The organism is Flavobacterium sp. RSSB_23 (genome assembly GCF_051547145.1).
Classification (GTDB): domain Bacteria; phylum Bacteroidota; class Bacteroidia; order Flavobacteriales; family Flavobacteriaceae; genus Flavobacterium.
Genome location: NZ_JBPTTO010000002.1, coordinates 57672 through 173014, shown reverse-complemented (window position 1 = coordinate 173014; position 115343 = coordinate 57672). Strand labels below are relative to the sequence as shown.

106 protein-coding genes and 2 tRNA genes (2 of these 108 cut by a window edge) are annotated in these 115343 nt (G+C 35.0%); 57 read left to right on the top strand and 51 right to left on the bottom strand.

The features are described 5' to 3' along the window. The 4 genes from ACSVH9_RS04300 to dprA all read right to left on the bottom strand — a co-directional run. Window positions 1–1393, bottom strand: partial view of a M1 family metallopeptidase gene (locus tag ACSVH9_RS04300; protein WP_438062636.1) — the 5' portion only. 482 nt of this gene lie to the left of the window's left edge; 1393 of the gene's 1875 nt are visible here — the first part of the coding sequence; it begins with the start codon at window positions 1391–1393; its stop codon lies beyond the left edge, outside the window. 33 nt (window positions 1394–1426) lie between these two features. Next, on the bottom strand, window positions 1427–3025 hold the full coding sequence (locus ACSVH9_RS04295; protein ID WP_438062635.1) for a S8 family peptidase: 1599 nt from the start codon (window positions 3023–3025) through the stop codon (window positions 1427–1429). Window positions 3026–3162: 137 nt separating this feature from the next. Further along, on the bottom strand, window positions 3163–4020 hold the full coding sequence (locus ACSVH9_RS04290; RefSeq protein ID WP_438062634.1) for an MBL fold metallo-hydrolase: 858 nt from the start codon (window positions 4018–4020) through the stop codon (window positions 3163–3165). Between the two features lie 183 nt (window positions 4021–4203). Further along, a complete protein-coding gene (gene dprA / locus ACSVH9_RS04285) occupies window positions 4204–5304 on the bottom strand; it encodes a DNA-processing protein DprA (protein WP_438062633.1) in 1101 nt (366 codons plus the stop codon). Window positions 5305–5523: 219 nt separating this feature from the next. Between dprA and ACSVH9_RS04280 the strand changes: the two genes are divergently transcribed. After that, window positions 5524–6516, top strand: a complete 993-nt coding sequence (locus tag ACSVH9_RS04280) for an SPOR domain-containing protein (RefSeq protein WP_438062632.1) — start codon at window positions 5524–5526, stop codon at window positions 6514–6516. A gap of 43 nt (window positions 6517–6559) precedes the next feature. On the opposite strand, the gene ACSVH9_RS04275 is transcribed toward ACSVH9_RS04280, so the two are convergent. The 6 genes from ACSVH9_RS04275 to ACSVH9_RS04250 form a co-directional block, all read right to left on the bottom strand. Beyond that, a complete protein-coding gene (locus ACSVH9_RS04275) occupies window positions 6560–8830 on the bottom strand; it encodes a helix-turn-helix domain-containing protein (RefSeq protein WP_438062631.1) in 2271 nt (756 codons plus the stop codon). A gap of 173 nt (window positions 8831–9003) precedes the next feature. Then, a complete protein-coding gene (locus ACSVH9_RS04270; protein ID WP_438062630.1) occupies window positions 9004–9567 on the bottom strand; it encodes an OmpH family outer membrane protein in 564 nt (187 codons plus the stop codon). A gap of 243 nt (window positions 9568–9810) precedes the next feature. Next, window positions 9811–10659, bottom strand: a complete 849-nt coding sequence (locus ACSVH9_RS04265) for a class I SAM-dependent methyltransferase (protein WP_438063027.1) — start codon at window positions 10657–10659, stop codon at window positions 9811–9813. Window positions 10660–10756: 97 nt separating this feature from the next. Continuing rightward, window positions 10757–12628, bottom strand: coding sequence for a tRNA uridine-5-carboxymethylaminomethyl(34) synthesis enzyme MnmG (gene mnmG / locus ACSVH9_RS04260; protein ID WP_438062629.1), 1872 nt, complete (start codon window positions 12626–12628; stop codon window positions 10757–10759). 144 nt (window positions 12629–12772) lie between these two features. Further along, window positions 12773–13192, bottom strand: a complete 420-nt coding sequence (ybeY, locus tag ACSVH9_RS04255; protein WP_438062628.1) for an rRNA maturation RNase YbeY — start codon at window positions 13190–13192, stop codon at window positions 12773–12775. Next, complete coding sequence (locus ACSVH9_RS04250) at window positions 13185–16481, bottom strand: hypothetical protein (RefSeq protein ID WP_438062627.1); 3297 nt, start codon at window positions 16479–16481, stop codon at window positions 13185–13187. Before ACSVH9_RS04250 ends, ybeY begins: the two co-directional genes overlap by 8 nt. Before the next feature lie 146 nt (window positions 16482–16627). Between ACSVH9_RS04250 and gltX the strand changes: the two genes are divergently transcribed. Together gltX and ACSVH9_RS04240 are read left to right on the top strand one after the other, a co-directional pair. After that, window positions 16628–18142: a glutamate--tRNA ligase gene (gene gltX, locus ACSVH9_RS04245; protein ID WP_438062626.1), complete on the top strand. Its 1515-nt coding sequence runs from the start codon at window positions 16628–16630 to the stop codon at window positions 18140–18142. Window positions 18143–18232: 90 nt separating this feature from the next. Further along, window positions 18233–19213, top strand: a complete 981-nt coding sequence (locus ACSVH9_RS04240) for an SPFH domain-containing protein (protein WP_438062625.1) — start codon at window positions 18233–18235, stop codon at window positions 19211–19213. Window positions 19214–19226: 13 nt separating this feature from the next. Here ACSVH9_RS04240 and ACSVH9_RS04235 read toward each other — a convergent pair whose 3' ends face one another. From ACSVH9_RS04235 to ACSVH9_RS04220, 4 genes are all read right to left on the bottom strand, one after another. Further along, window positions 19227–19481, bottom strand: coding sequence for a DUF6327 family protein (locus tag ACSVH9_RS04235; protein ID WP_438062624.1), 255 nt, complete (start codon window positions 19479–19481; stop codon window positions 19227–19229). A 2-nt stretch (window positions 19482–19483) separates the two neighbouring features. Continuing rightward, window positions 19484–19834 (bottom strand): competence protein, encoded by a 351-nt coding sequence (locus tag ACSVH9_RS04230; protein WP_438062623.1) that lies wholly within the window; start codon window positions 19832–19834, stop codon window positions 19484–19486. Between the two features lie 11 nt (window positions 19835–19845). Continuing rightward, window positions 19846–20175, bottom strand: coding sequence for a YtxH domain-containing protein (locus tag ACSVH9_RS04225; RefSeq protein ID WP_438062622.1), 330 nt, complete (start codon window positions 20173–20175; stop codon window positions 19846–19848). 301 nt (window positions 20176–20476) lie between these two features. Further along, a complete protein-coding gene (locus tag ACSVH9_RS04220) occupies window positions 20477–22516 on the bottom strand; it encodes a glutamine--tRNA ligase/YqeY domain fusion protein (RefSeq protein WP_438062621.1) in 2040 nt (679 codons plus the stop codon). A 142-nt stretch (window positions 22517–22658) separates the two neighbouring features. Here ACSVH9_RS04220 and folB point away from each other — a divergent pair, with 142 nt between their 5' ends. Together folB and ACSVH9_RS04210 are read left to right on the top strand one after the other, a co-directional pair. After that, window positions 22659–23015 (top strand): dihydroneopterin aldolase, encoded by a 357-nt coding sequence (gene folB, locus ACSVH9_RS04215; protein WP_438062620.1) that lies wholly within the window; start codon window positions 22659–22661, stop codon window positions 23013–23015. A 109-nt stretch (window positions 23016–23124) separates the two neighbouring features. Continuing rightward, a tRNA-Cys gene (locus ACSVH9_RS04210) sits at window positions 23125–23195 on the top strand. A gap of 789 nt (window positions 23196–23984) precedes the next feature. On the opposite strand, the gene ACSVH9_RS04205 is transcribed toward ACSVH9_RS04210, so the two are convergent. From ACSVH9_RS04205 to rnr, 3 genes are all read right to left on the bottom strand, one after another. After that, the gene (locus ACSVH9_RS04205; RefSeq protein ID WP_159688790.1) at window positions 23985–24659 is read right to left on the bottom strand and encodes a LysE family translocator; all 675 of its coding nucleotides are present in this window, start codon (window positions 24657–24659) and stop codon (window positions 23985–23987) included. Between the two features lie 77 nt (window positions 24660–24736). Beyond that, window positions 24737–25402, bottom strand: coding sequence for a head GIN domain-containing protein (locus ACSVH9_RS04200; protein ID WP_438062619.1), 666 nt, complete (start codon window positions 25400–25402; stop codon window positions 24737–24739). Window positions 25403–25415: 13 nt separating this feature from the next. Next, complete coding sequence (gene rnr, locus ACSVH9_RS04195) at window positions 25416–27596, bottom strand: ribonuclease R (protein WP_438062618.1); 2181 nt, start codon at window positions 27594–27596, stop codon at window positions 25416–25418. 118 nt (window positions 27597–27714) lie between these two features. Between rnr and ACSVH9_RS04190 the strand changes: the two genes are divergently transcribed. Then, the gene (locus ACSVH9_RS04190) at window positions 27715–27948 is read left to right on the top strand and encodes a DUF2007 domain-containing protein (protein WP_159688800.1); all 234 of its coding nucleotides are present in this window, start codon (window positions 27715–27717) and stop codon (window positions 27946–27948) included. A gap of 725 nt (window positions 27949–28673) precedes the next feature. Next, complete coding sequence (rpiB, locus tag ACSVH9_RS04185; RefSeq protein ID WP_159688804.1) at window positions 28674–29105, top strand: ribose 5-phosphate isomerase B; 432 nt, start codon at window positions 28674–28676, stop codon at window positions 29103–29105. Window positions 29106–29176: 71 nt separating this feature from the next. On the opposite strand, the gene ACSVH9_RS04180 is transcribed toward rpiB, so the two are convergent. After that, window positions 29177–30286: a M48 family metallopeptidase gene (locus ACSVH9_RS04180; protein WP_438062617.1), complete on the bottom strand. Its 1110-nt coding sequence runs from the start codon at window positions 30284–30286 to the stop codon at window positions 29177–29179. Between the two features lie 3 nt (window positions 30287–30289). Continuing rightward, on the bottom strand, window positions 30290–31249 hold the full coding sequence (locus ACSVH9_RS04175; RefSeq protein WP_438062616.1) for a YjgN family protein: 960 nt from the start codon (window positions 31247–31249) through the stop codon (window positions 30290–30292). Window positions 31250–31493: 244 nt separating this feature from the next. On the opposite strand from ACSVH9_RS04175, the gene ACSVH9_RS04170 reads away from it, so the two are divergent. From ACSVH9_RS04170 to ACSVH9_RS04145, 6 genes are all read left to right on the top strand, one after another. Next, window positions 31494–31823, top strand: coding sequence for a HesB/IscA family protein (locus ACSVH9_RS04170; protein WP_159688812.1), 330 nt, complete (start codon window positions 31494–31496; stop codon window positions 31821–31823). Window positions 31824–31903: 80 nt separating this feature from the next. Continuing rightward, window positions 31904–33352: a Fe-S cluster assembly protein SufB gene (gene sufB / locus ACSVH9_RS04165; protein ID WP_300978464.1), complete on the top strand. Its 1449-nt coding sequence runs from the start codon at window positions 31904–31906 to the stop codon at window positions 33350–33352. A 33-nt stretch (window positions 33353–33385) separates the two neighbouring features. After that, entirely contained in the window at window positions 33386–34138 is a 753-nt protein-coding gene (sufC, locus tag ACSVH9_RS04160; RefSeq protein ID WP_315141340.1) for a Fe-S cluster assembly ATPase SufC, read from the top strand. 78 nt (window positions 34139–34216) lie between these two features. After that, complete coding sequence (gene sufD / locus ACSVH9_RS04155) at window positions 34217–35530, top strand: Fe-S cluster assembly protein SufD (protein ID WP_438062615.1); 1314 nt, start codon at window positions 34217–34219, stop codon at window positions 35528–35530. 170 nt (window positions 35531–35700) lie between these two features. Then, window positions 35701–36456, top strand: coding sequence for a DUF5995 family protein (locus ACSVH9_RS04150; protein WP_438062614.1), 756 nt, complete (start codon window positions 35701–35703; stop codon window positions 36454–36456). 237 nt (window positions 36457–36693) lie between these two features. Next, on the top strand, window positions 36694–37269 hold the full coding sequence (locus tag ACSVH9_RS04145) for a chalcone isomerase family protein (RefSeq protein ID WP_438062613.1): 576 nt from the start codon (window positions 36694–36696) through the stop codon (window positions 37267–37269). A 63-nt stretch (window positions 37270–37332) separates the two neighbouring features. Here the strand turns inward: ACSVH9_RS04145 and ACSVH9_RS04140 are convergent, their stop codons facing one another. Further along, the gene (locus tag ACSVH9_RS04140) at window positions 37333–38679 is read right to left on the bottom strand and encodes a serine hydrolase domain-containing protein (protein WP_438062612.1); all 1347 of its coding nucleotides are present in this window, start codon (window positions 38677–38679) and stop codon (window positions 37333–37335) included. Window positions 38680–38878: 199 nt separating this feature from the next. Between ACSVH9_RS04140 and ACSVH9_RS04135 the strand changes: the two genes are divergently transcribed. From ACSVH9_RS04135 to ACSVH9_RS04105, 7 genes are all read left to right on the top strand, one after another. Beyond that, entirely contained in the window at window positions 38879–40093 is a 1215-nt protein-coding gene (locus ACSVH9_RS04135) for an aminotransferase class V-fold PLP-dependent enzyme (protein ID WP_438062611.1), read from the top strand. 13 nt (window positions 40094–40106) lie between these two features. Continuing rightward, window positions 40107–40532 carry a hypothetical protein gene (locus tag ACSVH9_RS04130; RefSeq protein WP_438062610.1) on the top strand — a complete coding sequence of 142 codons (426 nt, stop codon included), beginning with the start codon at window positions 40107–40109 and terminating at the stop codon, window positions 40530–40532. A gap of 2 nt (window positions 40533–40534) precedes the next feature. Beyond that, on the top strand, window positions 40535–40957 hold the full coding sequence (locus ACSVH9_RS04125) for a SufE family protein (protein WP_300977687.1): 423 nt from the start codon (window positions 40535–40537) through the stop codon (window positions 40955–40957). A 152-nt stretch (window positions 40958–41109) separates the two neighbouring features. Beyond that, complete coding sequence (locus ACSVH9_RS04120; protein ID WP_159688849.1) at window positions 41110–41433, top strand: SUF system Fe-S cluster assembly protein; 324 nt, start codon at window positions 41110–41112, stop codon at window positions 41431–41433. Between the two features lie 61 nt (window positions 41434–41494). Then, window positions 41495–42004 carry a DUF2480 family protein gene (locus ACSVH9_RS04115; RefSeq protein WP_298300216.1) on the top strand — a complete coding sequence of 170 codons (510 nt, stop codon included), beginning with the start codon at window positions 41495–41497 and terminating at the stop codon, window positions 42002–42004. A 225-nt stretch (window positions 42005–42229) separates the two neighbouring features. Further along, entirely contained in the window at window positions 42230–43159 is a 930-nt protein-coding gene (locus ACSVH9_RS04110; protein WP_438062609.1) for a DUF3078 domain-containing protein, read from the top strand. A gap of 23 nt (window positions 43160–43182) precedes the next feature. Continuing rightward, the gene (locus ACSVH9_RS04105) at window positions 43183–43713 is read left to right on the top strand and encodes a dihydrofolate reductase family protein (RefSeq protein ID WP_438062608.1); all 531 of its coding nucleotides are present in this window, start codon (window positions 43183–43185) and stop codon (window positions 43711–43713) included. Window positions 43714–43804: 91 nt separating this feature from the next. Here the strand turns inward: ACSVH9_RS04105 and hflX are convergent, their stop codons facing one another. The 9 genes from hflX to ACSVH9_RS04060 all read right to left on the bottom strand — a co-directional run bounded on the left by hflX (window position 43805) and on the right by ACSVH9_RS04060 (window position 54860). Further along, window positions 43805–45037, bottom strand: coding sequence for a GTPase HflX (hflX, locus tag ACSVH9_RS04100; RefSeq protein ID WP_315141312.1), 1233 nt, complete (start codon window positions 45035–45037; stop codon window positions 43805–43807). A gap of 25 nt (window positions 45038–45062) precedes the next feature. Further along, window positions 45063–45971 (bottom strand): hypothetical protein, encoded by a 909-nt coding sequence (locus ACSVH9_RS04095; protein WP_438062607.1) that lies wholly within the window; start codon window positions 45969–45971, stop codon window positions 45063–45065. A 95-nt stretch (window positions 45972–46066) separates the two neighbouring features. Then, on the bottom strand, window positions 46067–46309 hold the full coding sequence (locus ACSVH9_RS04090; RefSeq protein ID WP_438062606.1) for a DUF5053 domain-containing protein: 243 nt from the start codon (window positions 46307–46309) through the stop codon (window positions 46067–46069). Window positions 46310–46342: 33 nt separating this feature from the next. Further along, window positions 46343–46471: a hypothetical protein gene (locus ACSVH9_RS04085; RefSeq protein ID WP_255478099.1), complete on the bottom strand. Its 129-nt coding sequence runs from the start codon at window positions 46469–46471 to the stop codon at window positions 46343–46345. A 102-nt stretch (window positions 46472–46573) separates the two neighbouring features. Further along, window positions 46574–47929 (bottom strand): DUF5689 domain-containing protein, encoded by a 1356-nt coding sequence (locus ACSVH9_RS04080; RefSeq protein ID WP_438062605.1) that lies wholly within the window; start codon window positions 47927–47929, stop codon window positions 46574–46576. Window positions 47930–47953: 24 nt separating this feature from the next. Further along, window positions 47954–50791, bottom strand: a complete 2838-nt coding sequence (locus ACSVH9_RS04075; RefSeq protein WP_438062604.1) for a TonB-dependent receptor — start codon at window positions 50789–50791, stop codon at window positions 47954–47956. 418 nt (window positions 50792–51209) lie between these two features. Then, complete coding sequence (locus ACSVH9_RS04070; protein WP_438062603.1) at window positions 51210–52421, bottom strand: MFS transporter; 1212 nt, start codon at window positions 52419–52421, stop codon at window positions 51210–51212. 292 nt (window positions 52422–52713) lie between these two features. After that, on the bottom strand, window positions 52714–53766 hold the full coding sequence (locus tag ACSVH9_RS04065; protein ID WP_438062602.1) for a Gfo/Idh/MocA family oxidoreductase: 1053 nt from the start codon (window positions 53764–53766) through the stop codon (window positions 52714–52716). Between the two features lie 23 nt (window positions 53767–53789). After that, the gene (locus ACSVH9_RS04060; RefSeq protein WP_438062601.1) at window positions 53790–54860 is read right to left on the bottom strand and encodes an NADH:flavin oxidoreductase/NADH oxidase; all 1071 of its coding nucleotides are present in this window, start codon (window positions 54858–54860) and stop codon (window positions 53790–53792) included. A 197-nt stretch (window positions 54861–55057) separates the two neighbouring features. Between ACSVH9_RS04060 and rseP the strand changes: the two genes are divergently transcribed. Next, window positions 55058–56401 (top strand): RIP metalloprotease RseP, encoded by a 1344-nt coding sequence (rseP, locus tag ACSVH9_RS04055; RefSeq protein ID WP_438062600.1) that lies wholly within the window; start codon window positions 55058–55060, stop codon window positions 56399–56401. A gap of 133 nt (window positions 56402–56534) precedes the next feature. Continuing rightward, window positions 56535–56608: transfer RNA gene (locus tag ACSVH9_RS04050), tRNA-Asn, on the top strand. A gap of 79 nt (window positions 56609–56687) precedes the next feature. Here ACSVH9_RS04050 and ACSVH9_RS04045 read toward each other — a convergent pair. Further along, window positions 56688–57668 (bottom strand): HNH endonuclease, encoded by a 981-nt coding sequence (locus ACSVH9_RS04045; protein WP_438062599.1) that lies wholly within the window; start codon window positions 57666–57668, stop codon window positions 56688–56690. A gap of 217 nt (window positions 57669–57885) precedes the next feature. Further along, the gene (locus ACSVH9_RS04040) at window positions 57886–60009 is read right to left on the bottom strand and encodes a Tex family protein (protein WP_438062598.1); all 2124 of its coding nucleotides are present in this window, start codon (window positions 60007–60009) and stop codon (window positions 57886–57888) included. A 34-nt stretch (window positions 60010–60043) separates the two neighbouring features. Here ACSVH9_RS04040 and ACSVH9_RS04035 point away from each other — a divergent pair, with 34 nt between their 5' ends. Further along, entirely contained in the window at window positions 60044–60337 is a 294-nt protein-coding gene (locus ACSVH9_RS04035; RefSeq protein ID WP_438062597.1) for a DUF1294 domain-containing protein, read from the top strand. On the opposite strand, the gene ACSVH9_RS04030 is transcribed toward ACSVH9_RS04035, so the two are convergent. Continuing rightward, window positions 60320–61459, bottom strand: a complete 1140-nt coding sequence (locus tag ACSVH9_RS04030) for an ATP-binding protein (protein ID WP_438062596.1) — start codon at window positions 61457–61459, stop codon at window positions 60320–60322. The genes ACSVH9_RS04035 and ACSVH9_RS04030 overlap by 18 nt on opposite strands. Window positions 61460–61767: 308 nt before the next feature. After that, window positions 61768–62748, bottom strand: a complete 981-nt coding sequence (trpS, locus tag ACSVH9_RS04025; protein ID WP_438062595.1) for a tryptophan--tRNA ligase — start codon at window positions 62746–62748, stop codon at window positions 61768–61770. A 273-nt stretch (window positions 62749–63021) separates the two neighbouring features. Here trpS and ACSVH9_RS04020 point away from each other — a divergent pair, with 273 nt between their 5' ends. Beyond that, complete coding sequence (locus tag ACSVH9_RS04020; RefSeq protein WP_438062594.1) at window positions 63022–65676, top strand: MGH1-like glycoside hydrolase domain-containing protein; 2655 nt, start codon at window positions 63022–63024, stop codon at window positions 65674–65676. Between the two features lie 149 nt (window positions 65677–65825). Here ACSVH9_RS04020 and ACSVH9_RS04015 read toward each other — a convergent pair whose 3' ends face one another. The 10 genes from ACSVH9_RS04015 to ACSVH9_RS03970 form a co-directional block, all read right to left on the bottom strand. Further along, on the bottom strand, window positions 65826–66668 hold the full coding sequence (locus ACSVH9_RS04015; RefSeq protein ID WP_438062593.1) for a site-2 protease family protein: 843 nt from the start codon (window positions 66666–66668) through the stop codon (window positions 65826–65828). A 96-nt stretch (window positions 66669–66764) separates the two neighbouring features. Further along, window positions 66765–67160, bottom strand: a complete 396-nt coding sequence (locus ACSVH9_RS04010) for a Dabb family protein (RefSeq protein ID WP_438062592.1) — start codon at window positions 67158–67160, stop codon at window positions 66765–66767. 74 nt (window positions 67161–67234) lie between these two features. Beyond that, window positions 67235–68257: a hypothetical protein gene (locus tag ACSVH9_RS04005; protein ID WP_438062591.1), complete on the bottom strand. Its 1023-nt coding sequence runs from the start codon at window positions 68255–68257 to the stop codon at window positions 67235–67237. Continuing rightward, a complete protein-coding gene (locus ACSVH9_RS04000; protein ID WP_438062590.1) occupies window positions 68235–69863 on the bottom strand; it encodes an NAD(P)-binding protein in 1629 nt (542 codons plus the stop codon). The genes ACSVH9_RS04005 and ACSVH9_RS04000 overlap by 23 nt, the downstream gene beginning before the upstream one ends. Beyond that, complete coding sequence (locus ACSVH9_RS03995) at window positions 69838–71358, bottom strand: polyamine aminopropyltransferase (RefSeq protein WP_438062589.1); 1521 nt, start codon at window positions 71356–71358, stop codon at window positions 69838–69840. Before ACSVH9_RS03995 ends, ACSVH9_RS04000 begins: the two co-directional genes overlap by 26 nt. After that, the gene (locus tag ACSVH9_RS03990) at window positions 71351–71566 is read right to left on the bottom strand and encodes a DUF350 domain-containing protein (RefSeq protein WP_024980515.1); all 216 of its coding nucleotides are present in this window, start codon (window positions 71564–71566) and stop codon (window positions 71351–71353) included. The genes ACSVH9_RS03995 and ACSVH9_RS03990 overlap by 8 nt, the downstream gene beginning before the upstream one ends. A 14-nt stretch (window positions 71567–71580) precedes the next feature. Beyond that, window positions 71581–71760 (bottom strand): hypothetical protein, encoded by a 180-nt coding sequence (locus ACSVH9_RS03985; protein WP_438062588.1) that lies wholly within the window; start codon window positions 71758–71760, stop codon window positions 71581–71583. Window positions 71761–71776: 16 nt separating this feature from the next. Then, window positions 71777–72973, bottom strand: coding sequence for a DUF4178 domain-containing protein (locus ACSVH9_RS03980; protein WP_438062587.1), 1197 nt, complete (start codon window positions 72971–72973; stop codon window positions 71777–71779). Window positions 72974–72976: 3 nt separating this feature from the next. Further along, window positions 72977–73339 carry an S-adenosylmethionine decarboxylase family protein gene (locus ACSVH9_RS03975; RefSeq protein WP_438062586.1) on the bottom strand — a complete coding sequence of 121 codons (363 nt, stop codon included), beginning with the start codon at window positions 73337–73339 and terminating at the stop codon, window positions 72977–72979. Window positions 73340–73498: 159 nt separating this feature from the next. Next, window positions 73499–74893, bottom strand: coding sequence for a glycosyl hydrolase family 8 (locus ACSVH9_RS03970; RefSeq protein ID WP_438062585.1), 1395 nt, complete (start codon window positions 74891–74893; stop codon window positions 73499–73501). A 320-nt stretch (window positions 74894–75213) separates the two neighbouring features. On the opposite strand from ACSVH9_RS03970, the gene ACSVH9_RS03965 reads away from it, so the two are divergent. Further along, the gene (locus ACSVH9_RS03965; protein WP_315170657.1) at window positions 75214–75627 is read left to right on the top strand and encodes a hypothetical protein; all 414 of its coding nucleotides are present in this window, start codon (window positions 75214–75216) and stop codon (window positions 75625–75627) included. A 174-nt stretch (window positions 75628–75801) separates the two neighbouring features. On the opposite strand, the gene tatA is transcribed toward ACSVH9_RS03965, so the two are convergent. Then, window positions 75802–75981, bottom strand: coding sequence for a twin-arginine translocase TatA/TatE family subunit (gene tatA, locus ACSVH9_RS03960; RefSeq protein ID WP_159688925.1), 180 nt, complete (start codon window positions 75979–75981; stop codon window positions 75802–75804). Between the two features lie 259 nt (window positions 75982–76240). Here tatA and ACSVH9_RS03955 point away from each other — a divergent pair, with 259 nt between their 5' ends. The 8 genes from ACSVH9_RS03955 to ACSVH9_RS03920 all read left to right on the top strand — a co-directional run bounded on the left by ACSVH9_RS03955 (window position 76241) and on the right by ACSVH9_RS03920 (window position 85585). Then, window positions 76241–76699, top strand: a complete 459-nt coding sequence (locus ACSVH9_RS03955; protein ID WP_438062584.1) for a peptidase — start codon at window positions 76241–76243, stop codon at window positions 76697–76699. A gap of 39 nt (window positions 76700–76738) precedes the next feature. Beyond that, complete coding sequence (locus tag ACSVH9_RS03950; protein ID WP_438062583.1) at window positions 76739–78229, top strand: GH3 auxin-responsive promoter family protein; 1491 nt, start codon at window positions 76739–76741, stop codon at window positions 78227–78229. A gap of 1 nt (window position 78230) precedes the next feature. Then, the gene (locus ACSVH9_RS03945; protein ID WP_438062582.1) at window positions 78231–79157 is read left to right on the top strand and encodes a carboxypeptidase-like regulatory domain-containing protein; all 927 of its coding nucleotides are present in this window, start codon (window positions 78231–78233) and stop codon (window positions 79155–79157) included. 45 nt (window positions 79158–79202) lie between these two features. Continuing rightward, window positions 79203–80882: a DUF6909 family protein gene (locus ACSVH9_RS03940; RefSeq protein WP_298298678.1), complete on the top strand. Its 1680-nt coding sequence runs from the start codon at window positions 79203–79205 to the stop codon at window positions 80880–80882. 6 nt (window positions 80883–80888) lie between these two features. Beyond that, window positions 80889–81872, top strand: a complete 984-nt coding sequence (locus ACSVH9_RS03935; protein WP_438062581.1) for a hypothetical protein — start codon at window positions 80889–80891, stop codon at window positions 81870–81872. Window positions 81873–81903: 31 nt separating this feature from the next. After that, window positions 81904–83214: an MATE family efflux transporter gene (locus ACSVH9_RS03930; protein ID WP_438062580.1), complete on the top strand. Its 1311-nt coding sequence runs from the start codon at window positions 81904–81906 to the stop codon at window positions 83212–83214. A gap of 30 nt (window positions 83215–83244) precedes the next feature. After that, complete coding sequence (locus ACSVH9_RS03925; protein ID WP_438062579.1) at window positions 83245–84309, top strand: hypothetical protein; 1065 nt, start codon at window positions 83245–83247, stop codon at window positions 84307–84309. 130 nt (window positions 84310–84439) lie between these two features. Then, window positions 84440–85585, top strand: a complete 1146-nt coding sequence (locus ACSVH9_RS03920) for an O-antigen ligase family protein (RefSeq protein WP_438062578.1) — start codon at window positions 84440–84442, stop codon at window positions 85583–85585. On the opposite strand, the gene ACSVH9_RS03915 is transcribed toward ACSVH9_RS03920, so the two are convergent. Further along, window positions 85521–86627, bottom strand: a complete 1107-nt coding sequence (locus ACSVH9_RS03915) for a glycosyltransferase (RefSeq protein WP_438062577.1) — start codon at window positions 86625–86627, stop codon at window positions 85521–85523. The genes ACSVH9_RS03920 and ACSVH9_RS03915 overlap by 65 nt on opposite strands. A 294-nt stretch (window positions 86628–86921) precedes the next feature. Between ACSVH9_RS03915 and ACSVH9_RS03910 the strand changes: the two genes are divergently transcribed. The 3 genes from ACSVH9_RS03910 to ACSVH9_RS03900 are packed head-to-tail and all read left to right on the top strand — an operon-like array spanning window position 86922 to window position 90058. Continuing rightward, a complete protein-coding gene (locus ACSVH9_RS03910) occupies window positions 86922–87905 on the top strand; it encodes a UDP-glucuronic acid decarboxylase family protein (protein WP_438062576.1) in 984 nt (327 codons plus the stop codon). A gap of 25 nt (window positions 87906–87930) precedes the next feature. Next, a complete protein-coding gene (locus ACSVH9_RS03905; protein WP_438062575.1) occupies window positions 87931–89280 on the top strand; it encodes an exopolysaccharide biosynthesis polyprenyl glycosylphosphotransferase in 1350 nt (449 codons plus the stop codon). A 1-nt stretch (window position 89281) separates the two neighbouring features. Then, window positions 89282–90058 (top strand): glycosyltransferase family 2 protein, encoded by a 777-nt coding sequence (locus tag ACSVH9_RS03900; protein ID WP_438062574.1) that lies wholly within the window; start codon window positions 89282–89284, stop codon window positions 90056–90058. 145 nt (window positions 90059–90203) lie between these two features. On the opposite strand, the gene ACSVH9_RS03895 is transcribed toward ACSVH9_RS03900, so the two are convergent. Together ACSVH9_RS03895 and ACSVH9_RS03890 are read right to left on the bottom strand one after the other, a co-directional pair. Then, window positions 90204–90725, bottom strand: a complete 522-nt coding sequence (locus ACSVH9_RS03895) for an ORF6N domain-containing protein (protein ID WP_438062573.1) — start codon at window positions 90723–90725, stop codon at window positions 90204–90206. Window positions 90726–90757: 32 nt separating this feature from the next. Beyond that, window positions 90758–92077: a phenylacetate--CoA ligase family protein gene (locus ACSVH9_RS03890; RefSeq protein WP_438062572.1), complete on the bottom strand. Its 1320-nt coding sequence runs from the start codon at window positions 92075–92077 to the stop codon at window positions 90758–90760. A gap of 153 nt (window positions 92078–92230) precedes the next feature. On the opposite strand from ACSVH9_RS03890, the gene purD reads away from it, so the two are divergent. Further along, a complete protein-coding gene (gene purD, locus ACSVH9_RS03885) occupies window positions 92231–93505 on the top strand; it encodes a phosphoribosylamine--glycine ligase (protein WP_438062571.1) in 1275 nt (424 codons plus the stop codon). 77 nt (window positions 93506–93582) lie between these two features. Here purD and ACSVH9_RS03880 read toward each other — a convergent pair whose 3' ends face one another. Next, entirely contained in the window at window positions 93583–93813 is a 231-nt protein-coding gene (locus ACSVH9_RS03880; RefSeq protein ID WP_438062570.1) for a DUF6341 family protein, read from the bottom strand. Between the two features lie 146 nt (window positions 93814–93959). Here ACSVH9_RS03880 and ACSVH9_RS03875 point away from each other — a divergent pair, with 146 nt between their 5' ends. Beyond that, window positions 93960–94889 (top strand): DUF6427 family protein, encoded by a 930-nt coding sequence (locus tag ACSVH9_RS03875; protein ID WP_438062569.1) that lies wholly within the window; start codon window positions 93960–93962, stop codon window positions 94887–94889. Here the strand turns inward: ACSVH9_RS03875 and upp are convergent. Next, window positions 94884–95537, bottom strand: a complete 654-nt coding sequence (gene upp, locus ACSVH9_RS03870) for a uracil phosphoribosyltransferase (RefSeq protein WP_300978608.1) — start codon at window positions 95535–95537, stop codon at window positions 94884–94886. The two genes, ACSVH9_RS03875 and upp, sit on opposite strands and share 6 nt — an antisense overlap. An 89-nt stretch (window positions 95538–95626) precedes the next feature. Between upp and ACSVH9_RS03865 the strand changes: the two genes are divergently transcribed. From ACSVH9_RS03865 to ACSVH9_RS03850, 4 genes are all read left to right on the top strand, one after another. After that, window positions 95627–96232 (top strand): DUF4254 domain-containing protein, encoded by a 606-nt coding sequence (locus tag ACSVH9_RS03865; protein ID WP_438061383.1) that lies wholly within the window; start codon window positions 95627–95629, stop codon window positions 96230–96232. 132 nt (window positions 96233–96364) lie between these two features. Continuing rightward, window positions 96365–97354, top strand: coding sequence for a glycosyltransferase family 9 protein (locus tag ACSVH9_RS03860; RefSeq protein WP_438063026.1), 990 nt, complete (start codon window positions 96365–96367; stop codon window positions 97352–97354). Window positions 97355–97589: 235 nt separating this feature from the next. Further along, window positions 97590–100373 carry an outer membrane beta-barrel protein gene (locus ACSVH9_RS03855; RefSeq protein WP_438062568.1) on the top strand — a complete coding sequence of 928 codons (2784 nt, stop codon included), beginning with the start codon at window positions 97590–97592 and terminating at the stop codon, window positions 100371–100373. A gap of 83 nt (window positions 100374–100456) precedes the next feature. Further along, a complete protein-coding gene (locus tag ACSVH9_RS03850) occupies window positions 100457–101218 on the top strand; it encodes a GLPGLI family protein (protein ID WP_438062567.1) in 762 nt (253 codons plus the stop codon). An 89-nt stretch (window positions 101219–101307) separates the two neighbouring features. Here the strand turns inward: ACSVH9_RS03850 and ACSVH9_RS03845 are convergent, their stop codons facing one another. Further along, a complete protein-coding gene (locus ACSVH9_RS03845; RefSeq protein ID WP_438062566.1) occupies window positions 101308–101616 on the bottom strand; it encodes a hypothetical protein in 309 nt (102 codons plus the stop codon). Between the two features lie 88 nt (window positions 101617–101704). Then, entirely contained in the window at window positions 101705–102757 is a 1053-nt protein-coding gene (locus tag ACSVH9_RS03840; RefSeq protein ID WP_438062565.1) for a 2Fe-2S iron-sulfur cluster-binding protein, read from the bottom strand. A gap of 141 nt (window positions 102758–102898) precedes the next feature. Here ACSVH9_RS03840 and ACSVH9_RS03835 point away from each other — a divergent pair, with 141 nt between their 5' ends. The 15 genes from ACSVH9_RS03835 to atpG form a co-directional block, all read left to right on the top strand. Then, window positions 102899–103234 carry a PadR family transcriptional regulator gene (locus ACSVH9_RS03835; protein WP_024980561.1) on the top strand — a complete coding sequence of 112 codons (336 nt, stop codon included), beginning with the start codon at window positions 102899–102901 and terminating at the stop codon, window positions 103232–103234. Window positions 103235–103240: 6 nt separating this feature from the next. Next, window positions 103241–103846 carry a hypothetical protein gene (locus ACSVH9_RS03830; protein ID WP_438062564.1) on the top strand — a complete coding sequence of 202 codons (606 nt, stop codon included), beginning with the start codon at window positions 103241–103243 and terminating at the stop codon, window positions 103844–103846. Between the two features lie 9 nt (window positions 103847–103855). After that, window positions 103856–104563 carry a hypothetical protein gene (locus tag ACSVH9_RS03825; RefSeq protein ID WP_438062563.1) on the top strand — a complete coding sequence of 236 codons (708 nt, stop codon included), beginning with the start codon at window positions 103856–103858 and terminating at the stop codon, window positions 104561–104563. 48 nt (window positions 104564–104611) lie between these two features. After that, a complete protein-coding gene (locus tag ACSVH9_RS03820; protein ID WP_438062562.1) occupies window positions 104612–106072 on the top strand; it encodes a DUF5687 family protein in 1461 nt (486 codons plus the stop codon). Window positions 106073–106121: 49 nt separating this feature from the next. Beyond that, window positions 106122–106817, top strand: coding sequence for an ABC transporter ATP-binding protein (locus ACSVH9_RS03815; RefSeq protein ID WP_024980566.1), 696 nt, complete (start codon window positions 106122–106124; stop codon window positions 106815–106817). Between the two features lie 86 nt (window positions 106818–106903). Continuing rightward, window positions 106904–109519 (top strand): tetratricopeptide repeat protein, encoded by a 2616-nt coding sequence (locus tag ACSVH9_RS03810; RefSeq protein WP_438062561.1) that lies wholly within the window; start codon window positions 106904–106906, stop codon window positions 109517–109519. 3 nt (window positions 109520–109522) lie between these two features. After that, window positions 109523–109912 (top strand): bactofilin family protein, encoded by a 390-nt coding sequence (locus tag ACSVH9_RS03805; protein WP_438062560.1) that lies wholly within the window; start codon window positions 109523–109525, stop codon window positions 109910–109912. Beyond that, on the top strand, window positions 109893–110120 hold the full coding sequence (locus ACSVH9_RS03800; protein WP_438062559.1) for an AtpZ/AtpI family protein: 228 nt from the start codon (window positions 109893–109895) through the stop codon (window positions 110118–110120). Before ACSVH9_RS03805 ends, ACSVH9_RS03800 begins: the two co-directional genes overlap by 20 nt. Next, complete coding sequence (locus tag ACSVH9_RS03795; protein ID WP_438062558.1) at window positions 110121–110516, top strand: hypothetical protein; 396 nt, start codon at window positions 110121–110123, stop codon at window positions 110514–110516. A gap of 118 nt (window positions 110517–110634) precedes the next feature. Beyond that, a complete protein-coding gene (gene atpB / locus ACSVH9_RS03790; protein ID WP_438062557.1) occupies window positions 110635–111786 on the top strand; it encodes a F0F1 ATP synthase subunit A in 1152 nt (383 codons plus the stop codon). 96 nt (window positions 111787–111882) lie between these two features. Then, the gene (gene atpE, locus ACSVH9_RS03785) at window positions 111883–112074 is read left to right on the top strand and encodes an ATP synthase F0 subunit C (protein ID WP_078212011.1); all 192 of its coding nucleotides are present in this window, start codon (window positions 111883–111885) and stop codon (window positions 112072–112074) included. Between the two features lie 87 nt (window positions 112075–112161). Continuing rightward, window positions 112162–112662 (top strand): F0F1 ATP synthase subunit B, encoded by a 501-nt coding sequence (locus ACSVH9_RS03780; RefSeq protein WP_159689028.1) that lies wholly within the window; start codon window positions 112162–112164, stop codon window positions 112660–112662. Between the two features lie 2 nt (window positions 112663–112664). Next, entirely contained in the window at window positions 112665–113198 is a 534-nt protein-coding gene (gene atpH, locus ACSVH9_RS03775) for an ATP synthase F1 subunit delta (protein WP_438062556.1), read from the top strand. A gap of 38 nt (window positions 113199–113236) precedes the next feature. Further along, window positions 113237–114814, top strand: a complete 1578-nt coding sequence (gene atpA / locus ACSVH9_RS03770; RefSeq protein ID WP_159689034.1) for a F0F1 ATP synthase subunit alpha — start codon at window positions 113237–113239, stop codon at window positions 114812–114814. An 81-nt stretch (window positions 114815–114895) separates the two neighbouring features. Then, window positions 114896–115343, top strand: partial view of an ATP synthase F1 subunit gamma gene (gene atpG / locus ACSVH9_RS03765; RefSeq protein ID WP_438062555.1) — the 5' portion only. Its footprint extends 413 nt past the window's final position; 448 of the gene's 861 nt are visible here — the first part of the coding sequence; the start codon lies at window positions 114896–114898; its stop codon lies beyond the right edge, outside the window.

The window sequence follows — 115343 nt, the reverse complement described above, 5'->3', positions numbered from 1 at the left end:
CTTTTCCAATCAAATAACCCAATTGCGTCAAGAAAACTTCACCTTTGCTGTAAGAGGTGATGCTGTACCAACGGTTTTTGTCAAATCTATCGGCGTGCGTGCTTTGTGGCTGCTCTTCGCCAGAATTGGCCATAGCAAGGTAGCCTTTGTAAGCATTGATAAAAGGATTTTCAACGGGTTTGTCGGAAATGGCATTCAGACCAAAATCTTCTAAAAACGAAGTGAAACCTTCGTCCATCCATCCGTGTTTGGATTCGTTAGACGCCAAAACGTGTTGGAACCAAGAATGCGCCATTTCGTGACCGGTAACTCCCAATAAACCTTCGAAAGTTCCTTCGCCTAAAATCAAGGTACACATGGCGTATTCCATTCCGCCGTCGCCACCCTGAATTACAGAATACTGTTTGTAAGGATAATTGCCAACAGTTTCATTGTAGATTTCCATAAGCTTAGCGGTCTTGGGTTGCAAGGCTTTCCAATTGGCAATAATCTTTGGATTGTTTTTGTATAAAAAGTGCAAATCGACGTTGTTCGGTCCTTTCACCACATCGTGCAAATAGTCTTTGTCGGCAGCCCAAGTAAAATCGTGCACGTCTGGAGCATAAAAATGCCACGTCAGCGTTTTCGATTTTTTGTTGACTGGCACCGTAACGCCAGCATCTTGGTAACCATAACCAATGTTGTTTTTGTTTTGCAAATAACCAGAGCCTCCCAAAACATAGGCTTTGTCAATCGTAATTTTCACGTCAAAATTACCCCAAACACCGTGAAATTCACGAGCGATATACGGATCGGCGTGCCAACCTTCAAAATCGAATTCGGCCATTTTTGGGTACCATTGCGTCATCGATAATTCGACACCTTCTTTGTTATTGCGCCCAGAACGACGAATTTGAACGGGAACTTGTCCTTCAAAATCTAGAGTAAAAATCGTTTTTGCGCCTGGTAATAACGGTTTGGCTAAGGTAACTTCGAGTATCGTTCCTACTTCTTTTGCCGAAGCCGCTACTCCATCTTGTTTAAAATTAGCAATATGCAAAAAACCAATTTCGTTGGGTTTCAAATCTTTGATGCGGCTTTGTTTGGTTTCTACTCCATTCACCGTGGCTTTGTGCACCATACGTGCATCAGGATCTTTGATGGTTTGGATTCTCGCATCCATCTCACTTCCAGGTGAAAAAGCATTGGGATACAAATGATAGAAAACTCTAGTCAAGGTCTCAGGCGAATTATTGGTATACACCAATTCTTGTTTCCCTTTGTATTGATAGGTTTTCACATCCATCGACACATCCATTTTGTAATCGACGTGTTGTTGCCAATAGCTAGTGTTTTGAGCCGAAAGCCATCCAAAACCGGATAATAAAAAGGAGACTAAAACTATTTTTTTCATTCGAATAACTTTATGATTAGTATGTTCAAGGTTTTATCCTTGGATTTTCAATTTTGCTTTTGGGTTTTTACTCAATTGCTCTGCCATTTTAAAAGCATTATAAGCATTGACCATCGAAGCGGATTTGCCTACTTCAGCAGCGTTTTTCAATTCTTTCTTTTCGCCAACAACTACTTTTGATGGTAATGGTGTACCTGAACTCATCAAGATTTGTTTTACTTGTTTGGCGGATAATTTTGGGAAATAAGAACGAATCATTGCCGCTACTCCCGCTACATTTGGAGAAGCCATTGAAGTTCCTTGCAAATATTTGTATTTGTTATTCGGGATGGTAGCATAGATTTCTTCACCTGGAGCAAAAACATCTACATTGAAAGCGCCATAATTAGAAAAACCAGCAATTACCTCTTCGCCATAGTTATAGTTTAAAGCGCCAACAGTGATTACATTCGAAGCAAATTCTATTTTGTTATCGTCTGAATCGTTCGGGAAATTAGCATTTTCGGCTAAATCAATATTAAGTCCATCATTTCCAGCTGCGTGTACAAAAAGCACATCTTTTTTCTCAGCATATTTGATAGCGTCATACACCCATTGCTTGTGTGGTGAAAAACTTTTTCCAAAACTTCCGTTAATGACTTTGGCGCCATTGTCTACCGCATAACGAATAGCCAAAGCAATATCTTTATCATATTCATCTCCATCTGGAACGGCACGAATGGTCATAATTTCAACATTGTTAGCAATCCCATCTCCGCCTAAATTGTTGTTTCGTGTTTGTGCAACAATCCCCGCAACGTGAGTTCCGTGTAAGGCCTCTTCTTTGTCTGGACCAAAAACAATATTGTTGCCATATTTAGTGTTTTTGATGTCTTCTGGATTGTCTCCGACTGCTTTACGTCCGTTTAACTCCAAATTCAAATTGTAGTTCAATTGATCGTATACGTACTTACGGTACTCCTCTAATTGTGAAGAAAAATCGGCACCACCTGCATTGGTCAAAATTTGAGTCATCACGGCTTTCGCATTGGTCAACTCAGGCTCTGTAGTTGTGATAGCTTTTACTTCATCTAGCGTATATACCGCTTTCTGCAAATGTTTTTGCACGACTTTATCAACGTTGATAAGAAAATCAACTTGTTGCTTGCCTTGCATCGCCTCTGCATATTTTTTATCATAGGCTGCTTTGGCTTGTTTGTAGGCAGCTGAACCATCGTCGCCTTTTTTGACAATACGCGTCATTTCTAAGGTTTCGTGCAAATCGTTGCCCAAGAAATTCCATCCGTGTACATCGTCAATAAACCCATTCTTGTCATCGTCAATACCGTTGCCAGCAATTTCTTTCTTGTTGGTCCAAAGCACTGATTTCAGGTCTTCGTGCTCGATATCCACTCCAGAATCGATGATTCCCACAATGACTTTTTTTCCTTTTTTATCTTTAATTAACTCTGCATACATTTTGTCGACACTCATTCCTGGAATACTGTCTTTAGCCAAATCCAAATGCGACCAACGCTGCAATTGTTGCTCAGTTAATTTTCCTTTTTTACCCGTAAATGTCTGTGCATTCCCTGATAAACAAAAAGCCAATGCCAATGCCAAAGCCCATTGGGTGTATTTTATTTTTTTCATTGATGATGAATTAGAATTAGTTTTTCTTTCCAAAAATAAGAGAAGTGAATTAGATAGCGTGCAATTGTTAACGGTTTTTTGTGAGAAAAGCAGGTTGCATCTGTTTCAAACCCTTTTTATTGATAGGAGTTTGTTTTTTACAACACCTCTTCACATGTAAAAACCTCTTTTAAACGAACGCCTTTTTCGGTGTGTTGTACCGTAATGATTTCGTTATGGGCATCGTGTTCTAAGAACAAAAAGTGGTTGTGATTTGCGGCGGCTGTGAGTACTTTGTTTTTCTCAGGCATAGTCAGCAACGGGCGCGTGTCGTAGCCCATCACATACGGCAGCGGAATATGACCTGCCGTAGCGAGCAAATCGGCACAAAAAACGATGGTTTTTCCGTTGTATGAAATATGTGGTAGCATTTGCTTTTCGGTGTGGCCGTCGGCGTAGAAAATGTCAAAACCCATTTCGGTTGATACGCCAAAATCACCTTCTGGACGTTGGATAAAATGAAGCTGGCCGCTTTCTTTCATGGGCAAAATATTTTCGGATAGAAAGGAAGCTTTTTCACGCGCATTGGGTTGTGTGGCCCATTGCCAATGGTTTTCGTTAGTCCAAAATTTAGCGCTTTTAAAAGCAGGTTCATAGCCTGTTCTGTCTTTATTCCACTGAATGCTTCCTCCGCAATGGTCAAAATGCAAATGGGTCATAAAAACATCGGTAATATCATCGCGATGAAAACCGTGCTTTGCCAAGGAAGTGTCCAAAGAATGACTGCCCCAAAGCGAATAATATCCAAAAAACTTTTCGGATTGTTTGTTGCCCATTCCTGTATCTATCAAAATCAAGCGATTACCATCTTCGATTAACAAACAACGTGCGGCAATGTCTATCAAATTATTAGCATCGGCTGGATTGGTTTTGTTCCAAATGGTTTTGGGCACCACGCCAAACATAGCGCCTCCGTCGAGTTTAAAATTTCCGGTTTCTATAGCGTATAACTTCATTTTTGATTTTTATTTCAAAAGTATGATTTATTGTGAAGAAAAATGAAAATTATAAGTTAAGATCGGGATTCGCGTGAGGGATGGCAGTGGAGCTCTCCCGATTTTTCATCGGGAAGCGGGAACGTACAGCCCGACCCGAAGTTTTTACGTAGGGGCACGCCCAAATAAAAACAAAATCCTCGTCTATATCGCTTCAAACAATTTGCCTGGTAAAGGACGAATGACGCCTTTGAGTTCCATGTTCAAAAGTAAACTTGAAAGTTTGAAAGTAGGCAATTGACAATCTATTGCAATGCTATCAAGCATTTCTTTGCCAGATTGTAAAAGGTAATCGTAGATTTTTTGTTCATCGGGCTCTAAAGCCACGAAGAGTTGTTTTTGAATGGCTTTTGGATTGGTTTGTATATCCCAATTGAGATTATAAATTAAATCGGCAGCACTTGTAATCATTGCTGCTTTTTGAGTTTTGATAAGATTATTGCATCCTAATGAATACTTATCGGTAGATCGACCCGGAACCGCAAATACGTCACGATTATAATCGCTGGCTATTTGGGCTGTGATTAATGAACCTCCTCGTTCGGCAGACTCTATGACGATAGTTGCCTGAGCCATACCGGCTACAATGCGATTGCGACGGACAAAGTTTTCTTTATCTGGTGGTGTTGAACTCCAAAATTCGGAGATAAATCCGCCATTTTGTTCCATTTTGACCATGTATTTTTTATGGTTTTTGGGATAAATATGTTGCATCCCATGTGCCAAGACTCCAATAGTTTGAAGACCATGGTCCATTGCTACTTGGTGCGCCACTATATCCACACCATAGGCAAATCCGCTGATGATTACTGGGTTTAAAGGAGCCAAATCGGAGATGAATTGTTTGCAAAATTCGGTCCCATATGCTGTGATTTGACGCGTACCAACAATGCTAATCATTTTTTTGTTGGTCCAATCTTGTTCGCCTGTACTGAACAAAAGTAGTGGACCATCAACACATTGTTTTAAGGATTCAGGATAATTTTTGTCTTGAAAAAACGAAACATTTATCTGATTTTTAAGAAGGTAATCGAGTTCCGCTTGTGCTTTCGAAAATACGGTTGGGTCTTTTAAATTTTTAATGAGAGTCGCTCCTATTCCATCAATAGCGGCCAATTGCTGTGGTTTTGCTTTGAAAACGGCTTCGGCTGAACCTAAATGTTGTAGTAATTTCTTAGCAACTATGTCACCAACCCCTTCAACACGCTGCAGGGCTAGCAGAAAAAATAAATCTTGATTGGTCATGCTTTTACTTTAAAATTTTGGCGTATAGAAAAAAATTGAACAGAAAAAAACCAAAAAACATCCTCAAAAAGTATTTTTTTCAGAGGAATCCAATGGAACTATCGCTGCTTCAAATGTAATAAGTAATTGAAAGTGAAATATATAAATTTTAATGGAATTTGTTAATAAAAATTGTGAATAAAATTTTGATAACTATTTTGGTTAGCTAACTTTGTTAGTATGAAAATCGAACAATACATCTCTCAGCTTTTGTACCGTTACCAATGTGTAGCTGTACCGGGTTTTGGTGCTTTTTTAACTGAAACACAGTCTGCTCAATTGCATGAAAGTAGCACGTCTTTTTTTCCGCCCAAAAAAATGATTTCGTTTAATGCGAATTTAAAAAACAATGATGGTTTATTAGCCCATCATATCGCTCAAGCGGAAAAGACTTCTTACGATTATGCCGTAAGTGCTATTCAATTTGAAGTATTCAATTGGAAAAAAAGATTGGAAACACATGGTGTTCTTTCTTTCAAAAACATTGGTACTTTTAGATTAAATGCTGATGCTAACCTAGTATTTACTGCCGAAGATAGTAACAACTACTTGACTAGTTCGTTTGGTCTAAGTCCGTTTGTTTCTCCAATGGTTAAAAGAGAACTGTTCGAAAAAGCAGTAGAAGCTAAAACTTTGGTTGAAGAACCGATAATTAAACATACACTTACTTTATCTCCTGAAGAAGAGGAAGAAGAAGTTACAAAAGGACAACGTTACCCGTTTTTACGTTATGCGGCAATCTTTGTATTAGGTTTGGGTATCACTTCTAGTGTTGGGTATAGCATATACCAAAAACAAATTGAAGAGGCTACACTTTTGGTAGAGACATCTGTACAAAAGAAAGTGCAAAACAAAATACAAGAAGCTACTTTTTTTATAGAAAGCCCGATTCCAACAGTAACATTATCAGTTAAAACGAATCCGAAAAAAGAAGTAGTTTCGTTTAAATACCACATTATGGCAGGAGCTTACAGAAGTGAAGTTAATGCTAATAAAGAACTTAGAGAACTAAAAAAATTAGGCTATGATGCCAAAAGAATTCCAGAGAACAAAAATGGTCTTTACCCCGTTGTTTATGGAAGCTATGCTACGTTTGCCGAAGCTCAAAAAGCTCAAAAAGAAATCATAGAAGACCATAATCCTGATGCTTGGATTTTGATTCAATCTTTATAAAAAACGAAAAACCTATTCACAAACGAATAGGTTTTTTTGTAAATCAGCTATTTAAACTTGCTTTATACATTCGAAGTTCCTCCCAAGTGAAGGTTTCACCGTATTTTTCTTTTAGAGGTGCCAATGTTTCTTCACTATACCCATAAAAAGCCTCCGAAAGCGCTTTCAATTTATCTTCTGGCAAGACTGCTTCAATTTTTATTTTTTGTTGCGAGATTAGCTTAGTAATGTGCAGCAAGATGGTTTCTTTTGTCAACATTCGAAGAAGCGCTATTTCGGTAATGGATTTATTTTCCAACCACAAAGCATGCGTTTCTTCAACAGTATTTTTCTTTTGCGCTTTTGCTCCTTTATCCTTTGTTTTATAACGCATTACATCTATTTCCTCATCAAGTAAATTGGCATGTTGCTCATTAAAAGCATTCTTTACTTTTTCAATTTTATGGGACAAATAATTTTTAATCTCTGGAGAGGTTAATTTTTCTTTAGAAATAGCCTCCCCAGCAACAACTGTAGCGACTAAAAGTTGTGCTTTCATCAATCTAAGAACTGCTTTGGTCTGTAATTCTTCCAAAAGTGATAACTCCTCAAAATAACCTTTGGATTTCTTACTATACTGCGTTTCTTGCAATTTCCAAAGTAGGGATTCTACCATTGCATCCATTGGCTTCCAAAAATAATCGAAAGCGGCATTGATACGTTGTAAAATAAGATTGAGGTCAACCGTTTCATTTGCAAATAGTTTTTGCAATTGTAAAATAAATTTAGACGCAGGCTCTAATAGCTGTTCCATAGCATCTGATTGTTCCTTTGCCCAATTTGCATTCCTAGATTTAAGAGACGAATCTGAAGCCTCCTCATAACTAAAACGGTGATTACGCCATTCTTGCGCTAATTCCTTCCAATTGAAGGTAGTACACAAATAATCTAAGATGAAATGTTTGGTTTCAAAATGCAATACCGATTGCAAATACGTATCACTAGCTTTATTTTGAGCATACTCCATCACATCCTGGTCGCTAGAAATACCATTCATACGTAGCGGAGAAAGCAAAATAAGCCCTTCTAACGAACGCAAACGAGATAAAGCAACATAAGCCTGCCCAGGTAAAAAAACTTGCGATACGTCAATTGCAGCTTTGTCAAAAGTTAAACCTTGACTTTTATGAACTGTAATTGCCCAAGCTAATTTGATTGGATATTGAACAAAGGTACCCAGCACTTCTTCTTGAATTTCCTTTGTGAGTGGGTCAACTTGATAACGGATGTTTTGCCATTCGTACTTTTCAACTTCTATTGTTTTGTTCTCCTCTGGAAAATGTACCCTAATTTCTTTCTCGGTCAAAGAGGCAATAGTTCCCATTTTACCGTTAAAATATTGTTTATCAAAAGATAAATCATTTTTGACAAACATAATTTGTGCACCCACTTTTAATTCTAATTGTGCATCTAATGGATAAATTTTTTCGGGAAAATCTCCTGTTATCTCAGGATAAAAACGATATAATTTACCTGCTAATTCTTTTAAAGATTCTGTATTAATCGCATCAGCTTTAGCATTATGGGTGGTCAAGCATATAAAACCTTTATTCTCTTTTAAATCAAAATTAGGTTGTACGAATTGATTTAAAATAGCAATATCTTGATTTGTGATTTGGTTATTTCTCAAATGATTCAAAACGGTAATGAATCGCTCATCTGTTTGTCTGTAAATATGCGACAACTCAATATACAGCGGTGGAAATTGAACTAAAACTTGAGCATGAAAAAAGAATTTCCCTCTGTAATAATTTCGCAAAGTACGCCATTCTTCATCTTTCACCACTGGTGGTAATTGTAGTAAATCTCCTATAAATAAAATTTGCACCCCACCAAAGGGAAACGAATTTTTACGAACCGTCTGCATCATGAAGTCCATTGCGTCTAATAAATCTGCACGCAACATACTCACTTCGTCAATTATAAGCAATTCCATATTCCGAATAACTGCTTTCTTGACAGCATTCATCTTGAAATGACGCTTTAGCGTGGACTTGGTTTCAAACTTTGTACTTTCAAAGAACTGCGGATCAGAATGATCTGGTATGAAAGCACCAAAAGGCAATTGAAACATAGAGTGTATTGTAACTCCATTTGCATTTAGAGCAGCGATACCTGTCGGAGCAACAACTACTGTATTTTTATGAGTAGTTTTAATAATCTCACGTAATAAAGTAGTCTTTCCTGTTCCTGCTTTTCCCGTGAGAAAAACAGAACGATTGGTTTGATTGATAAATTGCAACGTATAAGCAGCGGCTGTAGATAAGGTTTGCATAAGGCGTATAAATAAAGAACTAAAAATATTAAAAAATAGTAGAAGTAAAGTATTATAAATCAATAAAAAAATAAATAATCTGTGACATAAACAACAAAAAATACATCTCATTTATCCAAAAAAAAAAGCCTTCAATCTTTAATAGATGAAGGCTTTTCAATAGCTAAAAAAGCTTATTTTTTTGTTTCTTCTTTTTCTTTACTAGAACCAGAAGCTTTGTATTTTTCATTCAAGGCTTTGATAATATCTTTAGTAATATCAAATTTATCTTCTGCATACAAAATAGAAGCAGCATCACCTGTACCATAGATGTAAGCATATCCTTTTTCTTTACCATAAGCTTTGATAAACTTCTTTACACCACTTACTAATGAATCCATCTCTTTACTACTTTCCATTTGCAATTGTTGAGATAATGCTTGTTGTGCATATCCTAATTGTTGTTCTCTTTTTTGTAATTCAGCACCTTTCTTCTGAGCCCACTCCTGACCATTTGCTTGTGCCTGTGCTTGAAAATTAGAAGCTTCTTGTTTGAAACGATTTATTTCAGCCTCTAATTGACGACCTTTTTCTTGTGCTTGTGCTTTGTATTTAGCTTCAAGGTCTTTTGCCTCTGTATATTCCTTCATTAATTCAGAAGTATCTACATACGCCGTTTTTACTTCTTTTACTTCTGCTTTTTTATCACAAGACACAATTGAAATTGCTAGTGCAAGGATAAGTAATGATTTTTTCATTTGAGTTAATTTATTATTTTAAGATGTTTGACAAAAATATAAAAAAATAGTTAGTAGCGACATAAAGTTTAAAAAATGAACAAAATTAACAACATCAATTTTTATTATTAAAGGCGAAAATGCAATAAGAATACTTGATAAAAAATAACATTCATAAATTAAAAATAAGGCGCTTTTAAAAAAAACCGACGAAATACATCCTTTTAGAGTAAAATCGTCGCTTAAAACGCTTAAAAATAGATTTTACTTATTTTTTAGCACATAAATCAGCGAAGAATACTCATTTGTGCGTCTTGCTTTCCAATTTGAACGTAGCCCTACAAAAAAAGCTGAAAAATAATTCATTTTACCCGTTTTATATTTTTCGGACAATAGACTCACATAAAATGAATCAAACTTCATTGGAAGTACTTTGCTTAATTTCATGTTTTCTTTTTGAAAAAGCAGCTCAATAGCTTTTTTTGAAAAATGCCAAAAATGAATCGGAACATCATAAGCAGCCCAAAACTCTTGGTAATAGTTTGCATCGTATGATTTGAAATTGGGTACAGCAACAATTAAAGTTCCCGTAGGTTTTAATAATCGCTTTAATTCTTTGATTTGAAAATCTAAATCAGGAACGTGTTCCAAAACATGCCACATTGTAATACAATCAAAACTATGCGAAGCTAAAGAAGAGGTGTCGGGTACAAAAGAAATTCCTTTTGTGATTGCTATAGTTTTCGCTTTTTCACTTGGTTCGATACCTATCGTATTCCAACCATCATTTTTAGCTACTAACAAAAAATCACCTGTACCTGCACCAATATCCAAAAGCTGTCCTTTTGATGCTTGTTCTGCATTAATTAATTGCAATTTATTTTTTAGAGCAATTCCTTTTACAAAATGATAGGCTTTTTCAAATAAACTACGTTTTGAATCAGTATGCGAAATATAATCTATACTTTCGTAGTAGCTTCCTAATTTATCTAATTCTGGTTGTGGATAGGTAACTAACATATCCAAAGTTGCATCGTAATGCAAATCAAAAATTTCTTTAGAAACCGAAAAATCTTTTACAGTAAGAAAATGTTTTTTATCAGTTAAATTCATTTGAGGTTGATTAATTGCTGAAAAAGGCATTACTCTTTTCACGAGTAATGCCATTATTTTTTATTTAAGTTTCACGTGGAACAATTCGATTAAAATTTTATCTGCCCATATAGATTAATAGCACAGATATATCGCTAGGAGATACTCCACTAATGCGTGATGCTTGAGAGATTGTAATTGGACGTATCTTACTCAGCTTTTGTCTAGCTTCGATAGACATCGATTTTATTTTTGAATAATCAAAATTTTCAGGAATCTTTACTTCTTCCAGACGCGTTAGTTTATCTGCATTATTACGTTCTTTTTCTATGTAACCAGAATATTTGACTTGTATTTCTGCTTGTTCTAAAATTTCTTGGTCTAAATTATTATCCTGAACGTATTGCTGCACTTTTTCAAATTTTAAAATATCTTCTAAATCTATTTGCGGACGTGAGAATACTTTAAACATTTTATCACCTTGAGAAATCAAAGCCGTTCCTTTTGATTCTAAAATTGGATTTGCTTCAGCAACAGTAACACTCGTTTCTTTAAAGAAAGAAACCATTTTTTCAGATTCATTTAGCTTGTGCTCCATTCGACGTAATCTTTTTTCAGAAGCTAATCCAATTTCATAGGACAAAGGCGTTAATCTAAAATCTGCATTATCTTGACGCAATAAAGTTCTATACTCTGCTCTGGAAGTAAACATACGATAAGGTTCTTCAGTTCCCTTAGTAATTAAATCATCAATAAGAACACCAATGTAAGCTTCGTCTCTTTTTAAAATTAATGGTTCTTTCTCATTAATTTTCAAATGAGCATTAATTCCCGCCATCAATCCTTGAGAAGCCGCTTCTTCATATCCAGTAGTCCCATTAATTTGTCCAGCGAAATATAAACCATCAATAAGTTTAGTTTCCAAAGTGTGCTTTAATTGCGTTGGTGGAAAATAATCATACTCTATAGCATAACCAGGTCTAAAAAATTTTACATTTTCAAAACCCACAACAGAACGCAAAGCTTTAAACTGAATATCTTCTGGTAAAGAAGTTGAAAAACCATTAACATAAACCTCACAGGTATTCCATCCTTCTGGTTCAATAAAAAGTTGATGACGTTCTTTATCTGCAAAACGATTAATTTTATCTTCTATAGAAGGACAATAACGAGGGCCTAAACTTTTAATACGTCCGTTAAACATTGGAGAACGGTCAAAACCTTCTCTCAAAATAGAATGAACTTCATTTGAAGTATATGTCATAAAACAAGAACGCTGATGAGTAAGCGGAGAAGTCACATCTGAATAAGAAAATTTATCAGGACGTGCATCCCCTTTTTCTTCATTCATTTTTGAGTAATCCAAGGAACGACCATCCACTCTTGGCGGTGTACCTGTTTTCATTCTTCCAGATTCAAAACCTACTTTTACCAAATCTTCGGTTATACCATAAGCAGCACTTTCACCTGCTCTACCACCACCAAATTGTTTTTCTCCAATATGAATTAAACCATTTAAAAAAGTACCATTAGTTAAAACAACTGCTTTTGAACGAATTTCTACACCAAGTGAAGTTTTAATTCCTTTTATGCGACCATTTTCAATAATAAGACCACTAACCATTTCTTGATAAAAATCAAGATTAGGAGTGCCTTCTAACATCATTCTCCATTCTTCCGCAAAACGGATACGGTCACTTTGAACACGTGGTGACCACATTGCTGGACCTTTTGATTTGTTCAACATTTTAAATTGAATTGCAGTACGATCAGAAACAATCCCAGAATACCCTCCAAGAGCATCGATTTCACGAACAATCTGACCTTTCGCAATTCCACCCATAGCGGGATTGCAAGACATCTGAGCAATGTTTTGAAGACTCATTGTAACCAATAAAGTCGAAGAACCTAAATTTGCGGCGGCGGCAGCAGCTTCAGAACCTGCGTGTCCTGCACCAACCACAATAACATCATACTCATTTAAAAACATAATACTAAAATTAAAATCTATAAATGTTCCACGTGAAACCTATACTTCAGTTACAAATGAAACCTGTGTTTGAGTTCCACGTGGAACAAACAAAAAAACTTACTTAAAAATGTTTCACGTGAAACATAAAAGAGAGTTTATAAATTACTGTTCCACGTGAAACAGTTGTATTTTTTCATCTTCCTTTTGGCGCATTAATAATTCATCGGACTCCGATTTGTCTTTATATCCGCAGTAGTGTAAAACTCCGTGAACCATAACGCGTTTTAATTCTTCAGTAAATGAAACATTAAAATCATTAGCATTATCTCTAACTCTTTCAATAGAAATAAAAATATCACCATTCAATTCATTACCTAATGAATAGTCAAAACTAATAATATCCGTTAAAGTGTCGTGATTTAAATACTCAACATTTATAGCAAGTAAATATTCGTCATCACAAAAAATGTAATTAATTTCACCCAACTTTTTGTTTTCAGACTCTATAACCTTTGTAAGCCAAGAAGCATATACCGCTTCATCATCTAGAGCAAACTCTAGTTCGTAATTAAAATCAATCATTTTTATTAAAATATTCTTGAACCTTTTGGTTAAAATTGGAGCGCAAAGGTAGTGATTGTCTGTTTAATATTTCTATACTATTTATATATTGAAGTAAGTTAGTTGGCAGCTGTTTAGCTGGATTAGAAAAAGACTTGAGATTAGTTTCAGATTGACGTTTTGTATCTTGACCTTGCTGTTGTAAAGCATTATCCAGTTTAAGCAATTCGTGGTTGAGATTTAGAATGCGTTGTAATACTTCATTCTTAAAACCTATGTTCAATAATTGCTTTTCTATCTGTTTCATTTGTTCTAATGCATTTTGTCCTGCACCATTGATGCCGTTTTTATTCAACTCATCTTGCAATGCATCACGCAATTGTTTTTGCTCTCTATAGATTTCTAAAATAGCTTTTGCATCCCCTTCTCCACTTGAACCTTCATCACCTTCTTTGGAAGAGGCACCACTAGAAGAAGGTTTCGGTTTGCCTTCACCTGCTTTACCATCACCCTTCATTTGTTGCTTCATTTTATCACCAAGACCTTTTTGCTTAGAAATAATATCAGGAAGCTGCATACCTTTACCTTGTCCTGGTTTTGGATTTCCACTACTCATACCAGAAAGATCCATTTGCATATTATGAAGTATTTCACTTAAAAAATCTGCAAGTTTATTAGCAGATGCAACACTAAATTGCTGATGAGAAATACCTTTAGATACTATGCCGTTGCCTAATTTATCAATTGCATTATCTATATTATACTGAACATTACCGATTTCTTTTGTGACATCCTCAGCAATTTTAGCATTACGCAATGACATAGAAAACAGTGAATCATCAACGTGCTTGAATTGCGTCTTAAGTGTTTGTTGTGTTTTTAAATGTTTATTATAAGTAGCGGAACCTACTTTAGTAGCCTTAAACTGTTTCATAACATCTTCCTGAGAATTTGAAAATGCTAATAAATTATCAAGGACTTGACGAAGCATTTTAACATCTTCTTGCAATTGCTCTTGCTCTCCCCCTTCCATAGCTTGCTTCATTGACTGACTCATTTTCTTTAAATTCTGTGAAGCGTTCTTTTGAGATTCTTTAGCTTTAGAAGTATTCTTTTTATTCAACTGTTCCTTTGCATTAATCAAATCACTATTAATCTTTTGTTCTAATTCTTTAGTATTAGGAATATCTAATGGTGATTTTAAAGCATTATTATCTTTGGATAACTCTTTTAATTCATCTTGAATCGCTTTAAATTCTTCATTAATTTTCTCCTGATCTTTGGCTGTACTAGGATTCGAATCCTCAGATAATTTTTTTTCTTCTTGAGATAACTTATCTAACTTATCTGCTATTTGATTGGCTTTTTTATCGACATAATAACGCTTGGTTAATTCTACTAATTGTTCTAAAGTCTTAACTTGATTTTTACTAGATTGCTTAAATTGTTGTAACTTATCTTGAAGTTCTTCTTTATTTAACTTTTCATTTAACGCTTTCAATTCATCCAATAATTTTTTATTCTTATCTAAAGCATCCGAAACTTTATCCAGTCTTTTCTCTAATGACTCTTTAGTTTTATCATTAGAATCCTTCTTACCTTTGCTGAGATTCTCTTTAATTTTTTCAGAAAAAGATTTCATCAACTCATCTAGTGCTTCTTGCTTTTTGATAAAATCATTAATCATTTGTTGGTCCTTGAACTCTAAATCTTTCTTTTCTTTATCTGATTTATTTAGTTTATCAATATCCATAAACTGCTTAGATTGATTTTTTAAAGTCTTCTCAAGGCTATTCAAATTAGAATTTTGATTCTCTATTAACGCGTCTTGCAATTCAATCTCAGTACTTATACGATTACTAAAAACAGAAGAACGTACACTTTTAAAGTTATGAAGTATATCATTGTCAAAAATCTCAAAGTAAAAATCATAAGCAACACCTTGATTAACTTTTAAATTACCAGGAAAAGAATAAACAAATTGATCAAAAACTCCTGTATTAGTAGTTAATGTTCCACGTTTGGCAGTAGCAGGTTTTCCTTTTTCATAATAAACAATTTGAAGTTTAGAAAAACCATAATCATCTGCAATTTTACCAATAAAGAAACTCTTATCAACCTTAAGACTGTCGGGTGCTTGTTGTACATCTATAGAAGGAAACTGGTCTTTTACTATAGCTATCTGATATTGTAATTTTTCGAAGTTTTTAAGATTACTATTAGATGTAATTACTTGATATTCTGTATTTTGATTTATTTTTTTAGCAAAAACAAAAGAATTATCATTAGCGAAAAATTTTGAGGACATTTTATTTGAATTAAAAACTATAGATTCAGTTGAAGAACCAATAATTTTCCATTCTACTAGAGTTCCTTCGGGTATAACTGCATTACCAGTACCCATGATTATTTCAGTTTTTCTTTTTAAGTAATTGGGAAAAGTTAACTTCATTTCAAAACTAGAAATTGAAGGTACAGATACGACATTTAACTCATAATCGGGTGAAATAACAGTATTAGCCTCGAGATGAAAAACAATAGTTTCTGAAGGAGAATTGATTTTGTATTGAAAAATACCCGAGCCATTGTTCTCCATAAAATAACTTTCATCGCCTATAAAAACAACAATGTTTTCAGGTAAAATTGAGCCTTCAGCTTTAACTTTCAAAACAAAATCACTATTCTGTTGTACAACCAAACTAGGATTAAGAATAACTAAATTAAAAGGAGCGGGCTTAATAAAAGATGCTTTGTAGTGAATAACACGATTTAAACTCTGAGAAATAACACTACTGTTACCAGAAATAAAAAAAAGTAAAAGAAAAACTAAAGGAATTAAAGCTATAGGAAGATAACGCTTATTCTCACCAAAGTTTATAGCTCTAACAAATGGAATAGGTGCTAAATTTTGAGACTTTTGTTCAATTGAAGCATATAAAAGTTCTGAACCAGCATTTGAATTCTGTGATAACTGAAGAAAATTAAGTAATTTATCACTCACCTCTGGGAAATGACTACCAATAATCTTAGATGCCTCAAGGTAAGAAATTCCTTCTTTCAACTTAAACAGTTTAAAGATTGGAAATGCAATAAAACGAGTTAACAAATAAACTTCAACAAGGATAAATGTCCAAAACAAAAACGTTCTAGCCGCTGGTTGCAACCATAAAAAGTATTCAATAAAAAGCGTAAATAAGAAATACAAAAGACCAAAACCAATGAATAATAATGTTCCACGTAAAAGTTCATTAGTGTAAAACTTCTTTATAAAAGCTTCTAATTTTTGATATATGATAGTAGATGTATTCACAATAATTAAAATTGATGATATAACCTATAAAAGTACAATTTTATATGAATTAAAAAGTTAAAAGACAATCAAAAGCATGGTATATAACACATGTAAAATCATAAAGGATACTAAAATCGTATATTTGCAAAAAAAATATAAAGAAAATGTCAAAACCAGTACGCGTGCGATTTGCACCAAGTCCAACAGGACCATTACATATTGGTGGTGTAAGAACTGCCCTTTTTAATTATTTATTTGCAAAAAAAAATAATGGTACATTTTATTTAAGAATAGAAGATACAGATCAAAACCGTTTTGTAGAAGGTGCAGAAGAATACATAATGGAGGCTTTAGAATGGTTAGGAATTGCGCCTGAAGAAACCGTAGGAAAAAATGAAAAATTTGGACCGTATAGACAAAGCGAAAGAAAAGAATTGTACAAACAATATGCAGATAGATTAATTGCATCAGGTAATGCTTATTATGCATTTGATACTCCTGATTCATTGGATACTTTAAGAAAACAATTTGAAACAGAAGGAAAAACGTTTATTTACAACCATAGTAATAGAGAAAGTTTGAATAACTCATTGGCATTGTCCAAAGAAGAAACTGAAGCTAAAATTGCAAATGGTGAAGAATATGTAATACGTTTTAAAACTCCGGTGAATGAAACTTTACACTTGAGTGATATTATAAGAGGTGAAGTTAAATTTGAAACAAGTTTACTCGATGATAAAGTGTTATTCAAAAGTGACGGTATGCCAACCTATCACTTGGCCAATATAGTAGATGACCATTTAATGGAAACTTCACACGTAATTAGAGGTGAAGAATGGTTACCATCAATGCCGTTACACGTAATGCTATATCGTGCCTTTGGTTGGGATGCTCCAGAATTTGCTCATTTGCCTTTAATTCTAAAACCAATTGGTAATGGAAAATTATCTAAAAGAGATGGAGATAAAATGGGCTTTCCAGTGTTTCCATTAGAATGGAAAACTGAAGAAGGAATATCATCAGGATACAGGGAAAAAGGATTTTTCCCGGAAGCTGTAGTTAACTTCTTAGCGTTATTAGGATGGAATGATGGTACTGAAAAAGAATTGTTTTGTTTAGAGGAATTAGCTGCAACATTTGATTTAAAAAGAGTGCATAAATCGGGTGCAAAATTTGATCCTGAAAAGAATAAATGGTTCAACCATCAGTATTTAATACATAAGTCAGATGAAGAATTGGCAAAACAATTTTTACCAATTGTTGCAGAGCAAACAGGAAAAATAGAAGCAATAGAAATAAATAAATTGACAAAAATCGTTTCCTTAATCAAGGAAAGAGCTCATTTCGTAAATGAATTTTGGGAGTTAAGCAATTTCTTTTTTGAAGAACCTACTGCTTATGACGAAAAAGCAAGTAAAAATTGGAAAGAAGAAACTCCTCAGTTAATGAAGAATTTGATTGAAGTCCTAAATGAAATAGAAGACTTTACTTCAAACACTATTGAAACTCTTGTAAAAGAATGGATGACAAAAAATGAAATTGGAATGGGTAAAATTATGCAACCTTTCCGATTGAGCTTAGTTGGAGCGCTTAAAGGCCCTCAACTATTTGATATTGTAGAGATAATAGGGAAAGAAGAAACCATAAAAAGGATTCAAAAAGCCGTTACAACTTTATAAAAAAACAGCTCTCCAATTGGAGAGCTATTTTTTTTGTAACATTAAAAGTATTCTTACGTATAAACAGTAACTAATCTTAAAAAAAGAATCATGAATCCTATTTTAATTGTGTTACTAGTCTTCGGATTATTAATTTTATTGTCTTCCTTCTTTACTGTAAAACAACAAACAGCAGTAGTTATTGAACGTTTTGGAAAGTTTACAAGCATCAGAAATTCAGGTTTACAACTCAAAATTCCAATAATTGACAGAGTTGCGGGTAGAGTAAATCTAAGAATTCAACAATTGGATGTGTTGATTGAAACCAAAACAAAGGATAACGTTTTTATCAAAATGAAAGTTTCTGTACAGTTCAAAGTAATTCAAGATAAAGTCTATGAAGCATTTTATAAATTAGAATTTCCACACGACCAAATTACGGCTTATGTATTTGATGTAGTACGAGCTGAAGTTCCAAAGTTAATTCTAGACGATGTTTTCGTAAGAAAAGATGATATTGCAATAGCTGTAAAAAGAGAATTAAACGAAGCAATGACTACTTACGGATACGATATTATCAACACCTTAGTTACAGATATAGATCCAGATATTCAAGTAAAAAACGCAATGAACCGAATAAATGCAGCAGATAGAGAAAAAACAGCTGCGGAATTTGAATCAGAAGCACAAAGAATAAGAATTGTAGCCAAAGCAAAAGCGGAAGCTGAAAGTAAAAAATTACAAGGACAAGGTATTGCGGATCAAAGAAGAGAAATTGCTCGTGGACTTGTAGAAAGTGTCGAAGTTTTGAACAATGTTGGTATTAATTCTCAAGAAGCCTCGGCGTTAATTGTTGTTACTCAACACTATGATACCTTACAAGCCATTGGTGCAGATGCCAATTCTAACTTAATATTATTACCAAACTCTCCACAAGCCGGAAGTGATATGTTGAATAATATGATTGCCTCCTTCTCTGCTTCGAGTCAAGTAGGACAAATGATGAAAAAAACGGAACGCGTTAAACCAAAAGAAATTGTGAAACCGCAACCACCTGAAGAAACTCAAGAAACAAATTCAGAAGAAGTATAAACAAAAAAGAGGCTTAACGGCCTCTTTTTCTATTTATAATCCACCCAATAATGTAAGGTAGAGCTGTTTGTAATATCTGAACATAATTATTAGAAATGGTTGATTTGAAAGAACCTAAATAACTATTAATTATATTTTGTGGTTCAAAACTCTCTTTGGTTTTTTGAACACTCAATAGTAATTTTTGATAATGAATTTCTTTTTCCAATTTCAGAATTTCTAAATCACGATCAATATCTGCATAAGATGAATATTTTTTTGGTTCCATAATTAATCGTTAAAAAAGATTTCTGAAAACTTCTCTAAAATTGGTCCTTCAACAATTTTATCTTTAATCAAAAACAAACCAAAAGTAATTAAAAGATAAAAAGAACCTACAGCTAAGAAACCTAAAGCATTGCTTTCTAAATAAGTACCAATAGCTAAAGCGGCTGCAATAGAACAAAACAACAAAACCATTGAGAAACATAGAAGTATCAAAGAAAACTTCAAAATCATCGTTGTGGATTTCATAGTTACTTTGAAACCCCAAAGTTTGTAGTAAGCTGCATTGCTTTCAATGTATGCTTGAAGTTGCTCTTGAATGTCTTCTGTCTTTTCTTTAAGTTCGTCTAATGCCATAATAGAAAGAATTATTTTTGAAATTTAGCATTCTTCAATTTTAAAGCAGCTAACTTTTCTTCTAGTAAGGTTATTAGCTCTTCCGTTTTATGACTTGCATTAGAAACAAAATTTTCGAAATTTTCATCAAAATTGTCTTTTGTTAAAAAAGCCTTATCAACTAATTTTTCAGAAACTTCAGAAAATTTTTCATTTAAATTTTCTTTTGCTTCATCAACTCCTTCACGAATTTTTCGTCGTGTATTAGTTCCTTTGTCGGGAGCAAATAAAATTCCAATTCCTGCTCCAATAGCAGCTCCTGTTAAAAGTGCTAAAATGGTATTTCCAGTGTTACTTGCCATGATACTTAAAAATTACTGTTATTAATTATAAAGATACTACTTTATTAACAAAACAAAGTTAACAACGTGATAAACTATTAAAAAAGGGAGTGAAAATTAAAATAAAGCTTTTATTTTAAATAAAATTTAAAAGACATAAATTGAGTCGAAGAAATAAAAAAAATGCCTTAAAATTGATTTATGAAAGTCATTTTTAATAATAAAAAATAATAAAACTTTAATTTACAATAGAAATTATAAATAATAAAAAAGCATCCCAATAAAGGATGCTTTCAATAATAAAAACTTATACTTTAAAATCTTAAATTAAAGTTTTAAATTGATTCAAATGAACAACATCATTCTGTAAATTATGAATAACGATTTCACGAACCAAAGTAGATTGACTTTTTAGAGACATCGTATACAATTTTTGTAACGCTTCAGATTCTATATCTTTAAAAGATACTTTATTTGAATATTTCAAAATTAAATTAGAAAACAATAATGCATTATTATCATTTTTGATGTTCTTGGTTACTGTTTGAGTCAATAAACTATAATTATCAATACTTTCAATATTATTAACAATGGAAGCTAACAAAGTAGAAGCTACATTATCATCTTTTTCTTTTACGTATTTGTTAATTTCTTTTTGAGTATTCATCAAAAGATTTGATTCTTTTTTGTCTTTCTCTTCCCAAGCATCTTTCAAACCAACTGTTTTGTTAAACACTAATTTGGAATCAGTTGCATCTTTATCCACAGAAAAATAACCCAATCTTTGAAATTGATAATGAGTACCAGAAACCGCATCTTGTAAACTTGGTTCCACATAACCAGTTACAATTTGCAAAGATGATGGATTCACAAATTCTAAGAAACTTTTCTCTTTATGACTATCAGGTGCTTCATCAGTAAATAAGCGGTCATACAAACGAACTTCAGCTTCAATAGCGTGATTAATAGCAACCCAATGAAGTGTTCCAGCTACTTTACGTTTGCTGGCTTCACTCCCACTTCCACTCAAAGAATCCGTGTCATAAGTGACGTGAATTTCTTTAATAGAACCGTCGGAATTCTTTACAACAGACTCACCTTTAATAATATAACCATTTTTTAAACGTACTTCATTACCAATACTCAATCTAAAAAATTTAGCTGGAGCTACTTCAAGAAAATCTTCTTTTTCAATGTATAATTCACGTGAGAAAGGAACTTTTCTAAAACCAGCTGTTTCATCTTCTTGATTATTTTCAGCGTCTAACCACTCTACTTTGTCTTCTGGATAATTGGTAATAACCAATTTCACAGGATCCAAAACAGCCATAACTCTAGGTGCTTTTTTATTCAAATCTTCACGTAAGCAGAAGTCCAACAAAGAGATATCAATAATATTTTCACGTTTAGCAACACCTATCGTATCACAAAATTTACGAATAGAAGCAGCGGTATAACCTCTTCTACGTAAACCAGAAATAGTAGGCATTCTTGGATCATCCCAACCATTAACTACTTTATCTTGAACCAATTGTAATAATTTTCGTTTGCTCATAACAGTATAATTCAAGTTCAAACGAGCAAATTCATATTGATGTGGTCTTACTTTTTCCGTATCATAAATTTGATCCAAAAACCAATCATACAATTCACGGTGCATTACAAACTCTAAAGTACAAATTGAGTGAGAAATTTGTTCTAAATAATCACTTTCCCCGTGAGCATAATCATACATTGGATAAATATTCCAGTCATTACCAGTACGATGATGATGACGATGTAAGATTCTGTACATCAATGGATCACGCATCAACATATTAGTAGAAGCCATATCAATTTTGGCTCTCAAAACATGGCTACCTTCTGGAAAATCTCCATTTTTCATACCTTCAAACAATTGAAGATTTTCTTCTATAGTACGATTTCGATGAGGACCATCAACACCAGGTTGTGTAGGCGTTCCTTTTTGAGCAGCCATTTCTTCAGAAGTTTGGCTATCCACATAAGCTTTTCCTTTCTTAATCAAAAGAATAGCCCAATCATACAATTGCTGAAAATAATCAGAAGAATACAATTCTTCAGACCAATTAAAACCTAACCATTTTACATCTTCTTTAATAGCATCAACGTATTCTTGCTCTTCTTTTGCAGGATTCGTATCATCAAATCGAAGATTAACTGGGGCATTATATTTTAAACCTAAACCAAAATTGAGACAAATAGATTTGGCATGGCCAATGTGTAAATAACCATTAGGTTCGGGTGGAAAACGGAAGCGTAATTGCTCTTTAGGAAAACCATTAGCAATACTATCTTCAATGATTTGTTCTATAAAATGAAGTGATTTTTCTTCTGCAGCCATTATATTGAAATTTGAACGGCAAAGTTATCAAAATTGTTGAGGAATCTAGGTATAATAGGGTTCTTTATTTATTTATTCCATTAAAAAAACAAAAGAATTTGTACTTTTAACGCAAGAAAAAAATATTTTATTTCATCAAATAATGGGCAAAATTAAACTAAAAAATATACGCACCTTTTCTTATCACGGTTGTCTAATTGAAGAATCAAAAATAGGTTCAGATTACCGAGTTGATTTAGAAATTGAAACCGATTTAACACAATCTGCACTATCAGACAAATTAAGTGATACCGTAGATTATGTATTATTGAACCGAATTGTAGTTGAAGAAATGTCAATTAGAGCGGAATTATTAGAAAATGTAGCTCATAGAATCATTGTTCGTGCTATGAATGAAGCTCCAACTATTACAAAAATTGAAGTTGAAGTTTCAAAAATAAATCCTCCTATTGGTGGTGATGTAGAAGCGGTTACCATTATTATGAGTAAAACACGTTAATAAATTTCAAAAATTAAAAAACCAAAAGAAAAGTCATTCTCTTTTTATTTGGAATTTGGAATTTGCTTTTTGGAATTTTTGTATTACATTTGCAATCCGTTTAAACAATGGCGTCGTGGCCGAGCGGCTAGGCTGGGCTCTGCAAAAGCTCCTACTCCGGTTCGAATCCGGACGATGCCTCTGAAACCTTCAAGGAAACTTGGAGGTTTTTTTTATGGTTAATTTTTAAGAAAAATTAGATAAAGAAAGCGTTCGAATCCGGACGATGACTTTAATGCCTTCAAACAAACTTGGAGGTTTTTTTTATGGTTAATTTTTAAGAAAAATTAGATAAAGAATTGTTCGAATCAGAACGATAACTATAAAACCACTAAGTCTTCTTGAAGATTTTTTTATTTAATTTTTAGGAAAAATTAAATAAAGAAAGCGTTCGAATCCGAACTATTACTCTGAATCTTCAAACAAACTTGGAGTTTTTTTTTATGGTTAATTTTTAAGAAAAATTAGATAAATATAGAGTTCGAATCCGGACGATAACTTTGAAAACTTCAACGAAACTTGGAGTTTTATTATGGTTAATTTTTAAGAAAAATAGATAAAGAAAGCGTTCGAATCCAAAAGATGTCTCAAAACAGATGCATAAATGTATCTCTTTTTTTATCATTATTGTAACTACTCAGCTTGTCTTACTTTCAATTGACTCCAGCTAAAGCTGCAGTTATGATGAGGATTGATTGCATTGGCTTTAGCCAAATAAAAGCAACAAATTTTGGCTAAAGCCTTTAAAAATTTCAAATTTCATTTGTGCAACTAAATTTGGAGGCAATTAATGTCAAAAAAATACCTGATTAGTAACTCATTATTTTAAAAAATATGATAGTTAAGAAGACTAAATAAAGTGTAGTCATAAACAAAAAAAGCTTCTGAAATTCAGAAGCTTTTTAATCTTTTTTTGAGTAGAAATGGCTCCTACTCTATCTTTTCTAAGGCATTTTTTACCATTTCTTTTTTACCTGGAAAAACACCTTGTGCTATTAAAACAATCCCAAAAATCATTAAAACTACAGCAATTCCTTTTTTAATTTTATGAATGTTAGTAGGTGTCATTTTTGATTTTAATTTTTTAGCCAAAACAATTTTAATACAATCAATTAACAAATAAGAAAGGATAACCGATGTAAAAAAAGTAAGCATTCTAGAAGTTTGCATGTCCATTTTTGGACCTACAGAAATGATAACGGCTAACCAAAAACCCAACACACCAATATTGATAATATTCAGGAAAAAACCTTTCATAAATAAACTTCCGTAGTTCTTTTTAAGGATTTCATCTTGTAAAATTTCTTCAGGAGATTTCTCGGTATTTCGCAATTTTATAAAAGAAATTATACCATAAGCTAACATCACAATTCCACCAAAAATAAACAAAGAAGGTTCATCTTTAAGACTAGTTATTAAACGATAACTTCCTAAATAAGCAATAGAAATAAAGACAATATCACCAAAAATAACACCTAAATCAAATACCATTGCGGCTCTAAATCCTTTACTAATACTAGTTTCTAGCAAAATAAAGAATACTGGGCCAATCATAAAACTTAAAAAAATTCCCCAAGGAATTCCAGCTAAAATATCATTAATCATTATAAATTTTAAAATGTTTATATAGTGAATAAAAAAACTAGTGCTAACACTAATCATTTAGTACTGTTCACAAGGAACTACTTTTCAATTATAGTTCCACCAAGGATGGTTTCTTGATTGATTTGTTTTGGTTTACCATAAATGTAAATAGAGCCTCCAGCCTTCACTTTTGCATCCACTAAGGTTGTAGCATGTATTTCAGCTTTTCCTCCCGCAGAAACGTTTACAGTAGTTTGAGAACTAATTAAATCTTTGGCTTCTAAAACACCACCAGAAGCAATCGTAATGGTTTGACTGTTGGTTTTTCCTGTCAAATCTAAAATACCTCCAGAAACTGCTCTAATCGTTGCTTTTTCGGTATCAAATTCTACTTTTATTTGTGCTCCTTCTTTAGCATTAACTGATAAAACGGTTTGTTTGAATGGCAAATCGCTAGACACATAACTGCCTTCGCTAGCATCAATACTTTCTATTCTCTTGAAATACAATTGGATTTTGATGTCATTCCCAGCTAATAATTTTGGGAAAGGCATGCGTAATTTTACTTCACCATTTTTATTAATTACTTCAACTTCATCTGCTCTAGTTCCGGTTATGCTTACTTTATTCTCATTGGATGGAACTAATTTAACAGTAAGTTTATCAAATACTTTGACACTATCAAAATCACCTAAATTCTTAGTTACTTGAGCTTGTAAATAACTCGTTAAAAACAATGCTACTACTACTACTATCTTCTTCATAACTAACTTTTTTTTAATTATTTCTTCTGATAAAATTAAAATCCAATTGTTTTTTAACCAAATCAGCGTTCTTAACTTTTACATAAATTTCGTCTCCTAATTGCAATAAATCATGCGAAGTAGCACCTACCAAGGCATATTGTTTCTCGTCAAAAGTATAATAATCTTCTTTAATATCGCGAATTCTTACCATTCCTTCGCACTTATTTTCGATGATTTCAACATAAATTCCCCACTCGGTTACTCCTGAAATTACACCTAAAAATTCTTGCTCTTCATGATTTTGCATGTATTTAACCTGCATGTATTTGATAGAATCACGTTCTGCATTAGTAGCCAAACCTTCCATTGTTGATGAATGTAAACATTTGGTTTCATACGTTTCTTCATCTACAGATTTTCCTCCATCTAAATAAAACTGTAACAATCTATGCACCATTACATCAGGATACCTACGAATTGGTGAAGTAAAATGAGAATAATAATCGAAAGCTAATCCGTAATGACCAATATTATCCGTTGAATATTTGGCTTTACTCATCGAACGAATGGCTAAAGTATCAATCAAATTTTGTTCTTTTTTACCACTTACCTCTTCCATCAAAGCATTCAAAGATTTAGAGATATCGCCTTTGTTTCTAAAGTCAATTTTATAACCAAATTTAGCAATCACATTTTGCATTGCAATTAGCTTATCTTCATTGGGTTCATCATGAATTCTGTAAATAAAGGTTTTCTTTTGTTTCCCAATATATTCAGCTACTTTTCTGTTGGCCAAAAGCATGAATTCTTCAATCAAATGATTGGCATCTTTAGCAATTTTGAAGTACACGCCTTCTGGTTCTCCTTCTTTATCTAAATTAAATTTTACTTCGACTTTGTCAAAAGAAATAGCCCCTTCATTCATTCTATTTCTTCTTAAAATTTTGGCTAATTCATCCATTTTAAGAGTGGCTTCTACAATTTCATCGGCCACAACATAACTACTTCCTGTGATAGAAGTTTCTATTGGAATCGTATTGTCTTTGGTTTCGATGATGTATTGTGCTTCTTCATACGCAAAACGTTGGTCTGAAAAAATAACCGTTCTTCCAAACCATTGGTTCACTACTTTGGCTTTGGCATCCAATTCAAAAATAGCCGAAAACGTATATTTCTCTTCTTGAGGACGTAACGAACAAGCAAAATTTGATAAAACCTCAGGTAACATTGGCACTACCCTATCTACCAAATACACCGAAGTGGCTCGTTGATAGGCTTCATCATCAAGTATAGTTCCTTCTTCTAGATAATACGAAACATCAGCAATGTGAACCCCTATTTCGAAATTACCATTCTCTAATTTTTTGAAAGACAAGGCATCATCAAAATCTTTGGCATCTTTTGGGTCTATGGTAAAAGTGAGTGTATCTCGCATATCGCGACGTTTCGCAATTTCACTTTCTTGAATTGTAGTATCAATTTTTTGAGCAAAGGTTTCAACTTCTATTGGAAACTCAGAAGGTAAACCATATTCGGCCAAAATAGCGTGAATTTCTGTATCGTGTTCTCCTGGTTTACCGAGTACTTTTTCTACCCTACCAAAAGGACTATCCGCTCTTTTAGGCCAATCTTCGATGTGAACCAGAACAACATCTCCTTGCTCTGCCTCTCCTATTTTATCTTTTGGAATAAAAATATCCGTGTACATTTTTGGATTGGCAGTAGAAACAAAAGCAAAATTCTTTTGAATATCGATTACACCTACAAAATCAGTTTTGGCTCTTTCGACTACTTCAATGACTTCGCCTTCAGGACGTTTTCCTTTTCTTCGATTATAAACATAGACTTTTACTTTGTCTTTGTCTAAAGCACGATTCAAATTATTGGTTGGAATAAAAACGTCTTCTTCAAAATCAGGACAAATGAAATAAGCCGTCTTACGCCCTGTCATATCGATGGTTCCTTCGTAATAATCTTGGCTTATGGCTTTCACAAGATACTTTCCTGGTTCGGTTTCAATTATTTTTTTGGCAGCAGCCAAAAGTTTCAAATCTTTGATAATTTGATTTCTACTTTGAGTATCATCTAGTTCAAGCGTAGCTCCTATTTGTTTGTAGTTAAACCCTTTATTAGGGTTTTGAGCCAATATTTTTAAAATTTTATCGCTAAAATCTTTCTCTTTCTTGATTGGCTTTCTTAATCTTTTACGCATATATCTTTTCTAATAAAGTCTAAAATTACAAAATAGTTAACGGTAAACAGTGAATGTGCTTTAGTTTTAAATAAAATATAACTTTAAATATTTTTTTTATCTTTATAAAAACAACCTCATGGAAGATTTTAAAACTATAGCAGTCTTTACTTATCCACATGAAATAGTGGTTTTAAAACACATTTTAGAGCTAGAAAAAATCCCTTTTTTCTTTGAAAACGAAATCACTCTCTCGGTAGCTCCTTTTTACACCAATGCGCTGGGCGGAATCAAACTCAAAGTACATCCCAACGATTTCGAAACTGTTCAAACCATTTTAGACAATCTCAATAACCATTTGAAAATTGTCTAACAGCTCCTACCCTACTTTTTCAAAATTCAAAGTTGTCAACATTCATTAAAATAATAAAAAAGAAAATTTAAAATTTAAATATTTTTTAATGGTTATTATAGCGTGTTAATAATGGCAATAATTTTTTTATTAATTGCTTAAATATGGAGTTTTACTTTTTTATTTAGAGTTATTAACACTGTTTTTAATACTTAAAAGGTTTATTTTTAGCTCTTTTTTAATTTTAATTAACAACGGTTGATAACCAAATTTTAAATAAAAATGTAAATAAGTAATTTTAAAAAACTTGTTAATAAACTATAAATAGTTATTGATAAATATTCCAAAAATTAGCCAAACTTTTTTTGTTTAATTCATTCCAATTTTGGATTACATTTTTTTTAAATACTACCTAAAAAAACTTCTAATTTTCTTTCCGAACTTATTAACATTTTGTGTTAATTTAAAGTTAACTGAATATCAAGTAATTACGTTTTGCTATTAACACTGCAAAAAATTAACATTTTAATTAAAGTAAATGATTTGATTTTTAGTATTTTATAGAAATATAAAAATTGTTGAAAACAGCTAAAATACTCGTAGTATGTGAGTTAAATGTACGCTACTTTTTTTGTGATTTTTAGCAAAATAAGTACTTTATGTTAGCCGTTGTAAAAGTAAAATTTATCATCAAAACTCAATTAGATTGGTTAAATTTGCATTCTCACAACTTAATACATTGACAAATGAAAATTTCTATCGGAAACGATCACGCAGGACCGGATTATAAAAAAGCTATTGTTCACTATTTAGAATCTTTAGGACACGAAGTAACTAATTATGGAACAGATTCAGAGGATTCAGTAGATTACCCAGATTTTGGACATCCTGTTGCCAATGATGTAGAACAAGGTAAAGCCGATTTTGGAATTGTGATTTGTGGTAGTGGAAATGGAATTGCAATGACGGTAAACAAACACGCTGGTGTAAGAGCTGGTCTTTGTTGGACCAAAGAAATTGCTTATTTAACACGTTTACATAACGATGCTAATGTTCTTAGTATTCCAGCACGTTACACTTCTATTCAACAAGCTGTTGAGATTGTAGCAACCTTTTTAACAACTGATTTTGAAGGTGGAAGACATCAAAATAGAGTGAATAAAATTGCTTGTCAATAAAAATTTTTTCGAGGTGCTTCGCACCATTTATGATAAAAAAGCCGCTTTGAAAATAATCAAAGCGGCTTTTTTTAGTTTTTCAATTTTTCAAAAATTGACTTCAAGTTTGTATTTTGTTCGTAAGAATACTTTTTCGAGTCGATTAATGTTTTTATAGTTTCAATCCTGTCTTTTGTGACTGGATGCGTACTCAGAAACTCTGGCACTTCTATACTGTGTTCTTCTTGTAAACGTTTGAACAAAGTCACCATACCTTTAGGATTAACTTTATTTTTGGTTACAATTGCAAATCCATCTTCATCTGCTTCTCGTTCAAATTCCCTTGAAAAAGATAAGGACTGTAAAGTATTCACATTGTCGCCTAATACTGCCATAACCCCATTTACATCGCCCAAAACTGTCGAAATAAATATATAGCCAGATAGATTTCTACAAAGCATTTTCATAGAATGACGGTTGTTTACGTGTGCCGCTTCATGACCTATTAAACCAACTAACTCATCATAACTTTTCATTTCATTTAAAATACCAGTGTATACCACTATTGTTCCATCAGGTAACGCATAGGCATTCATAATTTCTGAGTCGATTACATTAAATTTCAATCTTTTTTTGTTATTCAATTGTAATTCAGCTGCAAATTGATTGAGAAGTTTTGATTTCAAAGTATCATTAGTCCCCAAAAGAGAGTTTTCATCTATAAAAGTGCCACCCAATGCGTCGTCATAACTTTCTGGAATTAACACTACAGATTTCTCTCCAACCCATGGTAAAATATAGATATACGATACTCCTATGGTTGCTAACAGAAAAAGCGCTAATAAAACATGAAATTGTAATGGCTTTTGTATAAGCGTTTGATACCAATTTAGTTGACCCGAATCTTTTCTGTACTGATTGATGGTGGTTATTAAAGCAACATCTGTTATTTTAATACTTTGAATAGGATCTTGACCGTGTTGTAAAAACAGAACATTACTTCTATTCTCAAAAACGATATCACTCATTAACCAAGTAAAGGACTCTACAGGTTTAGGATACGATTCCAATTCTTCATTGTCAACAATTTTATTTTCTATTTCGAACGTAAATTGTCCAGTATTGGAATCAAACCATAACTGAATATTTTTGGGAACAGATGATTGTCCGTCGTAAAAAACACTTTTAGAAGCTGTAGTCATTTTTTAAATAATAAATCCTAAATCTAAGAAGTCACTAATGTCTTCGCCTGTTGCATCTTTGAAGTTTTCCTCTGTTTGCGTAAGACTGTCCAAATCGATATTTCCTTCAATTTCAATATGTTCGAAAATATATTTCATTGTTCTTGTAGCTACCCAAGCATATCCAAGTCCTAAAGTAAAAATCAAAATCAAAAGGTTTGTTATTCCTAATGTTAAGAAATCGCCACCAGTAGCTGTAGAGGTCAACTGTAATTCTTTGTCGTCTTTGTGTAAACTTAAATTGGAAACATAGTAATCAAATAAGTCTTTTTGCCACCAAAAAATATAGATACCAAAAGTAATGATAGTCAAAAAATAACCTTTTATGTACAAAAAGAAATAATCTGTTCCGTCTCCGCTATAATTAAATTCAGCATCTCCAAAACGAACATTTCCAAGAACATATCTTCTCATATTAATCGACATCCAAAAGCTATAAAAACCTAAGGTAACGATAGTTAAAAGAATCCATTTGAAGAAATTTAAAGTAAATTCTTTACGATCGCCTCTATAACCAAACCGGATCCCTCTCCAAGAAGTTCTAGACATTCTATAACGGTAAGAACCATGAATAGCCAATGGTAAAAGTGCCAAAAAGCCTAAGTAAAAAAGGATTAGACCCACTGCAGGAATTTCTAAGTAAATAAATAAAAATAACAACCCATAAAGTGTTCCGAAAATAAGTAGGGCTTTGATAAAACCTTTAAACATTTCTTTTCCGGTACCATGAAACGCGAATGAGTCACCATTAAGATGCGTTTCTCCATACAGATAATTAAGTTGTTTGGCTTTAGCCCAAGGGTAATAAAGACCTAATGTAATCAATGTTAATAGCCAGTTAACAATAATGATGCTAAAAAAATCGCCACCTTTTCCGGTATAAGACAATTGGTACTCAAGTTTTTTGGTAGTTGTTTCTTCCATTTTGGATTTGTTATTTTTCTTGTTAATAAATACGATTGGCTAAATATATTATTTTTTTATGTAATAGTAGTATCAATTTTTCTTATCGAGTTATCAATCATAAAAATGTTAAGAAGAGCAACAAAAACTTTTTAATGTAATACATTTGCAGTTAATTTAGACAAAATCAATATAAGATTGATTTATCATCAATTTATAGTGTTATCACAGCAAGAAATTTTAATTAAAATAAAAAAACAAACACATGATAAAAGTTTCTGATACAGCCAAAAAGAAAATCATCGATTTAATGCAAGAAGATGGTTTTGATGCTGCCAGCGACTACGTGAGAGTAGGCGTAAAAAGCGGAGGGTGCTCAGGTTTGTCTTATGATTTAAAATTTGACAAGTCCAAAGGCGAGGACGACAAGATATTTGTTGACAATGATATTACAATTGCAGTAGAAAAAAAATCTTTTCTTTATTTGGCGGGAACTATTTTAGAGTTCTCTGGCGGATTAAATGGTAAAGGTTTTGTTTTCAATAATCCAAATGCGCAAAGAACTTGTGGCTGTGGAGAGTCATTTTCACTTTAGTCTAACGTTTAAAGCCAAAATGTAGGAAGACTATAAACTGACTTTAAGACCTTAGATTTTTAAATTTTTATTACAAAAAAATGAGTAAATACACTGAAGACGATTTAAAAATCGAATTAGAAAATAAAGAATACGAATACGGATTTTATACTAATTTGGATGCTGAAACTTTTCCAATTGGTTTAAATGAAGATATTGTTCGTGCCATTTCTAAAAAGAAAGAAGAACCAGAATGGATGACGGATTGGCGTATTGAAGCGTTTCGTGCTTGGCAAGAAATGATCGAACCAGAATGGGCGAATGTGCATTATGAAAAGCCAGATTTTCAAGCTATTTCCTATTATTCAGCGCCAAAAGCAGTAGATCCAAACAAGACATTAGATGATGTGGATCCTGAGCTTTTAGAAATGTATAAAAAATTAGGCATTTCTGTAGATGAACAGAAAATGATGAACAATGTGGCTATGGATATCGTAGTAGATTCAGTATCAGTGGCTACAACCTTTAAGAAAACATTAGGTGAAAAAGGAATTATCTTTTGTTCTATTTCTGAAGCTATTAAAGAACATCCAGAATTAGTTCGTAAGTATTTAGGAACAGTTGTGCCACAAAAAGATAATTTTTATGCTGCTTTAAACTCGGCGGTTTTCTCAGATGGTTCTTTTTGTTATATACCAAAAGGAGTGCATTGTCCGATGGAATTATCTACGTATTTCCGAATTAACCAAGCTGGAACAGGACAATTTGAGCGCACCTTGGTCATTGCTGATGAAGGGAGTTATGTTTCTTATCTAGAAGGTTGTACGGCTCCAAGTCGTGACGAGAATCAATTGCATGCTGCTGTGGTAGAATTAATCGCTTTGGATAATGCGGAGATTAAATACTCAACGGTTCAAAACTGGTTCCCAGGAAATAAAGAAGGAAAAGGCGGGGTATATAATTTTGTAACCAAAAGAGGATTATGCGAAACCAATGCTAAGATATCTTGGACTCAGGTAGAAACAGGATCAGCTGTAACTTGGAAATATCCATCTTGTGTATTAAAAGGAGATAATTCAGTAGGAGAGTTTTATTCTATTGCAGTAACCAATAACTTTCAACAAGCCGATACGGGAACTAAGATGATTCATTTGGGAAAAAATACCAAATCGACTATTATTTCTAAAGGTATTTCGGCAGGAAAATCACAAAACAGTTATAGAGGTTTAGTACAGATTAGCCCAAGAGCTGAAAATGCTCGTAACTTTTCACAATGTGACTCATTGTTAATGGGTAATAATTGCGGTGCTCATACTTTTCCGTACATCGAAAGTAAAAATCCAACAGCAAAAATAGAACACGAGGCTACAACAAGTAAAATTGGTGAAGATCAGGTGTTTTATTGTAACCAACGTGGAATCCCAACCGAAAAAGCCATCGCTTTAATCGTAAACGGATTTAGTAAAGACGTTTTGAATAAATTACCGATGGAGTTTGCTGTGGAAGCCCAAAAATTATTGGAAATTTCGTTAGAAGGATCAGTAGGTTAAAATATATATAGTATTAAAAAACACATTCGAAAAATGTTATCAATAAAAAATTTACACGCCTCGATAGGCGACAAAGAAATATTAAAAGGAATCAACCTTGAGGTAAAGGCTGGCGAAGTACATGCGATTATGGGACCTAACGGTGCTGGAAAAAGTACACTTTCGGCCATTATTGCTGGAAATGAAAACTACGAAGTAACCGAGGGTGAAATTATCTTAGACAACGAAGATATTGCGGAATTAGGTCCAGAAGAAAGAGCGCACAAAGGAGTATTTCTTTCTTTTCAGTACCCAGTGGAGATTCCAGGAGTTTCTGTAACCAATTTTATGCGTACGGCGATCAACGAAACACGTAAAGCGAATGGTAAAGAAGAAATGCCAGCCAACGAAATGTTGAAAGTCATTCGTGAAAAGTCAGAATTGTTAGAAATTGATCGTAAGTTTTTATCTCGTTCACTTAACGAAGGTTTTTCTGGAGGAGAGAAGAAACGTAACGAGATTTTTCAAATGGCGATGTTAGAGCCAAAATTAGCTATTTTAGACGAAACAGATTCTGGTTTGGATATTGATGCGCTTAGAATTGTAGCGAATGGCGTAAACAAGCTAAAAAGCGATAAAAACGCCATTGTAGTAATCACGCACTACCAACGTTTATTAGATTATATCGTTCCTGACTTTGTACACGTTTTATACAATGGTAAAATTGTAAAATCCGGTACCAAAGAATTGGCCTATGAGCTAGAAGAAAAAGGATACGACTGGATCAAACAAGAACAAGAAGCGTAAAAAATGTTTGTAGTTTATCGTTTATTGTTGCCTTAAGGAACAATAAACCTAAAACCATAAACCATAAACAGTAAAACTATGTTAAGAGAAAAATTAGTATCGTCCTTTATGGCTTTCGAAGAAAAGATTGATGTCCAAACGGATCTTCATGATATTCGTACTGCCGCAATAAAGAACTTTGAAAATAAAGGTTTTCCAACCAAAAAAGAGGAAGCTTGGAAGTATACATCCTTAAATGCTATTCTAAAAAATGATTTCAGCGTTTTTCCAAATACCGAAAATACGATTGAGTATAGAGATGTAAAAAAATACTTTTTACACGAAATAGATAGCTATAAAGTGGTTTTTGTAGACGGAGTATTTAGCTCGAATTTGTCCTCAACTACCCATGACGGAATTGATGTTTGTTTGATGTCATCGGCATTAAACAAGCCTAAATATAAAATGGTTATTGATACCTATTTTAATCAAATTGCAAGTAAAGACGAGTCATTGACTTCTTTAAATACGGCATTTGCTAATGAAGGTGCTTATATCAATATTCCAAAAAGTAAAGTAGCAGATAAGCCTATCGAAATCATGTATTTTTCTACGGGTTCTGAAAAAGCTTTGTTGGTTCAGCCGCGTAATTTGGTGATTGTAGGCGAGAATTCGCATGTGCAAATCATAGAAAGACACCAATGTTTGAATGAAAATGCGGTATTGACCAATTCAGTTACCGAAATTTTTGCTGCAAAACGCGCTATTGTGGATTACTATAAAATTCAAAATGATGCTGCCGAAGCGAACTTAATTGATAATACCTATGTTTCTCAAAAACAAGAAAGTCATGTCTCCGTACAAACTTTTTCTTTTGGAGGAAACTTAACTAGAAACAATTTGAACTTTTATCATTTTGGTGAACGTCTTACCAGTACGCTAAACGGAATTACGATAATAGGAGAGAAGCAACACGTTGATCACTATACTTTAGTAAACCACGCTACGCCAAACTGCGAAAGTTTTCAAGATTACAAAGGAATATTTTCAGATAGAGCGACAGGTGTTTTTAATGGGAAAGTTTTCGTAGAAAAAGAAGCTCAGAAAACCAATGCTTTCCAAAAAAGTAACAATATTTTGTTGAGTGATAAAGCTACTATCAATGCTAAACCACAGTTAGAAATTTTTGCCGATGATGTAAAATGTTCTCACGGTTGTACGGTTGGTCAATTGGATGAAACGGCTTTGTTTTATATGCAACAACGCGGGATTCCTAAGAAAGAAGCCAAAGCATTATTGATGTACGCTTTCTCGAATGCAGTAATCGAAAACATCAAAATCCCGGAACTTAAAAAACGAATTACCGCTATTATAGCTGATAAATTAGGAGTGAAACTAGGATTTGATTTGTAAATCTAAATCTTAAGAAATATATCTTTTAAACCTCTCAAAAAGGACAAAGTTTAACCTTAAACTTTGTCCTTTTTTCATTCTTGAAGAATAGGTTTTCTTTTAAAAATTATTTTTTTGTAATATTATGAACTTAAACTATTCATAATAAATATTTTATAAAAAAGTAATCGATGATACCTCAAGCAACCACAATTGACGAAGTGATACAATTGCTTCAAGAAATTATTCAACAATCCATTACACAAAAATCGACCAAAGGGTATTTTGCGGTACTTTATCTCAAAGTCACACAAAAAGTAAAAGAAGGAATTCAAAACGGAACCTTTGAAAACGGCCCAAGAATGGAAAAATTAGACGTAATTTTTGCCAATCGGTATATCAAAGCGTATTATCAATATCAGGCAAAGGAAACTACATCTAAATCTTGGGAAGCAGCTTTTGTAGAAGCAGATAATTATTGGATTATTGTATTGCAGCATTTATTACTCGGAATGAACGCACACATCAACCTTGATTTAGGAATTGCAGCGGCTCAAGTAAGCCCAAAAGACGAAATTCATAGTTTGCAAAATGATTTCAATACTATTAACACTATTTTATCTTCTTTGGTGGCCGATGTTGAGAAGGATTTGACCGAAGTTTGGCCAATTTTAAAGTGGATTCTAGAAAAAACAAAATCCATAGACACTTTTCTTATCGATTTTAGCATGCAAAAAGCTAGAGAAGGTGCTTGGAAATATGCTTTAGAATTAGCTCCTCTTGAAGGAAATAAGGCAGAAGAATCTATTAAAATTAGAGATGTAAAAGTAGCTCAAAAAGCAAAATTGATAACCAATTTGGGCGGAATTCCTGTTTTTTTATTCAAAATTATGCGCTTGTTTGAGGTTGGAACTGTAGATCAAAAAATTAAAGATTTACAAAACTAAAGAGAATAATTTTTTTCTAGTAAAAAACGAAGAGCATTAAAAATTTAGTATTTTTAACGTAAGAATATTTTTTTATTCTTAATTTAAAGCGAAATTTTTATCAATTATATAAACGCAGTTTTAGAGAGTAGATTTTAGTACATCAAAGTATGTTTTGTCATTGACAGCTACTTTTTGCTGACGCCAAAAACCAAAGACGGAGTATTCCAAAATGCTTAACCAATAAATTTTACATATATGAAAAAAATTATTTTATCCGTATTGTTTGTTGCTTTTCAATTTACCTCACTTTCTGCTCAAAATACATTTGTCGCTAATGGTGTAGTTATTCCTAGAACACTTGAATTTAAAGGAAAAGTGATGGAGTTAAGCGGTTTTGGTGTTCGATCGAAAATGTGGGTTGATGTCTATGTTCAGGCGCTTTATCAATCTTTTTACAGCGACAAACCTTTTGAAGTGATGCAAAGCAATACGGAAATGGCAATTCGTATCCAAATTACTTCTGCTATGGTTTCCTCAGGAAAATTGACTCGAAATTTTAATAGTGGATTTGAACGCTCTGCGGGAGCCAACTTGGAGGCTTTACGTCCAAGAATTGAAAAATTTAAAAGCTATTTATCCGATCAAATTGTTGAGAAAGATGTCTTTAATTTGATATACAATCCAGCAGATGCTTCTGTGTATGTGTATAAAAATGATGAATTAAAAGGAACCGTTCCTGGGATTGATTTTAAAATTGCATTATTTGGAATTTGGCTTTCCAACAACCCTGTAGACGAACAATTGAAAAAGGATTTACTCGGAATAAAATAATTTAAAAACCACAAACCCGACAATTTAGAAAGTTGTCGGGTTTGTGGTTTAATAGGGTAGAGGTTACTTTTTAAAACTTCCAATCACACCTGCTAACAATTCATTGACATCATATTTTCCTTCATCGCTTAATCCCATTCTAACAATAACCAAATCCAAAGACGGAATAATAAACACCTTTTGTCCTTGGTAGCCGTTGCAAGAGTACATATCACGCGGCGCGGCAGGGAAATGACCACCGGCATTCAGCCAAAAGTGTGCTCCATAGCCTTCGTTAGAATCTTTGGTAGGTGTGCTTACATAATTTGCCCAACTGGGATCAAAAACTTGGTCACCGTTCCAGTTCCCTTTATGTAAATACAATAACCCAAATTTCGCCCAATCCCTTGCGGTAGCCCATCCATAAGATGATCCAACATAATTACCAACCATATCGGTTTCGATTAGCATGGAATGCATTCCAATTCGATCAATCAATTGTGCATACCAAAAATCCAAATATTCTTGATGGGTTTTGAACTGCTTACGCAAGATATAAGACAACAAATTACTAGTTCCCGAGGAGTAATTCCAATGCGTATCGGGAGCGAAGGCGGCTGGTTTTTCAAGCTGTACACGTCCCATATCTTCTGCTATGAATAACATTTTGGTAGCATCGCATATTTTATCATAGGCTTCTTCCCATTCCAATCCAGAATTCATATGTAACAAATCGTTGGTCGTGATTTTTTTTCGTTCATCCTTTTGCCATTCGGGAATTGGAGCGGGTTTGTTGATGTCGTATTTTCCTTGTTTTTGGAGTATTCCAAAAAGAGTAGCAGTGATACTTTTAGTCATAGACCATCCCAAAATTTTACTGTTTTTGGTAAATCCAGTATCGTATTTTTCGGCAATAATATGGTCTTTATAAATTACTAAAACCGCTCTTGATCTTTTTTTCTTTTGCCCTTTTGGATCGAAGGCATTGTTTACTGCGGCTGTTAGTTTTGAATAATCCACATTAGCAAAAACAGTGTCTTTGGGCTCATTATTTCCATAGGGAAAGGGCAAATTTTTTTTTGTAAAGTTGCGTTTTGGTATTAAATAGGGTTTTGAAGCATCAAAATCATCATTGATTAAGGTGGCCCCTAAACCTTCTCGATAAATCGCTTTTCTAGTTTTTAATCCGTAAACAGATGAAGTAGCGGTTTTGGCGTTGTCATCGATTTCATTTTTGGCAAGGTCAATCAGGTCAATATCGTTATCTCCTTTTTCGATCATCTCTTGTGAGCGATGGTCAATAAAATGTCCTGAAGCCATACTTTTGGCCGAAAAACCAGAGATTAAATCGAGTTTAGGATAGGTGGTATAGCCAATGTAACCCAAAACAAGCAAAAGAAGGATTCCGATGCTTTTAATTATATTCTTCATAAAATGTTATTTTTAAGCAATGTAGTAAAAAGTAGGAAACCTTGTGTTGGGTTTTATTTTTTTCTTTCCTTGCTCAAATTACGAATGGTTTTAGCTATAAATGATGCCTATTTTGGTATTAAGTTTTATTAACAACTGTTTGGTAGAAAATAGTTTCAGTTTCACTACTTTTGTATTTAGAAAAATTCTAAATTAAGTCATGTTAGATCTTCAAAAAATAAGAGCCGATTTTCCAATCCTTTCTCAAAAAGTCAACGGTAAACCTTTGGTTTATTTCGATAACGGAGCGACTTCGCAAAAGCCACAAGTAGTGATTGATGCGATTGCAAAGTATTACCAAGAAATTAACGCCAACATTCATCGTGGCGTGCATACCTTGAGCCAATTAGCTACAGATGCTTACGAATTGTCCAGAGGGAAAATACAACACCATATCAATGCCAAGCACGCCCACGAAGTATTGTTTACTTCAGGTACGACTCATGGTGTGAATTTGGTAACGAATGGGTTTGCTTCTCTATTAAAATCAGGCGATGAGGTATTGGTGTCTGCTTTAGAGCATCATAGCAATATTGTGCCTTGGCAAATGCTTTGCGAGCGTACAGGCGCTACGCTAAAGGTTATTCCGATGAACGAAAAAGGAGAATTAATTTTGTCTGCATTTGATGAATTACTATCCGAAAAAACCAAAATCGTTACGGTAAATCATATCTCTAATGCTTTAGGAACGATTAATCCCATAAAACACATCATTGATAAAGCGCACGAATTTGGAGCAGCTGTTTTTATCGATGGAGCGCAAGCGGTACCGCATTTGAAACCTGATGTTCAAGCCTTGGATTGCGATTTTTATGCTTTTTCAGGACATAAAATGTGTGGACCAACAGGTACTGGAATTTTGTATGGAAAAGAAGCTTGGTTAAATAAATTACCACCCTATCAAGGTGGAGGAGAAATGATAAAAGAGGTAACTTTTGAAAAAACCACTTATGCCGATTTACCACATAAATTCGAAGCAGGAACGCCTAATATTGCTGGAGGAATTGTCCTTGGAACTGCGGTAGATTATATGAATGCCATAGGTTTTGAAAACATTCAGGCCCAAGAGTTGGCACTTTTAGAATACGGTACACAACGCTTGTTAGAAATAGAAGGCTTGCGTATTTTTGGTACTTCAGAAAATAAAACTTCGGTAATTTCTTTTAATATAGACGGGATTCACCCATATGATATTGGGACCATTATCGATAAATTAGGAATAGCCGTTCGAACGGGACATCATTGTGCCCAACCGATTATGAATTTCTTTGAAATTCCAGGAACGATTCGAGCGTCTTTTTCGTTTTATAACACCAAAGAAGAAATCGATAGCTTAGTGGAGGCGGTAAAAAAAGCCAAAATGATGCTGTCATAAACACCTAAAAAAGATGAAGTGGATTAGTCAATTGATTTTTGTTTTTGTTATCATGAGTAGTTGTAAAAGTCAAAAAATCAATGATTTTAGTACTTCATCCATCACGTATACTGCGCAATCTAGAGGAGTATATTTGAGTGTTTGGGTCGAAAATCAAAAAGTTTGGGTCATCAAAGGTAGGAATGAAAAGCCCTATGAAGTTGTGCTGACAGCGCAAGAAATGAAAGAGCTTGAAAGTGTCTTTTCTGTATTGAATTTGGAAAAAGTACCTTCATTGAAAGCGCCAACAGCAAAGCGATTATATGATGGAGCAGCCATTGCCAACCTAGCCATTTCAGATGGAGGAAAGGCCTACATATCCAAAAGTTTTGACCACGGATATCCCCCAAAAGACATAGAAAAAATAGTAACCTTATTAGTTTCATATAGCGAAAAATAAGCATGAGTATCAAAGAAATACAAGACGAAATTGTAGATGAATTTTCAATGTTCGACGACTGGATGCAGCGTTACGAATACATTATTGAGTTAGGAAAAAATTTGCCTTTAATCGAGGAAGCTGCCAAAACCGATGATAATTTAATCAAAGGATGCCAGTCGAAAGTTTGGTTACAAGGCCAGCAAAAAGAGGATAAAATTGTATTCACTGCCGATAGTGATGCGATTTTGACGAAAGGCATAATCGCCATTTTAATTCGCGCATTCTCGAACCAGAAACCTGCTGATATCTTGAACGCAGAGATGGATTTTATTGATGAAATTGGACTTAAAGAACATTTGTCACCTACCAGAGCCAATGGTTTAGTATCGATGATTAAAAACATCAAAATGTATGCTTTGGCGTTTGATGCAAAAAATAATTAAACATTTAAACATAGAAATAATAGACTTTTGACTTGTATTTTTGAGTTTCAAATAATTTCTAAAATTATACAATAGAGAAATCTTATATGGCCTTCAATGCCTTATATGGTTTAAATAGAATAAAAACTCATATGTTTTAAAAACAAAAAAAAATGACAGAAGAAATAAACACCGCCGAGTTAGGAGAAGCCATCGTAAAGAAATTAAAAACGATTTACGACCCAGAGATTCCAGTAGACATTTATGAATTGGGATTGATTTATGATGTAATGGTCAATACCGATTATGAAGTAAAAATCTTGATGACTTTAACTTCACCAAATTGCCCTGTGGCAGAGAGTTTACCAAGAGAAGTAGAAGAGAAAATCAAATCGATAGAGCACGTAAAAGATGCCGATGTAGAAATCACCTTCGACCCACCTTGGAGCAAGGATTTAATGAGCGAAGAAGCTAAATTAGAATTGGGAATGTTATAACAGTTATAAAGTTTGTGGTTTATTGTTTTAAACTATAAACCACAAACTATAAACTTTTCAAATGGACGAAATAATTAATAAAGTAGCGAACAGTTCGTTACAAGTTTTTGATTTAGAAGATTATTGGCCTGTTGGTATTCGTTCTCAAATAGATATATCACAATGGCTAGTCGAGGGATTCTTACTCAAAGAAACAGAGTACAGACAAGCATTAAAGCAACACGATTGGACCCAATATCAAGGTCATTATGTGGCAGTATATTGTGGTACAGATGCAATTGTTCCTGCTTGGGCCTGCATATTGGCGGCTACTTATTTGGTGCCTTATGCCAAGAAAGTGGTATTGGGAACCGTTCCTGAACTTAACACAGCCTTGTATCTCGAGGTTCTGAATACGATAGATTATTCAGACTATTTGGATAAGGCAGTAATACTAAAGGGCTGTTCCAAAAAGCCCGTTCCAGAGAGTGCTTACATAGCCGCAATTCAAAAACTGCAACCTTTAGCCAAAAGCATTATGTATGGTGAGGCTTGTTCTGCAGTGCCTTTGTACAAAAGGCCCAAAACGTAATTTTTTTTAGAAACCCCAGCAATGGGCATTTTCAGGAAGCAAAGTCCCGCTATCCGCTATAATCTTTTGTGCTGAACCCCAGCACAAAAGGATTTTCGCTTCTATCGGGGTTAGGGAGCTACAATTTTTCTTTTTGTTATGATTTTTAGGAGTTTATAACCATTTATTTTTCAGTGTTTTAATGGTTTTTACTACATTTGAGTAAGAACCTTAAAACCAAACGAAATGAGAGCCATTGTAATTACCCTGTTTTTGCTTTATTCCGTTACTGAAGCACAAGCACAAAACACCGAGAAAGAGCTAATCAAAAACACCGAAGCTGCGGTTAAGAACATCAATGATACTTTACCTAATGGTTGGCGTAAAAAGGGAAATATCGCTTTTCTTTTCAGCCAGTCCAACTTCAATAACTGGATTGCAGGAGGGGAAAACAACTTGTCTGGAAATTTAGGCATCAACTATGATTTCAATTACAAAAAAGACAAGCTAACTTGGGACAACAAAATCATTGCTTCTTATGGTTTACTACAAACCAAGAATGCCGATTTTGAGAAAAAAACCGACGACCGTTTCGAATTCAATTCTACGCTAGGACAACACGCTTTTGGGAATTGGTACTACTCGTTGTTCCTGAATTTTAGAACTCAATTTACCCGTGGTTATATTTACGGAAAAGATGCTAATGGAGCCGAGATAAGAACCGAAAACACCAACTTTTTATCGCCGGGGTATCTTACTTTTGGTCCTGGTTTGTTCTGGAAAAAAGGAGACCATTTGCGTTTGAATTTTGCGCCACTTACTTCTAAAATGACCTTCGTAGACGATTTTTATACTTCGCAACCGGGTTATGTAGACGGAGCGTATTTTGGGGTAGATGCGAATAAAAGCTTGCGATATGAATTGGGTTTTTACACTTCGGCTTATTATAAATTCAACTTAATGACGAATGTTTCTGCTGAAAATACGCTGAATCTTTACACCAATTATTTAGAAGACCCTCAAAATGTAGATATGGATTATTCATTGGCTATCGTAATGAAAATTAATAGATTCTTATCAGCCAATTTGAACTTTCAAGCCATTTATGACGACAACGCTTTTCAGGGATTTCAAACCCGACAGGTTTTTGGTTTAGGAGTGAATTATGGGTTTTAGCAGTTGATAAATTTTTTCACTTGATGAGTAAAGTAATTTTGTATATCGCCACCACAATAGATGGTAAAATTGCCCGAAATGATGGGAATTTAGATTGGCTTTTTAACATTCCAAATCCTAATCAATCGGATTATGGATATCAAGCTTTTTATGACACAATAGGAGTTGCGTTTATGGGAAGACGCACTTATGAGGAAATACTTGGTTTTGGAGTGGAATGGCCTTATCAAGGAATCGAATCGTATGTAATTTCACAGCAGCAGGACTTTTCAGTAAGCACCCCTGATACTTTTTTGCTCACCAATGACATCGTTGAGTTTGTTAACCAAAAAAAATTAGAATGTGATAAAGATATATGGCTAATTGGAGGAGGGGAGTTGATTACTTTTTTCTTAAACCACCAATTGATTGACCAAATGCAATTGACTATTGCTCCAATAATTATTGGAGATGGGATTTCTTTATTTCCTAATCAACCTATGGAAACCTTATGGTCACTTTCAGCAACGGTGTCTTATTCTTCAGGTATTGTAACCTTGATTTATGATAAATAATAGGCTTTAAAAAAGCATTTGGAATATATTTGGATGAGGTTAGTAACAAAAACAAGCCCTTTTGATGGTTCTCAAAAGGGCTTTTTTAGTATTATTCTTTTTCTTCTTTCTCAATGGCATCCTTATAATCTGGATACAAGAATTTGTTGTAAGGGAAGCGCGTGATGTGAATTTGTCGCACTGCTTCGTATACTCGTTCTCTAAATTCCTCGAAGTTTTCTTTGTGGGTGGCCGAGATGAACAAGGCGTTTTCGTGGCCCACACGACTCATCCAAGTTTGTTTCCATTCGTCGAGTGTGAAGTGACGCGGCGTTTTTTCGGTCATTAAATCGTCTTCGTCTATCGTTAAATGTTGGTAAGCATCGATTTTATTGAAAACCATAAGTGTAGGTTTGTCATTGGCTTTGATGTCCAACAAGGTTTGATTTACAGAAGCGATATGGTCTTCAAAATCAGGGTGCGAAATATCTACAATGTGCAATAACAAATCGGCTTCGCGTACTTCGTCTAGGGTACTTTTGAACGAATCGACCAATTGCGTAGGCAATTTTCGGATGAATCCAACGGTGTCCGAAAGCAAGAAAGGCAAGTTTTTGATGACCACTTTTCGAACGGTAGTGTCTAGGGTAGCGAACAATTTATTTTCTACAAAAACATCGCTTTTGCCCACCGCATTCATCAAGGTTGATTTGCCCACATTGGTATATCCTACCAGCGCGACACGAACCATAGCACCGCGATTGCTGCGCTGAATCCCCATTTGTTTGTCGATGGTTTTGATTTTATCTTTTAGCAACGAGATACGATCACGAACAATACGTCGGTCGGTTTCGATTTCGGTTTCCCCCGGACCACGCATCCCGATTCCTCCTTTTTGTCGTTCTAAGTGTGTCCATAAACCCGAAAGGCGAGGCAACAAATAGATGCATTGTGCCAATTCTACCTGCGTTCTGGCATAAGAAGTTTCGGCGCGTTGCGCAAAAATATCCAAGATTAAATTGGTTCGGTCAAGGATTTTGCAGTCGATAATTTTGGAGATATTCTTTTGTTGCGAAGGCGTTAATTCGTCGTCAAAAATCAAGGTCGAAATGTCATTTTCTTTTACAAAAAGATGAATTTCGTCTATTTTACCTGTACCCAAAAACGTTTTGGGATTGGGTTTGTCCATTTTTTGCCAAAAGCGTTTTACCACTTGTCCACCAGCAGTAAAGGTCAAAAACTCTAGTTCGTCAAGGTATTCACTCAGTTTGTCTTCACTTTGATTTTGAGTAACAATCCCGACGATAGCCGTTTTTTCGAAATTTATTTTTTCTTTTTCTAACATATCATCAAATAAGTCGCAAATTTAATCATTTGCTTTGTACTTCTGATGCTGTTCCGTTAAAAACCGACGTTGGTTCGTATGTATAGGTTTTTACAGTTTTAATCATTCCGCTGTCTTCGATAAGGGAATAAGAGGCAGGATAATTTTGAGCATTGTACTTAAACGTTCCCGCTCGAACAATTGTGTTGGCAGTTGAGGTAAATTTTAATTCGTTGTTAGGACTTATAAACGTAAACTCAAATTCCTCTTCTTGGAACGAAACCAAAGGAACAATCACTTGGTAATTGGGACCAAAAATATTTTTCACCATCAACAAATTCGCTGATTCTTTGTCATCATAACCAAAATACTTGATGGTCTTGTCGCCCAAAAGGCCGGTTTGTTTGGTTTGATTTTCTTTGTCGTAATAGAATTCGGTTTTGTGAATGATTTGTTTGTTTCGGTCACGAACGGAACGGCGTACAACTTTTCCGTTTTCGACTACAAAATCTACTTCTTCCACAAAAAGTTGTTGGGTGGTACTTTTTTTGGTGACTTGCTTAATTCGGGAGCCGTCATAGGTATACGTTACGGTTTTGGTTACAAATTTACCGTCTTCGTCGTACTTTTTGGTAAACAAAATCAAGCGGTCTTCAGTGTCATAAGCGTAGCTAATTACTTCTTTCCAATTGCTTCCGTTGCGGTCTTTTACAGTGTGGTCGAGTAATCCTTTTTTGTTGTAAAAGAAACTTTGGGTTACATCCGAGGTTTTGATGGTGGTTAGTTTTCCGTTGTCAAAAGCATAGGTTTTGTTGACCATTTCACCACTTTTTAGGTTTCTAAAATTGGTCTTAACTACGGCAATTTGTTTTAATTGCAACGATTTGTCTAAGGTTTGACTTTGTAAGCCATACGAAAAAGCCATCAGAGCGAAGGCCGCGAAATAGGTTTTCATTTTTGTTTAGTATTGATTTGGGACGACCAAAATACAAAAATGATTTTTAGTAAACGCGATTTAGAAAATCATTTCTTTGTGGGTAAAAAAGAGTGCTATTCTAGATTTTCAGCAGCCTTTCTAATTCGTGCCGAAATATCAAACAAAGCATTTCGTAGCATTTCTTTTTCTTCATCAGTAAATTCGCCGTGACCGCCGTTTCCATCTCTACCATTGAGTTTGTTGTACATCCAAGAACTCGATTTACCAAAATAGGTTTTAGCAATATCTGCCCAAGATATATCTAAAATTATATCATCTAATTGCTGTCTTGCTGTTTTTTTGTCTGCTACTTTCATACTACTATATTTTATGAAACATAATTTTTCAAGTTAGCCGTCTAATAAATTGTAAAACAACTCTACTATTAAAACTCTTAACGTTTTAGAAGGATTATGTTTGGCATTTTTATAATTTCTAATTTGCTCAATCAATTCCTTTTCTTGGTCGGTTAATTCCATTTTATTGGTTTGATTTTACTTTGTAAATGTACTGCGAATATTCGCAGTAAACAAAATTATTTATATTCTACTAAGTTTGCTATTGGGTGATTTTATTATTCATTATTTATCCCCAAAAATTTGCACATCATCCACCATAAAAGCACCGTCTAATGCGGCATTTTTTCCCGAACCTGTGTAGCGAAAGGCAATATTGACTTTGCCTTTGAACGTACTTAAATCTATGGCACCCGAGCCGATGAATTGGTACCAAGGAGTAGCCTGTTTGGGGACTGTGGTTTTTAAAGGAGTCCAAGTGGCGGTGGCAATGTTTACGCCATCAAAATTGGTGGAAATAAAAACGTCTAAGGTATTCAGAGGCGAATCAACATCGAGATGATGTTGAGCCGAGCGGAAGGTCAAGATTTCATTGGTGTGAATATCTAAGTCGATTTTGGGAGAAATTAGCCAAGCCACATTCGAAACTACTTTGGTTCCCGAAATCGCAAACTCGGCGTACCCATTGCCATTGTAAACGGTGCCTTTCCATACTGGAGTTCCTTTTTGGGCTAGATTTGTCCAGCCGGGTAAACTTAGATTGGTTTTATCGACTACTTTTTCAAAATCTTCTTTGAAGAAGGGCGTGATACTAGCGCCTGTTAAGTTCACATCTTTTTCGGAACGGGCGATAAGTTGGTAATCGGTGCCAAATTTGGTCAAAATGCCTTTGACTTTTCCGCTTCCTTTTGGGACTGTTTTGGTGGCAAAATTGGCAAAACTAGAGGTTCTAAAAATAACCTGATTCCCCAATTGGTCCATCAAATTCCAATTGGTGCCGCCACCAATATCTTCGCTTTCCTCATAGTATTTTCGTCCTACAGCATCGGCAGTAAATTGTACGTTTTGCAATTCTACCAAAGTGTTTAAGTTGGCGTCATTCAGCAGTTCGGGAATGGTTGTAGCTTTGGTCAATTGCGATTCTTCGATAATGGTGCAAGAAGGGAACAGCACTTTTTTATAATCGTTTTGGGAGAGTCTGCCCACGCCACCTTCGTTATAGGAATTGACATATATAGCCCCAATTCTGAGTCCACCGTAATTGATATCCGTATATTGATTTTTGAGTTTAAGGTAGACTTTGTTGCCCAATCGAAAATCGATGTACAAGTTGGTGGCATCGATAGGCACACTAAAACCAATGGCTGGCGAAGTAGGCGTGGCCAAGGTTTGAAAACTAATGGTTTTGAAAAAATTCCCGCCTTCGTCACTCGAAACCACATAGGCTTCGATACTATCGTCATAAGGATATTGCGCCACAATCGCATTGGCGTTGGCTTTCACTTGAGCCACGGTTTGGTTGACTTTTAAATCGGGTTGGGTGCATTCTAATTTTGGAATATCAAAATCTTCCTGAGCACAATTCGTCAAGAAGAAGGAAAAGACAAAAAGGATTGAAAGAGAAGAAATATAACGTTTCATACTTTTTAATTTTAATGAGGTTGATTATAAATTCAGATAAAGAGAGACAAAATAATTGCGGCCATAGCCTTGGAAATATTTGTTACCAAAATTGGGAGTCCCGCTTGAGACATCTTGATTGCGTTGTCTAAAATTGGCATTTCTGGCTTGTTCATACCCACCCGTTTGGTATTGGGTGTCCAAAAGATTGGTAACACTCATAAACAATCCGAGTGTTTTCCCTTTGATTCTCCACGTTTTTCCACCAGTGAGATTGAGGAGTAGGATAGGTTCTAATTTTTCTTGACGCAGTAATTCCTTGGCTCGTTCTTCGGTGGCTTCAGGAAAAGGAAAACCATTGGCTGGATTTCGGAAGAAAATAGACGTTCTGGCAATGGGGGAAACGGAGATATAGGATTCGGTGATGTAGTTTATGTTGGTACCAATCCACCAATAGTGAGGATTGCGATATTCTAATCCCGCACTATAGGCCTGTTGGGGTAAACCTGCTTGATGGTAATTTTTGAGGATGGCTTTTCCAAAATCAAAAACAGGATTGGTGTTGTCTAGCGATGCTTGGGCATCATTCGTTATGGTAACGTTGGGGTTGCTGGTATAAGTGTAGCGTCCGTAAGCGGCAGCTAAAGTTGTTTTGAGTGTGGCACTAATGGGATATTCAATACTTAGTTCTGCGCCATAATTTTGTTTGTCGAGTTGGGTAAGCGTTTGCCCCACAAAAGCATCGGTATTGGTGTAACCCGCTCCATCATCGAAAATACCTTCGGCGTAGAAAAAAGAATTTTCGGTGGTGTTTTTTAGATAAGAATAATAGGCAGTCGCTCTTACTTTTATGATTGGCGTTCGATACAAGTAGGTTGCTTCAATGCTGCTATGGGTTTCATTGGTAAGGCCGTTCACAATACTATTGTTCAAGCGGGCATTGGGAAAACTGTTTTGAATCGTAGGGGCTTTACTTAGGTGAGCAGCGTGAAATAAAACAGCTTGTTTTCCCGAAAGCGAATAGGTCATTCCTGCTTTGAAACCAAAATTCTCGAAGTTGATTGAATTGCTTTTGCCCAAAGAATTGTTTTCATAGAGTCCGTTATTGTACAACCCTTCGCGTTGATACTTGGTCATTGAAAATTCCTGTCCAAGATAAAATTGCAGCTTTCGGAATCGGAATTGGAACTGGGTGAACGCTTGAATTACTTGCGCTCTTATAAAATAGTTATAGCCATAGGTATCGCCTTCGACTACTTGTCGGTTGGGATGATTCAAATCGGATTGGGCTTGATTACCGTTATAAAACGCATCGATGTCTTCAAAATAACTGCCGCCCAAAAGGTCGATTACTTTTTGATAGTGTTGTGTTTTTGAGCTTTTAAAATTCGCGCCAGCCGTTACCGCAACAGTTTCTGAAAGTTGAGAATTCAAAAGCGTATTCGCGGCTAGGACGGTTTCGTCGGCTCGGTCTTCATAGACGATATAATTGCTCTTGGAAGGTTCGTAGCCAATGATGGTTCCATTCGAATTTAAAATCGGTTGTTGATTGGCTCGATAGAGTGCCGACCAGTTGATTTGTGGATTTTCTAAAAAAGCTAACCGACTTTTTTCGGCATTCTCCTCATCAGGAATAAAAGCGCCTGAAAATTCGCCATTGTCTTTTTCGTACAACGAAGTGTAGTAGCTTGGCATTTTGCGATAATAGGTAGGGTCGGGATTGTTGGCATTTTGAAAATCGATATTGCTATTGCTGATGTTGCCCCACTGATAAAGTACTCCCGATTGTAGCTGCGTTTTGTCGTTGATTTTGAAATAATGGTTGAGTAGGAGTAGCGGTTCTTCTACGGTTTTGATTCTGGCGTTTCGTTTTTTGCCATTTTGAAAGCCCCAATAGGAATTGTAGCGCGACCCCATTAAATTAAATACTTCGGCGGTATTGGGAGCGGTTTTGGCTCTTGAGTTGGGAGTATAAATCCCCGTAAAGTTGAGCGAATGGTATTCATTGAATTGTTTTTCAACGCTGATGAAAGCCGAGTTGCCGTCAAAATGCGTTCCTTCGAAATACGGATTTTCACCGATTCGTTTGCCAGCCGAAACCACGAACGCCCAGCCTTTTTTGCTTATTCCAGAGGCATAGGTTGCCATCGCTCGCCAGTTGTAGGTGGTATTGGTTCCAGCAAAAGAAATTCGGGAACCAGCCCGATAACTAGAGGCTCTGGTGCTGATGTGTTGTGCGCCTAAAAGTCCGCCAAAACTGTAGTCAAAGGCGGCAGTACCAATAACGATTTCTTGGTTGCGCAGCACATCGTTAATGCCACCCCAATCACCCCATTGGGGACGACCATCGTATACTTTGTTTAATGTTAATCCATTTAGCAGTAAAGTGGCATTTTCGGCATCGAGTCCACGAATCCTAAAACGGCTTTGTCCCCATTGAAAAGCGGCGGCTTGCTGGAACACATCTCGAGACGCTTGTAATAACGGTGCGGTACTTTCTGAACCATTGAAATCATCATTCAATTGTTCTTCGGATAGGGCGATGGTGGCGCTTTGTATTTCGGCCATTGGGTCTGTGGAGAGTGGAATGGTCCCTAAATCGGTGATGGTTTTGGGAGCAACGGTAACGGCTAATAATTGGTCTTTGTAGCCTTGACTGTGAAGCAGTACATAATAGGTGTTGGGCGGTAACTGGTCGAAAAGCACGGTTCCAGAAGCGGAGGTAAGTTGTAAAAAGCTAGTGTTTTGGATACTAACTACCACTGAGGGCAGCGCTTTTTGGGATTGGGCTTCGATTACTTTGAGGGTAAAACCAGCCGTGTTTTGTGCGTAATTTTTTTGAATGAATAAAAGGCAACCAATAACAGATAATTTTTTCAGCATAGGCGTTTATAAAAAATAAAGTACTGCTCCATTGGAGGACCCAACATAATGGAATCCTCCAATACAACAGTTTTGTGGAGTGCAACACTCCCATTAATTAATAAAACGTTTTTGGAAATTTGAGCACGAAACTCAAATGCGTTGCTTAAAAAAATGGTATTTAAAAGTGTTTTTTTATAACTGACTGATAATCATTGATTACGTTTTATAAATGTAATAAAAAAACTATTAACTTGTACGATAACGATTGAAATTTTTTTTCTTGTGATGAAAAGCCAAAATTTCTCGTCTAGCCCTGATGGGAGCGGCATCCTTTTTTTCCTAGCTGGCCGTTTGAAAAACGGTGAGCTAGGGAAAAAAGATATAGCGTACAGCAGGACAACTCGTCTGGAAAAGCAGGGTCGTGTGCTCCTTACAATTAGGCATCAATTTTTATTTTGGATACCATTAGGGCGATTAAAAATCCGAAAATGCCAATAAATGCGAATGAAAATTGCAAACCAAAAGCTTGAGCAATATGCCCAATAACGGGTGGTCCCATTAAAAAGCCGAGGAAACTTACGCTTGAGACAGCGGTAAGCGCTTCGCCTGTTGGTATGGTTGGGTGTTTTCCTGCGATACTATACAAAGTTGGAATGATGGTCGAAACGCCTAGTCCAACAAACATAAAGGCGATGGTTGCGGGAATGATGTAGGGAAAAAATACGGCGGTGAACAAACCTGTAGAAATGACACACCCACTGATTTGCATTACTTTTTTGCGTCCCCATTTTTGGGTAAGACGGTCGCCGAAAAAGCGGCCGCTGGCCATCATAATCATAAAGGAAGTGTAGCCCAAAACGACTAAAGGACCCGGAACTTTGACAACGTCTTTGAAATATACGCCACTCCAATCGAACATTACGCCTTCGCTAGCCATACAACAAAAACCAATAACGCCAAGCCAAATTAAGGTGGGGTCGGGTTTGAAAAAGGGTTTTTTCTTTTCGGTTTTTTGGGTTTCTTTGGCGCGGATGAGCAATTTGTAATTGAAGGCTACCAGTCCTAAAACGATGCAAGCGACAATAATAAAATGGGTGTAGGTCGTTAAATCTAAAGCCAACATTCCCAAGCCCACCAAGGCTCCTGTAAAACCAGCCAAGCTCCACATTCCGTGAAAAGACAACATAATGTTGCGTTTAAAAAGGCCTTCGGTATAGACGCCTTGGGTGTTTACCGAAATATTGGTTAAGTTGGCGGTAAGTCCAAAGGCAAAAAGTCCGAGAGCCAATTGCCAAGCGTTTTGTGCCAAAGCTAAGTTGGTCAAACTAACAGCATATAATAAAATTGAGACAGGCAATACTCTGTGACTTCCATAACGTGTGACCAATTTTCCTGAGAAAAACATCATAGTAAGTTGCCCCACTGGAAGCGCAAATAAGATGGTTCCCAAGGTACCTTCACTAAGTTGCAAAGCTGTTTTGATGGTTGGAATGCGACTTGCCCAAGTGGCAAATGTAAGTCCCATTCCGAAATAAAACATTGCCACTGCCCAACGTATTCTGTTGAGGTAAGAGACTTTTGCTTCGGCGTAGGCTTTTTTGTATTTCCCTTTGGGTTTAAGCCGCCCTAAGAAGTTGAGGTAAATCAAAGGATTGGTTTTTAGAGTTTTAAGCGCCAAAATTACAAAAAAGAACGGCTTATTGTGTCATAATAACACATTTTAATGATTTACAACGATATTGTTTATAATTTAAATACGTTGTGTTTATTTTTTTACCACATAGAATCATAGAATTTATAGTTTTACAAAGAAAGGTATAGACGTTTTACTATTCACATAGCTACATAATACTATGTGAGAAATAACACTATTTCTATTTTCTCTTTATACCCTTGTACTATTAATCTATGGTTCTATGTGGTTAAATTTTATTTGAACTTTAATCAAAACTACTTACCTTAATTCTTTGCTGTTGTTGATGACTAGCGATTGCCGCTTCTATGATTTGCATCACTTGAACGCCTTCAGCAGCAGAAACGGGTACTTTTTTTCCGTGAAGAATGGCTTGGTACATTCCCTCAAAAAAAGCATAGTAATTGCCTTGCTCTGTAGAAACGAATTCTTTGATAATCGTTCCGTTGTTTTCGGTGTGGAGCAGTCCTTTTAGGTGTTCGGGTTCGGTGCCCCAATCTGTGGTATTGGGTTTTTTACCTAATTTTAATTCGTCTTCTTGCACATCGCCACGGGCTTTTAGAAACGAACCTTTTTTGCCGTGAAGCGTATACGATGGATGCGGTTCGCGCACAAAGAAACTAGCTTTGAGTCGGACTCTTAGGTCGGGATAAAATAGGGTGATATCAATCCAATCGTCTACTAAAGAATGGGCTCTAGTAATCCGAATGTCTCCGTTTACGGCATCTGGAAAACCAAACAAGCACAAGGCTTGATCGATGATATGAGGCCCTAAATCTTTCAGAATTCCAGCACCAGCGTTTTGGGTTTCTTTGTGGACTTTTGGACTCAAATTGGGATTGTAGCGGTCAAAATGAATTTCGGCCTCCACGATATCGCCTAGAATTTTGTCCTGAAGTATTTTTTGAACGGTTTTGAAGTCGCTGTCCCATCTTCGGTTTTGAAAAACGGCCAATTGCAGTCCTTTTTCGTTGGCCAAAGCAGCTAGTTCTTGGGCTTCGGCAACGGTGGTGGTGAAGGCTTTTTCTACTATGGCGTGTTTTCCGGCGAGCAAGACTTGTTTGGCGTACTCATAATGCGTTCCCACAGGCGTATTCACAATTACCAAATCGCAATCGTCTTGGAGTAAAGCTTCTAAAGTGGCGTAGCTTTTTACTTCAGGGAAATCCGTTTGTATGAGCTTTTTGCTGCGTTCCCAAGCGCCTGTTATTTCAAAACCGGGATGTAAATCGAGAAAAGGAGCGTGGAATACTTTTCCAGACATTCCGTAGGAGAGTAGTGCCGTTTTTATTTTTTGCATAGAAATGTTTTATAGTGGTACTTTTATCTTGTTTTGGCTCTTTCATATTGTTTTGGCCAAGCTACGGTTTCCTTTAAAGCAGTAGCAAAATCTAACCCTAAATTAGGATTGCGAAGGGATTCTCTAGCAAAAAGTACTAAGTCGGCTTGAGATTCAGACAGTATGTTTTCTGCTTGATGGGCTTCGGTAATCATTCCTACAGCGCCAGTTGGTATGCCGGTTTCCTTTTTAATTTTTTCCGCAAACGGAACTTGATAGTTGGGGCCAATGGTGATTTTTTGATGGGAGACCAATCCACCAGAGGAGACGTCTATCAAATCGACGCCTTTTTCTTTTAAAATTTGGGATAGTTGCACCGATTCTTCTACCGACCAACCGCCCTCAGCCCAATCGGTTGCTGATATTCTAACGAACAAAGGTAGGTTCGAAGGCCATTCGGCTTGCACCGCAGTTACGGTTTCTAGCGTCAATCGAATTCTGTTTTCAAAACTACCGCCATATTCATCGGTTCTTTGATTCGTTAAAGGCGACAAAAACTGATGCAATAAATAGCCGTGAGCTGCGTGTATTTCTAGGACTTCGTATCCCGCTTGTACAGCACGTCGAGTCGCCGATTGAAAATCATTTAGTACTTTTTGAATGCCTTGGTTGTCGAGTGCGATTGGAGCGGTTTCATTCTCATGGTACGCTATAGCGCTTGGGGCAACGGTGGTCCATCCGCCTTCGTTTTCACTTAATTTTTTGTTACCCAACCAAGGCGCCGAAACACTGGCTTTTCTCCCAGCGTGTGCCAGTTGAATACCGGGAATCGCGTTTTGGGATTTTATGAATTGGTTGATGGACTGTAGTTTTTCGATATGTTCGTCTTTCCAAAGTCCTAAATCTTCTGGTGAAATGCGAGCTTCGGGAGAAACAGCCGTAGCTTCCTGAATCAATAATCCTACACCTCCAGCGGCACGACTGCCCAAATGCACCAAATGCCAATCATTGGCAAAACCATCTGTAGCAGAGTATTGGCACATTGGAGAAATTACGATACGGTTTTTGAAAGTGATACTTTTTAGCGTAAGCGGAGAAAACAAAAGACTATTCATATATACTGTAACTTTTAGGGTGGTACATGACCTATGAAGGCTGTACGGTTTAAAAAGTAAAGTTAAAGCATCTCTTTAAAGGAGTGTTCTAAATTTTTGTATTTAACAAACATTTAAAGCCGTATGTAGTATATTGCGCTATCAAATTAAAATAGAAACGCTACTTTTGTGCGTTATTTAAGAACTAAAAGTAAACAATGGAAATCGTTATCAAGTTTGCTCAATTTTTATTGAGTTTGTCCTTATTAATTATTCTTCACGAATTGGGACATTTTATTCCTGCCAAATTATTCAAAACTAGAGTAGAGAAATTTTACTTGTTTTTTGACCTTAAATTTTCGTTACTCAAAAAGAAAATAGGCGAAACCGAATACGGTATTGGTTGGTTGCCACTTGGCGGTTATGTGAAAATCTCTGGTATGATTGACGAAAGTATGGACAAGGAACAAATGGCCTTGCCTCCACAACCTTGGGAATTCCGTTCGAAACCCGCTTGGCAACGTTTGATTATTATGTTGGGAGGCGTTACGGTAAATTTCATTTTGGCTTTCATTATTTATATAGGAATGGCTTTTGCTTATGGTGATGCTTTTGTGGCTATGGCCGATATGAAAGACGGATTGCTAATTGAAAATCCGGTGATGAACAAAATTGGTTTCCAAACGGGTGATAAAATCCTTAGTGTTGATGGCGAAAAAATCGAAAAATACGACAACGAAATCAATATGAAATTGATAATGGGGAAAGAAGTCCAAATCGAAAGAAATGGCGCTACTCAAACCATTCAAATGCCTGTTGATTTAGTGGACCAATTGTCAAAATTAGAAAAAGGGCCTTTAGTGAATATCCGTATGCCGTTTGCTGTTACCGCTATTCCTGAAGAATCCTTAAATAAACAATTACAGCCTAAAGATGTTATTGTTTCTATTAATAGTCAACCTGCCAAATATTACGACCAAGTTAAGGCCATCCTAAATGCGAACAAAGGTAAAACCCTTCCTGCAGTTGTAATTCGCAACGAAAAAGAAGTTCCTGTGCAAGTAATCGTGAACCAAGAAGCGAAATTGGGGATACAAATGGGTAGTTTAGGATTAGAATCTTTAGAGAAATTAGGCTACTACAAAATCAGCAAGCAAGAATACGGTTTCTTCGAATCGATTCCAGTGGGGATTGAAAGAGGGAAAGACCAATTGTTGGGCTACGGCAAGCAGTTGAAAATGATTTTCAATCCAGAAACCAAAGCGTACAAACAAGTGGGCGGATTTGCAGCTATTTTTAATATTTTCCCAAGTTCTTGGAGCTGGGAAGTGTTCTGGAATATCACCGCTTTGTTGTCGATTATGTTAGGGGTAATGAATTTATTGCCGATTCCAGCGTTGGATGGTGGACACGTAATGTTTTTGTTGTACGAAATCATTAGTGGCAAAAAACCAAGTGACAAATTCCTAGAGAATGCTCAAATGGTTGGTTTTGTTTTACTTATCTCATTGCTTTTATTTGCTAACGGAAACGACATTTATAAGGCGATTGTTGGCAAGTAAAAAAAATTAAAAAAAATTTATTTTTTGTTTGCAAAACTTGAAATTAGGTGTATCTTTGCAACCGCTTAGACAAACAAACAATGTCAGTCAAAGCCACAGAAAACGTTCCTACTACGCATTATAATACACAGTTTCCTCCTTAGCTCAGTTGGTTAGAGCATCTGACTGTTAATCAGAGGGTCCTTGGTTCGAGCCCAAGAGGGGGAGCTTAAAAGCCTGACAGCAATGTCGGGCTTTTTTTATGGAATAAACTTTGGGCTGGGAGAGGTCAATACTTTAAAACTGATTATATCACAAATACTTCTTTCTTGTGCCAAATTAAATTTTCGGGAGAAGGATAGTCTTTTTTGTTTTCAGGTAAAATAATTCTACGTCCTGCAAATTGTGATATTGAGAAAGGGGTTTCATTTTCTTTAATTACAGGTGAAATTCTAACGATGTAATCTTCGTTGATAGTTATTAAGCCTCTATCGTAAGCTCTATGTAAATTTGGAGATAGTGCAATGCCATTTGAAACGGTATCGTCATTAGAAATACTAAATGGAACAATGTGACAAGCGTCTATCATTTGAGCGTTTGTGTTTGATTCTATTCTCATTCCAGAAATACAGCATTGGTTCAGATATATTTTGGGCACTTCTCGCTTAAAGATGCTTCCTCTTATGAATCTTTCTTCCTCAATTTCATTTTCCGTTAAATCCTTTGCAATATGATTCATCAATGTTTGATATTCTTCTTTGGTATCGTTTAGAATTTGGTCTTTGATGACTCTTTCTATATCATATTGGACTATTGTGCTAGATTGAAAATTTGCTATTGTTTCAGGGAAATATTTATTTAATAAAATACTTTCAATTTCATTTCTTGTAATTGGATTTAAGAGTAATTCGAATAAATCCTTATCTATTTCTGCAAAAGCAATCCTATTTTTGAGCTTACCAAGACTACTGATTTTTTCTTTATGGTCAATCACTCCGTTTATATAAACCAGCCTCCAAAAAGGTTCAGAATTCAGATGAAAAAAAGGCAATGAAAAATTTGGGACGTGATTGGTGGTAACTAATTTATTCCAGTTGTTTTTGAATGCAATTACTAATTCACCGGTGATATAAATTCTATTAGATTGTATTTCGTTTTTTTCGATTAATTGGATTATTGACAATAATAAAATAGGCTTATGAGGCGCTTTCCCTAGTGTTTTGTTTGACGCTCTATTAAGTGATTGTAATTGTTTTGTGTACTTAAGGACAAGTTCTTTAGAAACCATAGAAATCAAAATTTTAGTAAAACTAGTAATTTTATTATTTATAAGAGTTTACGTAGAGGGATAATGCAATTTAGGATTAAAAGATTCAATAAAATATATATAAGTTCAAGTAAATGCTAGAAAGAATTTATAAGATTAATGTTTTAGATAATAGTACTAAACAACCAAAGCCCGACAAATTTTCTTGTCGGGCTTTGGTTATTGTACAAATCACTCTTTAGATCACCATCGTCAACTGAATACGTTTTCTATCCTCATCAACTTCGGTGACTTTTACTTCAACGTGTTGGTGGAGTTTGACTACTTCGTTGACATCGCTTACGAAACCGGCTTTGAGTTGGGAAATATGTACCAAACCGCTTTCTTTGATTCCGATATCGACAAAGCAACCAAAATTGGTTATGTTGTTTACGATTCCTGGCAAAATCATCCCTGTTTTCAAATCTTTAATGGATTTGACATTCGGGTCGAATTCAAAGATTTTGGCCGATTTTCTTGGGTCTAATCCTGGTTTTTCGAGCTCTTTGAGGATGTCTTTGATACCCAAAATCCCAATTTCGGCCGTTACGTAGTTTTCGGGTTTGATGAGCGCTATTTTTTCTTTATTGGCAATCAAATCAGTAACGGAAGTTTTCAAATCTTTGGCCATTTTTTCTACTATGGCATAAGCTTCGGGATGTACTGCCGAATTGTCTAATGGATTTTTACCATTGGCAATTCGGATAAATGCTGCGCCTTGTTGGAAGGCTTTATCTCCCAAACGCGGTACTTTTTTGAGTTGTTTTCTATCGTCAAATGGACCATTTTCAGAACGATACGTCACTATATTTTCGGCCAGCTTTTCTCCAATACCACTCACATAACTCAACAAATGTTTGCTAGCGGTATTGATGTTGATTCCCACCGAATTCACGCAACGAATTACCGTTGCGTCCAATTCTTCTTTGAGTTTGGTTTGGTCCACATCGTGTTGGTATTGTCCCACACCAATGGCTTTTGGGTCGATCTTTACCAATTCGGCCAAAGGATCCGACAAGCGACGTCCGATAGACACCGAACCACGAACGGTGACGTCGTAATTGGGGAATTCTTCACGGGCAATTTTGGAAGCGGAATACACAGAAGCTCCAGCCTCAGAGACAATAAATACTTGTACAGGCTTATCGAAAGCGATTTTCTTGATGAAGAATTCGGTTTCTCTTGAGGCGGTTCCGTTCCCAATGGATATGGCATCAATATTATAAGCGTTTACCATCGATTTGATTTTTTTCATCGCCATCGCCGTTTCATTTTGTGGCGCGTGCGGATAGATGGTTTCGTTGTAGAGCAAATCGCCTTTTTCGTCCAAACAAACCACTTTACAACCCGAACGAAATCCAGGGTCGATGGCTAAAATTCGTTTTTCGCCCAAAGGTGGAGCCAATAATAATTGCCCTAAATTATTCGCGAAAACCTGAATGGAATTGGCATCGGCTTTGGCTTTGGCTTCTTGCAAGGTTTCGTTGGCAATGGCAGGTTGTAGCAATCTTTTATAAGAATCCTCAATGGCCAATTGTACGTGTGAGGTGCTTGGACTTTGACCTTTCAACACCAATTCGTCGATTAAGTCATAGGCCTCGTCGATATCTGCTTCTACTTTGAACTTGATGAACCCTTCATTTTCGGCACGTAGCATCGCCAAAAGTCGGTGCGAAGGCGCTTTGGTCAACGGTTCAGACCAATCGAAATATTGCGAAAACTTTTGAGCATCAGGTTCGTCTTTTTTTGTTTTGACTACTTTGGTGGAGATGGTCGCTTTGCGTTCGTACAAACGGCGCAATTGTTTACGAACATAAATATTTTCGTTAATCCATTCGGCAATGATTTCTCTGGCGCCTTGTAAAGCCGATTCTTCATTGACAATAGCGTCGTTCAAGTATTGTGTAGCCAAGAAATCGACATCGTCATTTTTCTGTGCCATTATAATTTTGGCCAAAGGTTCTAGTCCGTTTTCACGAGCAACATCGGCTTTGGTTCTTTTTTTCTTTTTGTACGGCAAATACAAATCCTCCAACTCTTGTAGGTCAAAACTTTGTTGGATTTTTTTATCCAATTCGGGCGTCAAAGCGTTTTGCTCTTCGATGGATTTTACGATGGCTTCTTTTCGTTTCAAGATGGCCTCGTACTCTTTTTGGAGTTTGGCAATTTGTTCGATTTGTGTTTCATCCAGATTACCTGTTTTGTCTTTTCGATAACGCGAAATAAACGGAATCGTACAATCTTCTTGTAATAATTGAACGGTGTTTTGAATATTGATGGCTGCGGTAGCTACCTTTTGGGCGATGAATTGTAGGTTGGTCATTTTTTGAATTTTTCGGACGGCTAAAATAATATCTTTGGAGCGTAAATGTATCGCAATGGATATTTTATTGTATTATTTTTTGATTCTGAACGTCATCGGTTTTCTGTTGACTATTTTTGATAAACAGCAAGCAAAAAGTCATAAACAAAGAATCCCCGAAACAACACTTTTAACCTTCGTGTTCTTTGGAGGAACTGTTGGTAGTGGATTAGCGATGCTTTTATTCAGACATAAAACAAGTAAAACCAGTTATCTTTTGAAGTTTTGGTTAATAGTTATATTACAAATTATGGCCATTTGTTTTGTTTCATTAGACTATGAAATCTAAATAATTCTGTTTGTTGATTACTTCAAAACTAGCTTCAGGATAGGCTTTTGCAAAAGCCGTGGGGACTTTCGCTTTTCTGTTTTCATTCCATTTGAATTCGTAGCCTCGTAGCTGGCCATTTTCTTCTTCCAACCAATCTAATTCTTGTTGGTCATACGTACGCCAAAAATAATTGGTTACTACTTTTTGAGTATAATTTTGGTGTTTTATACGTTCCGAAGCCAAATAATTTTCCCATAATGCACCAACATCGGTGCGATTGTCTAATCGATTAAAATTGGAAATAATAGCATTGCGAATTCCATTATCATAAAAATACCACCTATTGGATTTGGTAATTTCCTTTCGCAAATTTCTGCTAAAACCAGGTACTTTATAAATAACAAACACCTTGGAAAGTAAATCTAAATAACTTTCTACCGTATTTTTAGAAATACCTAATTGTCTGGCTAATTCTTGCAGTGAAACTTCTTGTCCTACTTGAAAGGCAATCAGTTTTAAAACCTCTAAAATTTTGTTAGAATGTTTGATACCTTCATACACCAAAATATCCTTCAATAAATAGGAATTGAGTATTTCTTTCAAGTAGTTGATTTTGTCGTTCCAATCTGGGTATTGTTCAAGTTCAGGATAGGAGCCAAAAAGCAATCGTTCTTCCAGTTTTTGAGTGGTTTCCTTGAAATTTTCATAGTTGGAAAATTCCATCTGAGCCAGTGGAAATAAATAAATCGTATTTTTTCTTCCCACCAAAGGTTCTCCTAATTTATTAGACAAATCAAAAACCGATGATCCTGTGGCAATGATTTTAATACCCTCAATAGAATCCACAATTAATTTCAGAATCAAACCAATGTCGGGGATGTTTTGCGCTTCGTCAATAACTAATAATTTCGTGTTTGCTAGAAGTCGACGATAATTGCTTACGGAACGCTCTTTTAATAAATTTGCATCCTGAATATCTTCGCCGTTCAATTGTAAATATTCTTGTTTTGGGAGCTGTGAAAGATAATTTTTGATAAACGCTGTTTTACCTACACGCCTTGCGCCCAATAAAATAAGTACTTTGTTGGGTAATACTCTTTTAGCAAACAATACATCTATGCCTCTTTCTAAAAAATTCATAGCCTGCAAATTTTTAAATTTAGATACAAATATACTCAAAAAATGTAAATTCAGTCAATGAAGTGACGGAATTAATGTAAATTCAGTCAGTTAGTTGACTCAATTTACATTAATTAGGTCTATTGAGAAGTGTAGCACTAGTTTATTTGTAGCCAATTATTGAAATGTGTTGCTTGTTTTTTTATATGGAAAAGAGGTTAAGTAACGAAATTAGCTTAAGGTTTGGGCTTACTTTCACAACGTATTTGAAACAAAAAAGGAATACCCCAATCGGAATATTCCTTTTTATAATTTATTCGTAGGAACGTTTACTGTAACGACTCGAAACCTAATTTCAAGCGTACGCGATTCAAAACGTCATTGGCGATGGTTGCTGCTTTTTCGGCACCTTGTTTTAATAAGGCGTCTACTTCTGTTAGGTTATTGATGTAATAATTGTAACGTTCTCTTTCGGTTTTGAATTTTTCTACAATTAGTTCGAACAAGGCTTGTTTGGCGTGACCATAACCATAATTGCCTCCTAAATAATTGGCTTTCATCGTCGCAATTTGGGCTTCATTGGCCAATAATTTGTAGATAGCAAAAGCGTTACAAGTATCAGGATTTTTTGGATCTTCCAATGGAGTACTGTCGGTTTCGATGCTCATAATTTGCTTGCGCAACGCTTTGTCATCCAAGAAAATATTGATAACGTTATTGGCCGATTTACTCATCTTTCCGCCATTAGTACCAGGAATCAACATACTGTCTTCTTGGATTTTGGCTTCGGGTAGTACGAAGGTTTCCCCCATTTGGTGATTAAATCGTGAAGCCACATCACGAGTGATTTCGAGGTGTTGCAACTGGTCTTTTCCTACAGGCACAAATTCGGCGTCATACAATAAAATATCCGCAGCCATCAACATTGGATACGAAAACAATCCAGCATTGACATCGTCTAAACGATCGGATTTGTCTTTGAAAGAATGCGCCAAAGTCAAACGTTGAAAGGGGAAAAAACAGCTCAAGTACCAAGACAATTCTGCTGTTTGAGGTACATCGGATTGTCTGTAAAAGGTAACTTTGTTTACGTCTAATCCACAAGCTAGCCAAGCTGCTGCAGTACTGTAAGTATTGTTTCTTAAGGTTTCGCCATTTTTGATTTGTGTAATAGAATGCAAATCGGCGATGAAAAGGAATGATTCATTTTTGGGATCATTCGATAAAGCAATTGCAGGAATAATTGCGCCTAATAAATTGCCCAAATGTGGAGTTCCTGTACTCTGTACTCCCGTTAATATTTTTGCCATTGTAGTAATTTCTGAATCGCAAAGTTCGCAAAGTTTGTGTTCTTTCCTACCATATTTGGGTAATTTTTTAATTGATAGCGATCGATTTTTATGAGGATAGGAGTGAAGTGGCCTTTTAAATTTCTCTGATAAAAGGGGCTTAATTGTATATTTCCTTTTTTTCTACTTGAAAAAAATTTAATATCGAAGAATTGCTTAGGGATTTTTATGGATTTTTTTCTCTTTTTTTAAGCGTATTTCTATAAATTGCAAAAGACAAAAACAAATAGAGCTATGACAGAGATAGACGCAGAAAGAGCCCGATTACTCGAAAGAAAAGACAATAAAGGCTGGAAAAAATGGGGCCCCTATTTAACTGAAAGACAATGGGGAACTGTTAGAGAAGATTATTCTGCCAATGGAGATGCTTGGAATAGTATTACTCACGATATGGCACGTTCTAAAGCGTATCGATGGGGAGAAGAAGGAATAGGAGGAATTTCAGATAACAAACAGCATATTTGTTTTGCTTTGGCGTTTTGGAACCATCACGACAAAATTCTTAAAGAACGTTTTTTTGGTCTTACCGGAAACGAATCCAACCACGGAGAAGACGTCAAAGAAATTTATTATTACCAAGACGCTACGCCTACGCATTCCTACCAAAAAATGCTGTACAAGTATCCACAGGCGGCATTTCCATATGAAAAATTAGTCAAAGAATCCAAAAAGCGCAATCGTCAGCAACCCGAGTACGAACTTTTGGATACGGGCATTTTTGATAAAGACGCTTATTTTGATATTAGTATTGAATATGCCAAAGCCGATCAACAGGATATTTTGATTCAAATTACTATCGAAAATCAGTCGGATGTGGCTGCACCTATAACGGTTTTACCTACTGTTTGGTTCCGAAATACTTGGTGCTGGGGCTATGATAATTACAAGCACAAGCCTTCTTTGGTCGGCAACGGAAAATCAGTAATCGAAGTCAATCATCGATTAGTTGGTCATTATACTTTGTATGCAGAAAATGCAGATGAACTGCTTTTTTGTGAAAACGAAACCAATTTTCAACGCTTATACCATTCGGAAAATTTAACCAAGTATACCAAAGACGGTATTAACGATTATATCATTAATAAGAAAAAAGATGCTGTAAATCCGAATAAAATAGGAACTAAAGCTTCTGCAAAATATGAACAACTTATTCCTGCTAAAGGGAAAAAAGTAATCCGATTGCGTTTTACCAATCAAACGCCAAGAGCTCCTTTTGAAGATTTTGATGCTATTTATGCGCAACGTCTTAAGGAAGCCGATTTGTTTTATGATAGTTTGCAAAAAAACATCAAAGAGAAGCATTTGAAATCGGTACAACGTCAAGCTTATGCTGGAATGTTGTGGACCAAACAATGGTATTATTACAATGTTTATGAGTGGATCAAAGGTGATCCTTCGATGCCTAAACCCGATGCGAATAGAAGCAAAGGAAGAAACAGTGCTTGGAAACATTTGTACACTTCCAATATTTTATCAATGCCCGATAAATGGGAATATCCTTGGTTTGCCGCTTGGGATTTAGCCTTTCATACTTTGCCTTTGGCACGATTAGATCCCGATTTTGCCAAACGTCAATTATCGGTTATTTTGAGAGAATATTATATGCATCCCAACGGGCAGATTCCTGCTTACGAATGGTCGTTCTCGGATGTGAATCCTCCCGTGCACGCTTGGGCAACTTGGAAAGTGTATGCCATTGACAAAGAAATGAATGGGGGAAAAGGTGACCGCGTTTTCTTGGAACGCATTTTTCATAAATTACTGCTCAATTTCACTTGGTGGGTGAACCTGAAAGATGAGGGAGGAAACAATATTTTTGGAGGCGGATTCCTTGGAATGGATAATATTGGTGTTTTCGACCGTTCGGCTGCTTTACCCACAGGTGGTCATTTAGAACAAGCCGACGGAACAGGTTGGATGGCAATGTATAGTCTAAATATGTTGCGAATTGCCTGCGAAATTGCGATTGAAAATCCGGTGTATCAAGATATGGCTTCTAAGTTTTTTGAACACTTTTTGCATATTGCAGGTGCTATGCAAGCCATTGGTGGAGACAAATTGAATCTTTGGGACGAAGACGATCAGTTCTATTATGATATGTTGCATAAGGAAAATGGCGAAGCCGAATTGCTTAAAGTGCGTTCGATGGTTGGATTGATTCCGCTTTTTGCTGTTGAAGTTTTAACCCCAGAATTATTAGATCAGTTGCCAGATTTCAAGCGTAGAGTGGAATGGGTTATTTCTAACCGACCGGATTTGGCTGCCTTAGTGTCAAGTTGGTACAATCCCGGAAAAGGAGAGAGCAAGTTATTGTCTATTCTTCGTGGGCACCGAATGAAGATGATTATGAAGCGTATGTTCGATGAATCGGAATTTTTGTCTGAATTTGGTGTTCGTTCGTTGTCTAAATTTCACAAAGAACATCCCTATCGATTTACCTATGATGGAGGAACCGTTCAAGTAGATTATACACCTGCCGAAGCTACCGGAGATATGTTTGGAGGAAATTCCAATTGGCGTGGCCCAATTTGGTTCCCAATGAACTATTTGATTTTGGACTCACTCGAGAAGTTCTGTAACTATTACGGAAATGATTACAAAGTAGAGTTTCCAACGCATTCAGGAGTAATGATGAATATAAAAGATGCAGCTGATGGCGTAGCGAATCGTTTACTCTCACTTTTTGTCCCTAATAAAGAGCAATTTATACCGATGTATGGGCCTTATGAAAAGTTTCAAAAAGACCCAAACTTCAATTCGAATCATTTGTTTTTTGAATATTTTGATGGCGATACCGGAAAAGGATTGGGCGCCAATCATCAAACAGGATGGACGGGACTTATTGCAGAAATCATTCATCATTTGAATAACGATTCGGAACAAATTTAAATGTAGAGTAGTACTATTTCCTTTAGAGATAGTACTCTTTTTTTCCTTTTAAATTACGGCTTGGAATAAAATGAACTCATATTCCGAATCAATCCTTTACCTTGAATTTAAAATTAGATGATTGAATTGTGTTTTTTCTGCTAAAGGGTTTAATCAATAGCGAGACTTTTCCATATGCCTTTAGGAATTAGTGTTTGATAATTCAGTAAGTTGTTTTTAAGTAAAGTGGCTTTTTCTGTGTTTTGATGGTCTTTGTAGTAGGCGTATTCAAAGAAGAAACCCCAAAATTGAACTACAGGTTCGGTATCGGTTTGAATTAATTGAAGTTTATTGATTTCCAAATTTTTGGCATTTTGGTCTAATAGCATTTGGAAAGATGCTTGTAAAAGGGCTAATTCTATTTCGCCAACTTTGCCTTTGTTCAACAAACGTTGCAATCTTTTTCTATCCGTAAAAAAAAGACCAGATTTTGAGGGAATGGTAGTAGCAAAAAAAAGTGCAATTGAAATGAGGCCAACTATACCATTGAAACCATTCCAAGCGGAATCAAAGTAATAAAAAAGAAAAAGAAAAACACCGCCAAAAAGCAATGAAAACAAGGGTCCGGCACCCAAAATTCTTGCAAATTGTATCTTTAAATTACCCTCTAATTTTATAGGTGATGTTGCACAAACACCACCAAAGTATTGCATTTCTTTGTTAAAAAACAATCGTACTCGCTGGTTTTCTCTTTTCAAACCAAAGAAAGCCACGACAAATAATTGTAATTGGTGTTTTTGAAGAAGTCCTGCTGTTAAATGTCCTAATTCGTGCAAAGCAATGGCAAAAAACGGACCTACTAAAAGTGAAATAAAAAAAACAAAAGTCTCAAAATCGCCTTTTGGATAGAATTTCAATAGGAGTTCTTTTGGAATGAAATGCAAAAAAGTAAACATTGCAACACCACCAATTACCATCCCGAGTAACGATTCGATTATCATTTTTTTATTCATAACAGCACTGTTTTAGTTGTTGTTTGATTCGTTTTTTAGTTAGTATTTATTTGAGTCAAACGTTACAACTAGGTTATGAAAAAGGGAGTTGGTACCTTACACATCAATAGCGTCATAAACCACAACTTTTTGCCAGAGATGCGAATACTTTTTGATAAAGTCTTGATGGATTGGGTGATCTTGATAGGTTTTTTGCCCTATTTCATCTTCAAAAAAAAGTAGTTCTGAAACATCCCAAGAGGTATCTACCACATCGCGTTTTTCGGTCGAGGCTAAAAGGCCCACATGAATTTGTTTCACAGTCGGAATAGCCGCTAAGGTTTTGAGTCCTTCGATGAGTTGTTTTTTATCGGCGGTATCATTGGGATTTTTTAGCCAAAAAAACACATGATGCAATAAAGACTTTGCTTGTTTTGGGCTGGTGTTCATTGCCAATCCTACACTTGCCATACCGGCCAAAGCAGTTGATGCGATAAATCGTCTACGTTTCATTTCTTCTGATTTAAAAGTATATAGAACGTAAATATCGAAATAAATAAAAGTAAAATGAAAATCTAGTGGAATTTTTATGTGGTAGATTTGTTTTTCTTCCAAATAAATCCATCCAAGAGATAATGAGTAAATTGTGGTACGGTTAGTAAGGGTACAATTAAGAAATACCAATTTGAAAAATCTTCTGTCGTACCTGACAACTGTTCCTTCCAAACTAAAATTTCCCAAAGATATTCTTCAGAAAAAGCAATCAAAAGCAAAACGACGATGAAAAGTAAAAGTCCTTTAAAATGTTTGAAATAGTATAACGAATGCAATTCTTTGGTTGTTTTTTTATCGATTTCATTGAGATAAATAAGTGCTATGTATGGAATGCCGTGAGAAACGACATTAAGCAAAGTAAAAATCAAATCGTTATTAAAATAAACGATTCCAAAAAACCAAGACAAAATGGTTCCTAGCAGTATTGCATTTTTTGGAATATTGATATAATTATTCTTTACGCCAAAGTAACTTGTTCGGACTACATAAAAAAGAAGCATACAACCGTAAATCCAGCTCAAAACCATAATTAAGAAAGGACTTTCGAAATGCAAGAATTCGTTTTCAACAAACCAATTAAATTCCCTTGGAGACGATAAAAACCAATACAACATAGGGTAAATTGTTGCGGTATAAATTATTAAGTTGTCAATCCAAGCCCATTTTTTAGATTCATTTCTTGCATATAAACGCATAAAGCCATATTGTTGTCTGATGAAATGAAAAACAGCTATATATGCCATTACAGACCAAAAGACTTTACTTCCAAAAGAAAATAAAACGATTCCAATTAAAAAGCATAAAATAGGTAAACCGATTAGTAATTTTTTCCTTTTTTGAAATTCGTTTGCAACAAAATAGGTTTTGAATAAAGTAGCATAAACGTGTGCGACATCGATAAAAACAATTAGAAAGAGCCAAGTATAAAACGAATACCTAGTTTCTATTTGTTGCAGCTGTTTTTGAAATAGAAATACAATAGCAACCACCAAAAAGGAAGGCGATAAGATAAATATACTATCTGTTTTGGCTTTATGAATCCAAGGTTGTTGCATCGAGCATTGTATTTACTGTGTTAATTCCTTGATGAAAGGCTTCTTCAAAAATAGAGATACCCGATAAATCACTATGAGCAAAAAACAGCGTATTGTCGATAGGTTTTGCAGCTTCTTTTTTGGTATCACTAAAAATAAAATTAGGAACAGGACTAATCATTCCGTGACCTAATAGATGAACTTCAATGCTTTCTGTTTGAGTTTCAATATTGGGATGCGCTATTTCTAAATCATCAAAAACCATTTGTTTCCAATATTCTTTGGTCTTTTTATACACTTCTCTGCGTGTTTTTTTCAAGTCGGCACTGGAGAAACTGTAATAATAAGTGATTACTTTTTTATCCTGTAGTTGTTGAAGGGATTGATGTTGGTCGTAGACATATCCCAAACCTTTTGAACCATAAATTACATTATCCCAACACAAAGGAAAGCTTCCGTTATCGTTTATATCAGACACAACTAAAGTAGCCAAAAGCCAAGGAGTATAATGAAAATTTGAAGCCAAATCTTTTCGGTCTTTCAACAAGTATTGATTTACAAACTGAGGCGTTGCTAGTATCATCTTATTTGCAGTTATTGCAATGGTTGTTTTAGTTTCATTATCAAAAACTTTGGCAACTGCTTTTTGGGTATCATTTTCAATTTCGAAAACCAAGTGGTTTTTTAGTGTTTTCCCTTTTACATATTTTTTCAAGTGATTGGCTAATCTTGAGTTTCCTTCAGGCCAAGTAAGCACTGAATCTTGATGGTCTTCGGAAGCATTTTGTTTTCTTGCGGCAAAATAATGAATACCTGCATAAGCAGAAACGTAGGTGATTCCTAAACCAAAATCATCTTTGCAGCAATAATCAATATAATTAAAGAGAGGTTTTGATGTAAAATTTTGACTCTCAAACCATTGTTGCATAGTCAAAGTATCCAATGCTTTTACTGCTTTATTTTTGGATGATTCAGCATGAGGTATTGTGAACCAATATTTTCCTTCTTCATCTTTTTGGCGTCTAAAACCATCCATTACTTTGAAGAAACGGACGAATTCTTGATCTTCAGAGGTAGTATTTCCTTCCTTTGGAACGACTCCTTCTTGCCAATTATTTCTATAAAACAAGCGTTCTTCGGGAGCCAAAGTCAGCTGAGTTTCATCAAATTTTGGAAACCCTTTGGAGTCATAACCTACTATTATTTTTTCTTCTTCTAAAAATTGCAATAAGGCTTTGTCTTCTATATTCGGTAAAGGCAAATAATGGGCTCCCAATGGATATTTAGAATACTGGTTCTCGCCATTAGATGAATTGCCACCCAAATGACCTTCTAATTCGACCATTAAAAAATCAGTAATTCCTCTTTTGGTCAGTTGTCTGGCCGCACTCAATCCTGAAATTCCTCCACCCACAATTAAATAAGGAACGGTAATTTCTTTTGTTGGTTTAGGGAAATTTTTTACTCGAAGGCGATGTCCCAAAATATGATTGGTTCCGGATAATCGAATTAAAAGAGTAACCACTTTTTCTTTACACGCCTCCAATAAAGGAATAGCAAGTAGCGAAGTGGTTATTATTTTTAGAAAGTTTCTTCTTGAATTATTGTAATTTTCCCCATTCTTCATCGAAATAGCGTACTAAAATTTGGTTATCTAATCGATTGATTTCGATGTCTTTTGAAATCATATCTTGAGAAAAATAATTGAATTTATCAAATTGATAATTATAAAAACGCAAGGTATCCACTTTTCGATTTACAGTATTAAATGTAGTTCCAAAACCATTAATTGCGATGGTAAAACCCCATTCTCCAAACGATGGAACATACGCGTGATACGCATCAATTTGTCGAAAAACTTGCATTACCGTTTTATTAATACACCAAAAGGATTTGGGTGCAAAATAAGGTGAAGTAGTTTGAATAACGACCACAGCATCTTGGTTTAAAAGGTTTTGAATCGTAGCATAAAAATTAAGCGAATACAATTTCCCTAGACTGTAATTGGATGGATCTGGAAAATCAATAATCACGACATCAAATTTTTCTTGGCAATTTTTTGCCCAAATGTAGGCGTCTTTATTAAAAACACTCACTTTAGGATCGTTGAGCGAATTAGCATTAAAACCGCTTAAGATGGTATTGGTTTTAAACATTTTGGTCATTCCTTCATCCAAATCTACAAGAGTTACTTTTTGCACCTCTTTGTATTTCAAAATTTCTCTAACGGCAAGGCCATCACCACCACCTAAAACTAAAATATTCGACACGCTTTTTGCCATTGATAATGCGGGATGCACCAGCGCTTCGTGGTAGCGGTATTCATCGATCGAGCTAAACTGTAAGTTATTGTTGAGGTACAGGCGATAGTCACTTTTGTTATGCGTTAAAACAATTCTTTGATAAGGAGTAGTGTTGGTATACACAATATTTTCACCATAGAGTTTCCCTTCTGAGTAGGACAAAATTTTATCAGAGAATATAAAAACAGCTAATAAAATTACAAAGGAAAGTATGGCTTTGCTTCGAACCAAATGCACTTTTTTCAACTCATTTTTGAGTAAGTAACATAGGGCAATTGCAATAGATACATTGATCATTCCGAAGAACAAGGAAGTACCCATAATGCCTAGTTTTGGCACTAAAACCAATGGAAATAGTATGGAAGCCAATAAAGCTCCAATGTAATCAAAAGTAAAAACGTTTGAGACTAAATCTTTAAATTCGACTTTGTCTTTCAGAATATTCATCAAGAGTGGAATTTCTAACCCTACCAAACAACCTGTTACAAATACAAGAAAGTAAAGTATAAATTGAAAGGAATAAATACTTTCAAAAAGCAGGAACAAAACCACGGAGCTCAACCCTCCAATTAATCCAACTAAAATTTCAATTTCAACAAAAGTATTGAGCAGATTTTTGGTCAAAAATTTTGAAAAGTAGGAGCCAATTCCCATTGAAAAAAGATAAACTCCAATGATAAACGAGAATTGTTTTACCGAATCGCCCAATAAATAACTGGCCAAAGTACCCGCAACTAGCTCGTAAACGAGTCCACAAGTAGCAATGGTAAATACGGCAAAAAGTAATAAATATTCAAATTTTAAAATCTTTTTACCCATGAATTGCGGCACTAATAATCATTGAAATTCCAATGATAAAGGCTCCAAAAACAATTGCCAAAGCCACATTATTATTCTTTGAAATTTGAGACCAAGTATTTTCGGGAGTTAATTTTTCGATGATAAAATAGGTAATCAATAAAATTGCAATACCTATAAGCGAAAAGATGATAGATGCTAAAATAGGTCTCATAGTTAAAATTTCCATAGTATTTTGTTTAGTTATTTGTGATAAAAATGATTTACTGAGCGATTGCCTTGTGAAGGGCGATAGTTCTCCGTGGTTTCGCAATCGCAAATGCTATTGCCTTGCCAATTGTAATACACAAAAAGCGCATAAAATAAACCTCCTAAGAGCAGTGCAATAAGGTTGGTTTGCACAGATTCTTTTACTTTTTCCATATTGTATTAAAAATGATTATTCCCATCTTTTTTCTTCAAATGATCTTTCTAAATAATAAATAGCTAAAACAAACACGGTCATAAAAATATAAACCATCCAAACATTTCTTGTAGAGGGACTGGACCAACTAGCTTGAATTTTGATTCCTTGTGTTTGAGTATCTTCTGTTGCTTTCATTGGGGTAATAGCCAAATGGTATTTACCAGCAGCGACTCCACAAATATTAAATTCTTCAGAAGTATCGCCTTCAGTCCAATTTTCACCATCGGTATAGCCATGATAGTATTCTATATCCTTGTTAGCATACACTTCGTCGCCATTTTTTTCATTAATCAATGCTACTTGTACGTTTGCCCAAGAATTATCCACGTTAGAATATAATTGTATGGTCAATGGGGCAGAACTTCCTTTCAATTCAAAAGATGGAGTAACAAAATCTTTTTTAGCATATTCATCAAATGCGATGGAGGTATCGAGAACCTTTTGTTCGACACGATCTTTGTTTAGGAACCAATGAGTAATCAAAATTAAAAAAGCAATGCCACAAAAAATAAGTGCCGTATTTCTAACATTTATAAGAAAGGGTTGCACTTGACCAATGCCTCTTTTTGAAGGTAAAGAAGTAGTAGCAAACGCTTTTTTTATCGCTCTATTTGAAATATGTTTCCCCAAGAAAGCCGTTTGTTGATGGCCTACTTTTTCAAAACTAAGCAAGAAGGGGGGATGAATATATTCTATAAGCTCAACATTTTTGTAAATATCAAAATCGAAAAAACCTTTTGAGGCTACTAGTTTTGGATAATAATAATCGTAACGATCATAAGTGATTTCTTCATGTTGTACCGTTAAAGGATGATTGCCAACTTTGGTATCATAAGTAATCTCGTTTAGAAGAATCCAATGCCCATCAGATTCAGAGAGGTATAAAAAGCCGCCATTTTTTGATTGTAAAATGTATTCTCTCCACTCAAAGTCTTGGTGTGATTTGATCACTAATCCAGTTACTTGATAGTCAACATTATCAAATACGGCAGTTTTGCCAATCTCAAATGTATTCTCAAAGGAGCAGGGTTGAGACTTCATATAAAGAGAAAGACCTGCACCTTCTCTGTTTTTATAGACATAGTTACAAGCAGGGCAAGCAAAAACTTCAACTTCAAAATTTACCTCAAGAGTTGTAGTTGTATTACAATTAAAACAAGGGACAGTCATGTATTATCTATTAATTTCGAATTCCTTTAGAATTTTTGCTTCAAAGTAGCTGATATATTCTTGTGTAATGTCTTTTACTTTTTGTGTATTGTCTTGCAAATAGTTACATAAATATACATCCAAAGTCAATTGATTGAATTCAGGCCATGTGTGAATGCAAATATGAGATTCTTTTAAACAAATGGCTATGGTGAAACTATTGTTTTCGAAAATATGTTCACTAATCCCCACTTTTTCTAGTTGGTATTGTGTAATTAAATTTTCAGAAAATTTGATAAAATTTTCACTTGTAGTCAGTTTAGCATTATCTTGTACTTCGAGTGTTACAAGCTTATGTAAACCAGGATAATAGTCATTTGCAGTCATTAACTAGGGACAGTTGAGGCTAAATTATAGTATATTTTTTACGAATATAGTATTTTTTACTAATAAACAAACATTTTTAAAAACATACTCCTTTTGGAATTCATTAATAAAAAACACCCAAATAAGTAAACTGCATTTGGGTGTTTGATGGGGAAGAATTTATTTTTTAATTACTTTTTTGACAGTACTTTTAGTATTGGAAGTAATTTTTATCAAGTAAACTCCAGAGGGCTCGTTGACTAATTGTATTTCTGTATTTTCGGGACTTGCTTTGAGTTCAGAGATGATTTTACCTTCGGGAGAGATTACTGTAATGGTAGATTGCTCTGGAGTTATGAGGGTAAATTTGTCTGAACTCGGATTTGGATACACGGTTATTTTTGAATTTTCTAAATCGAAATCACCCGTGGTCAAAGTAGTATTTTGTGGCAAATAAAAATTACCCGTTAGCAAAAACAAATACAAGGTTTTGAGGGTTTGATTAAAGTAACTATTGGGTTCATTTAGCGATTTCAAATCGGTGTAGGAAGCATCTAAATGGGATTGGTTTTCGCCTCCCATTGCAGCACAAGCAAAAGCGCCTACAAAAGTTGCATTATGCCATTGTCCACTCAAGCTACCGTTTTGATTATAGCCGTCTTTTATATTACTGGAGCCACCCAAATTAACCCTAACAAAGTCAGATGATTTTTTCACATAAGATTTTGCTTCAGCATTTCCATTCCAAACATAATCAACCGCTATACGCCAAGGAGTTCTTGCAGCATCATAACTGTATGTTTTTCCTTCTTTGTTGTAACCACTAGCTTGAGGAGAATAGGCTCCAGAGGCTTGACACCAGTCTGAAACTAACCCACCAACAGCATTGTTTTGGGACAAATTGTTATTGATAATTGTATAACATTTTGAAGCTACAGCATTCCAAAAAGTGTTATCATTGGTATAATTTCCGAAAGCTCTAAAATAAGCAGGTGCAAAATAAGATGGATTGGTGATTTGGCTACCACCAAACTGGTCTCCTGGCTTAAGCACAAAAGTATTGGCTTCGATCTCGTGAGTTTTAATAGTGGCAATTAAAGATTTTGCTTCGTTTTTGTAGTTTATAGTTCCAGCGCTCGCCCACTGATAATCAGCTACAATTAAGGCAAAAGCAACATCAAGTTCAGCATCTGTTGCGCCATTGGCTCCATTTACTCCAGAACACCCGTTGATTTTCCAGTTCATGACTCCGTTAGTATTGACATTATCTTTATAGTACAACCAAAGACCATCAAACAATGTTTTATCCGCTGCATACACGCTTAGTAGCATTCCGTAGCCAATACCTTCTGAGACTGTTTCGGAAGGATTGTCAAATTTGATGCGATACCTTCCATTGTTGCAAGCTGTGACAAAATTGGTTTTCCAAATGTTGTAATTGTCTAAGGCATCTTGACTGTTTTTGGCACTAGCCATAAGTCCGCTGGGGTAAATCTTGTTAGCCGGGAAGGCTTGAGTTTGGCAATAGCTTTTTAGGCTAAAAAAAACAACTGCCAGAAGTAGTAGGTTTTTCATAGTTAATGGGTTTAGTAGAATAGGAAATCGCTATTGCAATACAAGAGCAATTTCAAATTCAAAGATTTAGGGATTATAAAAGTAAGAATTATAATAACAGAAAAGCTAAAATCGAAAGAATTATACCTTCGATTTTATCTTAAAATTATTAATTTGATGTTTTTTATTATTACAATTTCAAAATCCAGTCGCCCAAAGTGTATAAAATAAACGGAGATACTGTTTGGGTTTTTGATTTAATAATTATTTATCGTAGAAGTAGTATTGGTAATCATTTTTTTAATAACTTTAGTCTGTAAATCAATTAAAATCAATGTTTTATGAAATCAATTTTGAAACAAGTTTTTGTAATGGTATTATTTGTAGCAATGGTACCAATGGTTTCTTTTGCACAAAAAAAGGTAAGTGTGACTTTGCAACCAGACAGTCCAAAAAAAGTAATCAAAGGCACTTTTAAAGGAGATGCATATATTGATTACACTGTTTATGTAGAGGAAGGACAAACGTTTAAAGTGACTTTTAAAGGAAGTACCAATTCGTCATCTTTTAACTTGATGGCTCCAGACTCTGATGGTGCAGCTATGCACATTGGCGATACGGATGGAAATGTGTTCTCTAAAAAATTAACCAAAAGTGGTGAGTACACAATAAGAGTTTCTCAAATGCGAAGTGCCGCTAGAAAAGGAACGAGTGTGTCTTTTACTCTTACGTTAAGCAATACGAGTCCAAAATAATTGATGCTTAAAATAAAAAATGACTGTAATTAGATTATTCAATTGCAGTCATTTTTTATTGCAGTTTTACATTTTAGAAAACTAAAAACAAGTCATTTGTTACCAAAACAAAAATCCAAACCTCTTGATTATTTACAAGAGGTTTGGATTTTTTTATTTTTAATTTTGAAAAGTTTATTCTTTTGTTTCTTCTTCTTTTTTAGAATTAGCAGGTTGGTCGTCTTTGGCCGCGTTTTTGAATTCTTTAATTCCGCTTCCTAAACCTTTCATTAATTCTGGAATTTTTTTACCTCCAAAAAGTAATAAAACAACTGCTAGTATAACTAGGATTTCTGTAACTCCAAATCTTCCCATGATTGTATTTTTTATTGCCGAAGCAAATTTGTACTAATTAATGCTGCAAATGTATACAGAATTCCTTAATCTGTTTTGTTTTTGAAAGAATTATTTATTCGTCTAAGCGTTAAATATATGATAAATTTAGGTTTTGGACTTAATAATTACGACTCAGACGCTTTAAGCTAACAAGCATTAATCGTTATATTTGCCCAAATAAAAAGGAATTATGCTTAAAAATCGTTTGTTATCGAATCAGCTTAAGAGAGTAGTATTCATGAAAAAACGGTTGATTCTAATCAATGAAGAAACCTTTGAGGAATTGTTTTCGTTCAAATTGAGTCTTTTGAATGTATTTGTTGCGGGTACTTTGGGCGCTATTTTTTTAATCACAACGACCACTGTTCTTATTGCTTTTACTCCGTTGCGCGAATATATTCCTGGGTATTCTTCTTCACAACTAAAAAAAGAAGCTACGATTCTGGCATTAAAGACCGATTCGTTGAGTCAGGCGTTAGAGAAAAACGAGGCCTATCTCAAGGGCATTCAAAAAGTTTTAACGGGCAAATTAGAACGTGTAACTTTTAATAAAGATTCTATTTTGGCACAAACGCAAAAAACGATTCCTCCAGAAGCACTAAAAGCTGGTGAAGCCGAATTGGATTTAAGAAAAGAAGTCTCCGAAGAAGAAAAGAAGGGCACTAACGAGCTTGTATCCCCAAAAAAGAAAAAGTAAAAACCATCAAAAACATCTTGTTTTAAATTCAAAAAATACATGTCAATAAAAGCAATTGCAGCAAAATTATTTGCCAAAAAAATAGTCCGAAAGACACAAGAATGGGCACAAAATCCCGTAGCGACACAAGAAGCTGTTTTTAAAAAATTGATAAAAGAAGCTCAAAGTACTCAATTTGGGAAGGACCATTATTTTGAACAAATACAATCGTATGCGGATTTTGTTCAAAACGTTCCCATCAGAGATTACGAAGGATTAAAATCATATGTAGACCGTGTGGTGAATGGAGAAGAAAATGTACTTTGGAAAGGCAAACCACTTTATTTTGCCAAAACTTCGGGAACGACATCGGGTGCTAAGTACATTCCGCTAACCAAAGAGTCGATGCCGACACATATTCAAGCCTCTCGAAACGCCATTTTGCATTATATTCATGAAACGGGCAATGCTGATTTTGTAGATGGAAAAATGATTTTCTTGCAAGGAAGTCCAATTTTAACCGAGAAAAACGGTATCAAATTAGGAAGATTATCAGGTATAGCAGCTCATTTTGTTCCAGGCTATTTGCAAAAAAACAGAATGCCTTCTTGGGAAACCAATTGTATTGAAGATTGGGAAACCAAAGTCAATGCTATTGTAGAAGAAACCGTAAAAGAAGATATGCGAGTGATTTCTGGAATTCCTTCTTGGGTGCAAATGTATTTCGAAAAATTGCAACAAAAGGGGCAAAAGCCAGTTGGAGAATTGTTCAAAAACTTCAATCTTTTCATTTATGGAGGTGTTAATTTTGAACCTTATCGCGCCAAATTCGAGAATTTAATTGGTAGAAAAGTAGATAGTATCGAACTCTTTCCTGCTTCCGAAGGCTTTTTCGCCTACCAAGATTCTCAAAAAGAAAAAGGAATGTTGTTGCTTTTGAATTCAGGAATTTTTTATGAGTTCATTAAAAGTGAGGATTTTTTTACTGAAAATCCAAAGCGTTACACCATAGGCGAAGTTGAATTGGGTGTCAATTATGTATTGATTATTTCTACCAATGCGGGACTTTGGGGCTACAATATTGGTGATACAGTACAATTTACTTCATTGAAACCTTATCGCGTTATTGTTTCGGGTAGAATCAAACATTACATTTCTGCTTTTGGGGAACACGTGATTGGCAAAGAGGTAGAAAGTGCGCTGCAAGAAGCGATTCAAGGCACTAACATTCGCATCAATGAATTTACGGTGGCGCCGCAAATCACGCCAAAAGAGGGATTGCCTTATCACGAATGGTTTATTGAATTTGAAAACGAACCAAAGGATGAGGTTGCTTTTGCAGAAGCTATTGACCAAGCGATGCGCAAGCAAAATATCTATTATGACGATTTGATTGTAGGCAATGTTTTGAGAAAAGTAGTCATCACCAAAGTCGCCAAAAACGGTTTCCAAGACTATATGAAATCCATCGGGAAATTGGGTGGGCAAAATAAAATCCCGAGATTGAGTAATGATCGAAAAATTGCTGCCTTTTTTGAAAACAAAAATTAAAATGATAAATAAGTATTGGTTTTGGATGCTGCTTTTTGCATTTCAATTTAGTTTTTCGCAATTAAAAGGTGTTGTCAAAGATAGTATTTCAGGTCAGCCCATTCCTTATGTAAATATTTGGGTGGAGAATGAAAACATTGGAACCACCTCAGAACTAGATGGCACTTTTACTATCAATACAACGTCGGATAAAGTATTGGTTTTTTCGGCCGTAGGCTATCTAAGAAAAAAAGCAAGAGTGGCAGATAATCAAGGGATTTTGTTGTCTTTAGAAGTAAATCATTTGAAAGATGTTTTAGTTCAAAAGAGACTAGGAAAAGAACAAATAGAAATCAATACGTTCAAAAGTAAAGAAGTCAATAGTTATCATTCAGCAGATAATAAACCAACGATAATAGTTACGCACATTAAAAATTCTTCGATAATTGAAGAACACCCATTTATTCAAAAGATTACTTTTTTATCTAATTCACAATTAGCAACTGCAAAAATTAAGTTACGAATCTATGATGTTGCTCCTGATGGAGGTCCAGGAGCCAATTATAATGATGAAACTATAATTGTTTCATTAAAAAAAGGAAAGAGAAAAAATACAATTGATGTATCAGATCAAAATATTATTATTCCAAAGCAAGGATTATTCATTGGTTTTGAATGGATAATTATTAAGGAGAACAAATATACTTTTAACTATACTATTGATCAAAAAGGCAACAAGAGAATTGGAGATCTAATTAACAAAACAAGTAAGATATACTCAGATGGACAAGATTACCAGCCTTATATTGGATTATTGAAAAGTGAAGAATCTTTGAGATGGTTTTATTCTGGAGGGAAGTGGCACAAACTATTAAATAATATTGAAAATAAGGGGCATTTGGTGTTTTCCAAAGGAAGTTTAGCTATTCAACTTACCTTAACCAACTAAAAAAAACTTTTACTTACCTTTGAGAAGTGATAAAAAACAAAGAAGATGAATACAACCAAACATATATCAAGATCTAGAGCGCAAGAATCTTCTGCGGCTATAGAAAAAATGTACATTACGATGCGCCATTTATTCAACCGTGGGTTTTATAAACCAATGGGAATTTCGGGAGATACCTTACGGGAAGCTTTATTGGCTTTACGCCCAGAAATTTATGGTTCTATTGCCGATGAAAAAGTAGAATTGAATGGTTTATTATACGTTATCGAACGACTTCCAGTAGGGATTGAAGAATGTCGATTTATTAATCTTACTTCGGATGAAGGGTATTCTAAATCGCATTTTCAGGCTATTGTTCCGCCAAAGCGAAGAAGAAATTGTTACCGAATTGACGAAGAACAAATGAATGTTGAAATCACTCGCGGACGTTCCGATATTTATGATATTTTGACGCATTTGACTTTCATTTTTATCGAATCCCATAAAATCAAAGACCGCGTTTTACTTGATGATACTGGCGAAGTTTCTAGAGATTGGCTAAAATTGGAAGCAGCCGTAAATCAAACGAAGAAACTAACACAAATCGAAAAAGAAAAAGCGATTTCACATGCGTCTAATATTTTAGGAAGAACTTTTGAAGAAGTATTAGACATTTATGATGCTTTTGGTTCAGAGAATGCACCTGATCGTTTTTTGCATGTGATCTATTGGTTAGGAAAATTAGCCATCGAGGAAGTGGTAGACAACAATAAAAGAACCATCACTTTTAGCCCTATTTTGAGAGAACGTTTGGGACACCACATTCATGGCGAAGTTTGGGCGAATAATATCAAAGAGGTTTTACAATCCAAAAACTTATTAGACAGACCTATTCACGTTATTAGTGCTAACATGCACAGTGTGATGAATTCTATTTTTGCCACACCACTACTCAAATCGAAGTTTAAGGATCAATCTGATTTTGTGATTTATGAAGAATTGAGTAAATCAGGCGCCAAAGAATTACGCAAGCAGGTAGAAACGGTGGCCGAGAAAAACGGAATGGTATTTTTGCCTGATACTTCAGGAACCAATATTGATGTGCAATTGTTTGATACCGCTAAAATTGATTGGTCCAAAACCGCTTTTCCAAAGGCAAAATTAGGTGACAAAGCACCTGTTTTGATTGTTATGGATTATGCTTTTGGGGAACAAGCCTATGAAACCATTGATGAATTATTAAAACCCTACAAAAAAGAGACGTTGCTTAATGTTCAGTCCGTTTCTATTATGGGAAAAGCTGGAATTCTCGAAGGAGGTAAAGGCGATATTATGATTCCAAATGCCCATATCAACGAAGGAACAGCCGATAATTATTTCTTTGAAAATGAATTGACCGCTGAGATGCTCGAAGGTAATGACATCGCTGTTTTTGCAGGACCAATGGTTACCGTTTTGGGAACATCACTTCAAAATAGAGATTTATTGAAGTTTTTTCATGAGTCTACTTGGGGCGTGATAGGCCTAGAAATGGAAGGATCCTATTATCAAAAAGCGATTCAATCGGCCTCTAAAATCAGAAAGAGTGTACCAAAAGATATCAAAGTGCGTTATGCATACTATGCTTCGGATAATCCGTTAGAAACAGGAAGTACCTTAGCCTCTGGCGGATTAGGAACTACTGGCGTAAAACCTACCTATTTGATTACCATTAAAATTTTAGAACAAATCTTGAATAGTAAATAAAAGCTCATGAGTACACCTTCGCATAGCGATTCAGAAATAGATGTATTTCAAATTACCACCAAAGTAAAAAAGGGTTTCGAACGATTGAATACCCTGCTGTTCAATTGCATTCAGTTTTTTGTACACCAATGGAAAATAGTAGCAGCATTGCTTATCATTGGTTTTGGTTTGGGATTATTTTTGGATAAAAGCAATAAATTGTATACCCATGAAATCACGGTGATTCCCAACTTTGGAAGCGTCGATTATTTGTATGCTAAAATCAATTTGATTCAATCAAAAATTAATGCTGGAGATGCCGATTTTTTGCAAAAAGAAGTAGGACTATCCCGCCCAGAAGCTTTAAGAAAAATTGAAATCAAACCCATTGCCGATGTTTATAAATTTATTGAAGATAAAGAGCGCAACTTTGAGTTGATTAAGTTAATGGCTGAAGTTGGAGAAGTTAAAAAGGTGCTCGAGGACAATATTACCAGTAAAAACTATACTTACCATAATATAGCAGTTGTTACTAATGGAGTCACGAATGAAAAGGAGTTGATTGCACCTTTACTGAATTACCTCAATCAATCTGATTATTTCTCAGCAGTACAACAAGTAGGTTTAGCAAACTTGAAACAAGATATCGCACAAAATGATACCATTATTCAACAAATTAATGGTGTTCTTAATGGGTTTTCGGCTAATGTAAAGAGTTCGTTAAAAAACGACAAATTGATGTACTATAATGAAAATACGCAACTCAATGATATTATCAAAACCAAGCAAGATTTGATATACCAACAAGGTAAAAACCGTTTGAAATTAATCAACTTTCAAAAAACCATTAAAGAAGTAACATTTACTTTGAATAGTAATACTTCAATTGTAATGAATGGAAAGATGAAGTTTGTTTTGCCGATTGTTCTTCTATTTTTGTTTGTAGGTATTCATTTGTTCATTCGATTTTATCAAAAACAATTAGTTTTATCAAAAACTGTAGCTTCCTAAAAAATATTTTTCTTTGCTAACAAGACCTAATGTGTTAAAAAAAATTCGATTTCACTTACTTAAAACGGTGCAAAACCCTGTGGTTCGGCAAAGTTTTTTAACCTTATTGATTCGGATTTTTGGGGTGGTGCTTTTGTTTGGTTTTACTTTGTTTTTAACTCAAAAGTTTACCCCTCAAGTAGTAGGACAATATGATTTTGTTCGCACTTTTCTTTTTGCTATCGGAAGTATTTGTCTATTGGGTTTTGATCAATCGATATTGTATTTCAAAGGACGTTTGTATCCCAACTACTCTTTGGGACATCTGAAAAAAGTATATCTAAAAATGGTCTTAATGCTGTTTTTTGCTTCCCTGCTTTTATTTGTTTTTATTTTACTATTGGATGCTTCTATAGTTGCCCAATTTTTCTCTGACGATGCAACCTATCTACTTCTGTTAAAAGCTTCTGCAGCCTTGTTTTTTTATGGACTTTCTATACTCAATGTTGAGGTTTTTAGGGCATTAGAGGAAATAGTAGTAGCTGAATTGTTTCGGAATATATTTAAGTACTTGCCCATAATTGTGGTAGCTTTCATATTAGTACAATGGCAATTAGAACCGTATTTGGTTGATGCTTTTTTGTTGAGTTTTGTTTTTTTAGGAATTTTGACAACACTATTGACAGTTTATTTTTTCAGCAAAAAACCTGCAACTTCTGCTGTTGATTGTTTTTCTTCTCGTGAAATTATCACGCAATCATTTCCGATTGCCGTAAGTGGAATGGCTATTTTTTTGATGATGAGTTTTGATATCCTTTTTTTAAAAAAATACCAAGGTGATGCAACCGTCGCCTATTATGCTGTGGCGGTCAAGTTAATGACTTTGTTGTCTGTTATTATTTTAACAGTAAATATTACCGTTTCGGCAGCTATAGCAGCCAGTTTTTCCAATAAAGAAATAGATAAAGTACAGAAAATAGTCCAAAATAGTTCCCGATTAATAGTAGCGATTACGCTGCCCGCAGTTATCGGACTGCTTCTCTTTCCAGAGTTTATTTTGCATTTTTTTGGTTCCAATTATATAGTGGCAAAAGAGGCATTAGTAGTGTTGGTTTTAGGACAAGGGTTTTGTGCTTTTTTCGGATCGGCTCCTGTTTATTTGAATATGACAGGGCGCCAACGTATTTTTCAACGTATAGTTTTGGGTGCTCTTGCCCTTAATTTTCTACTCAATTATTGGTTGATTCCTTTTTATGGGATGGTGGGTGCCGCTATTGCTTTTTCAGTAAGTGCCTTATTTTGGAATCTTGGAACCGCTCTTTTTGTGTATGTCAAAGACGGAATTAAGCTGTTTTTGAGTTAAGTTTGTCACTATATTTTCAATTAAACCTGAATGTCTTTATTCCTAAAAAAAAACACTGCGGCTTTTTTCCTCCTTTTAGGACTCAATCTTCTTGTGGCTTTTGCTGCTAGTTTTATTTTGCCCAAACGTTTTTATTACGATGCTGCCATAATTGCTTATGATAAAGGAAATGAAATAGGCTATTTTGGAAGTTATCCGTTGACTATTTTGTTTTATAAGATTTCGGGTTTACGGTATTTGCCTTTTGCTGTGATTGCTTTGATTCAGTTTCCTATTCTGATGGGTGTTTTGTACAAAATTGGTGTTCCGAGCACGTTCGAGAAGATTACCATCAAGAATGTTTTGACTTATCTTGCTTTTAGTATGATGGCAATTTTTATGGCGATGCCTTCTAAGGAGTTTATTACTTTTTTGTACCTCTCGGCAATAGTTTTTTTATTTCAGAAAAGGCTATTTTCTTTTCAGAAAACATTGTTTGTAGCCCTGTCTCTTTTTGTTTTTTTTGGAGCGATGTATAGACCATATTTTGCCTTATTACCGATAGTTGCTATGGGAATGTATTGGGTTACTTGTATCAAAATTCCTAATCGAACTTTTGCTACCTTGTTTTACGGAATTGCAATAATTATTTTTTTGTCATTGAGTTATGGCTTGGTACAAGGGCATTTTTTTTCGGAGCAAAGTCGAGAGCTTATTAATAGTGTTCGAATGGGGTCTGTTGATGCTAATTCTAGTATTGTTTCTCCGGTAAAAACAGACACTTGGTATGGTGAAATCATAGGGATTTTGTATGGTTTTTTTACGGTAAATGTTCCGCTTAATGGATTGAAATATATTTTTTCTCCACAGATTTTATTGTTTGTAATTTGGCAGTTATTCCTGTTTTATATTTTATTGGTTCGATTGGCTCGTTGCATAAAAGACAAAAAAGAATATGTTTACGAGTTATGGATACTTCTTTTTGTTTTCTCTTTTTTTATACTTCAAGGCGTTTTTGAACCCGATTTAGGATCAGCGATTCGTCACAAAATGGGTGTTTTCCCACTAATCTATTATGCTCTTTATTATGACCATTTCCGAAAAGCACTTCAATAAAATTTTTTCTTTTTTTTTGGTCGCGATTGCTTGTACCTTAATTTTTAGAAAGCCTTGTACCTGGTTAATTTTTGCTTTTGCGATTTTTAATATACTCTATTTCAAGAAAACGCAGTGGTCTAAAAAGGCCTTGATTTTATCAGGTATCATCGCCTCTCCATTTTTGTTAGAATTAGTGCTTTTTTGGAACAATGATTCTTTGGCTCAAGGCCTTAAATCAATCGAAAAAACGACGGCATTGGTCTTATTTCCATTGTTTATATTGGGGAATTACCAAAGAATATCTTTTCTAAAATTGTTGCGGTATTATGTAAATGGTACGACCTTAGTAGTGATTGTTTTTACACTTCGGTTTGTATTTGTTTTTCCGGAGTATGTCACTAAGTATTGGCATGGAGTTCACCTTTGGGAAATGGGTTATGTTTTTGCCAATTCTATCGGAATTCATGCCCCAGCACTCAACATGCATTTGGCTTTTGTGAGTATAGCGGCTTTGTATTTGTTATTGCAAAGTTGGCAAATGAGAAAAGATAAAAGCGTTGTTTTTTTAACTTCTATTGTATTTGCTTGCTCTTTTTTCTTTGTTCTTTTGGTCAATACTCGAATGGCATTATTCAATGTATTGGTAGGCTATTTATTTGTAGTGTTCTCGTTCTTTTTAGCTCATTTTAATTTAAAAAAAATGATACTGTATAGTCTATGTATTGGTGGAGTGGTAGTGGGGATTTTTATGCTTTTTGTTCAAAAAAACCCTTATATGAAAGAAAAATACAGTTCGGTTACTTTTGCTTATATGGACAAGGTTGGAAAACTAGACGAAATTGATCACCCCGAAATAAAGGTTTTTAATTCTTTGGTAACCAGAGTTTCTATTTGGAAATCCGCGTGGGAATTATCGTTGCAACATTTGCCCTTTGGTGTAGGCTCATCGGATGGAAAACCAGAATTAGTGAAGTATTTTAAACAAACCCATCAGCATTTTTTAGCAAAATATGCTTTTCCTACACACAATCAGTTTCTTGATTTTTTACTCAAATTTGGTGTTTTAGGGCCGCTTGTAGTGCTGCTTTATATTGGTACGATTGGCTATTTGGGAATCGATTTGAAAAATGCTTTGATTTTTTCTTTTTTCTTTCTTTTTTTCACGTCGAATTTGACCGATGATTTTTTATTGCGTTTTGATGGAATTACGTTCAGCGGCTTTTGGTTTTCTATTTTTGGGAGTCTTTGGTTGCAGCAAAAAAATACTGTTCGTATAGCTTCGTTAGAGCCTTAAAATTCTTGGTGGTATCAAATAAATTTTTGCATCTTTCTTCAGCATTATTGCCTAATCGGGCTCTAGCAATTGGGTCTTCAAGGTTTTTGAAGTGGGTGGTTAATTCTGATATTTCTTGAAATAAGAAACCTGTCTCGTTGGGAACAACCGTATCTTTATTACCATTTATTTTTGTCGCAATTACGGGTTTCATTAATGCCATAGCCTCAAGAACCGCTATAGGTAATCCTTCCCAAAGGGAGGTTTGAAGGTAAACATCCAATGCATTTATTTGCTCATACACCTGTTTTTTTTCTAAAAACCAACCGGTAATTTTGATATTTGGAGCTGTAATTTGATTTCGTTCTTCTCCATCGCCAATCCACACAAATTGATACTCTGGGAATTGCAAGGCAATGGCATTGAATAGTTTGGGATTTCTAGCGGCAGTTATTCTGCCTGATATACCAATGGTTAGCTTGGTATTCGAAATAGGTTGAAGATATTTCTGGATCGTGGTTATGTCTATACCATTTCGAATCATTTCGGCTTTTCCTAGTTGTTTTGCCAAATCAAACTCAGAGTCGCCACAAGCGATAGTGATTCCTCCGAAGATTTTTTGGAAGTATTTCTCAATACACCAATACATTTTTTTGGAGAAGAAAGAAATGTCAGTACGTTGAAAAGCATAACCGTGCGGCGTATAAAAAACTAATGGTTTGATGTTTAGAAAGCAGCAAGCGATTCTTCCCAAGACACCAGCTTTGGAGGAATGCAAATGGACCACATCGGGTTTGATTGCTTTAAGTTCACGGATTATGGTTTGTATGGCTTTAAGGTCCGAAATTGGATGGATTTCTCGTTTCATCACCACTTTTTTGTTTGGGAGGGTTGCAAACAATTGGGTTACTTTTTGAGGATCGATTTCTTTGCGGTTATCGCTGTAGAGGATGAAAGTTGGCACTTTTTGACGGATATCTTCTTTTTCGAAATGATGGGTTAGATCTTCAAAATAGGTATAAACGCCTCCGCCTAATGCTTCGATGATATGTACAACTTTCAAATTTTTATTTTTTGTCTGGGGAAGCAAAAATAAAGTATTCTAAAGAACTTATACCATCATTGCGATACAATTAATGGAAAAATGTACCCAAAAAAACTAGTTGTTGCGCTGTAGCCCCGGGAGTAGCGGCATCCTTTGCTTTTTTCTTTTAAAAAGCAAAGATACAGCGGATCACGGGACGATGCAGCCAAAAAAGCCTTTGCTGGCTGCTTCGAATTTAAAAAGAATGAGGGGGGGTGTAAGGGAATTTTCTTCAAATCAACTACATTTGTTATTGAATAATATGCAAAAAGAATGAAAAGAATACTTATCACTGGAGCCGCAGGATTTTTAGGATCACATTTGTGTGATCGTTTTATTAAGGAAGGATATCACGTAATTGGGATGGATAACTTGATTACTGGAGATTTAAAAAATATCGAGCATTTATTTAAATTAGAACATTTTGAATTTTACCATCACGATATTACCAAGTTTGTGCATATTCCCGGTAATTTAGATTATATTTTGCATTTTGCTTCACCAGCAAGTCCTATTGATTATTTAAAAATTCCGATTCAAACCCTAAAAGTGGGTTCATTAGGCACTCACAATTTATTGGGATTGGCTAGAGTTAAAAAAGCCCGAATTCTTATCGCATCCACTTCAGAGGTATACGGAGATCCTTTAGTACATCCACAGACGGAGGAATATTATGGGAATGTCAATACCATTGGTCCTCGTGGTGTGTATGATGAGGCGAAACGTTTTCAGGAATCGATTACGATGGCGTACCATACTTTTCACGGAGTTGAAACTAGAATTGTTCGTATTTTCAATACTTACGGACCCAGAATGCGTCTCAATGACGGGCGTGTAATTCCAGCATTTATTGGACAAGCCATTCGAGGCGAAGACTTAACTATTTTTGGCGATGGGATGCAAACGCGTTCGTTTTGTTATGTAGACGATCAAGTAGAAGGCATTTTTAGATTGTTGCATTCAGATTATGTATATCCCGTAAATATTGGAAATCCAGATGAAATTACGATTAAAGATTTTGCCGAGGAAATCATCAAACTAACGGGCACTTCTCAAAAAGTGGTGTACCATCCATTGCCAATAAATGATCCTTTGCAGCGTCAACCAGATACTACCAAAGCCAAAGAATTATTGGGTTGGGAAGCCAAAGTGAATCGTGCAGAAGGGATGAAAATTACCTATGATTATTTCAAATCGCTATCCAAAGAAGAGTTATCTAAGGAAGAACACAAGGATTTTTCGAAATATATTTTTTAATTCCAAAGCCTCATTCTCATCATCAGTGAAGACCAAAACCGGTAGATATTCAGGATACATTCGACCCTTTTCCTATGTTTTGGACTGTGGAATCATTTTAGTAGCGGCTATTTATTGTACCGATTTACCATTGCTGTCGTATAATCCTATTGCTTTGATTATGGCTTGGTTGGTTATTGCATCGACCTTAGGGTTTTATGAAGTATATCGGTATACTAAAGTTATTGCTATTCTGAACTGCGCTTTCAAGCAGTGGATGCTATTTTCACTGTTTTCGTTTGCCGTAATTTTTATCAATAACCCTAGTGCAAGTATTCAAAAGACGCTCTTTTTTAGTTCAATTATCATTGCGGTGGTATTGTTTTTTAAGTTGGCGATTTATTTTTTTCTGCAAAAATTCAGAGTACTTTTTGGAGGTAATTTTAGAAAAGTGGTCCTTTTAGGTAGTGCAAAAAACATTGCGCCATTGCAGCATTTTTTTACCGAAAACCCAGATTATGGTTATGTGTTAGAAAAAGTATTCGACTTAGAACATCATCGGAAAGATCATATTATAGAGAGTTGCGAGTATGTTTTAACCCATAAAATCGACGAGATGTACTGCGCGATGGACGACTTGAGCCAGAGACAAATCTCGGACTTGGTTGATTTTGCAGACAATAACTTGAAAACCTTGAAATTTATTCCCAACGAAAAACAAATCCTTTCTCGCAACTTTACCTTCGATTATTACGATTACATTCCAGTAATTTCGCTGCGAACCATTGTTTTGGATAGCGCATTGAATAAAGGAATTAAAAGAGCTTTTGATTTAGTATTTTCATTGCTGGTTATCATTGGGATTCTGTCTTGGCTCACCCCAATTTTAGCGATTATCATCAAATTAGAGTCTAAAGGCCCCTTGTTTTTTGTTCAAAAAAGAAACGGACTCAACTATCACGAATTTGATTGTTACAAGTTCCGTTCTATGAATTTGAATCCAAAAGCCCATATTGAGCAAGTTTCCAAAAACGACCCTAGAATTACTCGGGTAGGACGATTTTTGCGAAAAACTAGCATCGACGAATTACCGCAATTTATTAATGTTTTTTTGGGACAAATGTCGGTAGTGGGGCCAAGACCACATATGGTGAGCCATACCGAAATGTATGCGCAACGCGTTAATAAGTTTATGGTGCGTCATTTTGTTAAACCGGGCATTACAGGATTGGCGCAAACCAAAGGATATCGCGGCGAAGTAGAAAAAGAAACGGATATCATCCACCGAGTGAAATATGATATTTTTTATATGGAAAACTGGTCGATTTTGTTGGACATCAAAATCATTTTTATGACCATTTTCAACACCATCAAAGGCGAAGATAAAGCGTATTAATATGGAGAAACTAGTTTCTATAATCATTCCAACCTACAATTCAGCCGATTTTATTGCTGATACGCTTGCTTCGGTACAACAACAAACGTATCCGCACTGGGAAGTAATTTTGGTAGACGATGGCTCAACAGATGCAACGCTCGCCATCGCTCAAAATATCGCTCAAACCGACCACCGCATTCGTATTTTCCAAAATCCAATCAATTCCGGAACCGGTGTTACACGCAACAATGCCCTGCATTATTCACAAGGCAACTACATTGCTTTTTTGGACGCCGACGATTTATGGAAACCTAATAAGTTGGAACGGCAGCTTCAATTTATGCAGGAACAACAACAGCCATTTACTTTTTCTTTTTACGAATGCATTGACGAAGCAGGAAATCCATTGCATAAACTAGTCGAAGCCCCCAAAAATCTATCGTATCGTCAATTGTTTTTTTGCAACTATGTGGGCAACTTGACAGGCATTTACGACGCAGATTTTTTCGGAAAAATCGCCATTTCTTCCATACGAAAGCGTCAAGATTGGATGCTTTGGCTCACCATTCTCAAGAAACTGAAAAGCGCCAAACCCGTTCCCGAAAGTCTGGCCTATTATCGCATTCGCAACAACTCCTTATCGGCTTCCAAGGCCGCCTTATTGCAACACAACTTTGCCGTTTATCGCCAATTTCATCGGTATAATTTTGTGGTGGCTTTGTTCATTATGCTCGGCTTCTTGTTCACACAGTTACTCATAAAACCTAGGTATATCAAAAATGTAGTTACTGTTTAGGAGCAGAAACAATAGGTTTTATCAGCTAGCATCGTCCCGTGATACGCTATATCTTTGTTTTTTTAAAGAAAAAAAACAAAGGATGCCGCTCCTCCCGGGGCTAAAAGGAGAGATTTAGCCTATTTGTTGGCAACCAAAAAACGATTTATTTTTTATATCCAATCGTTGTTCTCTTGGGTTCGTTCTCTTTCTTCTCAGTCAACTCATCCAAATACGAAAAAACCAATTCAATATTTTTGTCGTGATTTTCTAGTTTTTTCTTAATCTGCAGGATGTCGATTTTTAATTCTGTAGTGTCCAAAAGCATTTGTCTTACTTTGGTAAATATGCGCATAATTTGGATATTCACTTGAATGGCTTTATCGCTTTTTAAAACGCTCGATAACATCAAAACGCCGTGTTCGGTGAAAGCCGATGGTAACTTTCTGCTTCCTCCCCAACTTGAAGTCACAATTTGTGACTTCAAGTTTTGGAATTCAATTTCAGTTAATTGAAACATAAAATCTTCGGGAAAACGTGACATATTACGTTTAACGGCTTGATTTAATACTTTAGTTTCGATGCCATAAAGTGCAGCCAAATCACGATCCAGCATCACTTTTTGGTTACGGATAAAGTATATTTTGTTAGCAATAGTTTCTTCCGAAAGTAGCGAATTGATAGTCATAGGTTCTCTTTTGAAAACACTAATATACGATTTTATTTACTTTTTAAAAATGAAGTAAACTGCTTCAATTTGCCACGATGGCTTCGTTCAAGCTTTTCTTTTCGAATGAAACTAAAAATCAATCCACTTTCTAAATACAAGGCTATCGCACTTTCAATTTTTTGAATTTGTGCTGTGGTCAATTCGGTTGGACTCACATATTCAATTTCAAACGAATCGATTTGGGTTTGTTTGATGATAAATTCCTTGATAGTACCGTCGTCTTCTATGATGCTTTTGGTTACGTAATAAAAAGTCAGCCCCGGTGATTTTTTTCCACTTGGTAATTGTGCCACATCATTGGTTCGCCCAATTAGTTGTGTGAGAATAGGTTTTTTTGCAGTGCTTTTTTCATCCAAAACACCAATGTCACCCAAGTCATAGCGAATAAAAGGATGCGCTTTATTGAAAAGAGAAGTAATCACAATTCGTCCAGGAGTTCCATTCGGAACCGCTTGGTTGTTCTCGTCCAAAATTTCTACAAACAAGGTTTCAGCGTTGACTTGCCATTCTCCGTCTTGATTTTCAAAGGCAATCAAGTCCAACTCAGAGGCGCCGTATTCATTAACTACTGGGATTCCAAATTGTTTTTCTAATAAGGTTTTGTCTTCTGGAAAAAGCATTTCTGAAGTGACCATACACACCTTTAGCGTTGGGCAAATCGTTTTGAGCACCTTGTTTTTTTGCTGTAAAAATTTGGCAAACAAAACAATCGAAGAGGTATAGCCATTGATATAATCAAATTTTTTGGTCTCGAATTGTTTCAAAAATCCTTCTAAAATGGTATCCGATAAATCAAAAATCGGAAAGCGATATCGATGACTCAAAAAGTCTTTGAGTCGTTCTTTTCTGTAGCCCAAAAAATCCATCGGAATGCCGTAAAATCTGGCTTGATAAGAGCTGTTAAAATCGATACCGTGCCAACCGAATCGTGTAATATTCGATGCCCAAGTTAGCGCATGGGCGTATTTGTCTTTGGCAAAAACAAAAGGAGTTCCACTTGAGCCGGAGGTTTTATTGAGATAAACATTTTTGGTTGTAAAGCCTTTCGACAAACGTTCCGCCAATGGTTTTTGAAGATGATGTTTGTTCAAAACAGGTAAATCGTTCCAGTTTTCAATGGTTGTTTTGCCAACCAATGTTTTATAAAAAGCATTGTTCTCTAAATGATACGCCACAATTTCCTTCTTTTTTTTGGCTAAAAAGACCTGGTGTTCGGTATCGGATAATTTAAAAATGGTATCCAATTCCAATTCTGCTTCACGAATCGGAAAACCATTTAGGCGAAGGGTTAAATTAAAAAGACGAAACATTGCATAAAATTTTATCAAAAATAAACTATCTAAGTGGGCATAGGTAGATATACACGAACTTTTTACAATTAAATTATTTTTTACGTTCAAAAGCAATTATTTTTGCACCACTTCTTCAATAGGAGAAAAATCAACACAATAAACAACTACAACATGAATATTTTACTATTAGGTTCAGGCGGAAGAGAACACGCTTTTGCTTGGAAAATGACTCAAAGTCCACTTTGTGACACGCTATTTGTAGCGCCTGGAAATGCAGGAACAGCAACGATAGCAACCAATTTAGATTTTAGCGCTACAGATTTTGAAGCCATCAAAACCGTGGTGATAAAAGAAAACATAGAGATGGTAGTCGTAGGACCAGAAGACCCATTAGTAAAAGGCGTGTATGATTTCTTTTTGAATGATGCCGATTTAAAACACATCCCTGTTATTGGTCCTTCAAAATTGGGAGCGCAACTTGAAGGAAGTAAGGAATTCGCCAAAGAATTCATGATGAAGCATCAAGTTCCTACTGCAGCTTACGATAGTTTTACAGCCGAAACAGTTGAAAAAGGGTGCGAATTTTTAGCAACACTACAACCGCCATACGTTCTTAAAGCCGATGGATTAGCTGCTGGAAAAGGTGTTTTAATCATTCAGGATTTAGCCGAAGCCCAAACCGAATTACGCAATATGTTGGTAGGCCAAAAGTTTGGCGCTGCGAGTTCAAAAGTAGTTATCGAGGAGTTTTTGGACGGAATTGAATTGAGTTGTTTTGTACTAACCGATGGTAAAAGTTACAAAATTTTGCCTACCGCCAAAGACTACAAACGCATTGGTGAAGGAGACACAGGATTGAATACTGGCGGAATGGGAGCGGTTTCTCCTGTGCCTTACGTAGATGCTGTTTTGATGGAAAAAATCGAAACTCGAATTGTACAACCTACTATTGCTGGTTTGCAAAAAGATGGCATTCCGTACAAAGGTTTTGTATTTATTGGTTTGATTAACGTGAATAACGAACCTATTGTAATTGAGTATAATGTTCGTATGGGTGACCCAGAAACAGAAGTAGTGGTACCACGTTTGAAATCGGATATAGTGGAGTTGTTTTTGGCAGTAGCCAATGAAAAACTAGACGAATTCAATTTAGAAGTTGATGAAAGAAGCGCTACTACAGTAATGATAGTTTCAGGAGGTTATCCAGAAGATTTCGAGAAAGGGAAAGTAATTTCAGGTTTAGAAAACGTAGAAAACTCTATTGTTTTCCACGCGGGTACCAAATTAGACAACGGAGCTGTTGTTACTAATGGTGGACGAGTGATGGCTATTACTTCTTACGGAAATACTTTTCAAGAAGCTTTGCAGCAATCTTATGACAATGTATCTAAAATTCAATTCGAGAAAATGAATTATAGAAAAGATATAGGATTTGACTTAGTGTAAAAGTCTCCATAGAAAAGCCCAGTAGTAAAACAGTAACTACTGGGCTTTTTTTATTTTAGCCGTAAAATAGAAATAAACTATTTTAAGAAAGAATGTGCAGTCGTGTCTTGGTTTTCAGTTCCTGCTTCGTCAAAAATTTGTAATTGTTTAATCCAATATACAATGGCAGCAGAACAAATAATCATAAAAATCCAGTTGATTAAATTGGCACCAAACCAAGAAATAAGTTCAAATTCACGTAACAAATCTAGTGGTTTGAATAAAATGTCTACAAACAAGAATTGTATTGCTTCGAAAAATGCTTTCATAATTTATTAAAATTAATGGTGTGTTGGGTTTATAAGAGTAGCGAAAGAGTCAAAGCAATCAAAAAAATGAAGAATCTTTAGTCACTTGCGCAATTCCTTTTTAAACAAGTATTATATTTACAGTCACAAAAGTATAAAATATCCTTATGATTACAAGTGTTTTTAAAAAATCTACACCATTAAATTATTCGTTAGTAGTAATTTTAATGTTGTTTTTCTTTTTATTGTATCAATTTCAAGATTTGGCTTGGTTCAAATCTCTGTTGTTGATAACACAAAAGGTGTTTATTTTTCTGCTTTTGGTAGGAACACTTTTTGTTGTTAATTTTATTTGCAAAAAGAATGGACTCAGCAAAGACAGTACCTACACGGTTTTCTTCTTTTTGTTGTACTTGCTTTTCTTCCCTTCATTGTTTGATAATTTGAAAATTGTTGCGGCTAATGTTTTTTTGCTTTTAGCTCTTAGACGATTACTTTCTTTACAATCCTTAAAAGCTTCGAAGGAGAAAATTTTTGATGCCGCTTTATGGATTTTGATTGCCTCAATTTTTCAACCATGGTGTATTTTGTTCATTGCGTTGGTATTTATATCGGTGCTTTTTCATGTATCTAGCGATTATAGAAATTGGTTTTTACCTTTCATAGCATTATTGGCGGTAGCGATTGGTTTTTTGGTTTTCCTTACTTTTGAAAATACTACAGTAGAAGAATTTTGGTTAAATAAGTTGTATGTAGATCCTGCATTAAATTATTTTACAAATAACTATCAAAATTGGGCTTTCTCGATTTTTATGACAACGGCTCTTTTTTTTCTAATAATTATGTTATTATCCTATGCGAGTAAACCTCAGTTGTTGCATAGCTCTTACAAAAAGCTGATTGCATTTTTTGTAATTGCGATAGTTGTTTTTTTTATTTCACCTGATAAAAATAACGATGTATTGCTTTTTGCTTTTGCGCCATTGGCCATTATGGGAACCAATGCCCTAGAAGTCTTTCAGCAGCAGTTAAAACAAGAATTAATTTTAGGAGTTTTGATTGTTTGCAGTTTGTTTACTTTTTTTACACAATTATAATTTAGTGCCGTAAGCCAAATCGCCAGCATCTCCTAGTCCAGGAACGATATAACTTTTTTCGTTTAATTTCTCGTCGATGGCCCCAATCCACAAATGACAAGTGCTAGGTAAATGTTCTTTTAAGTAAGCGATTCCTTCTGGCGCAGCAATAACCACCGCAATGTGAAGTGCGGCTGGTGTTTTCTTTTCAACCAATTTTTTGTAAACCGCAACAATAGATTGTCCAGTGGCTAGCATTGGGTCAACAAGAAGCACGTTTTTGCCTTCAATGTCGGCTACGGCTTGGTATTCGACTAAAATATCAAAGTAATCATCATTATTCGGATGATGACGATAGGCAGAAATAAACCCATTTTCGGCAGCATCAAAGTAGTTCAAAAAACCGTGATGCAAGGTTAATCCAGCTCGAAGTATGGAGCAAATTACTAGGGGATCTTTGATTTTTGTGGTAGCTTTTGTTCCCAGTGGAGTCGAAATGGAAACGTCTTCATAGGATACTACTTTGCTTAATTCATAGGCCATAATTTCGCCAATACGTTCAATATTTCTGCGAAAACGAAGGCTGTCATTTTGAATGGAAACATCGCGGATTTGTGCTAAAAAATGATTTAAAACACTATTTGATTCCGATAAATTATGGATTTGCATGATAAGCGAATTTGAAATTTAATTTTTGTAAAATTTTGAATACTATAAAAGTATAAAAAGTATCTTTGTCTTTTTAAAATTTAAAAGATATGTTTTCAAAATTAGCGTATTCCGTATTCGAGCAAAGCATCAAAGATTATCATCAATTTGATAGTGTTGATCAACCGATAAATAATCCTTACCCAAAAGAAAAATTCGAGCATTTATTATACTTGAAAAACTGGATAGACACTGTACAATGGCATTATGAAGACATCATCCGTGACCCGAATATCGATCCAGTAGCAGCTTTGACATTGAAAAGAAAAATCGATGCATCTAATCAAGAACGTACCGATATGGTAGAATACATCGATAGTTATTTTCTTCAAAAATACAGCGGTGTAGCGGTAAAAGATTCAGCAAAAATCAATTCTGAAAGTCCAGCTTGGGCATTTGACCGTTTATCTATTTTGGCTTTGAAAATTTATCATATGAACGAAGAAGCTACTCGTGCTGAAGCTTCTCAAGAACACAGAGACAATTGTCAAACCAAGTTAAACGTACTTTTGGAACAAAGAACCGATTTGTCTACAGCCATCGACGATTTGTTGCAAGACATTGAAAACGGTGACAAATTCATGAAAGTGTACAAACAAATGAAAATGTACAACGACGATGAATTGAACCCAGTTTTATATCAGAATAAAAAATAAAAATATATTAATTCTTCATTAAAGGAAGTAAGAGCGTTAAGTACCACTTAAAATTCTTATTTCCTTTTTTTTATAAAAGTTATTTCATTGTCTAGTACTATACAACATATCGCGATTATTCGACTTTCGGCTATGGGAGACGTGGCGATGACCGTACCCGTTATTCGTGCTTTTGCTCAGCAGTATCCCAAAGTAAAAATTACGATGGTCTCTCGACCTTTTTTTCAACCTTTCTTTGAAGGCATTCCAAATCTTACTTTTTTTGCGTTTGACGAAAAAGTAAAACACAAAGGATTTTTGGGACTAGTACGTCTTTTTCGTGAGTTGCATTCACTTAAAATAGATGCTTTTGTAGATTTACACAATGTACTTCGTTCTCAGGTCGTGCGAACCCTTTTTAAGTTATCTGGTAAGCAAGTGGTAGCCGTAGATAAAGGCAGAGCTGGCAAAAAAGCCCTAACACGTCCTGAAAAAAAGGTTTTCAAACCTCTGACGACGATGTTTGAAAGACATCGCCAAGTTTTTGAAGAACTGGGTTTTACTTTAGATTTGTCCAATCCTATCTTTCCTGAAAAAGCAGTTTTATCCGATGAAATCTTGAAAATCATTGGGAATCCGAATCAAAAATTAATTGGAATTGCTCCTTTTGCACAATATGAATCGAAAGTCTATCCTTTTGACTTAATGGAGGAAGTCATTTCAAAATTAGCAGCCAATCCAGAGCAAACTATTTTGCTTTTTGGTGGCGGGAAAAAAGAAAAAGAGCTGTTGGATGCTTTGGCTAAGCCTTTTGGTAATGTAATCAATATAGCAGGAAAAATCAAGTTTACACAAGAATTACAATTGATTAGTAACCTTGATGTGATGTTGTCTATGGATTCTGGTAATGCACATATAGCTGCGATGTTGGGCGTAAAAGTCATTACGCTTTGGGGAGCAACCCATCCTTATGCTGGTTTTTCGCCCTTTAACCAACCCTTAGAAAATGCCTTGGTTGCTGATAGAAATTTGTATCCAAAGTTACCCACTTCGGTGTATGGCAATAAAAAAGTAGAAGGCTATGAAGACGCTATGCGAACGATTGCCGTTGATTCTATTTTAAAAGCTTTGAAATTGTTATAAGTCAGTAAATTAAGTTGCATTCTTAGTTAAACCTAATATTTCCTTAGTGTTTTTATTGAAAGAATAATTTTATCAATTTTTTAACTAATAGCTTTTAATTAATTCGTATTAAAAATACTACTTTGGCTCCCTGTGAGTTTGCTCTTACAAGTAAGAGTAAAATCTAAGAGAATAGAGTATTTTTTGAGATGCTTTGTTATCGTGAAATTTTAATACAATTAAACAGAAACTATTTATGCAAAGAATTACAGGATTAATTACAATTTTGTTTTTATGTTCATTTCCAGTCTTTTCTCAACAAGCACATCTCTCGGGTACTCTAACCGATGGAAATGAAAAAGCACCCGTTTACAATTCAGTTGTTGCTTTATTAACTCCAGTAGATTCTATTTTATATAAGTTTACCCGTTCCGATAAAAAGGGAAATTTTAATTTTAAAAATGTAAAAGCAGGAAACTATATCCTGATGACTTCACATTATCAATATGCCGATTATATAGATCCTATAATTATTAAGGAAAACGAAAATAAATTGGAAACAATTGCTTTGAAAAGCAAGATAGAACTGCTCCGCGAAGTGGTTATCAAAACAGGTTCGATTAAAATCAAAGGGGATACTACCAGTTACAGAGCAAGTGATTTTGTTGTTAGTGAAAACGCAAATGTAGAAGAACTTTTAAAAAAATTACCTGGAATACAAGTAGATAAAAATGGAACCATAAAAGCTATGGGTGAGACGGTGCAAAAAGTTTTGGTAGATGGTGAAGAATTTTTTGGAGATGACCCAGGTATGGCGGTAAAAAACTTACGAGCCGATGCAGTAAAAGAAGTACAAGTTTTTGATAAGAAAAGTGATCAAGCCGAATTTACAGGAATAGACGATGGTAACACTAAAAAAACAATTAATTTAAAATTAAAAGAAGATAGGAAGAAAGGATATTTTGGTAAAATTGACGGAGCCAACGAACCTTTTACAGATGCTGATTCCCGATACAATACTAATCTTATGTTTAGTAGTTTTAAAGGCAAAAGAAAACTATCTGCATTTTTATTAAACGGAAATACAGGTCAAGATGGACTGGGTTGGGAGGATAGTGAGAAATTTGGATCTCGCGATGACAGTTTCAGTATGAATATGGATGATGATGGAAATGTAAATTATGAATGGATAGGCGATAATAACGATGGTGAACCATACGTAGATACTCAAAATGGATTTATCAAGAACACCAATGCAGGATTACAATACTCTAATAAGTGGAATGAAAAACAAAATTTGAATGTATCTCCAAAATTCAATAAGCAAATTTATACTAATAATAGTAGTAGACTTTCTCAATCACAAGTTGGAGATACGCAATTGAACGTAGATGAGACGACAGTGACAAATGTAAATCGAAGTAATTTTAAACTCAAAGCTATTTATGATGTAAAATTAGATTCAGTAAACTCCTTGAAAATTACAGCGAACTCAAATTTTTATGATACAGAAAGTGATGAATTTACAAACGGTACAACAACAGGAAGTGATGGAATATTGAAAAATAAACAACAGCGAGCTTTTACCACAAATTCAGATAAGGCAGTTTTGTTTGCTAGTGTTTTGTTTAAACATAAATTTGCTAAACCGCGTCGTACTTTTACTGTAAATAGTAGTTGGAATATGATGAATACCAACTCAAATAATTTTTTAAAGTCCTCTAATGAGAGTTATGTGAATGGTGTTTTTGACACAAAAAATGAAGTAGATCAAAATAAAATAGGAGATAAAACAACTAAAAACTTTTCAGCTAGTTTTAGTTATTCTGAACCTATTGCTAAACAATTTTCACTTCAGTTTGCTTATCAAATTGCTTTTGATAAAGGTAAAAACAACTATTTTACTTATGATTATTCAGCAAACACAGGACAGTACGATCAATTGGTAGCTTCATTGTCAAATGAATTTGACCAAGCAATAATTACGCACAGACCCAATTTAAAATTGAGTTACAATGCAAAAAAAATCAATTATAGTATAGGAAGTGGTTTTGGTTTTACTTCTTTTGATTTGTTGGATAAAACAATGAATAAAGAATACAAACGCAGCTACACTAACTTTTTTCCATCGGCAAGTTTCTCCTACAAGTATAAAAGCAATAGCAACTTAAGGGTTAATTATTATGGGAGAACCATTCAGCCTACTCTAGATCAATTACAACCATTAAGAAATAATCAAGATTTTTTTAATCAAACGTTAGGGAATCCAGATTTAAAACAATCTTTTAATAATAGAATAGAAATTTTTCAGAGTAGTTACGATATGTTGACGGAAACTCAATTCTATCAAGGAATTTATTTTAACACAACCACTAATGCCATTATCTATAGTAGTATAATAGATCCAGAATCAGCTAAAACCATTTCTAAACCTATTAATACCAATGGAAATTTCTCAGGAAATTTTTATTTAGGATACGGATTAAAAATCAAGAAACTAGATGTAAGAGCTGATTTCAGTCCATTTTTTGGTTATATTAAATCAGCACTTAGTATTAATACTATAATGGGTAGTTCTGAGAATTTAAACACTGGATTTTCGGTTTATTTAAGTAAGTCCAAACAAAAGAAATATGATATAAACTTAAGTAATAGGTTTACATATAATCGCAACAGTACTACTCAAAACAATGAAATCAAATCGTTTAACACTAATACTTTGAGCTTAGATATGGGTATTTATTTTGCAGAAAAATGGAAACTATCTACAGATTATAGTTTAAATACAAGACAAAAAACGGTTGATTTTCAAGACAATCTAACCAATCAATTGTGGAATGCTAGATTACAACGTACTTTTAAAAACGACGAATTTACGGCCTATTTTATGGTACGCGATATTTTGAATCAAAACATAGGCATACAAAGAAATATTTCCGGAAACACCATTAGTCAGGAACAAAACGATAGGCTAAAAAGATATGCTATGATAGGTTTTACCTGGAATTTTAAAAATAAAGGTGAAACAGAAAAAAAATAGACTAAAGGCTAATTAGGTTATAATAAACAGAAATTTTAATAAAAATTCTATCATCTGTAATCTTAACTCACAACTTAAAAACAATGAAAACAATACTTTTTTTTATAACGGCACTCTTTTTTACAATAACATCAACTGCTCAGCAATTTGTAGATAAAGCTGTAATTGAATACGAAGTAAATACCAATCTAAAAAAGACGATGAGCAACGATAGCTGGGATGAGATGATGAAGGACAATCTTTCGGACCTTAAAATTTCTTATTTCAACTACACTTTTGCCGATAATAAAAGTGTATTTAAATTTGATAGATGGAGTCCAAAAACAAGAATTCCAAAATACCTTAAAGATTCAGATGAAGAAAACAGCTGGTATTTTGATTTTAATTTAGGAATATTCAATATGCAAAAGCAAATTATAGGAACTAATTTTGTTGTATCTGATAGTATTCCAAAAATTGAATGGAAGATTACGAACGAAAACCGAGAAATTGCGGGATATAATTGCAGAAAAGCGGTTGGTAAAATATTTGATGACGTCTATGTATTTGCATTTTACACTGATGAAATTACGATTTCTGGTGGTCCAGTTTCAATAAGTGGTTTGCCAGGTATGATTTTGGGGCTTACTATTCCAAGGTTATATACTTCTTATGTAGCTACTAAAGTAGATGTTTCAGTTAAAGATTCTACTATTATAAAGCCCATTGCAGCCAAAAAAACATATGACGTGATAGGTTTAAAATCGTTGATGGAAGAGAAAACAAAGGAATGGTTTACCTATGGTGAGGATAAAGAAGAAAACAAAAGGCAAAAAAACATATTCTTGTGGAATGCTTTTTTATAGTAATCAGTAATAAAAATTCCAAATCCCAGAAGTTATAGTTCTTGGAATTTGGAATTTTTTTATTGTGATTTGATGAATTTGGAATTTCATCATAAATAAATCTTTTCGTCTCGACAGCGTTCTAGGATATACCTTTTCAAATTCGAAATTGTAGCTTGATAATTCGGAGCTTCGTAACCAAAACGCTCGTGTTCCATTTGTTCTTTTTCGATAGCGTTGCAGCCTTTGAGCACTTCTTTCAGCATATCGAGCATTGCCAATTCTTTGTTCTTGGCTTGTTGAAATTTGAATTCCACAATTTCATCTTGCAAGGCCTCGCAATAGTCCATCAATTCTACCACTTCAGGTTCGTCCAAAAGATAGTCTTTGTTTTTAAAAATTTCACGTATCGATTTCATAAAACGCGGCTAATTTCAATTCCAACAATCAATAATAGTATTCACAATAGCGACTGACGACCAAGGACTGACCACTGAATACTATCTATTACACATCATCAAAATCCACACGAAGTGTTGAAGAAGTTGGATAAGCTTGGCAACTTAGAATCAAACCTTCGGCAATTTCATCATCAGAAAGAATTGAATTTTTCTTCATTTCGGCAGTACCTTCTGTGATTCGACATAAACAGCTGCTGCAAATTCCACCCTGGCAAGAATAAGGAGCATCGATACCCTGTTTAAGAGTCGCTTCGAGTAGGGTTTGTTTGGCCGACATTTCGAAAGTAGTTTCTTCGTCGTCTACCAATACGGTAATAGTAGTGTGACCATCTACAGCTGCAGAAATTGTTTTTTCTTGCGTAGAAGAAGTAAACAATTCAAATTTAATAGCTGATTCTTTTACATTTTTCTCTTTTAAGATAGTAGAAACGGTTGTAATCATTTCTTCTGGACCGCACAAAAAGTACTTGTCAAAATTCAAAGCGGCGTGTTTTTGCGTAAGCACAGCGTTCACAACCGATTTGTCAATTCGTCCAAAAAAGCCTTCTCCAGCGTGTACTTTGCTGTAAACGTAATGTACGAAAAGACGTCCAACATATTGCAATTGCAAGTCGTGTAATTCTTGATAAAAGATGGTTTCTTCAGGAGTTTTATTACCGTAAACCAATACAAAAGAACTTTTTGGTTCGCTTTTTAATACCGATTTTAAGATAGAAATTACAGGAGTGATTCCGCTACCTGCTACAAAAGCGGCGTAGTTTCTTTGACGCTCGGCATCGGGAGTGAAGGTGAATTTCCCCTCAGGTTGTCCTACTTCGAGTACGTCTCCCGCTTTTAATCGGCTAGTAGCAAATTGAGAAAACAGTCCATTTTTTACCGCTTTTACGGCAATACGCAACTCGCCACTTTCAGGAGCAGAACAAATAGAATAGGCTCTACGAATCTCTTGATTGTCTAGGGTTAAACGCAAGTTAAGGTATTGTCCTGCGGTAAAAGTATAATTGGATTTAAGTTCTTCTGGGACATTAAAAAGTATAGAAACGGCGTCTTTGGTTTCGCGTTTTACTTCTTTGATGAGGAGTTTTAAAAAGGAAGGCATAATTTGATTTTTTTTACAAAGATAGCAAAGACCATAACTTGGATAGCGCAACCGATTAAAATTTTTATACCTAATTTTGTTATGTATAAGAATCTTATGTATATTTGAATTTCAAAAACAGATTTTCTAATCCTTCAAAATATGAAAAACTCACAGTTATACAAAGGCAGTCTCAACACCATTATTATGAAGTTGTTGGAAGAGAATGGCAAAATGTATGGGTACGAAATTACCCAGAAAGTAAAGGCGTTAACGCAAGGGGAATTGACCATTACAGAGGGCGCTTTGTATCCAGCGTTGCATAAATTGGAAGCGGAAGGATTACTTGATGTAGAGATAGAACGAGTAGACAACCGCTTGAGAAAGTATTATAAACTCACCGAAAAAGGAACCACAGAAACCGTTAATCGATTGGCAGAATTGGAAGATTTTATCCGAAATATGCAAAGTTTAGTGAATCCAAAATTAGAATTTTAGTGCGTTATGGTAGTTTTAAATCAAGAACAAATAAGATTTATTGATGATTATTTACAAGGTTCTAAAGTGCGTTATGTTGATGTGCGTTCCGAATTAACGGACCATATCGCTACAGCTGTAGAGCATAAAATGCAAGACGAAGCGCTGGATTTTTATGAAGCTTTTAAAGCGTTTATGGCAGTCAATAAACAACAGTTATTGCAAAGAAATAATGCAACTTTTGCTTATTTCAAAGAAGCTATTGTTAGTTTTTGTCCCACATTATGGCATCCGATAACCTTAATTTTTGGTGGTATGTTGCTTTTTTTAATGGGGTATTTTGATTCGATTTTATCGCTTCAAGGAATTCATTACGCCTGTTATTTTTTGATTTTGTGTTTAGGATTAACGCAAAGAATGTACTTCTCTTTGGTAATGAAAAAACACTATTTGCGATTAGAGTATTTGAATTACGCTTTGATGACAATTTATTTTTTAAGTGCTATGCTCAATGGTTGGTTTGATGGTTTTAAAGGAAACGCTATAACTCTTTCAATAAGCATAACCTTGTTTTTTGCCTACAGTCGTTACGCTTTTGCTACTATTCAGAAATTTAAAACCAACCGAATTTAATTATTTACTATGAAACTAACCACCGAACAAATAGACCAATTATATACATTCACACGCCAACATTATGTAGAATGGTATGATCTCCAAACGGAATTAGTAGATCATTTGGCCAATGCTATTGAGGAACAATGGCAAGAAAATCCCAAGCTTACGTTTGACCAAGCCTTACAAAACGAATTCAAAAAATTTGGCGTTTTTGGCTTTATGGATGTGGTGGAAGGTAAACAACGATTTTTGCAAAAAAAATACAATCAGATTGTTTGGGCTATCGTAAAGACTTTTTTTACGCTGCCCAAAATTATGGGAACAATTGGCGCCACGGGCTTACTGTTTTTGTTACTAAAAGCAAGTCAGTACAACGGCGATTGGGTGTTGCTTTTCTATGGGTTATTGGTTGTTTTTGCTTTTTATGGAATGATTTCAAATCGGTTGAAACGCAAAAAACAAATTCAGAATCAAGAAAAACGTTGGTTGTTTGAAGATATTTTAAACCAATATGGGACTTTTGCAGGCGCGATTGTTTTGCCGCTAAATATCTTTTTACAACTCTTTAATCGGGCAGAACATTATTTGGATAACACCTATGTTTTAGGTTTCGCCAGTTTCTTTTTGGTACTGATGACTATTTTGATGTATGTTATCTTTTTTGAAATTCCGTCACAGTCTAAAAAATACCTTTTACAAACCTATCCAGAATATTCTTTGGCTAATTTGTAACGTTTTATATCTTTTGTTTACTTACTCTTCAACTAAACCCAAATAACTATGTTTTTACGTTTTATTTACCTCGAGTGGAAAGCCTTTTTGCGTTCAGCTTCCTTTGGAACGAGCTTGGCGATGCGAATTTTAATGGGCTTTTTGATTGCTTATTTTACCTTGTTGTTTTTAGTGCTAGGAATTGGGAGTTTTTACGCCCTTAAGAAAATGAATTTAGACCCATTAGTAACGATTAATAAATTTTTGGTCTACTATTTTCTGTTTGATTTGGCCTTTCGATTAATGCTTCAAAAAATCCCTGTGCTCAATATTCGTCCTTTACTAGTGTTACCGATTAAGAGACCTACGATTGTGCATTTTTCTTTAGGAAAGACAGCCTTATCTTTTTTCAATATTTTGCACGCTTTTCTTTTTATTCCTTTGAGTGTCGTTTTGATTTATGAAGGGTATGATGTGGCATCTGTAGTGTATTGGCATTTGGGTGTTTTTGCCTTGGTGTACATCAATAATTTTTTGAATATTATATTGAGTAATAAAGACCAATTATTTGGTATTTTTCTTGCGATTCTTGCAGTGCTTGGTGGATTACAATATTACGGTTATTTTGATGTAACGCTATACAGTGCTCCTTTTTTTGAGGCTTTATTTCATACTGTAGGACTGTTTCTTATCCCATTAGTAATCTTAGGATTATTGTACTATTACACCTTTGTTTATTTCAAAAACGAATTATATCTCGATGCTGGTTTGGCAGTAAAAGGTGAAATCGCTAAAACCGAAGATTTTACTTGGTTGAATCAATTTGGAACTTTGGGTACCTTTTTAAAGAACGACATCAAGTTAATCAAAAGAAACAAACGTTCTAAAACAACGGTTCTTATGAGTGTGCTGTTTTTGTTTTATGGATTGATTTTCTTTGGCAATCCAACACAGCCTCAAGTGATGTACATATTTGCAGGGATTTTTGTTTCGGGTGGCTTTTTGTTCACATTTGGTCAGTTTGTACCGAGTTGGGATAGTTCGTATTATCAATTAATGATGACGCAAAATATTCCGTATCGTGGCTATTTGAATTCCAAATGGTGGTTAATTGTAATAGCAACTTTTGCTTCTACGATTTTGGCTAGTTTCTATCTTTATTTTGGGTGGCAAGTATATTTGACCATTGTGGCTGGCGCGATTTACAATATTGGAATCAATTCACATTTGGTCTTGTTGGGAGGTGCTTTTACGAAAACGCCAATCGATTTAACACAAAGCCAAGGCGCCTTTGGAGACAAAAAAGCCTTCAATGCCAATACGATGCTGCTTTCTATTCCTAAATTGGTTTTGCCTTTGCTTTTGTATGGTTTGGGGAAATATTTTGGTGGACAAGAATTAGGTTTGGCTTTTGTTGCTCTTGCAGGAGTTATTGGCTTTGCCTTGAGAAACTGGGTATTCCTTCAAATTGAAAAAATTTACAAAAGAGAAAAATACAAAACCATTGCGGCTTACAAACAAAAAAGCTAATTTAAAGAATACCTTCTAACCTCTAATTTCTAACTTCAGACTTTTCATTATGATACAAGTACAAAACCTTTCAAAATCATACAACGGAACCACCGTTTTAAAAATAGACCAATTAGAAATTCCAAAAGGAGAAAGTTTTGGATTGGTCGGAAATAATGGTGCTGGAAAAACCACTTTTTTCAGTTTACTACTTGATTTAATTCACCCAACCACCGGGGCTGTTATTAATAATGGTGTTCAAGTGAATACCAGCGAAAGTTGGAAACCTTTTACAGGTTCCTTTTTGGACGAAAGCTTTTTGATTGGGTATTTAACCCCTGAGGAATACTTTTATTTCATTGGTGATTTACGCGGACAAAACAAAGCCGATGTTGATGCTTTATTGGCAAAACACGAAGAGTTTTTTAATGGTGAAATCCTAAAGAATAAAAAATACCTGAGAGACTTGTCTAAAGGAAATCAAAAGAAAGTTGGGATTATCGCAACTTTAATTGGCAATCCCGAGGTCGTTATTTTAGATGAACCTTTTGCCAACTTAGACCCAACGACCGTAAACCGATTAAAAAAAATCATAAAAGAATTGGCTCAAAATCCAGACGTAACCGTTTTAGTTTCTAGTCACGATTTGTTGCATACCGTTGAAGTTTGTAACCGAATTGTAGCTTTGAACAAAGGGGAAGTAGTGAAAGATATTCAAACATCAACTGAGACTTTAGCCGAGCTAGAAGCGTTTTTTGCGGTTTAAATTCGAATATTTCAAAAAGAAACGTATTTTTACCAGTCATTATACTAAAATGATGTTTTTCAAGTTAAATGATAAAACGTTTCCTATTGAAGACTACCGGTTGTAAGCCTTTTTATCCCTTATTTTTATTCATTTTCTTGATAGCGTGTTCTACCAAGAAGAATACTTTTTTGGCCAGAAATTCGCACGCCTTGAGTACGCGTTATAATATTTTATATAATGGTCAAATTGGTTTAGACAAAGGTGTAAATGGGCTTACATCGGGTAATAAAGATAATTTTTGGGAGTTGTTACCCATTGAAAGAATGCAACTTTCGGAAAGTACAACAGCTGAAGATAAACCCAAAAATGCCGATTTTGAATTGGCAGAAACCAAGGCCACCAAAGCCATTCAAAAACACTCTATGAATATTGGTGGGCGAGAGGTCAATTATCAAATGGACGAAGCGTATCTTTTGCTTGGGAAAGCGCGTTATTACGACCAGCGTTTTGTACCAGCTTTAGATGCTTTTAACTATATCTTGTACAAATATCCCGAAAGTGATAAAATATACGAAGCTAAAGTTTGGCGCGAAAAAACCAATATGCGCTTGGGCAACGATGCTTTAGTGGTAAAAAATATCAACAAATTACTCAAAGACGAGGAATTCAAAGACCAACCTTTTGCAGATGCCAATGCCCTTTTGGCTGAGGCCTTTTTGAATTTAGAACAAAAAGATAGCGCCGTTGCAAAACTCAAAATCGCGGTAGATTATACTAAAGTAAATGAAGAAAGAGCTCGTTATCGCTTTATCTTGGGACAATTGTATCAAGAATTAGGAAAAAGAGACAGCGCGCTTTTTTGCTACGATGCAGTAATTGATATGAATCGCAGTGCTAAGAGAGAGTATACTATTCAGTCCTACGCTCGAAAAGCCCAATTATTTGATTACGAAACTGGTGACCCCAATGCTTTTGTAGCCATTTATAACGAACTAATGGAGGACCGAGAGAACCGCCCTTTTTTAGATGTGATTTACCACAATATGGGATTGTTTTATGACAATTATAAAAAACCAGATTCGGCTACCATTTTCTATAAAGCTTCTCTAAAAGCACGGCCTAAAGACCCTTATTTAGAAGCATCCAATTATAGAAACATTGGAACTATTTATTTCAAGGGAACCAATTATCCTTTGGCAGCCAAATACTATGATAGTACTTTAGTAAAGCTTAATCCCAAAACAAGAGAATTTTATAAAATTCAAAAAAAGCGTAAAGATTTAGACGAAGCCATTCGATTAGAAACTAGCACCAAAAGAAATGATAGTATTCTAAATGTTTTGGCGTTATCTCCTACTGAAAGAAATGCCTACTATGAAAAGCATATCGTTGCCATTAAAAAGCAAGATTCTATAAAGCTAGTTAAAGAAGAAATACAAAAGCAAAAGTTAGCTAATATAGAGCGCAACTTAACGGCTTCTAGTGCAGACCCAGGAGCTGTAGCGACAGGCCCAGGTTTGCAAAACAAAGCGGCCTATTTACCCCCAAGTGATAACCAACAAGCGGAGGCGACCAACACTTTTTATTTTTATAACCCAAAAACGGTGGCTTTCGGAAAGTTAGAATTCAAAAAAATGTTTGGAAATCGTGCTTTGGTTGAGAATTGGTTATTCTCTAATGTGAAGAAAGGAGCCAATGATACAGCAGAAGAAGTCACGGTTGATGAGGAGCTGACCTCTCAGAAAAGTAGTGAAGAACCGCGTTACACTTTGGCTTATTATTTAAATCAATTGCCTGCTCAATCTTCTGCAATTGACAGCATCACCAAAGAAAGAAATACAGGATATTACCAATTGGGTGTAGTTTACAAAGAAAAATTCAAAGAGTATGAATTGGCAAGTACTAAATTGGAACAATTACTAAGTTTTCATCCTGATGAAAAACTGATTCCTCCTACTCAGTACAATTTGTATAAAATATACGAAATCACAAATAAAGCCAAAGCCGCAGCCGTTAAGAATGCGATTACGGCTCAATTTCCTGATTCGAGATATGCCAAAATTATAAATGACCCAACTTTTGATGGAGCCAAAGACAAAGATTCTCCAGAGAACAAATACAAGGAATGCTACGAATGGTTTAAAGACGAAAAATTTGCTGCAGTAATTGCGCGCTGCAACACGATGATTAATCAGTTGACGGGAGAAGAAATTGTCGCCAAGTTTGAGTTGCTCAAGGCGAATGCGTTGGCTAAAACAAAAGGATTGCCAGCCTACAAAGAAGCGATGCAATACGTTGCAGACACCTATGCCAATACCGAAGAAGGGAAAAAAGCAGAAGAGATTATCACCACACAAATTCCTATTTTGGAACGAATGGCTTTCAGTACGGTAGATAACAAAAAGTGGAAGATTATCTTTAGAATTCCTATCGATGATTACAAACAAGAACGAGCAATCGAAAAGCAAGTTTTGGAATTTATGGCCAAAGAAAATATAGAAAATCTATACTATACTTGTGATAATTATACCGACAAAGAACGAATCTTATGTATACACGGATTCCAATCAGAAGTGTATGCCAATGATGTCTCGGTGATTTTTAATAAAAAAGGTTCGCCTTCAGAGGTGCAGAAGGCGATTACTATAAGCGAGGAGAATTACAAGATTGTTCAAATGAAAAAGAATTTAGACGCCTATTTAGCCCCAAAAACGCCCTAAACTATGTTCGACAAAAAAAACAAACAACCCTATACTGATTTATTGGGTAAGACCAATAGAATAGTGGAAGCTACTCAAATAAAAGGAGATATTTTTTCTCCTGCCGACTTTAGACTGGATGGAGAATTACTTGGTAATTTCACTTCAAATGGGAAATTAGTGATTGGTCCTTCAGGAAAAGTTATTGGCGACATTGTCTGTAAAAATGCAGATATCGAAGGTGTTTTTAATGGAAAAATAACGGTACACGAATTACTTAACATTAAAGCATCTGCTACAGTTGAAGGAGAGGTTGTTATAGGAAAGTTAGCGATTGAACCTGGTGCTCATTTTACAGCCACCTGTGTAATGAAAATAATAGACACCAAAGTAGATGGAACCCAATCCAAATAAACGAAAACCCAATAAGTGGTTAGCCTTAATCAATATCCCTATTCAAATGGGAATATTGATTTTTTTATTTGCTTACTTAGGGCATTGGTTAGATGAAAATCACCCGAGTCCAAAAGTGTACTACGTTAAAATTTTAGTTATTGTTGGTGTTTTTTTGGCAATGTACAATGTGTACCGACAAGTAAATGAAATCAATAAAAATCAATAAATGAATACCTCTTTTTTTAAAAAAATCATTCCTCTTTTGTTAGCCATTTTAATTGCCTTTGGAGTACACGAAGGGCTGTTTTTTGTATTAAAAATTAACACACAAAACTTTATCTATTCCTTGCCAGAACTTTATGCTTGGTTTACTTTGTTTACACTACTAGTGGTTTTTGTTTTGCTATTGGTTAAGAGGAAAAGCTTGGATAATGTAGGAATGAGTTTTCTATTGGTAACGAGTATAAAAATGGTCTTTTGTTACCTAATTTTACGTCCTATATTAAAAGTAGCAACTCTTCAAAATTCTGCCGAAAAAATAAACTTTTTTGCACTTTTTATTCTCTTTTTGCTAATCGAGACACTTTTCACTATTCGCTTAGTAAACGAAAAGCAAAAATAGAGGGTTGAAAAAGCCAAATCCGCAAAAAAATTATTTTTTATATTCTTTTGCATATTAATAAAAAATGTACCTTTGCACCAAATTTCAGAAACGTAATAAATTAAGATAATTAACTGTTATGGTGATTTCAAACAAACCACTTCGATTTTTAGTAGCAATTTTAGTAGCCTGCCTTCCTTTATTTAGCACTGCAAACCCTGTGGTTGATAGTACTAAAGTAGAAGTAGTAGCAGAGGGTCATGAAGGAGCTGTAGCGCATGAAGGAGCTCACGCTGAACCAAAAGATGTCAAAACCGAAATCAAAGAATTCATCAATCACCACTTATTAGATTCACATTCTTTTAATTTTAATGCTAATAAAGAAACAGGAGAACACTACGGTTTCTCATTACCAATTATTCTTTGGGATAATGGTTTGCAAGTATTCTCTTCATCTGCATTTCACCACGGTCCTGTAGCTGATGTTGCAGAGCACAACGGAAACTTCTACAAGTTACACCACGAAAAAATTTATAAAACCGATGCTAAAGGTACACTTACTGAAGAGCACGGTCATCCAACAAATGTTCAGCCATTAGATTTGTCAATTACTAAAAGTGTAGTTGGTATTTTGTTTGTTGCTATTTTGATGTTGGTATTGTTCTCAAGTTTAGCAAAATCATATGCTAAAAATGGAGGAATTGCAAAAGGAGCAGGACGTTTCTTTGAACCATTAGTAATCTATGTAAGAGACGAGATTGCTATTCCAAATATTGGAGAGAAAGGGTACAAAAAGTATATGAGTTATTTATTGACTATATTTTTCTTTATATTGTTTTTAAATATCCTTGGGTTAACACCATTTGGATTCAATGTAACAGGTAATATTGCGATTACTTTTTCATTAGCTATCTTGACGTATTTAATTACAACATTTACCGCTAACAAAAATTATTGGGCACACATTTTCTGGATGCCAGGAGTACCTACCCCAATGAAATTTATCTTAGCACCAATCGAATTATTAGGAACAATCATTAAACCATTTTCATTGATGATACGTTTGTATGCTAACATTTTAGCAGGTCACGTAGTATTGATGAGTATCATTGGGTTGATGTTTATTTTCAAAAGCTGGATTGGAAGTACTTTGTCATTCGGATTGGCATTTGCACTTTCTATTCTAGAAATATTAGTAGCGTTTCTTCAAGCGTACATCTTCACTATGTTGTCTGCTCTTTATTTTGGAGCTGGTAACGAAGAACACCACCACGAAGAAGCACACCACTAAAAGTTAGAAATTAGAAGTGTGAAGTTAGAAATTTTCTAACCTCGAATTTCTAACCTCTAACCTCAAATTGAATGTTTAATTTTTAATATATATATTATGCAAATTCCAACTATTGTAGGAGCAGGATTAATTGTAATCGGAGCAGGTTTAGGTATTGGTAAAATTGGTGGTTCAGCAATGGACGCTATTGCTCGTCAACCAGAAGCTTCTGGAAAAATCCAAACAGCTATGCTTATTGCAGCTGCACTTATTGAAGGTATTGGTTTCGCTGCGTTATTCGCATCTTAATTAAAGACTAAAAAGCAATAGTTACAACGGTTGGTTGTGACTATTGTTTTAAAATTAAAACATTAAAATTAAATAATAGAGATAAAAATGGATAAGTTAATAAATGATTTTTCGTTTGGTTTGTTTATTTGGCAAATAGTAATTTTTGTTGGATTAATCCTTTTGTTGAAAAAATTTGCTTGGAAACCAATTCTTGATGCGGTAAACGAAAGAGAAGAAGGAATCAAAAATGCTTTAGAATCTGCAGAAAATGCAAAAAAAGAAATGCAAGATTTGCAAGCAGACAACCAACGTATTTTACAAGAAGCGAGATTAGAGCGTGACAGTATGCTTAAAGAAGCTCGTGAAATGAAAGAAAAAATCGTTGCTGATGCCAAAAATGAAGCTCAAGCTCAAGGTCAAAAAATGATTGAGCAAGCAAAAGCGGCAATCGAAAGTGAAAAAAATGCAGCTATGAATGAGTTGAAATTACAAGTTTCTACTTTGTCATTGAGTATTGCAGAAAAAGTATTAAAAGACGAATTATCTAACAAAGAAGCTCAAACTAAATTGGTTGAGAAAATGTTAGGAGACGTTAAATTGAACTAATTATGGCAGGTACAAGAGCAGCAATTCGATATTCGAAAGCAATTCTAGACATTGCCAATGCAAAGCAAGTAGCTGAAGCAGTAAACAATGATATGAAGTTGATAGGTGATACTATTGCTTCTAATTTGGAATTAAGCACTTTCATTCAAAATCCAACTTTAAAAGTTGAGGTTAAAGAGCAAGCGCTTTTAGAAGTTTTTAGTTCTGTTAATGGTGTAACCAAAAGTTTGTTTCATCTATTATTTGAAAATAAAAGGTTCGAAATTCTAGAAGGTATTACTTCAGAATACAATAAATTATTTGATAGTATGAATGGGGTAGAAGTTGCGAATGTAACAACTGCTGTCGCTATGGATGCAGCTTTAGAAGCTAAAGTATTGGCTAAAATTGCAACCCTTTCAGATAAAAAAATTCAAATTGAAAATACAATAGACCCTTCTATTATTGGAGGTTTTGTTTTAAGAATAGGTGACAAGCAATACAATGCTTCTGTTGCTAACAAATTGCAAGTTTTAAAAAGAGAATTAAGTAACTAGTTTTATCACACATTTAAGTGTCTAAATTATAAAGTAAGATGGCGGAAATCAAACCTGCTGAAATTTCAGCAATATTAAAGAAGCAAGTTGAAAGTTTTGAATCTGGTGCTACACTAGAAGAAGTAGGAACAGTACTTAATGTTGGAGATGGTATTGCTCGTGTTTACGGGCTATCTAATGTTCAATATGGTGAGTTAGTTGAATTTGAAAATGGGTTAGAAGCAATCGTTTTGAATCTAGAAGAAGACAACGTAGGGGTGGTACTTTTAGGACCATCAACTGGAATCAAAGAAGGTTCTACTGCCAAAAGAACACAACGTATTGCTTCTCTTAAAACAGGAGAAGGAATGGTAGGACGTGTAGTAAACACTTTAGGTCAGCCAATTGACGGTAAAGGACCAATTACAGGTGAATTATACGAAATGCCATTAGAAAGAAAAGCTCCTGGAGTTATCTTCCGTCAGCCAGTAACTGAACCATTACAAACAGGTGTAAAAGCAGTTGATGCTATGATTCCTGTAGGACGTGGACAACGTGAGTTGGTTATTGGTGACCGTCAAACTGGTAAATCAACAGTTTGTATCGATACTATCTTAAATCAAAAAGAATTTTACGATGCAGGTCAACCTGTATTCTGTATTTATGTTGCTATTGGTCAAAAAGCTTCTACTGTTGCTGGAATTGCAAAAATGTTAGAAGAAAAAGGTGCAATGGCTTATACAGTGATTGTTGCAGCTAATGCTTCTGACCCAGCGCCAATGCAAGTTTATGCTCCTTTCGCAGGTGCTGCTATTGGTGAATACTTTAGAGATTCAGGTCGTCCAGCTTTAATTGTTTATGATGACTTATCTAAACAAGCGGTAGCTTACCGTGAGGTGTCTCTTTTGTTAAGAAGACCTCCAGGACGTGAGGCTTACCCTGGTGACGTATTCTACTTACACTCTCGTTTATTAGAAAGAGCTTGTAAAGTAATTGCTGATGACTCTATCGCTAAAAATATGAATGACTTACCAGATTCTTTAAAAGGAATCGTTAAAGGTGGTGGTTCATTAACAGCTTTACCAATTATCGAAACACAAGCGGGTGACGTATCTGCGTATATCCCAACAAACGTAATTTCGATTACAGATGGTCAAATTTTCTTGGATGGAGATTTGTTCAACTCTGGGGTTCGTCCAGCGATTAACGTAGGTATCTCTGTATCTCGTGTGGGTGGTAACGCTCAAATTAAATCAATGAAAAAAGTAGCGGGTACTTTAAAATTAGACCAAGCACAATTCCGTGAATTGGAAGCGTTTGCTAAATTCGGTTCTGATTTGGATGCTGTTACTTTAAACGTAATTGAAAAAGGAAAAAGAAACGTTGAAATCTTGAAACAAGGTTTGAACGACCCTTATACTGTTGAAGACCAAGTTGCAATTATTTATGCTGGTTCTAAAAACTTGTTGAGAAATGTTCCTGTAAATAAAGTGAAAGAATTCGAAAAAGATTTTATCGAGTACATGAACAATAAAAACAGAGCTACTCTTGATGCGCTTAAAGCTGGTAAATTTACAGACGAAATTACAGATGTAATTGAAGCAGCAGCAAAAGAAATTTCAGCAAAATATAACTAAAAAGTACTAAGTTAAGAGTATTAAGTATCAAGATTTCGTGGTACTTAATACTTGATACTTAACTCTTAATACTACAATTAAATGGCTAATTTAAAGGAAATCCGTAATAGAATTGTTTCCATTTCATCTACGATGCAAATTACATCGGCGATGAAAATGGTTTCTGCTGCAAAGTTGAAAAAAGCACAAGATGCCATCACTGCGATGCGTCCTTATGCTGAAAAACAAACGGAGTTACTACAAAACCTTTCTGCTACCTTAGACGGTGATGTAGGAGGTGAGTATACTACACAAAGAGACATCAAAAAAGTGTTATTGGTAGCTATTACTTCTAACCGTGGTTTGTGTGGAGCTTTTAATTCTAACGTAATCAAGGAAGTTAAAGTACGTGCAGACTATTATTCAGGAAAACAAGTGGATGTTTTTGCTATTGGTAAAAAAGGAAATGATGTTTTGGGTAAAAGTTTTGCAGTAGTTGGTAACGAGAGTAAAGTTTTTGATGCCTTAAGTTTTGAGAACGTTGCTACAA

Excerpts from the sequence above, each read along its gene's own strand:
- ACSVH9_RS04295 (WP_438062635.1), bottom strand. The coding sequence starts at position 3,025 with ATGAAAAAAATAAAATACACCCAATGGGCTTTGGCATTGGCATTGGCT.
- ACSVH9_RS04290 (WP_438062634.1), bottom strand. The coding sequence starts at position 4,020 with ATGAAGTTATACGCTATAGAAACCGGAAATTTTAAACTCGACGGAGGC.
- dprA (WP_438062633.1), bottom strand. The coding sequence starts at position 5,304 with ATGACCAATCAAGATTTATTTTTTCTGCTAGCCCTGCAGCGTGTTGAA.
- ACSVH9_RS04280 (WP_438062632.1), top strand. The coding sequence starts at position 5,524 with ATGAAAATCGAACAATACATCTCTCAGCTTTTGTACCGTTACCAATGT.
- ACSVH9_RS04275 (WP_438062631.1), bottom strand. The coding sequence starts at position 8,830 with ATGCAAACCTTATCTACAGCCGCTGCTTATACGTTGCAATTTATCAAT.
- ACSVH9_RS04270 (WP_438062630.1), bottom strand. The coding sequence starts at position 9,567 with ATGAAAAAATCATTACTTATCCTTGCACTAGCAATTTCAATTGTGTCT.
- ACSVH9_RS04265 (WP_438063027.1), bottom strand. The coding sequence starts at position 10,659 with ATGAATTTAACTGATAAAAAACATTTTCTTACTGTAAAAGATTTTTCG.
- mnmG (WP_438062629.1), bottom strand. The coding sequence starts at position 12,628 with ATGTTTTTAAATGAGTATGATGTTATTGTGGTTGGTGCAGGACACGCA.
- ybeY (WP_438062628.1), bottom strand. The coding sequence starts at position 13,192 with ATGATTGATTTTAATTACGAACTAGAGTTTGCTCTAGATGATGAAGCG.
- gltX (WP_438062626.1), top strand. The coding sequence starts at position 16,628 with ATGTCAAAACCAGTACGCGTGCGATTTGCACCAAGTCCAACAGGACCA.
- ACSVH9_RS04240 (WP_438062625.1), top strand. The coding sequence starts at position 18,233 with ATGAATCCTATTTTAATTGTGTTACTAGTCTTCGGATTATTAATTTTA.
- ACSVH9_RS04235 (WP_438062624.1), bottom strand. The coding sequence starts at position 19,481 with ATGGAACCAAAAAAATATTCATCTTATGCAGATATTGATCGTGATTTA.
- ACSVH9_RS04230 (WP_438062623.1), bottom strand. The coding sequence starts at position 19,834 with ATGGCATTAGACGAACTTAAAGAAAAGACAGAAGACATTCAAGAGCAA.
- ACSVH9_RS04225 (WP_438062622.1), bottom strand. The coding sequence starts at position 20,175 with ATGGCAAGTAACACTGGAAATACCATTTTAGCACTTTTAACAGGAGCT.
- ACSVH9_RS04220 (WP_438062621.1), bottom strand. The coding sequence starts at position 22,516 with ATGGCTGCAGAAGAAAAATCACTTCATTTTATAGAACAAATCATTGAA.
- folB (WP_438062620.1), top strand. The coding sequence starts at position 22,659 with ATGGGCAAAATTAAACTAAAAAATATACGCACCTTTTCTTATCACGGT.
- ACSVH9_RS04205 (WP_159688790.1), bottom strand. The coding sequence starts at position 24,659 with ATGATTAATGATATTTTAGCTGGAATTCCTTGGGGAATTTTTTTAAGT.
- ACSVH9_RS04200 (WP_438062619.1), bottom strand. The coding sequence starts at position 25,402 with ATGAAGAAGATAGTAGTAGTAGTAGCATTGTTTTTAACGAGTTATTTA.
- rnr (WP_438062618.1), bottom strand. The coding sequence starts at position 27,596 with ATGCGTAAAAGATTAAGAAAGCCAATCAAGAAAGAGAAAGATTTTAGC.
- ACSVH9_RS04190 (WP_159688800.1), top strand. The coding sequence starts at position 27,715 with ATGGAAGATTTTAAAACTATAGCAGTCTTTACTTATCCACATGAAATA.
- rpiB (WP_159688804.1), top strand. The coding sequence starts at position 28,674 with ATGAAAATTTCTATCGGAAACGATCACGCAGGACCGGATTATAAAAAA.
- ACSVH9_RS04180 (WP_438062617.1), bottom strand. The coding sequence starts at position 30,286 with ATGACTACAGCTTCTAAAAGTGTTTTTTACGACGGACAATCATCTGTT.
- ACSVH9_RS04175 (WP_438062616.1), bottom strand. The coding sequence starts at position 31,249 with ATGGAAGAAACAACTACCAAAAAACTTGAGTACCAATTGTCTTATACC.
- ACSVH9_RS04170 (WP_159688812.1), top strand. The coding sequence starts at position 31,494 with ATGATAAAAGTTTCTGATACAGCCAAAAAGAAAATCATCGATTTAATG.
- sufB (WP_300978464.1), top strand. The coding sequence starts at position 31,904 with ATGAGTAAATACACTGAAGACGATTTAAAAATCGAATTAGAAAATAAA.
- sufC (WP_315141340.1), top strand. The coding sequence starts at position 33,386 with ATGTTATCAATAAAAAATTTACACGCCTCGATAGGCGACAAAGAAATA.
- sufD (WP_438062615.1), top strand. The coding sequence starts at position 34,217 with ATGTTAAGAGAAAAATTAGTATCGTCCTTTATGGCTTTCGAAGAAAAG.
- ACSVH9_RS04150 (WP_438062614.1), top strand. The coding sequence starts at position 35,701 with ATGATACCTCAAGCAACCACAATTGACGAAGTGATACAATTGCTTCAA.
- ACSVH9_RS04145 (WP_438062613.1), top strand. The coding sequence starts at position 36,694 with ATGAAAAAAATTATTTTATCCGTATTGTTTGTTGCTTTTCAATTTACC.
- ACSVH9_RS04140 (WP_438062612.1), bottom strand. The coding sequence starts at position 38,679 with ATGAAGAATATAATTAAAAGCATCGGAATCCTTCTTTTGCTTGTTTTG.
- ACSVH9_RS04135 (WP_438062611.1), top strand. The coding sequence starts at position 38,879 with ATGTTAGATCTTCAAAAAATAAGAGCCGATTTTCCAATCCTTTCTCAA.
- ACSVH9_RS04130 (WP_438062610.1), top strand. The coding sequence starts at position 40,107 with ATGAAGTGGATTAGTCAATTGATTTTTGTTTTTGTTATCATGAGTAGT.
- ACSVH9_RS04125 (WP_300977687.1), top strand. The coding sequence starts at position 40,535 with ATGAGTATCAAAGAAATACAAGACGAAATTGTAGATGAATTTTCAATG.
- ACSVH9_RS04120 (WP_159688849.1), top strand. The coding sequence starts at position 41,110 with ATGACAGAAGAAATAAACACCGCCGAGTTAGGAGAAGCCATCGTAAAG.
- ACSVH9_RS04115 (WP_298300216.1), top strand. The coding sequence starts at position 41,495 with ATGGACGAAATAATTAATAAAGTAGCGAACAGTTCGTTACAAGTTTTT.
- ACSVH9_RS04110 (WP_438062609.1), top strand. The coding sequence starts at position 42,230 with ATGAGAGCCATTGTAATTACCCTGTTTTTGCTTTATTCCGTTACTGAA.
- ACSVH9_RS04105 (WP_438062608.1), top strand. The coding sequence starts at position 43,183 with ATGAGTAAAGTAATTTTGTATATCGCCACCACAATAGATGGTAAAATT.
- hflX (WP_315141312.1), bottom strand. The coding sequence starts at position 45,037 with ATGTTAGAAAAAGAAAAAATAAATTTCGAAAAAACGGCTATCGTCGGG.
- ACSVH9_RS04095 (WP_438062607.1), bottom strand. The coding sequence starts at position 45,971 with ATGAAAACCTATTTCGCGGCCTTCGCTCTGATGGCTTTTTCGTATGGC.
- ACSVH9_RS04090 (WP_438062606.1), bottom strand. The coding sequence starts at position 46,309 with ATGAAAGTAGCAGACAAAAAAACAGCAAGACAGCAATTAGATGATATA.
- ACSVH9_RS04085 (WP_255478099.1), bottom strand. The coding sequence starts at position 46,471 with ATGGAATTAACCGACCAAGAAAAGGAATTGATTGAGCAAATTAGAAAT.
- ACSVH9_RS04080 (WP_438062605.1), bottom strand. The coding sequence starts at position 47,929 with ATGAAACGTTATATTTCTTCTCTTTCAATCCTTTTTGTCTTTTCCTTC.
- ACSVH9_RS04075 (WP_438062604.1), bottom strand. The coding sequence starts at position 50,791 with ATGCTGAAAAAATTATCTGTTATTGGTTGCCTTTTATTCATTCAAAAA.
- ACSVH9_RS04065 (WP_438062602.1), bottom strand. The coding sequence starts at position 53,766 with ATGCAAAAAATAAAAACGGCACTACTCTCCTACGGAATGTCTGGAAAA.
- ACSVH9_RS04060 (WP_438062601.1), bottom strand. The coding sequence starts at position 54,860 with ATGAATAGTCTTTTGTTTTCTCCGCTTACGCTAAAAAGTATCACTTTC.
- rseP (WP_438062600.1), top strand. The coding sequence starts at position 55,058 with ATGGAAATCGTTATCAAGTTTGCTCAATTTTTATTGAGTTTGTCCTTA.
- ACSVH9_RS04045 (WP_438062599.1), bottom strand. The coding sequence starts at position 57,668 with ATGGTTTCTAAAGAACTTGTCCTTAAGTACACAAAACAATTACAATCA.
- ACSVH9_RS04040 (WP_438062598.1), bottom strand. The coding sequence starts at position 60,009 with ATGACCAACCTACAATTCATCGCCCAAAAGGTAGCTACCGCAGCCATC.
- ACSVH9_RS04030 (WP_438062596.1), bottom strand. The coding sequence starts at position 61,459 with ATGAATTTTTTAGAAAGAGGCATAGATGTATTGTTTGCTAAAAGAGTA.
- trpS (WP_438062595.1), bottom strand. The coding sequence starts at position 62,748 with ATGGCAAAAATATTAACGGGAGTACAGAGTACAGGAACTCCACATTTG.
- ACSVH9_RS04020 (WP_438062594.1), top strand. The coding sequence starts at position 63,022 with ATGACAGAGATAGACGCAGAAAGAGCCCGATTACTCGAAAGAAAAGAC.
- ACSVH9_RS04015 (WP_438062593.1), bottom strand. The coding sequence starts at position 66,668 with ATGAATAAAAAAATGATAATCGAATCGTTACTCGGGATGGTAATTGGT.
- ACSVH9_RS04010 (WP_438062592.1), bottom strand. The coding sequence starts at position 67,160 with ATGAAACGTAGACGATTTATCGCATCAACTGCTTTGGCCGGTATGGCA.
- ACSVH9_RS04005 (WP_438062591.1), bottom strand. The coding sequence starts at position 68,257 with ATGCAACAACCTTGGATTCATAAAGCCAAAACAGATAGTATATTTATC.
- ACSVH9_RS04000 (WP_438062590.1), bottom strand. The coding sequence starts at position 69,863 with ATGAAGAATGGGGAAAATTACAATAATTCAAGAAGAAACTTTCTAAAA.
- ACSVH9_RS03995 (WP_438062589.1), bottom strand. The coding sequence starts at position 71,358 with ATGGGTAAAAAGATTTTAAAATTTGAATATTTATTACTTTTTGCCGTA.
- ACSVH9_RS03990 (WP_024980515.1), bottom strand. The coding sequence starts at position 71,566 with ATGGAAATTTTAACTATGAGACCTATTTTAGCATCTATCATCTTTTCG.
- ACSVH9_RS03985 (WP_438062588.1), bottom strand. The coding sequence starts at position 71,760 with ATGGAAAAAGTAAAAGAATCTGTGCAAACCAACCTTATTGCACTGCTC.
- ACSVH9_RS03980 (WP_438062587.1), bottom strand. The coding sequence starts at position 72,973 with ATGACTGTCCCTTGTTTTAATTGTAATACAACTACAACTCTTGAGGTA.
- ACSVH9_RS03975 (WP_438062586.1), bottom strand. The coding sequence starts at position 73,339 with ATGACTGCAAATGACTATTATCCTGGTTTACATAAGCTTGTAACACTC.
- ACSVH9_RS03970 (WP_438062585.1), bottom strand. The coding sequence starts at position 74,893 with ATGAAAAACCTACTACTTCTGGCAGTTGTTTTTTTTAGCCTAAAAAGC.
- ACSVH9_RS03965 (WP_315170657.1), top strand. The coding sequence starts at position 75,214 with ATGAAATCAATTTTGAAACAAGTTTTTGTAATGGTATTATTTGTAGCA.
- tatA (WP_159688925.1), bottom strand. The coding sequence starts at position 75,981 with ATGGGAAGATTTGGAGTTACAGAAATCCTAGTTATACTAGCAGTTGTT.
- ACSVH9_RS03955 (WP_438062584.1), top strand. The coding sequence starts at position 76,241 with ATGAAAAAACGGTTGATTCTAATCAATGAAGAAACCTTTGAGGAATTG.
- ACSVH9_RS03950 (WP_438062583.1), top strand. The coding sequence starts at position 76,739 with ATGTCAATAAAAGCAATTGCAGCAAAATTATTTGCCAAAAAAATAGTC.
- ACSVH9_RS03945 (WP_438062582.1), top strand. The coding sequence starts at position 78,231 with ATGATAAATAAGTATTGGTTTTGGATGCTGCTTTTTGCATTTCAATTT.
- ACSVH9_RS03940 (WP_298298678.1), top strand. The coding sequence starts at position 79,203 with ATGAATACAACCAAACATATATCAAGATCTAGAGCGCAAGAATCTTCT.
- ACSVH9_RS03935 (WP_438062581.1), top strand. The coding sequence starts at position 80,889 with ATGAGTACACCTTCGCATAGCGATTCAGAAATAGATGTATTTCAAATT.
- ACSVH9_RS03925 (WP_438062579.1), top strand. The coding sequence starts at position 83,245 with ATGTCTTTATTCCTAAAAAAAAACACTGCGGCTTTTTTCCTCCTTTTA.
- ACSVH9_RS03910 (WP_438062576.1), top strand. The coding sequence starts at position 86,922 with ATGAAAAGAATACTTATCACTGGAGCCGCAGGATTTTTAGGATCACAT.
- ACSVH9_RS03900 (WP_438062574.1), top strand. The coding sequence starts at position 89,282 with ATGGAGAAACTAGTTTCTATAATCATTCCAACCTACAATTCAGCCGAT.
- ACSVH9_RS03895 (WP_438062573.1), bottom strand. The coding sequence starts at position 90,725 with ATGACTATCAATTCGCTACTTTCGGAAGAAACTATTGCTAACAAAATA.
- ACSVH9_RS03890 (WP_438062572.1), bottom strand. The coding sequence starts at position 92,077 with ATGTTTCGTCTTTTTAATTTAACCCTTCGCCTAAATGGTTTTCCGATT.
- purD (WP_438062571.1), top strand. The coding sequence starts at position 92,231 with ATGAATATTTTACTATTAGGTTCAGGCGGAAGAGAACACGCTTTTGCT.
- ACSVH9_RS03880 (WP_438062570.1), bottom strand. The coding sequence starts at position 93,813 with ATGAAAGCATTTTTCGAAGCAATACAATTCTTGTTTGTAGACATTTTA.
- ACSVH9_RS03875 (WP_438062569.1), top strand. The coding sequence starts at position 93,960 with ATGATTACAAGTGTTTTTAAAAAATCTACACCATTAAATTATTCGTTA.
- upp (WP_300978608.1), bottom strand. The coding sequence starts at position 95,537 with ATGCAAATCCATAATTTATCGGAATCAAATAGTGTTTTAAATCATTTT.
- ACSVH9_RS03865 (WP_438061383.1), top strand. The coding sequence starts at position 95,627 with ATGTTTTCAAAATTAGCGTATTCCGTATTCGAGCAAAGCATCAAAGAT.
- ACSVH9_RS03860 (WP_438063026.1), top strand. The coding sequence starts at position 96,365 with ATGGGAGACGTGGCGATGACCGTACCCGTTATTCGTGCTTTTGCTCAG.
- ACSVH9_RS03855 (WP_438062568.1), top strand. The coding sequence starts at position 97,590 with ATGCAAAGAATTACAGGATTAATTACAATTTTGTTTTTATGTTCATTT.
- ACSVH9_RS03850 (WP_438062567.1), top strand. The coding sequence starts at position 100,457 with ATGAAAACAATACTTTTTTTTATAACGGCACTCTTTTTTACAATAACA.
- ACSVH9_RS03845 (WP_438062566.1), bottom strand. The coding sequence starts at position 101,616 with ATGAAATCGATACGTGAAATTTTTAAAAACAAAGACTATCTTTTGGAC.
- ACSVH9_RS03840 (WP_438062565.1), bottom strand. The coding sequence starts at position 102,757 with ATGCCTTCCTTTTTAAAACTCCTCATCAAAGAAGTAAAACGCGAAACC.
- ACSVH9_RS03835 (WP_024980561.1), top strand. The coding sequence starts at position 102,899 with ATGAAAAACTCACAGTTATACAAAGGCAGTCTCAACACCATTATTATG.
- ACSVH9_RS03830 (WP_438062564.1), top strand. The coding sequence starts at position 103,241 with ATGGTAGTTTTAAATCAAGAACAAATAAGATTTATTGATGATTATTTA.
- ACSVH9_RS03825 (WP_438062563.1), top strand. The coding sequence starts at position 103,856 with ATGAAACTAACCACCGAACAAATAGACCAATTATATACATTCACACGC.
- ACSVH9_RS03820 (WP_438062562.1), top strand. The coding sequence starts at position 104,612 with ATGTTTTTACGTTTTATTTACCTCGAGTGGAAAGCCTTTTTGCGTTCA.
- ACSVH9_RS03815 (WP_024980566.1), top strand. The coding sequence starts at position 106,122 with ATGATACAAGTACAAAACCTTTCAAAATCATACAACGGAACCACCGTT.
- ACSVH9_RS03805 (WP_438062560.1), top strand. The coding sequence starts at position 109,523 with ATGTTCGACAAAAAAAACAAACAACCCTATACTGATTTATTGGGTAAG.
- ACSVH9_RS03800 (WP_438062559.1), top strand. The coding sequence starts at position 109,893 with ATGGAACCCAATCCAAATAAACGAAAACCCAATAAGTGGTTAGCCTTA.
- ACSVH9_RS03795 (WP_438062558.1), top strand. The coding sequence starts at position 110,121 with ATGAATACCTCTTTTTTTAAAAAAATCATTCCTCTTTTGTTAGCCATT.
- atpB (WP_438062557.1), top strand. The coding sequence starts at position 110,635 with ATGGTGATTTCAAACAAACCACTTCGATTTTTAGTAGCAATTTTAGTA.
- atpE (WP_078212011.1), top strand. The coding sequence starts at position 111,883 with ATGCAAATTCCAACTATTGTAGGAGCAGGATTAATTGTAATCGGAGCA.
- ACSVH9_RS03780 (WP_159689028.1), top strand. The coding sequence starts at position 112,162 with ATGGATAAGTTAATAAATGATTTTTCGTTTGGTTTGTTTATTTGGCAA.
- atpH (WP_438062556.1), top strand. The coding sequence starts at position 112,665 with ATGGCAGGTACAAGAGCAGCAATTCGATATTCGAAAGCAATTCTAGAC.
- atpA (WP_159689034.1), top strand. The coding sequence starts at position 113,237 with ATGGCGGAAATCAAACCTGCTGAAATTTCAGCAATATTAAAGAAGCAA.